The 113,212-nt window shown below is 68.6% G+C and carries 114 protein-coding genes and 1 pseudogene (2 of these 115 only partly in view); 42 read left to right on the plus strand and 73 right to left on the minus strand.

Annotated features, from left to right (window positions below; all coding sequences use genetic code 11):
* Positions 1-176, plus strand: the final stretch of a protein-coding gene (locus LQ938_RS14730) for an MBL fold metallo-hydrolase (protein ID WP_223723268.1). It extends 631 nt beyond the left edge of the window; 176 of the gene's 807 nt are visible here — the last part of the coding sequence; its start codon lies beyond the left edge, outside the window; it ends in the stop codon at positions 174-176.
* Positions 167-592 (plus strand): nuclear transport factor 2 family protein, encoded by a 426-nt coding sequence (locus tag LQ938_RS14735; protein WP_223723269.1) that lies wholly within the window; start codon positions 167-169, stop codon positions 590-592. The genes LQ938_RS14730 and LQ938_RS14735 overlap by 10 nt, the downstream gene beginning before the upstream one ends.
* A 65-nt stretch (positions 593-657) precedes the next feature.
* Here LQ938_RS14735 and LQ938_RS14740 read toward each other — a convergent pair whose 3' ends face one another.
* Positions 658-1,062, minus strand: a complete 405-nt coding sequence (locus LQ938_RS14740) for a winged helix-turn-helix transcriptional regulator (protein WP_263317739.1) — start codon at positions 1,060-1,062, stop codon at positions 658-660.
* An 80-nt stretch (positions 1,063-1,142) separates the two neighbouring features.
* On the opposite strand from LQ938_RS14740, the gene LQ938_RS14745 reads away from it, so the two are divergent.
* The gene (locus LQ938_RS14745) at positions 1,143-1,793 is read left to right on the plus strand and encodes an NAD(P)-dependent oxidoreductase (protein ID WP_223723270.1); all 651 of its coding nucleotides are present in this window, start codon (positions 1,143-1,145) and stop codon (positions 1,791-1,793) included.
* 148 nt (positions 1,794-1,941) lie between these two features.
* Here LQ938_RS14745 and LQ938_RS14750 read toward each other — a convergent pair whose 3' ends face one another.
* A complete protein-coding gene (locus LQ938_RS14750) occupies positions 1,942-2,949 on the minus strand; it encodes an aldo/keto reductase (RefSeq protein ID WP_223723327.1) in 1,008 nt (335 codons plus the stop codon).
* 378 nt (positions 2,950-3,327) lie between these two features.
* Positions 3,328-4,164 (minus strand): ribokinase, encoded by an 837-nt coding sequence (locus LQ938_RS14755; protein ID WP_223723271.1) that lies wholly within the window; start codon positions 4,162-4,164, stop codon positions 3,328-3,330.
* Between the two features lie 530 nt (positions 4,165-4,694).
* On the opposite strand from LQ938_RS14755, the gene LQ938_RS14760 reads away from it, so the two are divergent.
* Positions 4,695-5,651 carry a nucleoside hydrolase gene (locus LQ938_RS14760; protein WP_223723272.1) on the plus strand — a complete coding sequence of 319 codons (957 nt, stop codon included), beginning with the start codon at positions 4,695-4,697 and terminating at the stop codon, positions 5,649-5,651.
* A 154-nt stretch (positions 5,652-5,805) separates the two neighbouring features.
* On the opposite strand, the gene LQ938_RS14765 is transcribed toward LQ938_RS14760, so the two are convergent.
* Together LQ938_RS14765 and LQ938_RS14770 are read right to left on the minus strand one after the other, a co-directional pair.
* The gene (locus LQ938_RS14765) at positions 5,806-6,765 is read right to left on the minus strand and encodes an EamA family transporter (RefSeq protein WP_223723273.1); all 960 of its coding nucleotides are present in this window, start codon (positions 6,763-6,765) and stop codon (positions 5,806-5,808) included.
* Positions 6,762-8,018, minus strand: a complete 1,257-nt coding sequence (locus tag LQ938_RS14770; protein ID WP_223723328.1) for a serine hydrolase domain-containing protein — start codon at positions 8,016-8,018, stop codon at positions 6,762-6,764. The genes LQ938_RS14765 and LQ938_RS14770 overlap by 4 nt, the downstream gene beginning before the upstream one ends.
* A 79-nt stretch (positions 8,019-8,097) precedes the next feature.
* Here LQ938_RS14770 and LQ938_RS14775 point away from each other — a divergent pair, with 79 nt between their 5' ends.
* A complete protein-coding gene (locus LQ938_RS14775) occupies positions 8,098-8,406 on the plus strand; it encodes a DUF2470 domain-containing protein (protein ID WP_223723274.1) in 309 nt (102 codons plus the stop codon).
* An 83-nt stretch (positions 8,407-8,489) separates the two neighbouring features.
* Positions 8,490-9,146: a biliverdin-producing heme oxygenase gene (locus tag LQ938_RS14780; protein WP_223723275.1), complete on the plus strand. Its 657-nt coding sequence runs from the start codon at positions 8,490-8,492 to the stop codon at positions 9,144-9,146.
* Between the two features lie 425 nt (positions 9,147-9,571).
* On the opposite strand, the gene LQ938_RS14785 is transcribed toward LQ938_RS14780, so the two are convergent.
* Entirely contained in the window at positions 9,572-10,930 is a 1,359-nt protein-coding gene (locus tag LQ938_RS14785) for an ATP-dependent DNA helicase (RefSeq protein ID WP_223723276.1), read from the minus strand.
* Positions 10,931-11,061: 131 nt separating this feature from the next.
* On the opposite strand from LQ938_RS14785, the gene LQ938_RS14790 reads away from it, so the two are divergent.
* The gene (locus tag LQ938_RS14790) at positions 11,062-12,129 is read left to right on the plus strand and encodes a hypothetical protein (protein WP_223723277.1); all 1,068 of its coding nucleotides are present in this window, start codon (positions 11,062-11,064) and stop codon (positions 12,127-12,129) included.
* Between the two features lie 80 nt (positions 12,130-12,209).
* Here the strand turns inward: LQ938_RS14790 and LQ938_RS14795 are convergent, their stop codons facing one another.
* Together LQ938_RS14795 and LQ938_RS14800 are read right to left on the minus strand one after the other, a co-directional pair.
* A complete protein-coding gene (locus LQ938_RS14795; protein WP_223723329.1) occupies positions 12,210-14,171 on the minus strand; it encodes a cytochrome c oxidase assembly protein in 1,962 nt (653 codons plus the stop codon).
* A gap of 145 nt (positions 14,172-14,316) precedes the next feature.
* Complete coding sequence (locus LQ938_RS14800; protein WP_047543944.1) at positions 14,317-14,604, minus strand: HU family DNA-binding protein; 288 nt, start codon at positions 14,602-14,604, stop codon at positions 14,317-14,319.
* Between the two features lie 710 nt (positions 14,605-15,314).
* Between LQ938_RS14800 and LQ938_RS14805 the strand changes: the two genes are divergently transcribed.
* The gene (locus LQ938_RS14805) at positions 15,315-16,157 is read left to right on the plus strand and encodes an endonuclease domain-containing protein (protein WP_223723278.1); all 843 of its coding nucleotides are present in this window, start codon (positions 15,315-15,317) and stop codon (positions 16,155-16,157) included.
* Between the two features lie 579 nt (positions 16,158-16,736).
* Here LQ938_RS14805 and rpsN read toward each other — a convergent pair.
* From rpsN to LQ938_RS14880, 15 genes are all read right to left on the minus strand, one after another.
* Positions 16,737-17,042, minus strand: a complete 306-nt coding sequence (gene rpsN, locus LQ938_RS14810) for a 30S ribosomal protein S14 (RefSeq protein ID WP_223723279.1) — start codon at positions 17,040-17,042, stop codon at positions 16,737-16,739.
* A 4-nt stretch (positions 17,043-17,046) separates the two neighbouring features.
* Positions 17,047-17,217, minus strand: a complete 171-nt coding sequence (gene rpmG, locus LQ938_RS14815; protein ID WP_029145259.1) for a 50S ribosomal protein L33 — start codon at positions 17,215-17,217, stop codon at positions 17,047-17,049.
* A complete protein-coding gene (rpmB, locus tag LQ938_RS14820; RefSeq protein ID WP_223723280.1) occupies positions 17,217-17,453 on the minus strand; it encodes a 50S ribosomal protein L28 in 237 nt (78 codons plus the stop codon). The genes rpmG and rpmB overlap by 1 nt, the downstream gene beginning before the upstream one ends.
* Positions 17,454-17,594: 141 nt before the next feature.
* Positions 17,595-18,305: a DNA-3-methyladenine glycosylase gene (locus LQ938_RS14825; RefSeq protein WP_223723330.1), complete on the minus strand. Its 711-nt coding sequence runs from the start codon at positions 18,303-18,305 to the stop codon at positions 17,595-17,597.
* Positions 18,302-19,771 carry a hypothetical protein gene (locus LQ938_RS14830; protein ID WP_223723281.1) on the minus strand — a complete coding sequence of 490 codons (1,470 nt, stop codon included), beginning with the start codon at positions 19,769-19,771 and terminating at the stop codon, positions 18,302-18,304. The genes LQ938_RS14825 and LQ938_RS14830 overlap by 4 nt, the downstream gene beginning before the upstream one ends.
* A complete protein-coding gene (locus LQ938_RS14835; RefSeq protein ID WP_223723282.1) occupies positions 19,761-20,609 on the minus strand; it encodes a TIGR03943 family putative permease subunit in 849 nt (282 codons plus the stop codon). The genes LQ938_RS14830 and LQ938_RS14835 overlap by 11 nt, the downstream gene beginning before the upstream one ends.
* A complete protein-coding gene (locus tag LQ938_RS14840; protein ID WP_374197490.1) occupies positions 20,602-21,642 on the minus strand; it encodes a permease in 1,041 nt (346 codons plus the stop codon). The genes LQ938_RS14835 and LQ938_RS14840 overlap by 8 nt, the downstream gene beginning before the upstream one ends.
* A complete protein-coding gene (locus LQ938_RS14845; protein WP_223723283.1) occupies positions 21,629-22,042 on the minus strand; it encodes a Fur family transcriptional regulator in 414 nt (137 codons plus the stop codon). The genes LQ938_RS14840 and LQ938_RS14845 overlap by 14 nt, the downstream gene beginning before the upstream one ends.
* A 166-nt stretch (positions 22,043-22,208) precedes the next feature.
* Positions 22,209-23,069: a metal ABC transporter permease gene (locus LQ938_RS14850; RefSeq protein WP_223723284.1), complete on the minus strand. Its 861-nt coding sequence runs from the start codon at positions 23,067-23,069 to the stop codon at positions 22,209-22,211.
* A complete protein-coding gene (locus tag LQ938_RS14855; protein WP_223723285.1) occupies positions 23,066-23,881 on the minus strand; it encodes a metal ABC transporter ATP-binding protein in 816 nt (271 codons plus the stop codon). The genes LQ938_RS14850 and LQ938_RS14855 overlap by 4 nt, the downstream gene beginning before the upstream one ends.
* The gene (locus LQ938_RS14860; protein WP_223723286.1) at positions 23,878-24,885 is read right to left on the minus strand and encodes a metal ABC transporter solute-binding protein, Zn/Mn family; all 1,008 of its coding nucleotides are present in this window, start codon (positions 24,883-24,885) and stop codon (positions 23,878-23,880) included. The genes LQ938_RS14855 and LQ938_RS14860 overlap by 4 nt, the downstream gene beginning before the upstream one ends.
* 60 nt (positions 24,886-24,945) lie before the next feature.
* Positions 24,946-26,283, minus strand: coding sequence for a dihydrolipoamide acetyltransferase family protein (locus LQ938_RS14865; protein WP_223723287.1), 1,338 nt, complete (start codon positions 26,281-26,283; stop codon positions 24,946-24,948).
* 115 nt (positions 26,284-26,398) lie between these two features.
* The gene (locus tag LQ938_RS14870) at positions 26,399-27,382 is read right to left on the minus strand and encodes an alpha-ketoacid dehydrogenase subunit beta (RefSeq protein ID WP_223723288.1); all 984 of its coding nucleotides are present in this window, start codon (positions 27,380-27,382) and stop codon (positions 26,399-26,401) included.
* Complete coding sequence (locus LQ938_RS14875; RefSeq protein ID WP_223723289.1) at positions 27,379-28,539, minus strand: thiamine pyrophosphate-dependent dehydrogenase E1 component subunit alpha; 1,161 nt, start codon at positions 28,537-28,539, stop codon at positions 27,379-27,381. The genes LQ938_RS14870 and LQ938_RS14875 overlap by 4 nt, the downstream gene beginning before the upstream one ends.
* Positions 28,540-28,544: 5 nt before the next feature.
* On the minus strand, positions 28,545-29,648 hold the full coding sequence (locus tag LQ938_RS14880; protein WP_223723290.1) for a histidinol-phosphate transaminase: 1,104 nt from the start codon (positions 29,646-29,648) through the stop codon (positions 28,545-28,547).
* 102 nt (positions 29,649-29,750) lie between these two features.
* Between LQ938_RS14880 and LQ938_RS14885 the strand changes: the two genes are divergently transcribed.
* Positions 29,751-30,146 (plus strand): phage holin family protein, encoded by a 396-nt coding sequence (locus LQ938_RS14885; protein ID WP_223723291.1) that lies wholly within the window; start codon positions 29,751-29,753, stop codon positions 30,144-30,146.
* A 3-nt stretch (positions 30,147-30,149) separates the two neighbouring features.
* On the opposite strand, the gene LQ938_RS14890 is transcribed toward LQ938_RS14885, so the two are convergent.
* Positions 30,150-31,478 (minus strand): hypothetical protein, encoded by a 1,329-nt coding sequence (locus LQ938_RS14890; RefSeq protein WP_223723292.1) that lies wholly within the window; start codon positions 31,476-31,478, stop codon positions 30,150-30,152.
* Positions 31,478-31,762 (minus strand): hypothetical protein, encoded by a 285-nt coding sequence (locus tag LQ938_RS14895; RefSeq protein ID WP_223723293.1) that lies wholly within the window; start codon positions 31,760-31,762, stop codon positions 31,478-31,480. The genes LQ938_RS14890 and LQ938_RS14895 overlap by 1 nt, the downstream gene beginning before the upstream one ends.
* Positions 31,763-31,873: 111 nt before the next feature.
* Between LQ938_RS14895 and LQ938_RS14900 the strand changes: the two genes are divergently transcribed.
* A complete protein-coding gene (locus tag LQ938_RS14900; protein WP_223723294.1) occupies positions 31,874-32,377 on the plus strand; it encodes a low molecular weight protein-tyrosine-phosphatase in 504 nt (167 codons plus the stop codon).
* 38 nt (positions 32,378-32,415) lie between these two features.
* A complete protein-coding gene (gene purB / locus LQ938_RS14905; RefSeq protein ID WP_223723295.1) occupies positions 32,416-33,798 on the plus strand; it encodes an adenylosuccinate lyase in 1,383 nt (460 codons plus the stop codon).
* A 154-nt stretch (positions 33,799-33,952) separates the two neighbouring features.
* Here the strand turns inward: purB and LQ938_RS14910 are convergent, their stop codons facing one another.
* Positions 33,953-35,038 carry a winged helix DNA-binding domain-containing protein gene (locus LQ938_RS14910; protein WP_223723296.1) on the minus strand — a complete coding sequence of 362 codons (1,086 nt, stop codon included), beginning with the start codon at positions 35,036-35,038 and terminating at the stop codon, positions 33,953-33,955.
* A gap of 253 nt (positions 35,039-35,291) precedes the next feature.
* On the opposite strand from LQ938_RS14910, the gene LQ938_RS14915 reads away from it, so the two are divergent.
* Both LQ938_RS14915 and LQ938_RS14920 read left to right on the plus strand, forming a co-directional pair.
* A complete protein-coding gene (locus LQ938_RS14915) occupies positions 35,292-36,185 on the plus strand; it encodes an SDR family oxidoreductase (protein ID WP_269216551.1) in 894 nt (297 codons plus the stop codon).
* Positions 36,186-36,318: 133 nt separating this feature from the next.
* Positions 36,319-36,795, plus strand: a complete 477-nt coding sequence (locus tag LQ938_RS14920) for a hypothetical protein (protein WP_223723297.1) — start codon at positions 36,319-36,321, stop codon at positions 36,793-36,795.
* 72 nt (positions 36,796-36,867) lie between these two features.
* On the opposite strand, the gene LQ938_RS14925 is transcribed toward LQ938_RS14920, so the two are convergent.
* A complete protein-coding gene (locus tag LQ938_RS14925; protein WP_223723298.1) occupies positions 36,868-37,209 on the minus strand; it encodes an amino acid transporter in 342 nt (113 codons plus the stop codon).
* Positions 37,206-37,841 carry an acyl-CoA synthetase gene (locus LQ938_RS14930; protein ID WP_223723299.1) on the minus strand — a complete coding sequence of 212 codons (636 nt, stop codon included), beginning with the start codon at positions 37,839-37,841 and terminating at the stop codon, positions 37,206-37,208. The genes LQ938_RS14925 and LQ938_RS14930 overlap by 4 nt, the downstream gene beginning before the upstream one ends.
* 185 nt (positions 37,842-38,026) lie before the next feature.
* Between LQ938_RS14930 and LQ938_RS14935 the strand changes: the two genes are divergently transcribed.
* Entirely contained in the window at positions 38,027-38,674 is a 648-nt protein-coding gene (locus LQ938_RS14935) for a TetR/AcrR family transcriptional regulator (protein ID WP_223723300.1), read from the plus strand.
* Positions 38,644-39,111 carry an NUDIX hydrolase gene (locus tag LQ938_RS14940; protein WP_231341341.1) on the plus strand — a complete coding sequence of 156 codons (468 nt, stop codon included), beginning with the start codon at positions 38,644-38,646 and terminating at the stop codon, positions 39,109-39,111. Before LQ938_RS14935 ends, LQ938_RS14940 begins: the two co-directional genes overlap by 31 nt.
* Here LQ938_RS14940 and LQ938_RS14945 read toward each other — a convergent pair.
* Complete coding sequence (locus LQ938_RS14945) at positions 39,083-40,558, minus strand: SDR family oxidoreductase (RefSeq protein WP_223723302.1); 1,476 nt, start codon at positions 40,556-40,558, stop codon at positions 39,083-39,085. The two genes, LQ938_RS14940 and LQ938_RS14945, sit on opposite strands and share 29 nt — an antisense overlap.
* Before the next feature lie 42 nt (positions 40,559-40,600).
* On the opposite strand from LQ938_RS14945, the pseudogene LQ938_RS15560 reads away from it, so the two are divergent.
* The 3 genes and pseudogenes from LQ938_RS15560 to LQ938_RS14960 all read left to right on the plus strand — a co-directional run.
* Positions 40,601-41,065, plus strand: a pseudogene (locus LQ938_RS15560) (AAA family ATPase); the annotation flags it as partial.
* Positions 41,066-41,137: 72 nt separating this feature from the next.
* Positions 41,138-43,372, plus strand: a complete 2,235-nt coding sequence (locus tag LQ938_RS14955) for a helix-turn-helix transcriptional regulator (protein WP_223723333.1) — start codon at positions 41,138-41,140, stop codon at positions 43,370-43,372.
* Between the two features lie 116 nt (positions 43,373-43,488).
* Entirely contained in the window at positions 43,489-44,319 is an 831-nt protein-coding gene (locus tag LQ938_RS14960; RefSeq protein WP_223723303.1) for an alpha/beta hydrolase, read from the plus strand.
* A gap of 41 nt (positions 44,320-44,360) precedes the next feature.
* On the opposite strand, the gene LQ938_RS14965 is transcribed toward LQ938_RS14960, so the two are convergent.
* The 3 genes from LQ938_RS14965 to LQ938_RS14975 all read right to left on the minus strand — a co-directional run bounded on the left by LQ938_RS14965 (position 44,361) and on the right by LQ938_RS14975 (position 46,184).
* On the minus strand, positions 44,361-44,660 hold the full coding sequence (locus LQ938_RS14965; RefSeq protein WP_223723304.1) for a DUF3253 domain-containing protein: 300 nt from the start codon (positions 44,658-44,660) through the stop codon (positions 44,361-44,363).
* A complete protein-coding gene (locus LQ938_RS14970; RefSeq protein ID WP_223723305.1) occupies positions 44,657-45,139 on the minus strand; it encodes a hypothetical protein in 483 nt (160 codons plus the stop codon). The genes LQ938_RS14965 and LQ938_RS14970 overlap by 4 nt, the downstream gene beginning before the upstream one ends.
* Positions 45,140-45,254: 115 nt before the next feature.
* The gene (locus tag LQ938_RS14975; RefSeq protein ID WP_223723306.1) at positions 45,255-46,184 is read right to left on the minus strand and encodes an AraC family transcriptional regulator; all 930 of its coding nucleotides are present in this window, start codon (positions 46,182-46,184) and stop codon (positions 45,255-45,257) included.
* Between the two features lie 86 nt (positions 46,185-46,270).
* Between LQ938_RS14975 and LQ938_RS14980 the strand changes: the two genes are divergently transcribed.
* A complete protein-coding gene (locus tag LQ938_RS14980) occupies positions 46,271-46,975 on the plus strand; it encodes an alpha/beta hydrolase (RefSeq protein WP_223723307.1) in 705 nt (234 codons plus the stop codon).
* Between the two features lie 69 nt (positions 46,976-47,044).
* Here the strand turns inward: LQ938_RS14980 and LQ938_RS14985 are convergent, their stop codons facing one another.
* The 8 genes from LQ938_RS14985 to LQ938_RS15020 form a co-directional block, all read right to left on the minus strand.
* Positions 47,045-48,193, minus strand: a complete 1,149-nt coding sequence (locus LQ938_RS14985) for an ROK family transcriptional regulator (RefSeq protein WP_223723308.1) — start codon at positions 48,191-48,193, stop codon at positions 47,045-47,047.
* Positions 48,194-48,330: 137 nt separating this feature from the next.
* Positions 48,331-49,761, minus strand: coding sequence for a glycoside hydrolase family 5 protein (locus LQ938_RS14990; RefSeq protein ID WP_223723309.1), 1,431 nt, complete (start codon positions 49,759-49,761; stop codon positions 48,331-48,333).
* Between the two features lie 11 nt (positions 49,762-49,772).
* Positions 49,773-50,669, minus strand: a complete 897-nt coding sequence (locus LQ938_RS14995; RefSeq protein ID WP_223723310.1) for a carbohydrate ABC transporter permease — start codon at positions 50,667-50,669, stop codon at positions 49,773-49,775.
* Positions 50,656-51,534, minus strand: coding sequence for a carbohydrate ABC transporter permease (locus tag LQ938_RS15000; RefSeq protein ID WP_223723334.1), 879 nt, complete (start codon positions 51,532-51,534; stop codon positions 50,656-50,658). The genes LQ938_RS14995 and LQ938_RS15000 overlap by 14 nt, the downstream gene beginning before the upstream one ends.
* 65 nt (positions 51,535-51,599) lie before the next feature.
* Positions 51,600-52,850 carry an extracellular solute-binding protein gene (locus LQ938_RS15005; protein WP_223721943.1) on the minus strand — a complete coding sequence of 417 codons (1,251 nt, stop codon included), beginning with the start codon at positions 52,848-52,850 and terminating at the stop codon, positions 51,600-51,602.
* Between the two features lie 27 nt (positions 52,851-52,877).
* The gene (locus LQ938_RS15010; RefSeq protein WP_223721944.1) at positions 52,878-54,272 is read right to left on the minus strand and encodes a GH1 family beta-glucosidase; all 1,395 of its coding nucleotides are present in this window, start codon (positions 54,270-54,272) and stop codon (positions 52,878-52,880) included.
* Between the two features lie 92 nt (positions 54,273-54,364).
* Entirely contained in the window at positions 54,365-57,202 is a 2,838-nt protein-coding gene (locus LQ938_RS15015) for a discoidin domain-containing protein (RefSeq protein ID WP_223721945.1), read from the minus strand.
* A 237-nt stretch (positions 57,203-57,439) separates the two neighbouring features.
* Complete coding sequence (locus tag LQ938_RS15020) at positions 57,440-58,042, minus strand: TetR/AcrR family transcriptional regulator (protein WP_223721946.1); 603 nt, start codon at positions 58,040-58,042, stop codon at positions 57,440-57,442.
* A gap of 153 nt (positions 58,043-58,195) precedes the next feature.
* On the opposite strand from LQ938_RS15020, the gene LQ938_RS15025 reads away from it, so the two are divergent.
* Positions 58,196-59,272 carry an alkene reductase gene (locus LQ938_RS15025; RefSeq protein WP_223721947.1) on the plus strand — a complete coding sequence of 359 codons (1,077 nt, stop codon included), beginning with the start codon at positions 58,196-58,198 and terminating at the stop codon, positions 59,270-59,272.
* Positions 59,273-59,345: 73 nt separating this feature from the next.
* Positions 59,346-60,050 carry an SDR family oxidoreductase gene (locus LQ938_RS15030; protein WP_223721948.1) on the plus strand — a complete coding sequence of 235 codons (705 nt, stop codon included), beginning with the start codon at positions 59,346-59,348 and terminating at the stop codon, positions 60,048-60,050.
* A gap of 60 nt (positions 60,051-60,110) precedes the next feature.
* Here the strand turns inward: LQ938_RS15030 and LQ938_RS15035 are convergent, their stop codons facing one another.
* A complete protein-coding gene (locus LQ938_RS15035) occupies positions 60,111-61,106 on the minus strand; it encodes an NADP-dependent oxidoreductase (protein WP_223721949.1) in 996 nt (331 codons plus the stop codon).
* Positions 61,107-61,161: 55 nt separating this feature from the next.
* Positions 61,162-62,010, minus strand: a complete 849-nt coding sequence (locus LQ938_RS15040; RefSeq protein ID WP_223721950.1) for an alpha/beta fold hydrolase — start codon at positions 62,008-62,010, stop codon at positions 61,162-61,164.
* Positions 62,011-62,148: 138 nt separating this feature from the next.
* Between LQ938_RS15040 and LQ938_RS15045 the strand changes: the two genes are divergently transcribed.
* The 5 genes from LQ938_RS15045 to LQ938_RS15065 all read left to right on the plus strand — a co-directional run bounded on the left by LQ938_RS15045 (position 62,149) and on the right by LQ938_RS15065 (position 66,083).
* On the plus strand, positions 62,149-62,826 hold the full coding sequence (locus tag LQ938_RS15045) for a response regulator transcription factor (RefSeq protein WP_223721951.1): 678 nt from the start codon (positions 62,149-62,151) through the stop codon (positions 62,824-62,826).
* Positions 62,792-64,117, plus strand: a complete 1,326-nt coding sequence (locus LQ938_RS15050) for a sensor histidine kinase (RefSeq protein WP_223721952.1) — start codon at positions 62,792-62,794, stop codon at positions 64,115-64,117. Before LQ938_RS15045 ends, LQ938_RS15050 begins: the two co-directional genes overlap by 35 nt.
* 56 nt (positions 64,118-64,173) lie before the next feature.
* Positions 64,174-64,854 (plus strand): PepSY domain-containing protein, encoded by a 681-nt coding sequence (locus LQ938_RS15055; protein ID WP_223721953.1) that lies wholly within the window; start codon positions 64,174-64,176, stop codon positions 64,852-64,854.
* A gap of 97 nt (positions 64,855-64,951) precedes the next feature.
* On the plus strand, positions 64,952-65,389 hold the full coding sequence (locus LQ938_RS15060) for an MmcQ/YjbR family DNA-binding protein (RefSeq protein ID WP_223721954.1): 438 nt from the start codon (positions 64,952-64,954) through the stop codon (positions 65,387-65,389).
* 76 nt (positions 65,390-65,465) lie between these two features.
* Positions 65,466-66,083, plus strand: coding sequence for a HutD family protein (locus LQ938_RS15065; RefSeq protein WP_231341343.1), 618 nt, complete (start codon positions 65,466-65,468; stop codon positions 66,081-66,083).
* A 70-nt stretch (positions 66,084-66,153) separates the two neighbouring features.
* Here LQ938_RS15065 and LQ938_RS15070 read toward each other — a convergent pair whose 3' ends face one another.
* The 4 genes from LQ938_RS15070 to LQ938_RS15085 form a co-directional block, all read right to left on the minus strand.
* On the minus strand, positions 66,154-67,068 hold the full coding sequence (locus LQ938_RS15070; RefSeq protein ID WP_223721956.1) for an ABC transporter substrate-binding protein: 915 nt from the start codon (positions 67,066-67,068) through the stop codon (positions 66,154-66,156).
* A 71-nt stretch (positions 67,069-67,139) separates the two neighbouring features.
* On the minus strand, positions 67,140-67,862 hold the full coding sequence (locus LQ938_RS15075) for an ABC transporter permease (RefSeq protein WP_223721957.1): 723 nt from the start codon (positions 67,860-67,862) through the stop codon (positions 67,140-67,142).
* Entirely contained in the window at positions 67,859-68,509 is a 651-nt protein-coding gene (locus LQ938_RS15080) for an ABC transporter permease (protein WP_223721958.1), read from the minus strand. Before LQ938_RS15080 ends, LQ938_RS15075 begins: the two co-directional genes overlap by 4 nt.
* Positions 68,506-69,588: an ABC transporter ATP-binding protein gene (locus LQ938_RS15085; RefSeq protein WP_223721959.1), complete on the minus strand. Its 1,083-nt coding sequence runs from the start codon at positions 69,586-69,588 to the stop codon at positions 68,506-68,508. Before LQ938_RS15085 ends, LQ938_RS15080 begins: the two co-directional genes overlap by 4 nt.
* 184 nt (positions 69,589-69,772) lie before the next feature.
* Here LQ938_RS15085 and LQ938_RS15090 point away from each other — a divergent pair, with 184 nt between their 5' ends.
* On the plus strand, positions 69,773-71,218 hold the full coding sequence (locus tag LQ938_RS15090; protein ID WP_223721960.1) for an aromatic amino acid ammonia-lyase: 1,446 nt from the start codon (positions 69,773-69,775) through the stop codon (positions 71,216-71,218).
* 15 nt (positions 71,219-71,233) lie between these two features.
* Here the strand turns inward: LQ938_RS15090 and hutI are convergent, their stop codons facing one another.
* Genes hutI through LQ938_RS15115 form a run of 5 tightly spaced genes read right to left on the minus strand, consistent with a single transcriptional unit; the run spans position 71,234 to position 77,744 of the window.
* A complete protein-coding gene (gene hutI, locus LQ938_RS15095; RefSeq protein WP_223722533.1) occupies positions 71,234-72,373 on the minus strand; it encodes an imidazolonepropionase in 1,140 nt (379 codons plus the stop codon).
* Between the two features lie 38 nt (positions 72,374-72,411).
* Positions 72,412-74,118: a urocanate hydratase gene (hutU, locus tag LQ938_RS15100; protein WP_223721961.1), complete on the minus strand. Its 1,707-nt coding sequence runs from the start codon at positions 74,116-74,118 to the stop codon at positions 72,412-72,414.
* Positions 74,119-74,145: 27 nt separating this feature from the next.
* The gene (locus LQ938_RS15105) at positions 74,146-75,345 is read right to left on the minus strand and encodes a formimidoylglutamate deiminase (protein WP_223721962.1); all 1,200 of its coding nucleotides are present in this window, start codon (positions 75,343-75,345) and stop codon (positions 74,146-74,148) included.
* Entirely contained in the window at positions 75,342-76,538 is a 1,197-nt protein-coding gene (locus tag LQ938_RS15110) for an allantoate amidohydrolase (protein WP_223721963.1), read from the minus strand. Before LQ938_RS15110 ends, LQ938_RS15105 begins: the two co-directional genes overlap by 4 nt.
* A gap of 3 nt (positions 76,539-76,541) precedes the next feature.
* Positions 76,542-77,744, minus strand: a complete 1,203-nt coding sequence (locus LQ938_RS15115; RefSeq protein ID WP_223721964.1) for a cytochrome P450 — start codon at positions 77,742-77,744, stop codon at positions 76,542-76,544.
* Positions 77,745-77,911: 167 nt separating this feature from the next.
* Here LQ938_RS15115 and LQ938_RS15120 point away from each other — a divergent pair, with 167 nt between their 5' ends.
* Positions 77,912-78,913 (plus strand): PDR/VanB family oxidoreductase, encoded by a 1,002-nt coding sequence (locus LQ938_RS15120; protein WP_223721965.1) that lies wholly within the window; start codon positions 77,912-77,914, stop codon positions 78,911-78,913.
* Positions 78,914-78,956: 43 nt separating this feature from the next.
* On the opposite strand, the gene LQ938_RS15125 is transcribed toward LQ938_RS15120, so the two are convergent.
* From LQ938_RS15125 to LQ938_RS15140, 3 genes are all read right to left on the minus strand, one after another.
* Positions 78,957-79,784 carry an IclR family transcriptional regulator gene (locus tag LQ938_RS15125; protein WP_223721966.1) on the minus strand — a complete coding sequence of 276 codons (828 nt, stop codon included), beginning with the start codon at positions 79,782-79,784 and terminating at the stop codon, positions 78,957-78,959.
* Positions 79,781-80,467 (minus strand): IclR family transcriptional regulator, encoded by a 687-nt coding sequence (locus tag LQ938_RS15130; protein ID WP_223721967.1) that lies wholly within the window; start codon positions 80,465-80,467, stop codon positions 79,781-79,783. The genes LQ938_RS15125 and LQ938_RS15130 overlap by 4 nt, the downstream gene beginning before the upstream one ends.
* Positions 80,468-80,799: 332 nt before the next feature.
* Positions 80,800-81,069 (minus strand): hypothetical protein, encoded by a 270-nt coding sequence (locus LQ938_RS15140; RefSeq protein WP_223721968.1) that lies wholly within the window; start codon positions 81,067-81,069, stop codon positions 80,800-80,802.
* Positions 81,070-82,048: 979 nt separating this feature from the next.
* On the opposite strand from LQ938_RS15140, the gene LQ938_RS15145 reads away from it, so the two are divergent.
* Together LQ938_RS15145 and LQ938_RS15150 are read left to right on the plus strand one after the other, a co-directional pair.
* The gene (locus LQ938_RS15145; protein ID WP_223721969.1) at positions 82,049-82,714 is read left to right on the plus strand and encodes a hypothetical protein; all 666 of its coding nucleotides are present in this window, start codon (positions 82,049-82,051) and stop codon (positions 82,712-82,714) included.
* Positions 82,715-82,740: 26 nt separating this feature from the next.
* Complete coding sequence (locus LQ938_RS15150; RefSeq protein WP_223721970.1) at positions 82,741-83,196, plus strand: hypothetical protein; 456 nt, start codon at positions 82,741-82,743, stop codon at positions 83,194-83,196.
* Between the two features lie 266 nt (positions 83,197-83,462).
* On the opposite strand, the gene LQ938_RS15155 is transcribed toward LQ938_RS15150, so the two are convergent.
* Positions 83,463-83,825 carry a hypothetical protein gene (locus LQ938_RS15155; protein ID WP_223721971.1) on the minus strand — a complete coding sequence of 121 codons (363 nt, stop codon included), beginning with the start codon at positions 83,823-83,825 and terminating at the stop codon, positions 83,463-83,465.
* A 463-nt stretch (positions 83,826-84,288) separates the two neighbouring features.
* Here LQ938_RS15155 and LQ938_RS15160 point away from each other — a divergent pair, with 463 nt between their 5' ends.
* Genes LQ938_RS15160 through LQ938_RS15170 form a run of 3 tightly spaced genes read left to right on the plus strand, consistent with a single transcriptional unit; the run spans position 84,289 to position 87,817 of the window.
* On the plus strand, positions 84,289-85,206 hold the full coding sequence (locus LQ938_RS15160; protein WP_223721972.1) for a hypothetical protein: 918 nt from the start codon (positions 84,289-84,291) through the stop codon (positions 85,204-85,206).
* Positions 85,207-85,240: 34 nt separating this feature from the next.
* The gene (locus LQ938_RS15165; RefSeq protein WP_223721973.1) at positions 85,241-87,460 is read left to right on the plus strand and encodes a glycoside hydrolase domain-containing protein; all 2,220 of its coding nucleotides are present in this window, start codon (positions 85,241-85,243) and stop codon (positions 87,458-87,460) included.
* 18 nt (positions 87,461-87,478) lie between these two features.
* On the plus strand, positions 87,479-87,817 hold the full coding sequence (locus LQ938_RS15170) for a TetR-like C-terminal domain-containing protein (protein ID WP_223722534.1): 339 nt from the start codon (positions 87,479-87,481) through the stop codon (positions 87,815-87,817).
* A gap of 20 nt (positions 87,818-87,837) precedes the next feature.
* On the opposite strand, the gene LQ938_RS15175 is transcribed toward LQ938_RS15170, so the two are convergent.
* From LQ938_RS15175 to LQ938_RS15185, 3 genes are all read right to left on the minus strand, one after another.
* Positions 87,838-88,209: a nuclear transport factor 2 family protein gene (locus tag LQ938_RS15175; protein ID WP_223721974.1), complete on the minus strand. Its 372-nt coding sequence runs from the start codon at positions 88,207-88,209 to the stop codon at positions 87,838-87,840.
* A 2-nt stretch (positions 88,210-88,211) separates the two neighbouring features.
* Positions 88,212-88,706: a GNAT family N-acetyltransferase gene (locus LQ938_RS15180; protein ID WP_223721975.1), complete on the minus strand. Its 495-nt coding sequence runs from the start codon at positions 88,704-88,706 to the stop codon at positions 88,212-88,214.
* A gap of 104 nt (positions 88,707-88,810) precedes the next feature.
* Positions 88,811-89,860, minus strand: coding sequence for an esterase-like activity of phytase family protein (locus LQ938_RS15185; protein ID WP_223722535.1), 1,050 nt, complete (start codon positions 89,858-89,860; stop codon positions 88,811-88,813).
* Positions 89,861-90,633: 773 nt separating this feature from the next.
* Between LQ938_RS15185 and LQ938_RS15190 the strand changes: the two genes are divergently transcribed.
* From LQ938_RS15190 to LQ938_RS15195, 3 genes are all read left to right on the plus strand, one after another.
* Complete coding sequence (locus tag LQ938_RS15190) at positions 90,634-92,811, plus strand: glutamine synthetase III family protein (RefSeq protein WP_223721976.1); 2,178 nt, start codon at positions 90,634-90,636, stop codon at positions 92,809-92,811.
* A gap of 42 nt (positions 92,812-92,853) precedes the next feature.
* Complete coding sequence (locus tag LQ938_RS15495) at positions 92,854-92,988, plus strand: hypothetical protein (protein WP_263317531.1); 135 nt, start codon at positions 92,854-92,856, stop codon at positions 92,986-92,988.
* Between the two features lie 75 nt (positions 92,989-93,063).
* Complete coding sequence (locus LQ938_RS15195) at positions 93,064-93,363, plus strand: putative quinol monooxygenase (RefSeq protein WP_223721977.1); 300 nt, start codon at positions 93,064-93,066, stop codon at positions 93,361-93,363.
* Between the two features lie 510 nt (positions 93,364-93,873).
* On the opposite strand, the gene dnaB is transcribed toward LQ938_RS15195, so the two are convergent.
* Positions 93,874-95,238: a replicative DNA helicase gene (dnaB, locus tag LQ938_RS15200; protein ID WP_223721978.1), complete on the minus strand. Its 1,365-nt coding sequence runs from the start codon at positions 95,236-95,238 to the stop codon at positions 93,874-93,876.
* A 610-nt stretch (positions 95,239-95,848) separates the two neighbouring features.
* Here dnaB and LQ938_RS15205 point away from each other — a divergent pair.
* Positions 95,849-96,862, plus strand: coding sequence for a hypothetical protein (locus tag LQ938_RS15205; protein ID WP_223721979.1), 1,014 nt, complete (start codon positions 95,849-95,851; stop codon positions 96,860-96,862).
* 84 nt (positions 96,863-96,946) lie between these two features.
* Positions 96,947-98,476 (plus strand): chaplin family protein, encoded by a 1,530-nt coding sequence (locus tag LQ938_RS15210; RefSeq protein ID WP_223721980.1) that lies wholly within the window; start codon positions 96,947-96,949, stop codon positions 98,474-98,476.
* 163 nt (positions 98,477-98,639) lie between these two features.
* On the opposite strand, the gene rplI is transcribed toward LQ938_RS15210, so the two are convergent.
* The 6 genes from rplI to LQ938_RS15240 all read right to left on the minus strand — a co-directional run bounded on the left by rplI (position 98,640) and on the right by LQ938_RS15240 (position 102,073).
* On the minus strand, positions 98,640-99,092 hold the full coding sequence (gene rplI, locus LQ938_RS15215) for a 50S ribosomal protein L9 (protein ID WP_223721981.1): 453 nt from the start codon (positions 99,090-99,092) through the stop codon (positions 98,640-98,642).
* An 11-nt stretch (positions 99,093-99,103) separates the two neighbouring features.
* On the minus strand, positions 99,104-99,358 hold the full coding sequence (gene rpsR / locus LQ938_RS15220; RefSeq protein ID WP_223721982.1) for a 30S ribosomal protein S18: 255 nt from the start codon (positions 99,356-99,358) through the stop codon (positions 99,104-99,106).
* A 56-nt stretch (positions 99,359-99,414) separates the two neighbouring features.
* Positions 99,415-99,963 carry a single-stranded DNA-binding protein gene (locus tag LQ938_RS15225; protein ID WP_223721983.1) on the minus strand — a complete coding sequence of 183 codons (549 nt, stop codon included), beginning with the start codon at positions 99,961-99,963 and terminating at the stop codon, positions 99,415-99,417.
* A 5-nt stretch (positions 99,964-99,968) separates the two neighbouring features.
* Complete coding sequence (gene rpsF / locus LQ938_RS15230; protein ID WP_223722536.1) at positions 99,969-100,325, minus strand: 30S ribosomal protein S6; 357 nt, start codon at positions 100,323-100,325, stop codon at positions 99,969-99,971.
* Between the two features lie 174 nt (positions 100,326-100,499).
* Positions 100,500-101,141: a GTP cyclohydrolase II gene (locus tag LQ938_RS15235; protein ID WP_223721984.1), complete on the minus strand. Its 642-nt coding sequence runs from the start codon at positions 101,139-101,141 to the stop codon at positions 100,500-100,502.
* Complete coding sequence (locus LQ938_RS15240) at positions 101,138-102,073, minus strand: VOC family protein (RefSeq protein WP_223721985.1); 936 nt, start codon at positions 102,071-102,073, stop codon at positions 101,138-101,140. Before LQ938_RS15240 ends, LQ938_RS15235 begins: the two co-directional genes overlap by 4 nt.
* 86 nt (positions 102,074-102,159) lie before the next feature.
* On the opposite strand from LQ938_RS15240, the gene LQ938_RS15245 reads away from it, so the two are divergent.
* Complete coding sequence (locus LQ938_RS15245; protein WP_223721986.1) at positions 102,160-102,648, plus strand: MarR family winged helix-turn-helix transcriptional regulator; 489 nt, start codon at positions 102,160-102,162, stop codon at positions 102,646-102,648.
* A gap of 276 nt (positions 102,649-102,924) precedes the next feature.
* On the opposite strand, the gene LQ938_RS15250 is transcribed toward LQ938_RS15245, so the two are convergent.
* The 7 genes from LQ938_RS15250 to LQ938_RS15280 all read right to left on the minus strand — a co-directional run bounded on the left by LQ938_RS15250 (position 102,925) and on the right by LQ938_RS15280 (position 109,110).
* Positions 102,925-103,671: an amino acid ABC transporter ATP-binding protein gene (locus tag LQ938_RS15250; RefSeq protein WP_263317532.1), complete on the minus strand. Its 747-nt coding sequence runs from the start codon at positions 103,669-103,671 to the stop codon at positions 102,925-102,927.
* Positions 103,668-104,534, minus strand: a complete 867-nt coding sequence (locus LQ938_RS15255) for an amino acid ABC transporter permease (RefSeq protein ID WP_223721987.1) — start codon at positions 104,532-104,534, stop codon at positions 103,668-103,670. Before LQ938_RS15255 ends, LQ938_RS15250 begins: the two co-directional genes overlap by 4 nt.
* Before the next feature lie 4 nt (positions 104,535-104,538).
* The gene (locus LQ938_RS15260) at positions 104,539-105,399 is read right to left on the minus strand and encodes an ABC transporter substrate-binding protein (RefSeq protein WP_223721988.1); all 861 of its coding nucleotides are present in this window, start codon (positions 105,397-105,399) and stop codon (positions 104,539-104,541) included.
* A 73-nt stretch (positions 105,400-105,472) separates the two neighbouring features.
* Positions 105,473-105,913, minus strand: coding sequence for a cupin domain-containing protein (locus LQ938_RS15265; RefSeq protein WP_223721989.1), 441 nt, complete (start codon positions 105,911-105,913; stop codon positions 105,473-105,475).
* Entirely contained in the window at positions 105,910-107,214 is a 1,305-nt protein-coding gene (locus LQ938_RS15270) for an amidohydrolase family protein (protein WP_223721990.1), read from the minus strand. Before LQ938_RS15270 ends, LQ938_RS15265 begins: the two co-directional genes overlap by 4 nt.
* On the minus strand, positions 107,211-108,788 hold the full coding sequence (locus LQ938_RS15275) for an adenosylhomocysteinase (RefSeq protein ID WP_223722538.1): 1,578 nt from the start codon (positions 108,786-108,788) through the stop codon (positions 107,211-107,213). The genes LQ938_RS15270 and LQ938_RS15275 overlap by 4 nt, the downstream gene beginning before the upstream one ends.
* A 67-nt stretch (positions 108,789-108,855) precedes the next feature.
* Positions 108,856-109,110 (minus strand): hypothetical protein, encoded by a 255-nt coding sequence (locus tag LQ938_RS15280; RefSeq protein WP_223721991.1) that lies wholly within the window; start codon positions 109,108-109,110, stop codon positions 108,856-108,858.
* A 180-nt stretch (positions 109,111-109,290) separates the two neighbouring features.
* On the opposite strand from LQ938_RS15280, the gene LQ938_RS15285 reads away from it, so the two are divergent.
* The 3 genes from LQ938_RS15285 to LQ938_RS15295 all read left to right on the plus strand — a co-directional run bounded on the left by LQ938_RS15285 (position 109,291) and on the right by LQ938_RS15295 (position 112,037).
* Complete coding sequence (locus LQ938_RS15285) at positions 109,291-110,280, plus strand: hypothetical protein (protein ID WP_223721992.1); 990 nt, start codon at positions 109,291-109,293, stop codon at positions 110,278-110,280.
* Complete coding sequence (locus LQ938_RS15290; protein ID WP_223721993.1) at positions 110,277-111,413, plus strand: hypothetical protein; 1,137 nt, start codon at positions 110,277-110,279, stop codon at positions 111,411-111,413. The genes LQ938_RS15285 and LQ938_RS15290 overlap by 4 nt, the downstream gene beginning before the upstream one ends.
* A 156-nt stretch (positions 111,414-111,569) precedes the next feature.
* Entirely contained in the window at positions 111,570-112,037 is a 468-nt protein-coding gene (locus LQ938_RS15295) for a hypothetical protein (RefSeq protein ID WP_223721994.1), read from the plus strand.
* Positions 112,038-112,124: 87 nt separating this feature from the next.
* Here the strand turns inward: LQ938_RS15295 and LQ938_RS15300 are convergent, their stop codons facing one another.
* Positions 112,125-113,212, minus strand: the 3' portion of a protein-coding gene (locus LQ938_RS15300) for a dipeptide ABC transporter ATP-binding protein (RefSeq protein WP_223721995.1). 586 nt of this gene lie beyond the right edge of the window; the window shows 1,088 of its 1,674 coding nt (coding positions 587-1,674); the start codon falls outside the window, past its right edge; it ends in the stop codon at positions 112,125-112,127.

Below are 113,212 nucleotides of genomic sequence, written 5' to 3' on the forward strand. Positions count from 1 at the left end.
CCACCGCGATCGACCACACGCGCGACTACCTGCGGAACTTCGAGACCATCCTCGAAGAGTCGGCCGACGCGGCGGCCGTGACGGCGGCGCTCATCGCGGCCTACCCTGAGGCGGGAATGCTGATCGCGGCCCAGATCGGGCCGAAGGTTGCGAAGGGTGAGATGACATGGGGCTGAACGAATCCGCCGATCCGGCGACCTCGACCGCGCCGCGCGACGTCGTGCGCCGCCAGTACATCGCGTCGGCCACGGGCGACTTGGACGCCCTGCGCGCGACGCTTGCCCCCGACGTGGAGTGGACGGAGATGGCGGGCTTCCCGCTCGCCGGAACGTACCGCACCCCCGAAGGCGTCACGTCGAACGTGATGGAGGTGCTCGGTCGCGACTGGGAGGGTTGGGCCGCCCACGACGACACCTACGTCGTCGACGGCGAGAACGTGGTGGTCCTCGCCCGATACACGGCAACCCACCGCGGCACGGGGAAGAGTCTCGACGTGCGCGTGGCCCACGCGTTCGTCGTGCGAGGCGGCCTGATCGTCCGCTTCGAGCAGTTCGTCGACACCGCGAAGGTCGCCGAAGCCGCCGCTTCCTGAAGACTGTCGCGCGGGCGGCGCCCCTCGGGTAGTCGCCCGCGCGAGGGCCCGCCCGGTGCGGCGCCTCAGCCTGCGTTCGCGGCGGTCCCGTCGTAACGCTCCCAGGATGCCGCCACCTGGCCGAAGTGTTCGATCGACCAGCGCTCGAGCGCCTTGAGCGGTGCACGAAGGGTCTCGCCCGCATCCGTCAGCTCGTATTCGACCCGCGGCGGAACCTCGGCGTACACCGTGCGGGTGACGAGTCCGTCGCGCTCGAGACCCCGGAGGGTCTGGGTGAGCATCTTCTGCGAGATCCCCTCGACCGCCCGGCGGATCTCCGAGAAACGGCGGGGACCGTCGCCCAGCGTGCCGATGATGAGGACCGTCCACCGGTCGCCGATGCGATCGAGCAGGCGGCGGCTGGGGCATCCGTCGGCATAGGGATCGAGATCAGCCGCCGTGAAGGTCGCCGGGGTGTTGATGGTTACCAAGAAGTGCCTACTTCCGAAAAGTGACTATCGGATCTAGCGTATCGACGCAGAGCAACACACGCACGACCGGAGGAAATCTCATGACCCGAATCACCGTCATCGGCGGAACCGGCTACGCCGGGAGCAACGTCGTTCGCGAGGCCGCATCGCGCGGTCATCACGTCACGTCCTACAGCCGCAACCTGCCCGCCGTCGACGCCCGGATCGACGGGGTGCAGTACGAGACGGGGTCGATGCTCGATGCCGACGTCCGCTCCCGCGCGGTCGCCGGAGCCGACGTCATCGTCTCGACACTCTCTCCGCGCGGCGAACTCGACGGCCGCCTGGTCGAGGTCGATCGCGAGCTCGCTGCCCTCGCGGGCGAGCAGGGAAAGCGCATCGCGATCGTGGGCGGTTTCAGCTCACTGCGCCCCGCCGACGGCGCGCCCCGGTTCGCCGACGGCGACGACCTGCCCCCGCAGTTCGCGGGTGAGGCGAAGCAGATGAACACCATCCTCACCGAGCTGCTGGCTGCATCCCCGTCCGTCGACTGGGTGTTCTTCTCTCCCGCGCAGCAGTTCGGGTCGTACGCCCCCGGCGAGACGCTCGGCCGCTACCGCCTGGGCGGTGACGTCGCGTTCTTCGACGAGAACGGGGTCTCTGCCATCAGCGGCGCGGACTTCGCCCTCGCGATCGTCGATGAGATCGAGCGCCCCGCGCACCGCCGGGAGCACGCCAGCGTCGCATACTGAGAAACGCATGACGCAGGGCCCGGGAGATTCCCCGGGCCCTGCGTCATGTCCGGCGGCGGAGCCGTCAGGCCAGGCGGGCGGTCCGTGCCGCCCGGCGTCCGCGCCGTCACGCGAGGCGCTCGGGCCGTGCCGCCCCGTGTCCGAGCCGTCAGGCCAGGCGCTCGCCCGGTGCAGCGATGAACTCGTCGAGAGCCGTCCAGACATCCGCGGGGATCTCGGCCTTGCTCGCCTCGATGGCCTCGTCGACCTGCCCGGGGCGCGACGCCCCGATGATCGCGGTCGTGACCACGGGGTCGCGCAGCACGAACGCGACTGCGAGAGCCGGGATCGACAGACCCGCCTGCTCGGCGACGCCGGCGATTCCGCGGATGCGGCGCAGATAATCGTCGGTCAGGGCCGAGGAGTTCAGGAAGATGCTGTTGGCCGCGCGGGAGTCGGCGGGAACCGTGCCGTCGAGGTATTTCGCCGTCAGCAGTCCCTGCGCGAGCGGTGAGAAGACGGCGCTGCCGACGCCGAGCTCGCGGAGCGCGGGGAACAGCGACTCCTCGGGCGTGCGGTCGAGCGCGGAGTAGCGCGGCTGGTGCAGCAGCAGCCGAACGCCCTCGTTCGCGAGCAGCTCGTGGGCCCGCCGGGTGAGGTCGGCCGGGTAGTTCGAGATGCCGACGTACAGGGCCTTGCCGCTGCGCACGATATCGGCGAGCGCCGTCATCGTCTCTTCGAGGGGAGTCTCCGGGTCGTGCCGGTGCGAGTAGAAGACGTCGACGTAGTCGGTCCGCATCCGGGTCAGGCTCTGCTCCAGCGAACGCACGAGGTACTTTCGCGATCCGCCGTCGCCGTACGGGCCCGGCCACATGTCGTACCCGGCCTTCGTCGTGAGGAACAGTTCGTCGCGGTACCGCCCGAGATCGCTGTCGAGCACCGTCCCGAACGTGACCTCCGCCTGACCGTAGGGCGGGCCGTAATTGTTGGCGAGGTCGATCTGGGTCACACCGCGATCGAACGCATGCAGCAGGATCTCGCGCTGATCGGCGAGCGCACGACCCGAACCGAAGTTCTGCCACAGACCGAGCGACACCTTCGGAAGACGGATGCCGCTCGCCCCCGCTCGAGCGAACGGAACGTCGTCGTACCGGGTCGCCGCGGCGACGTGGGGCACGGGCAGGCGGGAATCATCGGGCGAGATGGGCATCGGTGCCTCTTCCTGGGTGGGGAGCTCTGCGAACTCTAGCGGTCGTGGCGGTCCTGCTCGCGCGTCGCCCCGTTCGCTCTGGCGCCAGCCCCGTGCCCGCGCGCGCCACTTTCCTGCTCACGCGCCTCAGATCTGTAGCGCGCGAGCGGGAAAGTGGCGCGCGGCGGGAAGATTGCGCGCGGGCGGGGAAGGTCGCGCGCGGGCGGGGAAGGTCGCGCGCGGGCGGCAAGGTAGCGCGCGGAAGTGGCGCGCAGCGAGAAGGTGGCGCGCGAGAGGGAAGGTCGCGCGCGAGCGGGAAAGTGGCGCGGGGCGACCTGATGTCGGGGGCGGCGGGGCCGCCGGGCGTCAGGTGTACGCCGCGAGACCCCGGAGCGGCGGCTGCGACTCGGGGTGGGTGACCGCATCCGCCCCCACCGCGCACGCGGCCGTCAGGGCGAGCTCGGGCTCCCAACCGGCGTGCAGGCCGAGCGTGAGGGCCGCGCAGAACGCGTCGCCGGCGCCGACCGCGCTCACCGGCTGCACCCGCGGCGCGGGCACCCGCACGATCTCGACGCCGTCCCGCACGAGGGCGGCTCCCGCCGAGCCGTAGGTCACCGCGACGAGTCGCGCCGCCGACAGCTCGGGCAGCAGCGCGTACTCGGTCTCGTTCACGATCACCAGGTCGGCGCGCGCCACCACCTCCGGCGGGAGCGACTGAGCCGGTGCCGCGTTCACCACGAAGAACCCGGAGACGGATGCGGCCACCGCCTCCACCGTCGCCATCGGGATCTCGAGCTGCACCAGCACCGCTTCGTCGTCCGAGAAGGTCTCCGCATCCGCCGTCACATCGTCGTTCGCCCCGGGGCACACGACGATCTGGTTCTCGCCGGTCTCGTCGACGGTGATGAGCGCGGTTCCGGTGGGGGTGTCACCCAGCCAGATTCCGCTCGGATCGACGCCGGCGTCGGCGAGGTTCTGCAGCATCCGCTGGCCGTCCGTGTCGTCGCCGACCGCGCCGATCATCCGCACGCGGGCACCGAGCCGCGCCGCGGCGACGGCCTGGTTCGCGCCCTTTCCACCGGGCTCACGACGCAGCGCCCCGCCGAGCACGGTCTCGCCCGGAGCGGGAAGTCGTTCGACGGATGCGGTCACGTCGATGTTGATGCTGCCCACCACGCACAGGGGGCCGAAGGAAGCGGGCATAGCTCCATTTGACCACGCCACCGCGCGCGGTGCCCTTGGCCCCAGCCCTCAGCCCCCGCCCCGGCCCGGCCCCGGCCCCGGCCCCCGCCCCGGCCCCGGCCCTAGCGAGGAGATCTGCCCAAGCGAGGAGCGATTCCCGGCATCCGAACCTCGCTCGGGCAGATCGCCTCGCTTCCGGCCGGAAACCCAGCCGTCACGAGGCCTCCCGCACCGCACGTGGCGTGTGCACGGGCCCCAGCCCTCAGCCCCGACCCCAGCCCTCAGCCCCGACCCTAGCGAGGAGATCTGCCCAGGCGAGGAGCAATTCGCGGCATCCGAACCTCGCTTCGGCAGATCACCTCGCTTCGGGCCGGAATGCAGCCCGCCGCAACACCTGTCTCACGAGCAGCCGCACCCGCACCGCATCACCCACACCCGCACGAGCACACCGCGTCACGTGCGCGACACACGATCGGGCTATAACCGAGAGAGTGCCCGCATCCGGGCGCGCGGACGACGGAGTCCGATCCGCCCGACTCCAGGAGCACGACATGACCACGCCCATCCCCGTCTACCTCGACTGCGACACCGGTGTCGACGACACCGTCGCACTGGCGTATCTGCTCGCCTCCCCCGCCGTCGAAGTGGTCGGCATCGGCACGGTGAGCGGCAACATCGACGCCGCACAAGCCGCCCGCAACACGCTCGATCTGCTCGCTCTCGCGGGGCACGCAGACATCCCCGTCGCCGTCGGAGCTCACGACCACCTCGACCACCCTTACGGTGGCGGCGCTCGTCACGTGCACGGCGAGAACGGCATCGGTGGCGTCGAACTTCCCCGCGCGGCCGCCGAGCCCGACCCGCGAGGCGCGGCGCAGCTGCTGGTCGACCTGTCGCACACCTACGAGGGACGGCTGCATGTGCTGACGATCGGTCCGATGACCAATCTGGCCCACGCGCTGGAACTCGACCCGACCCTGCCCGGTCGAGTCGCCGAGGTCACCGCGATGGGGGGCGCAGCGCTGGCCGCCGGCAACATCACGCCCGTCGCCGAAGCCAACGTCTACAACGACCCGCAGGCGGCCGCCGCGCTGGTCGGCGCCGACTGGAATGTCACGCTCGTGCCGCTCGACGTCACCCTCGATCACACTCTCGACGAGGATCAGCGGCGGATGCTGCTGGCTTCGCCGCATCCGTTCGTCCGGGCCGTCGGCGAGATTCTGGACCACTACTTCGACTTCTACCTGCCCACCTACGGGGTGCGCAGTTGCGCACTGCACGACCCGCTGGCGGCGGTCATCGCGGCGGGCGGCTCTCAGCCGACGCGCGCGCCGCGCGTGCCCGTCGAGGTCGACGTGTCGCACGGTCCCGGGCGCGGTCAGACGATCGCCGACCTGCGCGGACAGCGCCTCGGCGTGCGCCACCACGACGGCGCCCGCACCCGCGTCGTGCTCGAGGTCGACGCTCCGATCGGGCCGCACCTGGTCGAGACGATCCTCTCGGTCTGACCCTCGGCCCGAGGGTCGCGCTGATGCCCGCGCCCGCGGCCCGCGCCCGGCTTCCATCCGCGAGACGGGATCTTCGCGCCGAGACAGGGGGGTTACCCCACGGTTTCGGCGCGAAGAACCCGTCTCGCGGTCAAGGGGCGGGTGCGCAGCGCGGTCAGGCCAGCGGCTCGGCGGGCGGCACCGGCGTGCCGGACGGGCCCGACTCGCCCGACGAGCCCGAACGCCCCGCACTCGAGCCGGACGCCCCCGAACGCCCCCCACCCGGGCCGCGCCGGGCACCCGTCAGCACCGCACCGATGCTCGCGACGATCACGAGCGCGATTCCGGCGCCCTCGAGCAGATTCAGGTGCTGCCCCAGCAGCAGGAAGCCGGCGATCGATGCGATCGCGGGTCCGAGGCTCATCAGGATCGCGAAGACGGATGCGGCCAACCGCCGCAGCGCCACGAGCTCGAACGCGTACGGCACCGTCGATGACAGCATCGCGACCGCGAACCCGAGCGCCAGCAGATCGGGGCGCAGCAGCGCGGCGCCCGCATCCGCGATCCCGAACGGCAGCGACAGCACGGCGCCGACCGCCATCGCGAGAGCGAGACCGTCGAGGCGCGCGAACTCCCGCCCCACGCGCGCGGACGAGAGGATGTAGAACGCCCACGCAACCGCGGCGCCGAGCGCGAAGAGCACGCCGAGCAGGTCGAGACGCTCCCACCCGCCACCGCCGAGCGCGGCGACGCCGGCGAATGCGAGCAGTGCCCAGATCCACGCCGAGGCGCGCCTCGCCGCGACGATCGACAACACGAGGGGTCCGAGCACCTCGATCGTCACGGTCACCCCGAGGGGCAGCCGCTCCAGCGCGAGGTAGAACAGGCCGTTCATGACGGCCAGCACGACGCCGAACTGCACGACCGCCGTCCAGGCGGAGCGGCCGTGTCCGCGCAGCGTCGGCCGCGAGATGAGCAGCAGCACGACCGCCGCGAACACGAGGCGCAGCATCACCATGCCGAGCGGACCGACCGCGGGGAACAGCAGAACGGCGACCGATGCGCCGATCTCCTGGCACGCCAGCCCGACGAAGACGAACCCCACCGCGGGGCCCGCGCCCCACCGGCGGGTCACGAGGCGGGCAGCGGGCAGACCGCCGAAGCGGCGATCGCGTCGTGATACTGCTGCGCGGTCCACGGCAGACCGGCATCCGGCGCCGTGCGCCCGCTCGCGGCGGGCGCCTTCGAGACGGTGGCGGCGAGCTCCCACGCGAGGTACGCGCCGACCCGGTCGGATGCCGCCGAGTTGTTCAGCACGACCGAGACCGTCATGCCGGTCGCGGGATCGGCGAAGGATGCCGTGATGTAGCCCGGGATCGAACCGAACTGACCGATCAGCGACCCGGCCTGAACCGCGCCGCCGTCGGTCGTCAGCCACGAGGGCTGATCAGCGGCGATGGGCTGCGGGCTGCCGAAACGATCGATGCCGCTCGGGACGAGCGACCCGGCCGCCAGGGCCTGCGTGTACCGCGCGACGTCGGTGATGTTCGAGACGGCACCGCTGTTGGTGAAGCCGATGCTCGCCGACAGGTCGGTCATGTCGCGCGGTTCGGCGCAGTTCAGTGCACCATCCGCGCCGGGCTGAGACAGGAGCCCCGTGAGCACGGGGTCGCCCGCCGGAGCGGCGGCGCCGACCGGCAGCGAAGTCGACTCGAGCTCCAGCGGGCCGAAGACGTCCTGCTGGAGCAGTGTGGGCGCGGGGGTCTTCGCCGCGTTCTGCAGGGCGAGGCCGAGCAGCACGTACCCGGTGTCGGAGTCGCGCCAGGCGGCACCCGCCGTCGACGGGTCATACCCGACGATGCCGTACGCCGCGAGCTCGTTCGGATTCCAGACGCGGGTGGGCAGTTCCACGGCCTCCGGGCCGAGCACGGGGCCGTACGATCCGAGCCCGCTCGTGCCATCGCACAGCATCCCGAGCGTCACGTTCGCGAGTCCGGCGACGCTCGGCACGTATTCGCGCACCTCGTCGTCGAGCGACACGGTTCCCGCATCGACCATCTGGTAGAGCACGTCGCAGGTCATCGGACGCGTGAGATTTCCGACACGGAACGCGTCGTCGGCGGATGCATCGCCCACCCCGGCGACCCACGAACCGCTCCACGGCGCCCACACGCCGACAACGGCCCCGGTGGAGCCGGTCGCCGCCATCGCGAAGGTCACCGCGGCTTCGAGCGAGGCCTGCGTCTCGGCGGGGAAGGCGGCCTCGACCTGCTCGGGAACATCCACGGTCACGGTGCGGGAGTCGCTGCATCCGCTGATCGCGAGCACGACGACGGCCGCGCCCGCCACGATTGTGGCGGCGCGTCTGAGGCCGGTGCGGAACGGCATGCTCACCCCCGTGATCGTGCTCCAGCATTCAAACACACGCACATCACAGGACCATCACGACGGTCCGTACGCTATGGGGATGCCTCACGCCTTCGACGACCAGACCGTCACCGCGGTACTCGGTCACATGAACTCCGACCACACCGACGACAACATCCTCATCGCCCGCGCCTTCGGCGACCCCCCCGCCCCGGAGTCGGCACGCATGACCGGGTTCGACGGCGACGGCGGGGATTGGGTCGTCACCACCGCCGGCGGCGAGACCGCGGAACTCCGGGTTCCGTGGCCGGGTGGCCCGATCACGGCCCGGCCCGAGGTGCGGCGCGAGGTCGTCGCCCTGTACGAGGAAGCGTGCCGTCGCCTCGGCATCACCCCTCGGCCCCACTGAGCGGCTGCGGGCTCGCGGACACTCAGCGACACCCGAAGAAACTCAGAGGTTAGGTTCTGCTTAGCTGAAGGTATAGTGGCGGCATGAGCGAGCCGATCTCCTTCTCCGCAGCCCTCCGCGAGCGTTCCAGCGGCGCCCATTCCGGCAGCGAGGGCGCGGGATTCATGTCCGACCTCATCAAGGGCGAGGGCACCCGAGACGACTACATCAATCTCGTGGCGCAGCACTGGTTTATCTATGAGGCGCTCGAAGGAGCGGCCGATCGGATGCGGCGCGACCCCGTGGCATCCGTCTTCATCTCCGAAAAGCTCACCCGGCTGCCCGCTCTCGAGGCCGACCTCGAGTTCCTCGTCGGCCCGGACTGGCGCGAGCGCATCGTCCCCCTCCCGACCACGCAGCGCTACGTCGACCGCATCCGCCAGGTCGGCGCGACCTGGGCCGGCGGCTTCGTCGCGCACCACTACACGCGTTACCTGGGCGACCTGTCCGGCGGGCTCTTCATCGGCAAGCTCATGCAGCGCCGCTTCGGATTCGACACGAACGGCATCGGCTTCTACATCTTCGGCGACATCGCCGACCCGAAGGCGTTCAAGGACGTCTACCGCCTCCAGCTCGACGCCGTGCCGTGGGATGACGACGAGCGCGAGCGCGTGATCGACGAGGTCCTGCAGGCATACCGGTTCAACACCGAACTCTTCGAGGACCTCGCGCGCGCGAAGGCCGAGTCCGCCGTCGCCTGACCCGCCCGGGCGGGTGCTCCGCCTCCGGTCGCGGGCGTACCCGGTCGCTCCGCATCCGCATCCAGTCGCGGGCGTACCCGCATCCGGTCGCCGTCTCGGCGTCCGGTCGCCGTAGCCGTCCGGCAGCCCTTGCGTCACCGCATCCGGTCAGGCCGCTCCGCATCCGGTCCCCGTGGCCCGTCCGGCAGCCCTCACGCCACCGCTTCCGGTCACCAGATTCGGAGATGTCACCAGATTCGGATGCTGCGCCCCGATCCGGTCCGAATCTCGCCGCATCTCCGAATCTCGCGACACCGCAGCACCGCCGCCAGCACCCACACCGCCGCGCGCCCGCGCCGCGCGCCCGCACCGCAGCACCCGCCACGCCGCACCGCGCGCCCGCACCGCAGCACCCGCCACGCCGCCCCCGCAGCACCCGCCCGGCGTCAGGAGGTGGCGGCGCGCGCGCTCCGCATGAACCGCTCCACGTCGGGGTCGACCCGCACGTCCGAGGGGCGGAGCGGTCGCGATAGATACAGCCCGTCCAGCGATGTCAGCCGTGACAGCGCGACGTACGTCTGCCCGGGCGCGAAGGCGCCGGCCCCCATGTCGACGATGGCGCGCTCGTAGGTCTTGCCCTGCGACTTGTGGATCGTGACGGCCCAGGCGAGCCGCAGCGGGAACTGCGTGAATTCGGCCACGATGTCGCGGCTCAGCGACCGGGTTGCCGGGTTGTAGGCGTAGCGGAAACGTTCCCAGACGGCCGGTTCGACGTCGTGATCGCGGCCGTCGACCTCGACCCGCACCGACCCTCCGCGCATCTTCACGACCGTGCCGATCGTCCCGTTGACCCATCGCGGGCCCTCGCCGTGCGGCTGGATGTCGTTGCGGAGGAACATCACCTGCGCCCCCGGCTTCAGCTGCAGTTCCGCATCCGCGGGATAGTTCGCCTCGCCGCGACCGAAGTCGCCGCTGATCTCCGCGCGTGCCGTCTGCGCCTTACCTGCGAGCGCTTCGAGGTGGCGCCGGTTGATCGCGTTCACCCGGTCGTTGCGGGTGGCGAGCGTGATCATGGGGGGTTCGTCGGCGCTGGGCTCGGGGGGCCGACGTGCGCCGGTGTCATTCAGGATCTTCGCCATGTCGGCCGTGACCTGGCCGTGCCGCACGGCGTTCAGCAGAGCTTTGAAACCCGGATCGGCCTGGCGGTGGATGTCGCGGAGCTCACGCACGTGCAGCTCGGCACCGAACCGGCCGAGGTCGACCAGACCGTCGTCGGATGGCTCACCCGCCCAGACGTGCGCGTCGAAGAACCAGAACGACCGGTAGTGGTCGTTGACGTACCGCAGCTCGTCACCGCGCGGCGGCACGGGTGCCAGCTGGTACGGGTCGCCGAACATGATCAGCTGCACGCCGCCGAACGGCTCGGCGCGGCGGCGACGCGCCTGGCGGAGCGAGCGGTCGATGCCGTCCATCAGGTCGGCGTTGACCATCGATATCTCATCGATCACGAGGGTGTCGATCGAGTTCAGGATCTTGCGGGTCGCGTCGGACTGATCGAGCTCGGTGTTCGCGATGAGGCCGATGGGCAGCTTGAACAGCGAGTGGATCGTCTGGCCCTCGACGTTCAGCGCGGCGACGCCGGTGGGCGCGCAGACGGCGATCGTCTTCGCGGTGTTCCACGCGAGGTGCTGCAAGAGCGTGGATTTTCCGGTGCCGGCGCGTCCCGTCACGAACACGTGCTCGCGCGTGTCTTCGATGAGCCGGAACAGCGCCTCCTGCTCGGCAGAGAGCGGCGGCGTGTTCATCCCTCCCATGGTAGGCGGGCGGATGCGCAGAATCGGGCCGTCCACACCCGCGCGTCCGCCGTCCACAGCACACATTGCGCCCCGTGGCGACTCCCCACGTTCTCGCGGGGAGGGTTTCCTAGACTGACCGCGTGAGCAATGCGACGACCGGGGGGCGGATGCGGAGCGCCCGGGGTCGGACGTTCGACCTCGGCATCCTCGCGCTCATCGGCGTTCTGCTGTTCGGCGCGCTCGCAGCGGGCACCGCCGCGCTCTACCGCGAGTTCTACAGTCCGTCCGCCTTCGTCCTCCGCTACCTGTCGATGCTGGAGTCCGGTCGCGCCGCCGATGCGCTCGCGATGCCGGGCGTCACGCTCGACGGCCGGCAGCTGACCAACGCGCGGCTGCCGCAGTCCGCATCCGATGCCCTGCTGCGCAGCGCCGCGCTCGGCGACCTCGATGACGCAGAGATCACCGGCGAGGTGCAGGATGGCGACACGACGATCGTCAGCGCCCGGTACGAAGCCGGCGGGCACCGCGCGACCACCTCGTTCCGGATCGCGCGCAACGGCACCATCGGCCTCGCCCCGTCCTGGCGATTCGCGCAGAGCCCGCTCGCGGTCATGAAGGTGTCGGTCGCCGGTTCGATGACGTTCGAGGTGAACTCCTTCTCGCTCGACAAGCGCCAGGTGTCGCCGGAGGGGGCCGACGCTGACCCGCTCGCCCCCGTGTCGATGCTGGTGTTCTCGCCCGGCCTGTACTCGATCTCGGTCGACACCCCGATCGCGAAGACGCCGGGGATGGCCGTGCTCGCCGACGCGCCGATGGTGAACGTGCCCGTGACCCTGCAGGCCGAGCCCACACAGAAGTTCATCGACGTCGTGCAGCAGCGCGTCGAGGAGTTCCTCACCAACTGCACCTCCCAGCAGGTGCTGCAGCCGACCGGATGCCCATTCGGCTTCGTGGTCCGCAACCGCGTCGAGCAGTTGCCAAAGTGGACGATCACGGAACAGCCCGAGATCAGCGTGGTCGCCGACGGTGCCGGATGGCGCATCCCCGACACGGCAGCGACCGCCCACATCGATCTCACGGTGCGGTCGCTGTTCGACGGCGCGTTGTACCCCGTGGCCGAGGACGTGCCGTTCGTCGTCAACGGCACGATCTCCGTGCTGCCCGACGGCACCGCGTCGATTCGGCTCGGCGGTTCCGACCTCGACTGAAGGCCGCCCGGCGAGGCTGAGCGCCCGGCGAGGCTCGGGGCCGCCCCCCGGCCCCAGCGCGCGTCAGCGCCCGGCAAAGCTCACCGAGCTGCGCGGGAGTCCTTCTCGGCGAGCGCCGCGAGCCGGGCGTTGTACTCGTGCAGCTCCGCATCACCGGAGCGATCGGCCTGACGGTCGCTGCTGCGCTGCAGCCGGTCGTCGCTGCGGCTCCACTGGATCGCCACCGTGATGCCGATGATGAGGGCCGGGATCTCGCCGATCGACCAGGCCGCGCCGCCGCCGATGTACTGGTCCTCCAGCGGCGTCGGCCCCCACGTGCGCCCCATCGACCCGAACCATTCCGCCGCAAACAGGCCGGTCTGCATCATGATCGCGATGCCGAAGAAGGCATGGATGGCGATCACCATCGCCAGCGTCACCAGGCGGAACGGGTACGGGAGCCGGTAGGGCACCGGATCGATCCCGATCAGAGAGAGGACAAACAGGTACCCCGTGATGAGGAAGTGGACGACCATCCACTCGTGCCCGAGGTGGTCGTACAGCGACCAGCGGAACAGGTCGGTGTAGTAGAAGATCCAGAGCGAGGCGACGAAGTTCGCGGCCGCGAAGAGCGGATGCGTCACGACCTTCGACAGCGGCGAGTGCACGGCCCACAGGATCCACTCGCGTCCGCCGCGGGTGCCGTCATCACGCTTGCGGATGGCGCGGAGTGCGAGGGTCACGGGCGCACCGGGCACCAGCAGCACCGGGATCGCCATCGTGAGCGCCATGTGGCCACCCATGTGCACGCTGAACAGGTAGTCCTGGTAGACGTTGATCGGTCCGCACGTCACCCACAGCAGCAGCAGCATCCCGAGCACCCAGAGGATGGTGCGGTAGATGGGCCAGCGATCGCCGCGGCGGTGCAGCCGCCACACTCCGGCGAGGTAGAAGAACAGCCCGAACCCGGCGGCGAACGCCCACAGCAGGTCGATGTTCCACGACGTGAACCATTGGCCGATACCGAGCTCCGGGGGAACGGTCGCGTCCGTCAAGAACTGCGCCGGCGTCTGGGCGATCGGCGGAGTCTGGTCGGTCGGCGGGGCCGTTCGCGCGAGCGCCGCAGCCGCCCCGCTCGCGATGCCCATCAGCGCGAGTTCGATGCCGATCAGCATCCAGAAGCTCCGGGATGCCGCATCCGCCGTCAATCGTCCGATCAGGCGCAGGCGATACCAGGCGGCGAGGACGCCCATCGCGACCAGGGCGACGACCTTGACGATCAGGATCGCTCCGTACGGCGAGAACAGCGCCGGCAGCGACCCGAGGCTGACCGTTGCGCGCACGGTTCCCGAGATCGCGACGACGATGAACGCCACCAGCGCGATGCTCGAGTAACGACGCAGCACTCCGGTCAGCTGGGTGCTCCCCATGACCGGACGGATGAGCACGAGCAGGAGCAGCCCGCCCAGCCACACGGCCGCGGCGATGATGTGCAGCACCAGCGAGAGCGTCGCGATGTTGTGGTTCGCGAGTTCGCCGGAGTGCCCCTGGGTGCCCATCGGCACGAGTGTCGCCGTGGCGAGCAGCGCGACGATGAGGGTCGGCGTCCACGAGCGCACCGCGAAGGTCAGCACCGTCAGGACGGCCCCGGCGATGGTCGTGATGAGCCAGGTGCGGCCGAGTTCCAGGTCGACGAGGAATCGACCGAGCTGCTGCCCGAACACCGCGTCGGCGCTGGGAGCGGCATTGAAGACATTGACGAAGGTGAGAAAGCCCGTCGCCGCGGCCGCGACCGTGAACACGGCGGCGGCAACGGATGCGGTATCGAGCGCGATATCGAACGCGCGCTCCTCGGGCTTCAGCGCGAACAGCGCGAGAACGAGCGAGCCGACCAACCCGGCCGCCGAGAGGTTGACGACGAGGGTGACGATGGGGAGTCCCCATCGCACCACGGGACCCGCGTCGGCGATCGCGAGCGGCGCAGCGCCCCCGCCGTAGAGGAGCGCGGCGACCAGAGCGAGAATCGCCGTCACGAAGAGGATCGCCGGTCCCGCGAACCGCAGAACCGTGGGCGATCCCGGGCGGTTCGCGCCTCCGCGCGCGGCATCGACGCCGCGGGGAGGGAGCGTCGTGGTCACCGCTTAAGCCTAGGCGCGAACGACGAAGGAGGACGCCGAGCGGCGTCCTCCTTCGCGGGTCTTCCGTCGATTACTTGACGGCTGCCTTCAGCTTCGAACCTGCGGTGACCTTGACGCGCTTGCCCGCGGGGATCTGGATCTCGGCGCCGGTCTGGGGGTTGCGGCCGGTGCGAGCAGAGGTCTCGACCTGCTCGAACGCGATCCAGCCCGGGATGGAGACCTTCGAGCCCTTGGCGACGGCCTCGGACACGGTGGAGAAGAGGGAGTCGAGCACGCTCGAGACGGCGGACTGGCTCTGTCCGGTTGCGCTGGCAATGCTCGCGACGAGCTCGGTCTTGGTGATGGACTTGTCGGCCATGTGGTTGTCCTCCAAGCGGCGAGATTCGCCGCTGCTTGACTTCGACCCGGGGGCTTGGCCCTCGGTTGGTCGGATCGACCGTGCTCGAATATACCCACGTTCCCCGACATTCCGCGGATTTACGGGGTTTTACGACGCGAAAAGGCGGCGTGTCCGGTTACGCCGCGGGCGTAGCGGGCGGATGAGGCCGTTTTCACGCATCCGCAGCGGTCTTCGTGGGGTTTTTCGCGGGTTTCTGCGGGAGGGGTGGGTCGAGGGGCGGGGGGCCGGGCGGGAGCCTGGTCGAGGGCCGGGTGGGGGGCCCGATCACGTCCCGGCCCGACCCGGCCCGGCCCGGCCCGTAGCGAGGAGATCTGCCGGAGCGAGGACCGAATCGCCCGCACCCGCCCTCGCTTCGGCAGATCACCTCGCTCGGGCCGGCGCCGCCAGCCTCCGCGGCCGCGCCGATCCGGGCGAAGAGCCCGAGCGATGCCGAGCCATGCCGAGCCGATCCGCGCGATGCCGAGCCATGCCGAGCCATGCCGAGCGAAGCCGAGCGAAGCCGAGCCGATCCGCGCGATGCCGAGCGATGAGCCCGAGGGCGGAGTACTCCGGCGTCCGAGTCCTGTCAGCGCGCCACCGTTCCTCCCCAGGTCGGTGTGCAGCGCGCATCGTCCACGGATGGGAAGAATCGGATGCGGTCGCGACCCTGCGGCCGCCAGGCTCGCGGCATGAGAGCTACCGCCTTCCGTGCCGTCGACGCCGTGATGGCCGCCGGCGGAGTTGCGCGCAGTGCGACCCTGATGCGCGCCGGGGTGTCGAAGCACGCGCTCGCTGAGGCCGTCGGCGCCGGTGCACTGATCCGCATCCGGCGCCGCTGGGTGGCGATCCCCGACGCCGACCCGTTTCTCATCAGCGCCGCCCGGGAGAGGGTGATTCTGTCGTGCATAACGCGGGCGCAGCGGCTGCGTCTGTGGGTGCTCGAAGACGAGCGTCCGCACGTCGCCGCGCCTCCGCACGCGGGAATGGTGACGACCCGCGCCGCCGTCGTGCACCGGCATGCGCCGCTGGTGCCGCGCCATCCGGATTCCCTCGAGGACTCGATCGAGAACACGCTGAGTCTCGTCGCCGTCTGCCAGCCGTTCGAGCGGGCGCTCGCTATCTGGGACTCCGCCTTCCGCCAGGGCATCGCTGACCCGCACGCGATGTCGGGCTACGATCTGGGCCTCAAGGCACGCGAGGTTCTCGAAAGCGCCAGCGCCTACCGCGATTCGGGGCTCGAGACGATCGTCTACGTACGGCTGCGCTTTCTTCGGATGCCGATCGTCTCGCAGGTGTGGATCGCCGGCCATCGCGTGGATTTCCTCATCGGCGAGCGCCTCATCCTGCAGATCGACGGCGGACACCACGTCGGCGCGCAGCGAGCCGCTGACATCGCGCACGATGCGCAGTTGATGCTGCTCGGCTACCACGTCATCCGGGTCACCTACGCCCAGGTGATGGAGGGCTGGGCGACCGTGCTCGACCTCATCCTTCGCGCGATCGGACAGGGCCTGCACCTCGCCCGCCGCTGACGCCCGGAGACCTGCCCCCGCACCGCCCGCCGTGCGCCTGAGGGAGAGCTGCCCGATCGCCCGCGCGTTGCAAGGAGATGTGCCCGATAGCCCACCCGAAGCGAGGTGGCTGGCGCGAACGCCCGGCGGAAGCGAGGAGATTTGCCCTAGCGAGGACCGAAACACCCGCATCCGCCCTCGCTTCGGCAGATCACCTCGCTTCGGGCCGCGGATGGGAGCGATCACGCCCGGATGCAGCCTCGCCCGGACCACCTCAGTCCTGAAACAACCCCGGGCATCTGTCGGAACACTCGACCAGAGCGAGGCGAATTACCCGAACGCCCCGCCGAAGCGAGGAGATCTGCCCTAGCGAGGACCGAATCACCCGCATCCGCCCTCGCTTCGGCAGATCACCTCGCCACGGGCCGCGGATGGGAGCGATCGCGACCGGATGCTGACTCCACCGCCAGCACCAGACCCCAGCCCGACCTCGCACCCCGAACCCCAGCCCGCGGCCCGCGGCCCGCAGCCCACCCCCGCATCCGCCAACGCGAAAGCCCCGGAGTTCCGTAGAACTCCGGGGCTTTCTGCTGCGGGTGCTTACCAGCTGGACTTGGTCACACCGGGCAGCTCGCCACGGTGGGCCATGTCGCGGAAGCGCACACGGGAGATGCCGAACTTCGTCAGCACACCGCGGGGGCGGCCGTCGATGACGTCGCGCGAACGCACACGCACCGGCGACGCGTTGCGCGGCAGCTTCTGCAGGCCGAGGCGAGCGGCTTCGCGCTCTTCGTCGGTCGAGGTCGGGGCGACGAGCGCCTTCTTCAGCTCGGCGCGCTTGGCAGCGTTGCGGTCGACGACCACCTTGCGCTGCTCGTTGCGCGCGATCTTGCTCTTCTTAGCCATGGGATCAGCGCTCCTCTCGGAATTCGACGTGCTTGCGGACCACCGGGTCGTACTTCTTCAGCACGATGCGGTCGGGGTTGTTGCGGCGGTTCTTGCGCGTCACGTAGGTGTACCCCGTGCCTGCGGTCGAACGCAGCTTGATGATCGGACGAACGTCCTGAGCCTTCTTGGCCATTAGAGCTTCACGCCCTTCGCGAGGATGTCCTTCACGACGGACTCGATGCCACGTGCGTCAATGACCTTGATGCCCTTCGCCGAAACGTTGAGCTTGATGTTGCGACCCAGCGACGGAACGAAGTAGGTCTTCTTCTGCACGTTCGGGTCGAAGCGGCGCTTCGTCCGACGGTGCGAGTGCGAGATGTTGTGACCGAAGCCGGGAACTGCTCCTGTCACCTGGCACACTGCTGCCATGGTGATGTCTCCTTCTGTACCGTGAGGCCGGACGGCCCCACCCAAGATCCCTTGTCTGCACCCCACTCGCACCCGATCGTTTCGGATCGGCGATGTGAGGGAGGGTGCGTACTGCTCGCTGGAGTGCGGGCAGACAAGAGATCAGCTTAGCATCCCGCGGCGCGTCGGCTTGACGAGAGTCCCGGATGCGGCAGCAGCGCCTCTGCCCCACCGGAAGGGCGAGACCGTGTCGTCGCCGGGGATCCAGAACCGCCAGGGGAACGCGTCGGTGCCGGCGACTCCCGCCACTCCGACACGGGGTCCGCTGGCGATCGCCGGCAGCGGATCGGCGCGCAGCAGCAGCGTGGCGCGGGCGCCGGCCAGGGGCGCTCCGGTGACCGCATCCATCCCGTCGTGCACCGGATGCCGCAGGCCCGACGCGTCGCCGAGCCGCCCGGGCCCGCGCGCCAGGTCGCGCGGCTCGCGCACGACGCCCCGCACCGTGCGGCGCCGGAGCGCCGCATCCGCCCCTTCGATGACCTCCGCCGCGCGCAGCAGCACTCCCCCGGCCATCCCCGGGGGAGCGCAGACGACGTTGACGCACGAGTGGATTCCGTGGCTCAGGTATACGTACAGATGCCCGGGCTCGCCCCACATCGTGGCGTTGCGGGCGGTCGGCCCCATCCGCGCGTGCGACCCCGGGTCGGGCACGTCACCCGTGCCGCGGCCGTGGTACGCCTCGACCTCGGTGATGCGCAGGACCACCCGCTCGCCCGCGACCTCGGTCTGCAGCAGCGCATCGAGGAGGCGCGGGGCGACCTCGAGCGGCACGGCGGCGAGGGCCTCGCGGGTGGCCGGCACGCGACGCGTCATCGCAACGGCACCCGGCACCACGAGATGTCGAAGGCATCGAGGCTCGAGACCTCGGTCGCCGTCCCGTCCGCGTCGAGGTCGAGGATGTGCGTCTCCACCCGACGCGGCAACGGCAGGTCGTACGACGTGTCGTACGGGTTCGACACCGCATCGGGTTGCACGAGCACGGCGGCGTACCGTCCCGACGGGGAGATGCAGGTCTGCAGCAGCGACGACGTGCCCTGCACGGTGAACACCGGCGTCGACGTGCCGTCGGCGCCCACCCGGTAGAGCGTGCTGCCGCTGCCGGCGGCGTCGGCGCCTGCCGCCGTGTACTGGCGCAGCGTCGCCCCCGACGCGACGGGCACGATGCCGCCGAGGTACCCGGTGGTGCCGGTCGCGTCGACGAGCGGCACATCGCTGCCGTCCTGCAGGTTCACCTCGAACAGCCCGTCCGCACGCAGGATCACGGCCGTCGCCGACCCTCGCGCGATGCCCTCGATCTGCGCGGCGGCCCCGAGGTCCACGGGCCCCTCGCCCGCGGTCGCGGTCAGCAGAAGCCGCCCCTCGAAGCTGAGCAGCAGCAGGCTGTCGGTGTCGGGAACGAAGCTCCACTGCGCGACGCTCACCGGCTGACCCGCGACCTCGATGCGCGTGGGCGGGGCGTCCGCATCCGCGTCCTTCAGAGACGCCGTGTAGAGGACGCTCGCCTGCGCACCCGCGACCGACATGTCGGGCGGCGTGTACGTGTAGCCGATCGACTCGCCGCGGTCGGCCGTCTGCAGGTCCTGCACGGTGCCCGGCCCCGGAAGCGGAAGCGTCCGCGCGTTGGCGCCATCGGTGTCGGTCACGACGAGCTGCGGCGCCCCCGAATCGTCTTTCACCGACATGACGAGGTGCTGGCCGGTCGCGCGGAAGTCCTCGATGTGCGCGTGCGTATACATCGGCACGGCCGTGGCGCCGTCGAGCCCGGTGCGGAACACGGTGTCTTCGGTGTCGCCGCGCTGCAGCAGGTACACCGCGAGCGGCGGCGTGCGGAAGCTCTGCTCGAGCGTCGCCGTCGTCTCGCCACCGACCGCCGTGACCCCGTCGACCGTCACTGTGTAGTCGGTGTCGTCGCGCAACGGCAGCGTGAACCGGATGCCGATGCTCCGCCCCGATGTCTGCACCGTCACGTCGGCGGCGGGCGTCACCTCGACCTGCGACGGGTCGATCTCGGCGAGCGACTGAGACGTCGTGAGGATCATGCGGGATCCGGATGCGGACACCGCCGCATCCGGATCGAACTGAACGCCGGTGACCCGCGGCCCCTGCGCGGCTCCGACGAGTCCGGCGACGCCGCCGACGATCACCAGCACGCCGAGCACCGCGAGGAACGAGAGCAGGTACGCGCGTGCGCGACGCCGGCGGGCGTGCTCGCGGCGGGAGACCCCGGTCGGGGCGCCGCCATCGCGGGAGCGCCTCGAGGGTGGACCGTCAGTACTCATACGGGTCCTGCGGCTCATCGATCGGCGTCACCTCGGCCGCGACGATCGCGAGCTCACCCGTGCTCGAACTCCGCACCGTGCCGGTGATCTCCACCCACTGGCCGGTCGCGGGCACACTCTGGGCGCTCGTGACCGTGAGGCTCGCGGGCTGCGCGTCGATCACGCAGTGCGTGATCACGAGCCGCGACAGGTCGAAGCCGCCGTCCGCGTCTCCGCTGACGAACCCGGTGAGGGTCACGGCGTCGCCGTCGAACGCATCCGGGTTCGTCGCCGTTGCGAACACGCTCGCCCAGTCGCCGACACCGAAGGAGGTGGTGTCGCCGGTCGCAGCGAGGGTCACGGTGTCGTCGCCGGCGAAGAGCGGCGGCGCGCCGACGTCGCGGGATGCGGCGAGCTCGGCCGAGAGCGACGCGGGCGGAAGCACGAGCATGCCGAGCACGATGCCGGAGGCGAGCACCCCGCCCGAGACGGTCGCGATCCGGCCGATGCGCACCGGCGCAGGGCGGCGCCGGTGGAGGATCGCTTCCGGTGCCGGGGGGCGGAGGTGCGGCGCGGCGCCGTGGTCGTGCGCATCGCCCGCGCCGTCGCCCGCACCGTGGGCGGCCGCATCCGCGCCGTGATCGTGGCCGTGATCGGCTTCGGCACCGAGCGGCACGACGAAGCTGAGCACCGTGCCGACCAGCACGACGACCGCCATGACGACCGCGAACCAGGCCGATTCGGGGTTGATGTAGAGCGCGATCCGGTCGGTCAGGGCGAGCACGAGGGTGATCACGGCGAGGCAGGCGGCAAGGCCCACCCCGAGCCACCGCGAACCGATCCAGCGGGCATCACGCAAGGAGGTTCACCGCCGCTCCGAGGGCGAAGGAGAACAGCAGCACCACGACGACGATCCCCGCGATCGCGCGGGTGCTGAACGTCGTGCGCAGCAGCGCGATCATCTTCACATCGACCAGCGGACCGGTCACGAGGAAGGCGACGATCGAGCCCGGCGTGAACGTTGACGCGAACGACAGCGCGAAGAACGCATCCACGTTCGAGCAGATGGCGACCACGATCGCGAGGCACATCATCGCGACGATCGAGAGCACCGGGTTCGATCCGATCGCGAGCAGCGCGTCGCGCGGCACGAGCACCTGCACAGCACCCGCGAGCGCAGAACCGATCACGAGCGCGGGCATGACCGCGCGGAACTCGACGATGAACTGGGCCAGGCTGCGGCGCCCGCGCCCGCCGGGTTCGTCGGCGGCGATCGCGCACGCATCCCGGAACCGGTCGGTCAGCAGCGCATCGGGAGACGGATGCCGGCTGTACAACCAGCCGATCAGGTTGGCCACGACGTAACCGCCCAGAAGCCGTGCGATCAGGATGCCGTCGCTGAATCCGAAGGCCTGGTGGGTCGTGATGATGACGATCGGGTTCACGATCGGCGCGGCGATCAGGAAGGTCAGGGTCTCCGGCACCGTGAACCCGCGCATGAGCAGACCCCGGGCGAACGGCACGTTGCCGCATTCGCACACCGGGATGACCATCCCGAGCAGCGACAGCACCGCCCGCCGGGCCCATGCCCGTCGCGGCATCCATCTCTCGAGCCACCCGGCCGGCACCCACACCTGCACGAGGATCGAGAGCACGACGCCCAGGGCGACGAACGGCAGCGACTCGATGAGCACACTGAGCGCGAGCGTCAGGCCGTCCTGCAGGCGGGTGGGCACGTCGCCCGGAAGCACGCTCGGCGCGAACAGGTCGAGCAGCACGATGACGACGATCAGCCCGACGCCGAGCGCGAGAGCGACGAGCGTACGATCGCCGCGCGAGCGGACGCGCGCGGGAGCGGTGGCCCGCTCGCGCTCGGGACTAACCCGCGTCACGCTCTTTCGCCCGCGCGGTCGTGCATGCGGCGCAGAGGCCGAAGATGTCGACGATGTGCTCGGCCTCGGTGAACCCGTTCGCGGCGGCCGTGCGCTTCGCCCACGCCTCGACCTCGGTGGCCTCGATCTCGACCGTGAGACCGCAGGAGCGGCAGATCAGGTGGTGGTGGTGGCCGCTGGTCACGCAGGCGCGGTAGAGGTTCTCGCCCTCCGGGCTCTGCAACGAGTCGGCGTTGCCATCGGCGGCGAGACCGGCGAGCGCGCGGTACACCGTCGCGAGACCGATCCCGGTGTTCTCGTCGCGCAAGCGCGCGTGCAGCGACTGCGCGCTGACGAAGCCACTCGCGTCGGAAAGGGCCTCGCGGACGCGCTCGCGCTGCCAGGTGTTGCGCTGAGCCATGGCCGGAAGTCTACCGGCGACGCCTGGCAGCGGGCCGGGCAGAGTCGATGTGCCGCGTGCACGGCGCGGCCGGCGCGGTTCGGACGTGCGCGGCACTCCCCGCGTGAGGCACGGGCCCCGGGTCACGCGGCCCGCGTCTCGTCCGCCCCGAGTCGCCCGCCCCGAGTCACGCGGCGCGGGTCACGCGATCCCGGCGCGAGCCGACGATGCGGCACACCAGGTAGATGACGAACGAGATCGTGGTGATGTACGGGCTGACCGGGAGGGTGCCGGCGATCGCGAGCAGGATGCCCCCCACCGCCGAGACCACACCGAACAGCGCGGCGAGCAACGGCACGGCGAGCGGCCCGGTGGAGATGCGCATGGCCGCCGCAGCCGGCGTCACGAGCAGGGCCAGCACGAGGAGCGCACCGATGATGTGCACCGCGACGGCGACGATGAGTCCGAGCAGCAGCATGAACGCGAACGAGACCCACCCCGTCGGCACACCGCGCGCGGCCGCAGACTGCGGGTCGAGCGAATCGAACGTCAGCGGGCGCCAGATGAGCAGCAGGCCGATCAGGACCACGATGCTGATGCCGACGAGCACGCCCAGCTGGCCGGACTGCACCGAGACGATCTGCCCCGTGAGCAGGCTGAAGCGGTTCGCGCTTCGTCCGTTGTAGAGCGACAGGAACAGGATGCCGAGCCCCAACCCGAACGGCATCAGCACCCCGATGATCGAGTTGCGGTCCCGGGCCCGGGCGCCGAGCCATCCGATCAGCCCGGCCGCGATCATCGAGCCCACGATCGAGCCGGTCACGACGTCGAACCCGAGCAGGAGCGCCCCGGCCGCGCCGGCGAACGAGAGTTCGCTGATGCCGTGCACCGCGAACGCCATGTCGCGCTGCAGCACGAAGACGCCGATCAGGCCGCCGACGATGCCGAGCACCGCGCCCGCCCAGACCGAGTTCTGCACGAGTTCGAGGATCGCGCCGTACTGCGAGGCCCCGCCGAAGAGTGCGTCGCCGATGTCGTCGAGGTTCATCCGCGCACCTCATCGTGATGGTGGTGGGAGTCGTCCGCATCCGGAGCACCGACCACGACGAGACGCCCGCCCGCCCGCAGCACCTGCACGGGCGCGCGGTACAGCTCGCTGAGCACGCGCGAATCGAGGACCTCCTCGGGGGTGCCGAGGGTGAACGCGCCGTTCGCGATGTAGAGGATGCGGTCGACCGCCGAGAGCACGGGGTTCACGTCGTGGGTGACCAGCAGCACTCCGGCTCCGGTGTCGCGCCGGTGCCGATCGATGAGACCCACCACGGCCTGCTGGTTGGCGAGGTCGAGGCTCGTGAGCGGTTCGTCGCAGAGCAGCAGCCGCGGATCGTCGGCGAGCGCCTGCCCGACGCGCAGTCGCTGCTGCTCGCCGCCGGAGAGAAGACCCACCGGGCGGTCGGCGAACTCGTCCGCGCCGACGGCGGCGATGAGGCTCGCGATCCGTTCGCGGTCGCGGCGCCGGGGCAGGGGCGGGCCGAAGCGGTGCCCGTTCACGCCGAGGGAGACGAGGTCGCGCCCGCGCATCGAGGTGTCGCGGGGCAACGGGCGCTGCTGCGGGATGTAGCCGATGCGCCGGTTGCCCGCGCGCACGACCGGGGCGCCGAGCGCCTCGATGCTGCCGCTGCTCAACCGGTCGAGGCCGAGGATGGCGCGCAGGAGCGTCGTCTTGCCCGCGCCACTCGGACCGAGCACGGCGACCACCTCGCCCGGCGCGACCGTGAGGTTCAGTCCGGTCCACAGGTCACGTCCGCCGCGTCGGAGCGCGGCGGACGTGATCACGAGCGGGCTGTCGCCCGGCGTCACGATCCGAGGGCTGTCGCGATGTCCTCGATGTTCTGCTGCATCCATTGCACGTAAGTCTGGTCGTCCGGGAGCGTTTCGGAGAACTCGAGCACGGGCACGCCCGCGGTGCCGGCGGCATCAATGGTCTGCGTGGTCTCGGCACCGGCGGCCTGGGAGTTGGCGATCAGCAGCTTCACATCGCCCGAACCGATCAGGTTCAACGCGGTGAGCAGCGTCGCGGGGGGCACGTCCTGGCCCTCTTCGACGGCTTCGCTGAACTCGGACGGGGTGACGTTCTCGAGCCCCGCGGCCTCGATCATGTATCCGGGCACCGGCTCGGTCACGAACACGCCTTCGCCGGCGTGCGCGGTCTTGATGTCGGCGAGGCTCGACTGCAGCGCCTCGAGCTTCTCGGTGAACGCCGCGGCGTTCGCCTCGAATGTATCGGCCTGGTCGGGCAGCTGGGCAGACAGCTCCTGCGCGATGGCCGCCGTCACGTTCTTGATCGTGTCCTGGTCGTACCAGACGTGCTCGTTGAAGCCTTCGATGTGGCTGTGGCCGTCGGCATCCTGAGCCTCGGCGTGGTCCTCTTCGGAGTGCGGGGACTCCTCGAGGGCCTCGGTGTCGGTGTCGCCGGCTTCACCCTCGGGCCACGCGTGCGAGTACTCGGCCGCGACGATGACCGGCGCCTCCGAGCCGCTTCCGGAGATGAGCGTGTCCATGAAGGCGTCGTATCCGCCGCCGTTCTCGATGATCAGGTTCGCCGCGCGCACCGTGATCTGGTCGGCCGGGCTCGCCTCGAACTCGTGCGGGTCCTGCGAGTTCGACGTGATGATCGGCGTCACGGTGATCGCATCCCCCGCGATCTCCTGGGCGATCTGACCGTAGACGTTGGTCGACGTCACGATCGTGAACTCGTCCGACGACGAGGGGGATGCGGATGCGCCCCCCGCGCAGCCGGCGAGGGCGAGGACGGATACGGCGGCCAGAGCGGGCGCGACGAGGAGGAGACGGCTTTTGGGCATGCGCCCATCATAGGACTACTGATAATGGTTATCAAAATCCGTGCGCAGTGCCGCGCCGGATCACTCCACGAGCAGCGCGGGCTCCTCCAGCACCGAGGCGATGTCGGCGATGAACCGGGAGACGCCGTCGCCGTCGACCACGCGGTGATCGAACGACCCCGACACGGTCGTCACCCAGCGCGGGCGCACCTCGCCGTCGACGACCCACGGCTTCTGCCGGATGGCGCCGAGCGCGACGATGCCGACCTCGCCCGGATTGATGATCGGGGTGCCCGCATCCATCCCGAACACGCCGATGTTCGTGATCGTGATGGTGCCGCCGGACTGATCGGCGGGCGTCGTCTTGCCCTCCCGCGCGGTGAGTGTGAGTTTCTCGAGCGAGCGGGCCAGGTCGCGCATGTTGAGGTCCTGCGCGTCCTTGATGTTCGGCACGAGAAGGCCCCGCGGGGTGGCCGCGGCGATGCCGAGGTTCACGTAGTGGCGCACGCGGATCTGCGCGCCCTCGTCGCCGTCGATCCACGCGGCGTTGACCATCGGCGTGCGACGCACGGCCCAGATCACCGCGCGCGCCATGATCAGCAACGGCGACACCTTCACGTCGGCGAAGTCCGGCGAGGACTTCAGGCGCTTGACGAGCTCCATGGTGCGGCTGGCGTCGATGTCGCGCCACACCGAGACGTGCGGGGCCGTGTAGGCGCTGCGCACCATGCCGGATGCGGTCGCCTTGCGAACGCCGCGCACCGGGATCGACTCCTCGCGCGCGTCGTTGACCACGGCGGCCGGGGCCGGAGCCGGGGCTGCCGGTGCGGCCGTCGCGACGGAAACCGGAATGGTGGACTCCCGCTCATCGGGCCACTCGGGCGTCTCGATGTTGCGGAAGACGCTGGCCTGCGAGGCGTGGGCCACGACATCGTCGCGGGTCACTTCGCCGGCGGGGCCACTGGGGGTGACCGAGGCGAGCTCGACCCCGAGGTCGCGGGCGAGCTTGCGGATCGGGGGCTTGGCCACGACGCCGACGGATGCGGCAACCGGCCGCTGCGCGGGCTTCCTCCGCCGCGACGACACCTGGCCGGCCGAGCCGTAGCCGACGAGCACCGACCCGCCCTCGTCTGCAGCGGGGGCCGCGGCGGGCGCGGGGACGACGGCCGCGGGGGCCGCAGCATCCGCGATCGTGATGATCGGCGCGCCCACGTCGACCGTCTTGCCCTCCTCGACGAGCAGGTCGCCGACGACACCCGCGTACGGCGAAGGCAGCTCGACGAGCGACTTGGCGGTTTCGATCTCGACGAGCACGTCGTTCACGGCCACCTGATCGCCGGGGGCGACGCGCCAGGTGACGATCTCGGCCTCGGTGAGGCCTTCACCGACGTCGGGCAGGTGGAAGGTCTGGTCGCTCATGCGAGCTCCTTTCGCCGGAAGCCCCGACCGCGAGACGGGATCTTCGCGCCGAGACAGGGGGGTAACCCCACCGTCTCGGCGTCCAGATCCAGTCTCGCGGTCATGGGCTGGCGGATCAGTAGGTCAGGGCGCGGTCGACGGCTTCGAGGATGCGGTCGGCATCGGGCAGGTACTGCCCCTCGAGTCGTGCGGGCGGGAAGGGGGTGTCGAAGCCCGATACCCGGAGGACCGGGGCTTCGAGGGAGTAGAACGCGCGCTCGGCGACGGTCGCGGCGACCTCGGAACCCAGCGAGGTGAACCCGGGCGCCTCCTGCGCGTAGACCATGCGGCCGGTGCGGCGGACGGAATCGAGGATCGGACCGTAATCCACCGGCGACAGCGACCGGAGGTCGACGACCTCGATCGACACGCCCTCGGACTCGGCGAGCGCCGCGGCCTGCAGCATCGTCGACACCATCGCGCCGTGACCGACGAGCGTCACGTCGGTGCCGCGACGCACCACGCGGGACGCGTGCAGCGGCAGGGCGCGGGCCGACAGATCGACCTCGCCCTTGGGCCAGTACCGGCTCTTCGGCTCGAGGAAGACGACCGGGTCGTCGGACGCGATCGCATCCTGAATCATCCAGTAGGCGTCGTTCGGGGTCGACGGGCTCACGACCCGAAGGCCCGCGGTGTGCGTGAAGTACGCCTCCGGGCTTTCCTGGTGGTGCTCGACCGCGCCGATGTGTCCGCCGTACGGGATGCGGATGACGACGGGCATGCGCAGCGCGCCCTCGTGCCGGTTGGTGAGCTTCGCGAGCTGCGTGGTGATCTGGTCGAAGCCGGGGAAGACGAACCCGTCGAACTGGATCTCGCACACCGGGCGGAAGCCGGCCATCGCCAGGCCGATCGCCGTGCCGATGATGCCGGACTCGGCCAGCGGAGTGTCGATCACGCGACGCGGGCCGAACTCGGCCTGCAGGCCCTCGGTCACGCGGAAGACGCCGCCGAGCGGGCCGATGTCCTCGCCCATGAGCAGCACGTGGTCGTCGGCGGCGAGCGCGGCGCGGAGCCCGGCGTTCATCGCCTTGCTCAGCGGCATGGTGGAGATGTCGGTCATGCCCGGCCCTCCTCGAACGACGCTTCGTAGTCGGCCAGCCACTGCTTCTGCTCCGCGATCAGCGGGTGCTCCTCGCTGTAGACGTGGTCGAAGATGACGTCGGACGGGATGGACTCGAGGGCGACGGTGCGCGCCCGGGCGTCCTCGGCGACGGCTGCGCCCTCCGCATCCACGTCGGCGAAGAACTCGTCGCTCGCGCCGCGGCCGCGCAGGAACGCCCGCATCCGCTCGATCGGGTCGCGCAGCGCCCAGGACTGTTCTTCTTCGGACGTGCGGTACTTGGTGGGGTCATCGCTGGTCGTGTGCGCGCCCATCCGGTAGGTCGCCGCCTCGATCGCGCGCGGCCCGCCGCCGGCCCGCGCCTCATCGAGCGCCCGGCGTGCGACGGCGTAGCTGGCGAGCACGTCGTTTCCGTCGACGTGGATGCTGGGCATGCCGTATCCGGCGGCCCGCAGGTGCAGCGGCCCGCGCGACTGGGTGCGCACCGGCACCGAGATCGCCCACTGGTTGTTCTGCAGGAAGAACACCTCGGGCGTCTGGAAACTGGCGGCGAACACCATCGCCTCGTGCACGTCGCCCTGGCTGGATGCCCCGTCGCCGTAGTAGACGATGACGGCCTCGTCGCGTTCCGGGTCGCCGGACCCGCTCTTGCCGTCGAGGGAGAGGCCCATCGCGAAACCGGTCGCGTGCAGCGTCTGCGATCCGAGCACGAGCGTGTAGAGGTGCGTGTTGCCGTTCTTCGGGTCGTAGGGGTTCCACCCGCCGTGGGTGAGTCCCTTCATGAGCCGGATGATGTCGATCGGATCGACGCCGCGGATGGTGGCGACCACGTGCTCGCGATACGAGGGGAACAGGTGGTCCTGCGCGCGGGCGGCGCGAGCGGAGCCGACCTGCGCGGCCTCTTGGCCGTAGCTCGGCGGCCACAGGGCGAGCTGCCCCTGCCGCTGCAGGTTGGTCGCCTGGCGGTCGAAGGCCCGGATCACCGCCATGTCGCGGTAGAAGGTCTCGAGTTCTGCGTCGCTCAGGGCCGCGATCGCCTCGAGGTACGGCTCTGCGGCGGGGGTGGGGGCGAAGGATCCGTCGGCCGCGATGACCCGCACGAGGTGCGGATCGTCGGAGTTCGAGGCGTCGTGGGTCACCGTGTCGGGTGCAGTCACAGCGTCTACGCTATCCGCCGTGCCGGGTGGCCCTCTGGAAGGTGCTGCACAACGGATGCGGCGATTCGTAGGACGGTCTCCACAGACTCCTCCTCACCGATCGACACCCGCAGGCCGTCGCCGGGGAAGGCACGCACGATGATTCCGGCGGCTTCGAACGCCTCCGCCGCCTCCGCCGAATCGACTCCCGTCGCCAGCCACACGAAGTTGCCCTGCGCGTCGGGCACCTGCCAGCCCGCCTCCCGGAGCCCGTCGGCGATCCGGTCGCGGCGCACGGCGATCTGCCGCACACGCTCGCGCAGTTCGTCCTCGGCGTCGAGGCTGGCGAGGGCAGCGTTCTCGGCCTGCGCCGTCACCGACAGCGGGATCGCGGTCGCGCGCGCGGCGTCGAGCACCCGGCGGTGCCCGACCGCGTAGCCGATGCGGAGCCCCGCCAGGCCGTACGCCTTGGAGAACGTCCGGAGCGCGACGACGTTCGGGCGCACGACACCGAGCTCGCGGAGTCCGTCGACCGCATCCGGTGCCGTGACGAATTCGGCGTAGGCCTCGTCGAGGATCACAAGCACGTCGCTCGGCACCGCGTCGAGGAACGCGTCGAACTCGCTCTGCGTCACGACCGGGCCGGTCGGGTTGTTCGGGCTGCAGACGACCACCGCCTGGGTGCGGTCGGTGACGGACGCGGCCATCGCCGACAGATCGTGCCGTCCGTCGGAGGTGAGGGGAACCTCGACGCGGTCGGCGCCGGTCACGGTCACGAGGTTCGGGTACGCCTCGAACGAGCGCCAGGGGTACACGATCTGGTCGCCGGGTCCGGCGACCGAGAGCATGAGCTGCGACAGGATCGACACACTGCCCGCGGCGATGTGCACTTCATCGATCGTCACCCCGAACCGGGCGGCGAGGCGTTCGCGCAGGCGGGTGGCCGTCGCATCCGGATACCGGTTCACCGACACGGCCTGATGCATCGCGTCGATGACGCCGGGCAGCGGATCGAAGGGGTTCTCGTTGCTCGAGAGCTTGAAGGCGTCGGCGCCGGCCTGGCGTCCCTGGCGGTAAACCGGCAGGGCGGCGATCTCGGGGCGGACGCGGACGGGAATCGGATCGCTCACGACCCCGAGTCTAAGAGCGCACCCATTCCCGCGCGCTCATGCGCCCCGGTTGCCGGCTGAATGCGCCTGCGGGGGACGGATGCGGCGTGCCACACTGACCGCATGGGCTTCCTCATCCGCGTCGTCGTCAACGCGTTCTCGATCTGGGTCGTCACCCTCATCCCCGCGCTCGGAGTCAGCGTCATCGCCTTCGCCCCCGGCGAGACGCTGCAGCTCGTGATCTCCCTGCTCGTGATCGCTGCGATCTTCGCGCTCGTGAACACCATCGTCGGCACGGTCGTGAAGGTGCTCACCTTCCCGCTCTACGTGCTGACCCTCGGTCTGTTCTCGCTGGTCGTCAACGGGTTCCTGCTGTGGCTGACGAGCTGGATCACCGAGTTCTGGGCGTGGGGCCTGCGCGTCGAGAGCTTCTGGTGGGGTGTGATCGCCGCGCTGCTGATCAGCCTCATGAACTGGATCTTCGGCGTCATCCTGCGCCCCAAGCGTCGCGAGGACTGACGCTCACGGCCGGTTCCGGGTGCTCGATTGCGGGTAGAACGATCCGCGGTCGGTGTCGCGTTCGGCGCCGTACTCCCGCACCTCGACGAGTTCGGCGTCCGCCAGTTCGCTGAGCCGGTCGTGCAGGGCGATCACCCGGGGATCACCGGATGCATCCGCCGCCTCGGCCGTCTGCACGTACGTCTCCAGGTGGTGCGCAGGAAGGGTGAGATCGTGCAGGCCGCCCGCCTCATCCACCGTGCGCTCGACCAGGAAGCTCTGCTCCGCCCCGACGCGATCGGGGTGCCCGACCGCGAGCGACGCGACCGGATCGTCGGTATGCCGCACCTGCACGCTGAGGGTGTCGGCGCCCACATCGACCGAGGTCGGCGAGCCGAACGTGCCCACCACCTGCATGTCGTACACACCCGTCTGCGCGAGTTGGCCGACGCTCATGCCGCCCTGCGAGTGCCCCCATCCGAGCACCTCGTCGCCGGGTTCCGCCCCCGCCTCGACGAGCGCGGCCTCGACCGTGGCGAGAGCGTCGGAGCGATGCCCGGTGAAGGACTGCACGTTCGAGGTCATGTCCCACGGGTCGGCGCCGCTCATCGAGCGCGTGCCGGTGACGTACACCGCGAAGGTGCGGCCGCCGCCCGCACGCACGTACTGCTCGATCCGCACCCGGGCGTCTCCGGATGCGGGGATCCGCGCCGCCGCATCGGCCAGCGTCCGTGGGGCCGTCGCGTTCTGCGACACCGGCAGGGGCACGAGGTTCGCCGCCGTTCCGCCGGGAGCGACCCTCGTGCCCGCCGCGACCGTTCCCTGGCCGCTCGAGCGCACCTGGGCGAGCGCCATCCCGACCAGGCTGACCACCGGCACGCCCACGACCCACAGGGGCAACCCGCCCCAGAACGCGTCGAGAACAGGGCCTTCTCCGGCGGCTCGCGCGTCGGCGAGCGCGGCGTCGGCCGTGGCGACCGCATCCGGATGCTGCGCCTCGAACGTGTCGATGGCGCGCTGCGCATCGACGGCGCCGGCCTCATCCCCGGCAGCGATCGCCACGTCGTACGCGACGCGCAGCTCGACCAGGGTGTAGGTCGCGGATGCGGCGCGGAGTGCGCCGGCGAGCTCGTCGGCGCGACCACCGGTCTCCGACAGCCGTGACGCCACGAGCGCCGGACTGGTCGGGATCCCGAGGAACAGCGCCGGGATCCGGTGCTCGCAGAGCACGAACTGGGTCGCCGCGTTATGCAACTCGTCGGCGGCCGACGCGAGCACGGCGGCGGCCGCATCCAAGGCCGCCGTGTCGACCGCGATGCCCCCGCCCGACGAGATCGTGATCGCATCGCCCATCAGCCCGGCCAACCGCGCTGCACGAGGCGGGTATTCGCCGCCTCGAGCTGCTGATCGAAGGCCTCGATGGCCTCCTCCCGCAGCGCGAGGTCGCGTAACCACGCGTCGAGGTCGTGTTCGAACGCGACCATCGCCGGAGACGCCCACTTCGTCGCCGCCGCGAGCCCGGTGGTCAGCGTGCGCGCCGCCACGAGGTGGTGACGCGCGACCGCGACATAACCGCGGGCAGCGGCGACGTCCGCGATGAAGTTCGCCGTCGTGGTCGGATCGGGTACCCAGGACATGAGTCGAGCGTGCCTGCGCTGCGCGTCCGGCGGGGGCGTCCGCATCCGACTTCGGGATCGATCCGGCGTGCGACCGTGCTGTGCAGGAGGAGTGGGGACCAGAATGGAAGCATGACCGAACCCGCGCCCTTCCGCGTCGTGTTCGTGTGCACGGGCAACATCTGTCGCTCACCGATGGCCGAGGTGGTCTTCCGATGGTTCGCCGATTCGGTGGGCCTCGGCGACCGCGTGGTCTCCACGAGCGCCGGCACCGGCGATTGGCACGTGGGCGAACCGGCGGATCCTCGCACCACGGCGGCACTCGAACGCCACGGGTACGACGGCACGCGGCACCGCGCGAAGCAGTTCAGCTACGCCGACTTCGACCGGAACGACCTCGTCGTCGCGCTCGATCGCTCCCACGAACGCAACCTGCGGGCGTGGGCGCGGTCCGAAGCCGACGGCGACAAGGTGGCGCTGCTGCTGTCGTTCGACTCATCCGTCGACGAGGTGCAGGACGTTCCCGACCCGTACTACGCGGGCGACGAGGCGTTCGATGAGGTCCTCGGTATGATCGAGAACGCGTGCCGGGCGCTCTTCCGGCAACTCGAACCCGCCATTCGCTCCGCCGGGTAGGCCGCGAAGCGGGCGCCGCATCCGACCGACGGAGTACCGTGTCGTCTTTCCCCGTTCAGCCGCTCAGCCCGCTCGATGGCCGGTACCGCTCCGCGGTCTCCGCTCTCGGCGATTTTCTCTCGGAGGCGGGGCTCAACCGGGCACGCGTCGAGGTCGAAGTCGAGTGGCTCATCGCCCTCACCGACCGTGAACTGTTCGAAACGCAGCCGCTGACGCACGACGAGAAGCAGAACCTGCGTCAGCTCTACCGCGACTTCGGCCAGGACGAGATCGACTGGCTCGCCGAGCGCGAGGCCGTGACGCGTCACGACGTGAAGGCCGTGGAGTATCTCGTCCGCGACCGGCTCGACGCCCTGGGCCTCACCCGCATCGCCGAGCTGACGCACTTCGCGTGCACGAGCGAAGACATCAACTCCACCGCGTACGCCCTGACGGTGCAGCGCGCGGTGACCCGGGTGTGGCTGCCGAAGCTGCAGGAGGTCACGGCGCGCCTCGACGGCGTCGCCCACGAGCTGAAGGATGCGGCGATGCTGGCCCGCACGCACGGCCAGCCCGCGACCCCGACCACCATGGGCAAGGAGCTCGCCGTCTTCGTGTGGCGCCTGCAGCGCGTGCTCGCGCAGCTCGAGTCGTCGGAGTATCTCGCGAAGTTCTCGGGGGCCACGGGCACCTGGTCGGCGCACCTGGCCGCGGAACCGGATGCGGACTGGGTCGAGATCTCGCGCACCTTCATCGAAGGACTCGGCCTCGGTTTCAACGAGCTGACCACGCAGATCGAGTCGCACGACTGGCAGGTCGAGTTGTACGACCGCGCGCGGCACGCCGGCGGCATCCTGCACAACCTCGCCACCGACATCTGGACGTACATCTCGCTCGGGTACTTCTCGCAGATCCCGGTCGCGGGGGCGACGGGGTCGTCGACGATGCCGCACAAGATCAACCCCATCCGGTTCGAGAACGCCGAGGCGAACCTGGAGCTCGCGGGCGGCCTGTTCGCCACGCTCGGCTCGACGCTGGTCACCTCGCGGATGCAGCGGGACCTGACCGACTCGACGACGCAGCGCAACATCGGCGTCGCGTTCGGTCACTCGCTGCTCGCGCTCGACAACCTGCTGCGCGGCCTCGGCGAGATCTCGCTCGCTCGCGACGTGCTGCTGGCCGACCTCGACGTGAACTGGGAGGTGCTCGCCGAGGCCATCCAGACCGTCGTGCGCGCCGAGGTCGTCGCCGGTCGGTCGCAGATCACCGATCCGTACGCGCTCCTCAAAGAGCTGACGCGCGGCCGACGGGTGGGCGCCGCGGAGCTCGCGGAGTTCGTTCGCGGCCTCGACATCGGCGACGCCGCGAAGGAGCGCCTGCTCGCCCTGACCCCCGCCACCTACGTCGGCCTCGCCGAGGCCCTGGTCACCCCCCGCGACTGATCCCGCGCGCTCGCGGTGAGCCCCCCTCATCGGGGCGCTCTGACCGCGAGACTGCAGTGGCGCGGCGAGACGTCTGCGCAGAGCCGCTGTCTCGCCGCCCGACTGCAGTCTCGCGGGGTTCGGGGGTGCCCGGTCGGGCGCGCGGGGGCGCCGGTCAGCGGGGGAAGCGCTCGGCGTGCGCGACGGCCTGGGCGAGGGCGGATGCGGGCGGATGCGGCGCCCCGGGGAACGGCGTCACCACGGCCTCACCGTCGATGAGCTTCCAGGAGCCGACCGCCCGACCCCGCAGCATGACCGTCGGCACAGCGATGCCGTTCGATGACATCAGGAGCGAGGTGTGCGCCGCATCCGCCGACAGGCTGCGGTCACGGTAGCCGAGCAGCAGTTCGTCGAACGCCGGAAGAAGAAGCACGTCGGGCGGCTCCGGGAGCTCCGCATCGAGGGCGTGGGGCGCGACCCACCACGGCGCGCCGTCCACCTCCACGACCGCCGCACGACCGCACTCCGCGGCGCGAGCGAAGGCCCGGCGGGCGTCGCCGAGCGTGAGCTTCGTCCACCACGCGAGGTCGGCGGGCGTGGCCGGGCCGTGGCCTGCCAGGTACCGGGCGGCGAGCTCGATGAGCGCGTCGTCGCCCTCCAACTGCCGCGGGCGCGTGATCCACTCGTCGGCGAGAACCAGCGCCGCATCCCTCGCCCCGAGGGGCGGCCCGAACACGAGCGTGCCGGTTTGGCAGAGCCACCACACCGCGTGGTACGACCAGCCGGGCCGCATCTCGATGCCCTCCTCGACGAAGGCGGCGAACAGCTCGGCGCGGGGCAGCTGCGTGCCGCCCGACAGCCGCTCGATCGCGATCCGGCGCATCCGCTCGAGGATGTCGAGCGGAAAACCCAGCTGCTCGCGGCGCCGCGCCGCATCCGCGAGCAGCCGCGGCGTGAGCAGCTGCTGCATCCATCCGATGTCTTCGGCGGGCACCAGGTGCACGGTGGCGCGCATGGGCCACGAACGCACGACCTCACCTCGGCGCTGCGCCGCGCGAACGTCGGCGACGCTCGCCCCCGGCGCACGGACCCCGAGCGCCCACGACGCGGCGACCGGATCCTGGCCCTGCACCGCGAGCATGTGCCGCGCCACCCCGGCGATGTCGGGTGGTGTTCCGGATGCCTCCGGAGCGGATGCGGCGAGCAACTGCGACGCCATCCGCATCCGCAGCAGGTCGTCCCGAGACGCCGGTGCGTTCATCGTCACCCTCCGCTCGCTGCGCGCCGTCTCCCCGCGCGCCCCTCGATCCTCCCACCCCGCCCCGCCGGTTCCCCTCCCGCCCCCCTCCCGACCGCGAGACGGGATCTTCGCGCCGAGACAGTGGGGTTACCCCTACGTCTCGGCGCCCAGATCCCGTCTCGCGGAAACGCGGCGCCGGGCGCCCGCGGTAGGTCAATCCGGAGGAAGGGTCAAGAGGGGCCCCGGGAAGAGACCGCTGGGTAGCGTGCGACGCATGGCTGACAACATGTACACCGCACAGGACCCCACCACCCAGTACCCGCGTCCGCCGTTCCCGCCGCAGCAGCAGGACGGACCCGGCGACATCCACAAGATGGACCCCGCCCCCGACCACGGCGAGCAGAGCTACGTCGGCAACAACCGTCTGCCGGGACGGAAGGCCCTCATCACCGGCGCCGACTCCGGCATCGGTCGCGCCGTCGCGATCGCCTATGCGCGCGAGGGCGCCGACGTCGCACTCAGCTACCTTCCGGAGGAGCAGGCGCAGGCCGAGGAGGTCGCCGAGCTCGTGCGCGCGGCCGGCCGTACCGCGGTGCTGCTGCCCGGCGACATCCAGAACGAGGCGATGAACCAGGAGCTCGTGGAGAAGACGGTCGCCGAGCTCGGCGGCCTCGACATCCTGGTGATCAACGCGGGCACGATGCCGACCGTCGACAGCATCGACGACTTCCGGACCGAGACGCTCGACCATGTACTCAAGGCCAACATCTACCCGCTCTTCTGGTTGACCAAGGCAGCCTCGCCGCACCTGAAGCCCGGCGCGTCGATCATCACGACCTCGAGCGTGCAGGGATTCCAGCCCTCGCCGTCGCTCGCCGAGTACGCCGTCTCGAAGGCCGGTATCGCCAACTGGACGCGCGCGATGTCGCAGCAGCTCATCGAGCGCGGCATCCGCGTGAACGGCGTCGCGCCCGGACCCATCTGGACCCCGCTGCAGCCGGCGTTCGTGCCGAACGAGAAGATCGAGGAGTTCGGTTCGCAGACGCCGATCGGCCGCGCCGGTCAGCCCGCCGAACTCGCCCCACCGTTCGTCTTCCTCGCCTCGCAGGAGTCGAGCTACGTCGTGGGCGAGACCATCGCCGTGACCGGCGGGATGCCGGTGCACTGAGCACCCTTCTCATCACGGAGTGCCCCGGTCTCGGCCGGGGCACTTCGCCTGTCCGGCAGCTGCCGGAGCGCAAGAGGCCGCATCCGGATGCCGACCGGCCGCCGTCTAGGGTGGTGACGCAGAGGAGACCAATATGACAGGACAGAACCCGTACCCCGTGGCGCGCCGCCAGTCCGGCGACGCCTTCCCCGGCTGGACGTGGGGACTGCTCCTCGTGCCCGCCGCGATCGGGCTCACGGCTCTTGGCGTGTTCTTCCTCACATCGCTCGGCACCGGGATGGGCATCCTGATCGGCGTGGCGTTGATCGGATGGGCGGCATCGCTGGCAATGCCGTTCTTCGTCATCGCTTGGTATGCCGCGCAGGCCGCCTGGAAAGTTCCGCGTGAACGGCAGGGACGCACCTTTACGGCGCCCTCGGACAACCTGCGCCGTATCGCGTTCCAGATGCGTTGGAGCATCGGCGCCCGCGGATTCATGTTCTCCCCCGCCGGCTACGGCGGCCCCGACCTGCCGATGCTCGTCGCGGGATACGTCGTGCACTTCATCGGGATCGGGGTCCTCATCCTCGCGGGCGTCATCGCCGCGCTCGTCGGACTCGCGTCACGCTGAGAGCGGAGCCCGCCCCGCCATCGGGGAGCACGCGATTCCGGATGCCGATACATCGGCGACCCGCAGATTGCGTCAGGCGGTCGGCGGAGACTCGGAGTCGGATGCGTCGGGCTCGCCCGAGGCGGCAGCATCCGGCTTCTTCGGCAACAGCACGGGGCCATCGATGCCCTTGGTCATCTGCACGGGGTCGACCGCGAGCACCAGCAGGGCGATGACGACGAGCGTCACGATGAAGGTGATGCCGGCGACGATGCCGCCGACGACCAGCGCGTGCCCGGACTGACCCGGAGCGCGGTTCTGGAAGAAGCCCATCGAGATGAGGGTCACGATGCCGGCGAAAGCGGCGGCGACGAACGCCAGGCCGAGCAGCTGCACCGGCTTCATCAGGTCACGTCGGGTCGGCTTGTCGGTCATGAGGCAACCTCCGTTACCGATGTCTCACGGCGGGGCGAGAACGCCGCGATCGCGAGGTAGACGCCGACGATAGCGGCGTAGGCGCCGAACAGACCGACGCCGATCGTGATGCCGGTCAGCGTGAACGACTGCGCGGCCTCATCGATGTAGTAGTCCAGCGCATACTGCGTCGGCACGAGGAGGAGCCCGAGACCGAGGAGCACGCCCACGACACCGACCGTCAGCTCGTCATTCGCCTGCGAGCGCAGCGCTGACCCGCGGGCCGAGCCGCGCCGGGCGCGGAAGCCGGCGATCCCCTCGACGAGTCCGGTGAGGAGCGCCCACGAGACGACCACTCCGAAGAACACCTCGGTGGTGCGGAACGCGGGGATCCCCGACGCCATCCCGGCGAGCGCCGTCAGCACGCCGAGCGTGAGCACCAGCGCACGCTGCCCCGCGGGAAAGACGAGCCACGCCGAGATCAGCAGCACGAGCGCGGTCGCGATCGCGAATCCGCTGAACACCGACAGACCGACGGATGCGGAATGGTCGGGCGAGAACGTGATCATCACGGCCGCGACCACCGCGAAGAGCGCGCGCGCCAGTTGCACGTGGCGCGGCTGGAATGCGCGCTCTGGGGTGCGGTCGGGCATGGCGGAACTCGTCGGGGTCTGCGAAACGGGAGGGAAGATGGCTCCAGTCTAAGTCGTGCAACCTCCGCCGATGCCGGACGCGACCTCAGGCCCGGTCGTGGAAGATGCGCACGATCCACCAGCTCCGGAGCGACGACGGGTCGGCGACGCCGTCGCCCGCATCCGACGCTCAGTAGGCTGACACCGTGACCGAGCCCGCCATCCGACAGCGCGACGCGGAACGCACCCGCGCAGAGCTGCTCGACGTCGCGACCCGCACCTTCGCCGAGTCGGGCTTCTCCGGCACCCGGGTCGACGAGATCGCCGCCCGGACGCGAACGACGAAGCGGATGATCTACTACTACTTCGGGGGCAAAGAGGGGCTGTATCTCGCCGTCCTGGAGCGGGCCTACCGCGGCATTCGCGAGGCCGAGCAGTCGCTGCACGTCGGCGACCTGCCGCCGATCGAAGCCCTCCGCCGGATCGCTGAACTCACGTACGACCACCATCTCGCGCACACCGACTTCATCCGGCTCGTGTCGATCGAGAACATCCACCGCGGCGACTTCATCCACAAACTCGAGTCGCTGCGCACCCTCAACGCACCCGCGCTCGGTGTGCTCGATGTGGCGCTCACCCGGGGTCGCGAAGACGGCGTCTTCCGAGACGACGTGGACGCGCTCGACGTGCACCTGGTGATCAGCTCGTACTGCTTCTTCCAGGTCGCCAACCAGTACACCTTCGGGTACCTGTTCGACCGCGACCTGCTCGACCCGTCGCGCCGCGACCACCTGCGCGCCATGATCGGCGACGTCGTCGTGGCGTGGATGACGTCGGAATCGGTGCGCCCGTGAGCGTCGACGCGAACGTGCCCGCGGAGCGCCGCATCCGCGTTTCCGCCGCCGTCATCACCGACGACAGCGGCCGTCTTCTGCTGGTGCGCAAGCGCGGCACCACAGCGTTCATGCAGCCGGGTGGCAAGCCCGACCCGGGCGAGACCGCGGCGCAGACCCTCGTCCGCGAACTCGACGAGGAGATCGGCATCCGTCCGCCCGCGTCGGCGATCACCTCGCTCGGCACGTTCACGGCGCCCGCAGCGAACGAACCCGGGCACCTCGTCGTCGCGGACGTCTTCCGGGTCGAGATCGGCGCCGCGGTTCCGGTGATCGCGGCCGAGATCGCCGAGTCGCGCTGGGTCACACGGGCGGATGCCGACGAGATCGAGATCGCCCCGCTCGCCCTCGCCTACTTCCTTCCCGAGGTCACCACGCGCCCGGCTGGTAGTCCTTGAGGAAGACCCCGAAGAGGTCTTCGCCGGCCTCGCCGCGCACGATCGGGTCGTAGACACGGGCCGCGCCGTCGACGAGATCGAGCGGAGCGTGGAAGCCCTCTTCGGCGAGACGCACCTTCGTGAAGTGCGGGCGTTCGTCGGTGATCCACCCCGTGTCGACGGCGGTCATCAGGATGCCGTCGGACTCGAACATCTCGCGAGCGCTCGTGCGGGTGAGCATGTTGAGCGCCGCTTTGGCCATGTTCGTGTGCGGGTGGCCGGGGCCCTTGTAGCCGCGCCCGAACACGCCTTCCATCGCCGACACGTTCACGACGTACGTGCGGCGTGCCGGCGAGGCGGCCATCGAGGCACGGAGTCCGCGGATGAGGAGGAACGGGGCCGTCGTGTTCGCCAGCTGCACCTCCAGCATCTCCAGCGGGTCGACCTGGTCGACATGCTGGGTCCAGCTGTTGATGTGGTCCTCGTCGGGCACGAGCCCACCCGCGTCGATCGCGGTTCCCGCGGCGAGTCGCTCGAGGGATGACGAACCGGCCGTCATCGCTTCAGCGGTGAGTTCGTCGGCCGTCCGCGCGGCGGAGGCGAGAATCGGGTGGGCGGAGACGGACTGCGCGAGCGCCAGCGGGTGCGCGTCGTTCGTGTGCCCGAAGGTGAGCAGCTCCGGCAGCGGTCCGTCCGGAAGCGGCGCGAGCTCCGCGTCGACGAGCGGCTTGTACGCCCCCTGGGATCGACGGACGGTCTGCGCCGCGTTGTTGATCAGGATGTCGAGGGGCCCGGCGGCGGCGACCGACTCGGCGAGCGCGATGACCTGGGCCGGGTCGCGCAGGTCGATGCCGACGACCTTCAGCCGGTGCAGCCAGTCCGCCGAGTCTGGGAGCGCGGCGAACCGACGGACCGCGTCACGGGGGAAGCGCGTCGTGATGGTCGTGTGGGCCCCGTCGCGCAGCAGCCGCAGCGCGATGTACATGCCGATCTTCGCGCGGCCACCGGTGAGAAGTGCGCGGCGTCCGGTGAGGTCGGTGCGTGCATCGCGCTTCTCGTGACTCATCGCGGCGCAGTCCGGGCAGAGCTGGTGATAGAACGCATCCACCGTCGTGTACGGCTTCTTGCAGATGTAACAGGCCCGCGGCTTGAGCAGCTCGCCGGCGGTCGGCGCGGCGATCCGCACCGCGAGCGGGATGCCGCGCGTCTCATCGTCGATGCGGTCGGAGGCCCCGGTGGCGGTCGCGGCGACGACGGCCCGATCCGCCTCGGCGATACGATCGCGCTTGTCGCGGCGGCCCTGCAGCTTGACCGCTTTGTACAGCTTGCCGGTCGCGTGCCGCAGCGTCACGTAGTCGGGGTCGTCCTTCTCGAGCGCCTCGGCGGCGGCCAGCACGCGAAGGGCGGTGGCGAGGTCGTCGGGGTCGATCGACGGCCCGTCGGTGGCAGCGGGATCGGAGGAGGGCACACGAGAGTTTATCCGCGCATCGCGGGATCATCCTCCGGGCGGATGCGGGTAGTCGCTTGCAGGCACCGACTTCGATACCCTGCCCCCATCGACGCGAATCCGACACTCTTCGTGGGCCGGTCCGATGACCTCGAGACTCTCGGCACACTCCTCCGTGCTGCCCAAAGCGGGAATGCGTCCGCTCTCGTCATCGTAGGCAACCCGGGGATCGGCAAGACAGCACTTCTCGATGAATTTCTCACGCGGCGCGAGACACGCGACTCGAGAGTCCTTCGGCTGACCGGCTTCTCCACCGAAGCAGACCTCCCTTACGCCGCCATCGATCTTCTCCTCCGTGATCTGCAGAACGATCTCTCGACTCTTCCTCTCGACCTGCGACACGCACTCGAGGTGGCCACAGGACGCGCGGGCGGCCCGCCACCAGACCGATATCAGGTCGGCGCCGCAGTTCTCACGCTCCTCGCGTCGGCGCCCCGTCCGGTGGTGTGCGTTGTCGACGATGCTCACCTGCTTGACCCGGCGTCGCTCGCCGCCCTCGCGTTCGTCGCGCGTCGTCTCACTGCGGAATCCGCATTCATTGTGTTCGCATCGCGTCCGACTCCGACGACCCTGGAGATGCTCGCCGGAATCGCGGTGCACCGTTTGGATGGGTTGGATGCGCTATCGGCCGTCGCACTCCTGAACGCTCGTTCTCCGCGGCAGTTCGATCCCCACCTCGCAGTGAGGGTCGCCGCGCAATTGGATGGCCACCCCCTCGCGATTACCGACCTCGCGTCGCACGCGGATGCGGAGCGGCTCGCGCTTCGCGCCCTGTCGCTGGAGCCACTTCCGCCCGGCGCACTCCTCGAGGACTTCTACCTCCAGCAAGTCCGAGAGCTTCCTGCGAGCGCCGTCGCCTTCGCCCTGCTCGCCGCCGCCGATACGACCGGTGCCGCGGACGTCGTTCGGCAGGCGGCGGACGAGCGGAGACTCCCTCCCGACGCATCGACCCCGCTCGAGAACGCGAAGCTGCTCGAAGTCGGAGTGCGACTGCGGTTCCGCCACCAGCTGATCCGCTCTGCCGTGTACAACGGCGCCTCGTCGGCCGATCGGCGCAAGGCACATATCGCTCTCGAGGGGGCATCCCACGCCCAGGGCTTCGTCACGGCTGCGGCCATGCATGCCTCGGCGGTCGCCGTCGCGCCAGACATCCCACTGGCCGCACGGCTGGCCGCGCTCGCAGATGCCGCCGGCGGGCGGGGAGCCCTCCTTGCTCAGGCGGGACTTCTGGCACGCTCCGCAGAGCTGACGCCCGTCGGTGTCTCACATGACGAGCATCAAATCGCCGCAGTGGAAGCCGCCCTCGGCGCAGGAGCCGCGCTGCTCGCGCGCGAGATGTTGGACGCCCTCGACTTCGAAGCCCTGACCCCGGAGCACCGGGGTCGCGCGCTTTCCGCGCGCGCATTCGTCGCGCTGTTCATTGCAGATGCCGATAGCGTTCCGCTCGTCGCCTCGATGTTCGCGCGCGCTGCCGACGCGTTTCGTCCGGTCTCTGCCGTCGCCGAGCAGCACGCCCTGATCAACGCGTACTCGTACGTGTGGACGACAGAACGACGTACCACCGGCATCGAGCTCACAGATTTCGGCGAGCGATTGCAGACGGGAGCCGACTCAGCGCCTGGACCGCACGCCGAGATCCTTCGCGGGCTCGCGGCCCACATCTTCGGTCCGATTCCGGACTCTCTGCCGCCGATGCGCGAGACTATGCGCGTCATCGATGAGCTCGATGACGACGCGTTCTTCGAGGTGGGCGCCAGCGCCGTGCCCCTCGGAATGGCTCTCGCCGACCCGCACGCCGCGCTCGATGTCACCCGCCGCCTGGTCGACATCGCGCGTGCGCGCGGAGCATTGCAAGCGTTGGATTCTTCGCTGTGGATGCAATCCACGATCCATGTCCAACTCCTCGACATCGCCGCAGCCGGACACGCTCTCGAGAACATCCGTGAGCTCCGGCGAGCGATCGGCTATCCCGCAGAGCACGTGGTCAACGCGGCGCACCTGGCGCTCGCGGGCGCCCCGCGCGGGGCGGTCGATACCGCCGGAGACGCAGCGCGCGACAGCGGTTTTACCGGAGCGTGGACGGTGGCGCAGCGCGGTCTCGGGTGCCGCCTCGTCGCCGAAGGCGAGTACCGAGAGGCCTACCTTCTGCTGCGCCCTCTGGTGGAGAACGGCTTTCTCCATGTGGCCCATCTGTCGCTGGCCGATTACGCCGAAGCATCCGGGCGAAGCGGGTACCTGGGCGACGCGCGGGCGGCGACCGCATCGCTTGAGGGACTTGCGACGGCGACACCCACCCCGTGGATGCGCGGGCTCGCACATCGCTCCCGGGCACTGCTCGCGAGTACCGCTTCCGCCGAAGGAGAGTTTCTCGCCGCGATCCAGCAATTCGAGCAGATCCCTGCGCCGGGCGACCTCGCTCGGACGCACCTGCTCTACGGCGAGTGGCTGCGTCGTCAGCGACGGCGACGGGACGCACGGGTGCATCTGGCCCGAGCGGTGCGTTCCTTCGACGCGCTCGGTGTCGTGCCGTTCGCGACCCGCGCCCGGCACGAGTTCGCCGCGACCGGCGATGTTGCGCCGCCACCCGCATCCGAGAGCGATCTCAGTCCTCAGGAGTCGTTGATCGCGACCCTTGCTGCGGAGGGGCGCAGCAACCCGGAGATCGCCGCCGCACTTTTCATCTCCCCCCATACGGTGGACTATCACCTCCGCAAAATATTCCGAAAGCTCGGCATCACCTCTCGCCGACAGCTCACGGACGCGCGCCGCACCTGACCCGTCAGCACTACGTACTCCACGGGGTGCGCGCATTCAAGATCGAGGCGAAGGTGGAGTCAATCCCGGCCCGCGCGACGACGGGCTGTCAGACCGATATCTGAAAGGCAACGACCATGAGCTCCGACACGCCAGACACGATCGTCCTCATTCACGGCCTCTGGGTTACTCCGCGTAGTTGGGCGGAGTGGAAGGCGAGATACGAAGCGCAGGGCTACACCGTGATCACGCCTGCGTACCCGGGATTCGAGATCGAGGTCGAAGCTCTGCGCGAGAGCCCGGACCTCATTGCGAATCTCACCGTCCCGGAGACTCTCACGCATCTGACGGGCGTCATCGAAGCGTTGCCGAAGCCGCCCATCCTCATGGGCCACTCCTTCGGCGGCCTCCTTACCCAGCTCCTGCTCGCCCGCGGACTCGGTGCGGCCGGTGCCGTGATCGACTCCGCCCCCACCGAGGGCGTCCGCGTGACGCCGCTGTCGCAGGCACGATCTCTCTTTCCGGCGCTGAAGAACCCGGCGAACCTGCACAAGGCGGTGGGCTTCACCAAGGACGAGTGGCACTACGCCTTCACGAACACGCTCAGCCGGGAGGAGTCTGACGCGGTCCACGACCGCTTCGCCATCCCCGCGCCGGGCAACTGGATCTGGGCGTACGGTCTGCTCGCGAACTATCAGCCCGGCCACCAGGCCACCTGGGTCGACTACTCGATCGATCGGGCTCCGCTTCTTTTCATCGGCGGAAGCGAAGACCACATCATGCCGCCGGCCGTCAACAAGTCGAATGCGAAGCACTGGTCCAAGTCGCCCGCCGTCACGGAGTACTACGAGTTCGCGGGGCGGGGCCACTGGACCTGCGCCGAGCCCGGCTGGGAAGTGGTCGCAGACTACGCGCTGGCTTGGACGGTCGCGAACGCCCGCTCGGTTGCCGCGACAACGACGCTCTGATCGCACCGCCGGAGGAGGTCGGGACCATCGGCGCGGGGCGGTCAGCTCCGCCGTCGGATGCGGATGGGACCCTTCGCGCTGGCCTGTTCGACCACCTCGCCGCCCTGGGTGATCTCGACCTCCCCGGCGTCGGTCAGGCGACGGGCGGCCTCGCGCACGGGGTCCATGAGCTCTCGCCACCGCTCGTCGCCGAGGCTTCGCGCCACATCCGAGGGGCAGATCGTCGCACCGGCCGCCCGCAGGCTCAGGAGTCGCCGGATCTCGTCCTCGAGTGCGCGGTCCGTGGGCGTGGTTCCCGTCTGCGCCCGCCGAGTGGATGGGGCGAGATCACCGGCCGTCACGGGAGGAACCGCACCGTCGTATCCGGCGGAGCCAGCTCACGCACCGCCTCGACCGCGGCGCTCGACGCATCCCCGACACCCACGAGATAGCGGCGACCGTCCGTCGTCGTGATGCGAACGGCCGTCGTCTCCCCGGCGCTCAGCAGGATTCCGTGTCGCTTCTGGCTGCCCTTGATGCCCCACCCTCCGAAGTCCTCGAACGGGCGCACCTCTTCGACATCGATGGCGGCGATGTGGGTCCATCGCAGCGTCTTTCCCCAGAACGGCACGAGCGAGAACGCAACGCCGGCCTGACCCGCGCGCAGCCGGACACCCGAGAAGAAGGTCACGACGATGAGCATGGCGATGGCGACGAGCACGACGACAGCCCCGGCGGGGGTACGCACGTTCAGGACGCCGACGAGCAGAAGTATCGCGGGACCGACGAAGAGCACGGCACGCAGAGGTGCGCTGAAGCGTCGATGGGCAATCGTCTCCATAGGAACAGCCTTTCAACGAAAGGCGGATTTGTCAGGGGCGTATCCCGGGAAGTGCGGGCGCACCTGACCGACACGCACCGGCCACGGCCCGGCGAGGACGTGGCTCGTCCGGCATTCAGCGATCGGAGGCGGGGGTGCGCCCGAACCGGGCGCGATAGGCACGGTGGAATGTGCCGACATCCGCGAAACCGCACTCCGCCGCGACAGACCGGATCGACCGGCCGCGATCGTCGGGCCCACGCAGGGCTTCGCGGGCCCGATCGAGGCGAATGCCGCGGAGCCACGTCGAGAAGGTCTCGCCCTCGGCGGCGAACTCGGTCTGGACCGTGCGGGTCGAGCATCCGAACGCCCGGGCCATCGCGGTCAGGTCGAGACGGGCGTCGCCGACCCGACTCAGGGCGTATGCGCGCATGGCATCGCGACGACCGGGGAGTGCGGGTTCCGCCGCGCAGGCCGCCTCGAGCATCTCGAGCACGCTGACTGCCATGACCTCGGCGACGCGCACCATGCCGTTGCGGGCCGCCGACGTGAGCAGCTCGACTTGCGCCGACACCTGCGCGCCGAGCGGAGTTCCGGCCAGACGGTCGTCCAAGAGGGCGATCATCGACCCTGCCCGCCGCGACAGCATCGCGCGCGGAATGCGCACCGACGCGAGCCGCAACGGTCGCCGCGGGTCGGCGATGACGGTGAACGGAGCATCGTTGTCGAGCACCAGCGCGCCGGCGCCCACGTGCCACGTGGCACCGCCCTGCGCGAGGCCCCATGCGCCGGAGCTCTGGTTCACGAACACCGCGTCATCGGACACCCGGCGCAGCGACGCCCGGTCGCGACTCGCCGACACCCCGGGGGTGCTGATGAGTCCGAGCGAGAAGGGCCCGATGTCGTAGAGCGAGAAGTCCGCAGCGAAGGATGCCGACCGCTGCGGCCGGATGCCGACGTAGACATCGGCGACCGCATCGCAGAAGTAGTCGAAGTCCCGGCCGGGAGGGAGCCCCCGGGTGGTGCCGACCACCCGGGGGCCGATCGCCGCTTCGCGCATCGCCATCGATTCTCGCCTCCTGCCACATCGCCGTGACACCGCCGCATCCTATTCTCGTCGCACCCGAACGAATTCCGACGGAAGAGGCGACGATGCCCGACAACCGACCCACCCTGCTCTTCGTCCACGGCGCCTGGCACGGCTCCTGGTGCTGGGACGAGGTGACGACTCTGCTCTCCGATCAGGGATGGCGCATCCGCCTCATCGACCTGCCGACGGTGCACGCCGCGGGCAAGGAGCTTCTGGGCATGCAGGACGACGCGGATGCGGTGGCCGCCGCGATCGACGAGATCGTCGGCCCGGTGACGGTCATCGCCCACTCGTACGGGGGCGTGCCGACGACGCAGGGGGCGACCGACCCGCGGGTGCGGCACATCGTCTACATCGCGGCCTTCGCGCTCGACGAGGGCGAGTCGCTTCTCGCCGCGGTGGGCGGAGAAGCTCCCGATTGGTGGCACGTGAACGGGCCGGTCGTGACCGCGGGCGACGACGACCAGCCGCCGCAGCACCTGTTCTACGGGGATGTCGACGCGGACGTCGCGGATGCCTCGGCCGCCCGGCTTCTTCCGCAGTCGGTCCGCGCGTTCACCGAACCGCTCACGCAGGTCGCATGGCGGGATCGGCCGACGACCTACATCCTCACCGAGCAGGACGCCATCTTCCCGATTCCCGCACAAGAGGCCCTGAGCGCCCGCGCCGGCTCCCGCGTCGCGCGCCTGAACGCGAGCCACTCCCCGTTCCTGTCGCAGCCCGACGCCGTCGCGGAGATTATCGCGGCGGCCGCATCCGGGGCCTGACGCTCAGGCGGGAAGGATCACCCGCACCTGCTCGGTGATCTGCGCGATGATCGATCGTCCGCCTGACGGTCACCCGGCGCGAGCGACCGTCCAGCCCGTGGTGATGAGAGCATCCAGGGGCAGGAGCCCTGCTCCTACCGCAACAGAGTCGCCGGCGAATCGAGTGCCCATGAGCCTGTACTGCGACGCCGGGCGGTGCAGCGCGTGCGCGGTGATTGCGGCGTCGATCTCCTCCGCGTAGGCAGCGAGTAGGCGTTCACCGACCCAGCCCCCGATCAACACGCGCTCGGGATTGTTGAGATTGACCATGCTGCCGAGCGCCGCCCCGAGCTCGTCGATCACCCGGATGATGAGGGCTCGTGCTGCAGGGTCTTCCTCAGCGGAATCGATGAGCGCGCCGAGTGCCGACCATCCAGAGCCCGGAACGTCGGCGCCGGTGTCCTTCCAGCGACGGAGGATCGCATCGGCGCCGAGGTAGGCCTCTACGCATCCGCGGTTTCCGCAGCGGCAGAGCGCGCCGCCCACCTGGAGGGTCGTATGTCCCCATTCGGTGGCGCTCGAACGGCTTCCCGTCGCGATCTCGCCGTTGATCACGAGCCCCATTCCTATGCCACGACCCATCTGGGCGACGATAGCGTGCTGGCTGTCCTTCGCGTTCCCGAACCAGAGCTCCGCTCGCGCCTGCAGGGTGGCGCCGTTTTCGGCGATCACGGGCACCGCATCCACCGCGCACAGTCGGGTCACCGCGACCGGTTCCCACCCAAGGCTCTGCGCGTAGACCGTCTGGATGCCGTCCGCATCCGTCTCCACGATGCCCGGCAGGCCGAGGCCCACGCCAACCAGGGTGCCCCAACGCGCCGGATGGCGGGATCGCAACGCGTCGAGCGCCGCCGCGATGTCTGCGGCGATGCGCGGCGCCGTCTCCGCTTCATGTCCGCCCCGGAACTCGCGATCGATTTGGTTCATCGAGAGGTCGAAGAGTTCCGCGGCCACACCGCGTTCCCCGACGTCGATGCCCACTATCACGGCGGCGTCGGTGCGCGGTCCCACTATCGTGATTGGTCGGCCGCCCCGAGACGACTTGCTTCCGCGCTCCTCCACGAGGCCGTCGTCGATGAGCTCGACGACGATATTCGCCGCGGATGCGGCCGAGAGGCCGATCTCCGCGACGATCTCGGCGCGCGTCGTTTCACCGCGCAGCAGGATGTGCTTCAACACCACTGCCCGGTTACGCTGCCGCAGGGACGTGACAGTTGATGCGTCCGAGGGTGCCATCACGGCCCGTTGCGGGAGGGGACCATTCATGATGAGACGACGATACGGGAGTGCGCCCGCGCGGTGCCCATCGACCGTCGTCACGCAGAGACCTTCACGCCGCGGAGCACGGCGGGACGGAGCGCACGGATCACGAGGTGCCCGTCGGCCCATCGGCCCACGAAGTCGTCCGGAGCGTCGCTGTCGAGCGTCCACTCCTCGGGCCTCTTCTCCAGCGCGAAGCGCACTTCGGCGTCGACCGCCATCTGCAACGGAAGCACCTCCTCGGCCGTGTAGGGCTCGCCCGCGGTGTGATGCCACATCGTCGGAGCGGCGATCCCGGCCAGCCCCCGGGGCGACGGCGGGTTCTGCGGATCATGGCCCCACGCAGGAAGAGAGAGGGGCGCGCGAGCGAACATCGCGTTGACGATATCGGACCGCACGTCGCACTGATCGACCGGAAGTGCCGCGAGGAACACCTCAAGGATCGCCCAGGCCTCATCCGGACCCGGAGTGGCGCCCGGGTCGGAGATGAGGTCCCAACCGGCCGGCCTCCGGATCGACAGCGGCGATGTGCGGGTGTCGAGCTTCTTCCACGGCCAGAAGTTCCAGCCGATCCCGTGCCGTTCGTAGAGCCGGTGCGCGGTGTAGATCCACTCCGGCGTGTTCTCGCCCCCTTCGCCCATGTAGATCGGAAGCCCGAGACGGTCGCGTGCGGCGAGATACTCGTCGATGCTCGACTCGTCCGGAGCACACCAGTAGCGGTGGAACTGCAGCATCGAGTTCGCATCCCAGACCTCCGTGAAGATCGACCAGTTGGTAGCCCAGTGGGCGCCCTCGTAGACGATGAGGTGATCGGGATCGATCTCCCGGATGGCGATGGTGAGCGCTCGATACAGCTCCGCGAGCTCGCCCGCGTAGGTGTATTGCCAGTCGTTGGGAAGCGGCTCGTTGAGCAGGTCGTACCCGAGGACCACGGTCTCGTGCCGATAGCGTCGTGCGAGCTCTTCCCACAGTCGGATCGTCAGCATCCGGTAGCGCTCCTCCATGAACAGCTCGGGCAGACCGCGCGGGGAGTCGTCGATGTTCGTGCCGGTCTGGCCGCCCGGAGCGCCATGCAGATCGAGCAGCACCCAGATACCGTGCGACCGGCACCATCCGATCAGATCGTCGATGCGCGCGAAACCCGCCTCGAGCATCCGACCGTCATCGTCGATGAGCGATCGGGAGTTTAACGGCAGCCGCACATGGTCGTAGCCGAGCTCGGCGATGCGGGCGATGTCGAGTTCCGTCAGAAAGGCCTCGCCGAACCGGCGCCAGAACTCTTCGGCTCGCTCCGCCCCGACCAGGCTCCGGATGCGGGCTTCGATCTGCCGGGGCGAGCTCATCTCGTCGCCGAACCTCCACATGTACCCCTCGGGCAGCAACCAGTTGCCGAGACCCATCCCCCGCAGCAGCAGCGGATGCCCCTGGCCGTCGACCAGCTGGGCGTCTCGGGCGTGCACGAATCCGTCGAACCGCGACGTTGTCATGGAGGTACCTGTCATTTCAGGCCGGACAGAGCGAAGCCCTGCACGACGAAGCGTTGGAAGATGACGAAGACGATCAGGATCGGGACGACCATGAGCGTTGCGGCCGCCATCTGCAGAGAAGGGTTCGTGGCGATCTGCTGGTTGAGCAGCGAGACGCCGACCGACAGTGTGTAGAGCCGCTCGTCGTTGGCGAGGATGAGTGGCCAGAGGAAGCTGTTCCACCCCGCGATGAAGGTCAGTACCACCTGAACGGCCAAGATCGGGCGGGACATCGGCAGGATGATCCGCCAGAAGATCCGCAGCTCCGAGGCCCCATCGATCCGCGCCGCCTCGATCAACTCGGTGGGGATGGTGACCATGAACTGCCGGAACAGGAACACGCTGAAGCCGGAGACGAGCGTCGGCAGCGCGATGCCGATCAGGGTGTTGGTGAGCTTGGCGCCGTTCAGGATGAGGTACGTCGGGATCATCGTGACCTGCACGGGGATCATCATCGTGATCAGCACGAGGAAGAACAGCGGTTCGCGGCCGCGGAAGCTGAATTTCGCGAACCCGTAGCCCGCCATGGCCATCAGGATGAGGCCGATCATGCTGATGGCGACGATCGCGATCGTGTTCACGAGATAGCGACCGAAGTCGAGCTCTTGGAAGAGCTGAACGAAGTACTCGAACGTCGGGCTCTCCGGCAGCACCGCCGGCGGGTAGGCCACGGACTCGCTCCGCGGCTTCACCGACGACGTGATCATCCAGATGAACGGGAAGGCGGTGATGAGCGCCCCGATACCGAGGATGATGCCGATGATGACCGTGGTCGCCCGGGCGGTGGATCGCCGTGCGCTCCGTGGTGCACGCGAGAGCGGAACGTCGAGGCTCGGGGCGAGCGTCTCTCGGAGGTCAGTAATCGTCATCGGATCTCCTGGTTCGCAGCTGGATAAGGGTGATCGCGGCGATGATCGCGAACAGGATCACGGAGCCCGCGCTGGCGTAACCGAACTGGCTGGCGGAGAAACCGGTCTGGTAGAGGAAGAGCGACACGCTCGTCGACTCCCCGAGCGGCCCGCCCTTGGTGAGCACGAAGGGCTCGTCGAAGAACTGCAGCCAGGCGATGATCGTCGTGATCGTGACGAAGAAGATCGCGAAGCGGAGGAGCGGGATGACGACCGAGACAGCCTTACGGAATTCGCTCGCACCGTCGAGGCTCGCCGCCTCCAGATACTCCTTCGGCACGCCCTGCAGTGCGGCGAGGAAGATGATCACGTTCAGCCCGGTGCCGCGCCAGACGGCGACGAGCACGAGCGACACCTTGACCATGACCGGGTCGCTCAGCCACTGCACCGGCGGCAGACCGACGAGCGACAGGATGTAGTTGAACAGCCCGAATTGCGTGTTGTAGAGGTAGCCCCAGACCAGCGAGATCGCGACGATCGCGGTGATCGCCGGCACGAAGTAGAACGTCCGCAGAGCCTTGAAGAACCAGTTGCCGGAGCGGTTGAGCAGGAGCGCGATGACCAGCGAGATGATCACGACGCACGGGACCCCGATGATCGCGAAGATCCCGGTGTTGGTCAGCGCCTGCCAGAAGTCGGGATCGGCGAAGAGCTTCGTGTAGTTGTCGAGACCGATGAACTCGATCACCGACCAGTTGCCGAGCCCCGCGAGGTTCATGTCGGTGAAGCTCACGAAGAGGGCGATCAGGATCGGCAGCACGCCGAAGGCGAGCAGCAGGATCATCGTCGGGGCGATGAAGAGGTAGGGCGCGGAGCGGGCTTTCATGGGGTCTCCCGGAGAGGCGGCGGGGTGGGGCCTCGAGTGCCCCACCCCGCCGGCAGCGTGCTCGGTCAGTCGATCGAGGTACCGCTGGTGGCGTCGAACAACGTCTGCAGCGCCGTCTTCGTGTCGGTTCCGGTGAGCACGATCGAGTTCAGCGCATCCAGGAGCGCCTTGCCCGTCTCCCCATCCCAGTTCGGAACGAGGGGGAGCAGCGCCGAGTCCTTCAGCTGCTCGGCGTACACCGCGACGAGCGGGTCGGCCGTGAGCGAGGCGTCTTCGAGCGCGGCCTTGACCGTCGGCAGCTGGCTGTCGATGCCGTACCAGGTCAGCTGCGTTTCCGGCTCCGACAGGAAGTCGAGGAGCGACAGTGCGCCGTCCTTGTTGTCCGTGGAGCCCCAGACGCCGAGGTTCGAGCCTGCGAGCAGCGAGGTGTTGTCGGTGCCGGAGGGGATCGGCGACACGGTCCACTTGCCGTCGAGCTCCGGAGCGGCGGCCTCGATCGCGTTGGCGAGGTACGGACCCGACACGAGCATCGGAGTCGCCCCCGAAGTGAAGCCCTGCGTCTGATCGAAGTCGGCATTGGTGGGTACCGAGCCGTCGGCGTAGAACCCCGTATACAGGTCGACCGCGGCCTCGAACTCAGGGGTGTCGAAGTCGATCTCCCCACTGTCCGTGACGATCTGTCCGCCCTGATCCCACGTCATGATGACGGGCAGGCTCGAGTCCCACTGCGGGATGTAGTAGCCGTACTGTCCGTCTCCCCGGCCCGCGAGAGTCATTGCATCCGTCCGCAGCGCCTCCCACGTGGCGGGCGGCTCGGTGATGCCGTTCTCGGCGAGGACGTCGGTGCGCGAGTACAGCACGCGGGTGTCGCTGACCCACGGAACGCTGACGACGTCGCCTGCGACCGCGGTCGCGTCTCCGGCGACTCCGTCGAGGAAGTTGTCCGATGCCAGGTTCGGGTAGTCCGCCAGAGCGGATTCGTCGAGGGTGAGGAGCGCCCCCGACTCTGCGAACGTGCGCAGTTTCGAGACGCCGATCTGAATGATGTCGGGGCCGTTGCCCGAGGCGACGGCGGTGGTGAACTTCTGATCGACCGCATCCCATGGGATGGCGACGGTGTCCACGGTGATGCCGCTCTTCTCCGCGAAGGGGGCAACGAGTTCGTCGAAGTGAGCGGAGCTGTCGCCCATCACCCAGACGGTCAGCTCCTTCGAATCGGAGGATGCGCCGGAGCCTCCTCCTCCGGCGCATCCGGCGAGCGCGATGATGCTGACGACCGCGACGGGTGCGGCGACGGCGAGACGTGATCTCTTCATTGAGGATCCTTTCGGGATTGGTGCAGGTTACCGTCGGGCGACGGCGGGGATGGGTCGGGTCTGAGAAGCGTGGGCGGCGATCAGGTCGCGGTACCAGTGGGCGCTCAGCTTCGGGATGCGTTCCTGCGTGCGGTAGTCGACGTAGACGATGCCGAATCGCTTGCTGTAACCCTCGGCCCACTCGAAATTGTCGAGGAACGACCACACGAAATACCCGCGGAGATCGACCCCGTCGGCAATCGCGTCGGCTGCAGCGGCGAAGTATCCGTCGAGGTAGCTGACGCGTTCCGTGTCGACGATCTCCCCGCCGGGGTCGACGTAGTCGTGGAAGCTCGCGCCGCTCTCGGTGACGTACACGGGCAGGTTCGTCCACTCCTCGGAGACTCGTGCGAGCACCGAGCGCAGCGCATCCGGCGTCACGGACCACCCGAAGGATGTGGTCGACGGCTCGGCGGGTACCTCCCGCACACCGAACGGCATGGCGTCGTCGGCGGAGGCGATCACCCGTTGATAGTGATTGACTCCCGCGAAGTCGACCGGTGCCGAGATGATGGCGAGGTCACCGTCGTGGATGGCTTCGGAGAGCCCGAGCGGGTCGAGGGCCTCGTGGACGGTCCGGCTGTACTCTCCGCGGTAGACCGGGTCCATGAAGACCCGGTTGGAGACCGCGTCGAGCCGCACGGCGGCGGCGCGGTCCCGATCTCCGTCGGTGGCCGCAACGATGTCGGTGAGGATGTCGGTCACGCCGACGCGTGCCGCGGGGGCGACCTCCCGGATCGCGGCGACGGCCAGCCCGTGCGCCAGATTCAAGTGGTGAGCGGCCGCGACGGCCGCGCGCAGATCCTTCCGCCCCGGTGCATGCGCGCCGTAGCCGTAGCCGAGGAACGACGAGCACCACGGCTCATTGAGCGTGATCCAGTGGGATGCCAGGTCGCTCAGCTGCGTCAGGACGGCGCGGGCGTAGTCCGCGAACAGATACGCGACCTTGCGGGATGTCCACCCGCCCTCGCGTTCCAAGGGGTCGGGAAGATCCCAGTGATAGAGGGTGACGTACGCGCCGATCCCCCGCGAGCGCAGCCCCTCGAGGATCTGACGGTAGAACGCGACGGCTTCGGGGTTCAATGCGCCTCGCCCGTCGGGCTGCAGACGAGACCACGAGACCGACAGACGGTAGCTGGTGACGCCCAGGGAGGCGAGAAGGTCGAGGTCGGACTCCCACCGGTGATAGTGGTCGCACGCGATGTCTCCGGTGTCGCCGTGGAGAGTGAGCCCCGGTGTCCGGGCGAAGGTGTCCCAGATGCTCGGCCCGCGCCCACCCTCGGTCGCGGCGCCCTCGATCTGGTAGGCGGCGGTCGCGACGCCCCATGCGAAGTCTGCCGGGAAGGCGGCGAGATCCACCGTGATGTGCGGAGTGGTGTGCACGTTGGTTGCTCCTTGAGTTCGGCTGGCGAAAGGGCTGGCGCCGGCGGCCGGGAGGGACTGCCCTTGCGGGGTACCGCTCCCGGCCGAGGCGATCAGTACGACGAGTAGACGCTGACCTCGTCGATGGTCCACCACTGCGGGGCGGCACCCGTTTGGGTGATCCGGATGTAGCGGGCTGTCGTCGGCGAGATCGAGATGGGGCGTTTCCAGCCGTAAGCGATGCCGGTCGCCGCCATCGACCACGTCGTGCCGTCGGTGGATGTCTCGACCGTGAATCCGCGCGGATAGTCCCAGGTCGACCCCGATGGAGTCTGCACCGTCACCATCGCCACGGTCCGGTTCGCTCCCATGTCGATCCGGTACCACTCACCGCCTGCCATGGCCGCTCCGCTGCTCCACGCGCCCGACCCGACACCGTCGATCCCGCCGGCCGTCGAGGTTCCCGGAGCCGTCGACGACGCTGTCGCCGTCCACCCGCTGTGGCTCACCGCGGTCGGCGCGAACGAGGTGGCGCCGGCGGCATACTTGGTGAGAGTCGCGACGAACCGATCGTTCTTGGTGAAGTTCGCGGTCCCGAACTGGCTCACTTTGGAGATGAATGTCGCCGCGTTGTCGGAGTTGATGATCGGCACCGGTCGAGGGTTGTTGTAATACATCCCCCAGTACGCGAATCCGTCGTTCGCCGACCCCTTCACCTTGTAGGTCCAGGCAGACCAGGACACGTGGGAGGCGTTCAGCCCCGCCATGAATCGCGACCACACATCGTCGTTGTAGTAGAGCGAGTACTCGCCGTACAGGATCGGGATCCCGGGGTCGGCGAGCTTTGCGGGAAGTCCGGCCAGCTCGTTCGTCACGAGCTGGTTCTGCGCCGTCCAGTCCTTCGAGTTCGGCATGTCGTAGGGGTGGTACTCGTAGACGACGTTCGTCCAGCCGTAGGTCGACGGCGCCGCGATCGCGCCCAGGCCGAAGAAGGCACCGAGGAAGATCGTGTGGTCGGGGTCGATCGCCCGCACGGCGTCGTAGAGGCGGTCGTAGTAGTCGCTCTTCTGCGCGACGTCGTCCGCATCCTCGCCGTAGTCGATGAGCGGTTCGTTGATCAGGTCGTACCCGGCGACGCCCGGGTTGCCCTCGTACCGGGTGGCGATGGCCTCCCAGATGTCCTCGGTCCAGTTCTGGTAGGTGGCGCTGCCCCAGAACCCGTTCGGGTTCGGACCGATGCGGCCGCAGCTGCCCCAGGGGCATCCGCCTCCGGGTACGGTGTGCAGGTCGACGAGGACGTACATGCCCCGCGCCGAGGCTTCGCTGATGATCCAGTCGATCTTCTCCCAAGGGTCGGCTTTCCAGCTGCCGTCCACGTTCAGGAATGTGTTCCATCCGATCGGTACCCGGATGAAGTTCATCCCGGTTGCGGCGATGTTGTCCAGGTCGGCGGCGGTCAGCCATGTGTCCTGGTGCGCGTCGATCACGGACTGCGCCCCCGATGCTCCGAACCGCGATGTGAGCGTCGTGTTGAGGGAGTAATCGTCGTTGTAGAGGCCGGCCGTCAACTCGCCGATCGACCACCACTGCGCTGCGGTGCCCGTCTGCACGAGCCGGAAGTACCGCGCCGACTGAGCCGGGAAGTGGATCGTCGTCGCCTTCCTCGTGCCGGCGCCGGTAGCGACGGTCGTCCAGGCCGTGCCATTCTTCGAGAGCTGCAGGCTGTATCCGCGCGGGTAGTCCTGCTCGTCAGTCGAGTTCTTAGCGGTGTCCGTCGTCACGTTGTTGAGAGTGATCAGCGCGCCCATGTCGACCGTAAGGGTCTGGCCGTTGGCCTGCGCAGCTCCCGTCGTCCACCGGCTCGAGACAGAATTGTCGATGATGTTCGCCGGGCCGGATCCTGTCGTTGCAGTCACGGCCCATCCGCCGCGGTCGAGGTTGCCGCCGGAGGTGATCGCGATCTCCGCAATCGACCACCACTGCGAAGACGTGCCGTTGGAGGCTATCCGCAGGTACCGCCCGCCCTTGGCGCCCTGGAAGTCCGCCTGGATGACCCGGTTCGTGCCGTAGCCGCTGGCGACGTGTGTGAAGTTGGCGTTGTCGTAGGAGGTGTAAACATCCCACACGCGGGGGTAGTCGCCCGCAGTCGCTGCACCCGAGTCGAACAGGACTTTGTCCATGTCTACGTTCCGGCCGAGATCGATGGTGTAGCTCTGGCCGGGGACCTGGGGCACTCCGCTCTGCCACACCGTGCCGATGTTGCCGTCGATAGCACTGCCCGGACTCGTGCCGGGGGCAGAGCTCGACGCCGTCGCCGTATGCGTCCCGTTGAACAGCACAGGATCGTTGAACAGGTTGATCTCCCCGACCGACCAGAGCGCCGCCGCTGTACCGGTCTGAGACACCCGTACGTAACGCGCCACCTGCGGGGTGAACTGCGCCGTGGTCACACCGTCAGTTCCGGGCCGTGTCGCCACGCTCTTCCAGGTGACGCCATCCGACGACGTCTCGACATTGAGCGAGCGCGGATATTGGCCGGCGTTGTTGCTGTTGTCGATCGACAGTCGGTTGAAGAGGGTAGCCGCGGAGAGGTCGAGACGGATCCACTCGGAACCGGCCTGATTGGCACCCGTTGTCCATCGCGTCGCGGCTGACCCGTCCACGGCGTTAGCGGGACTGCCTCCAGAGCCGGTCAGCGTCCAGCCGCTTCGGTCGACAGCAAACTCTCCCAGCGGTGACATCCAGTCTTCCTGGGTGAGCCAGCCACCGACGTTGGTGCCACGGAGATTCACGGTGGCGCCCGTGCCGGACTCGGTCTTTAGTACGTTTCCGCTCGCTTTGATGAAATCGGCGCCGGTCAGCGCCGCCGCGTGCGCGGGCGCCGGAGCAGCGATAACGGGCGAGAGCATTGCCGCCAGCGCGACCACCGCCACAACCATCGTCTTCTTCATGATCCTCCTTGATCACCTGTCGATCGGGAGCCGAACAGTGCCCGTGAACACATCGTGGCGTAGCACTCGCAACTTTGTCTATAGCTTGCAATAAGTAATAGCAAAAGTAATCCGCCACCAACCGCCAACGACGAGAAAGAGCGCGCCGCCGCGCACGCTGGGCGCCGCGATCGCCGCTGAAGACACGTCGCGCACATCCGGTCCCTGATCCCGGCGGCCGCATCCGGGGCCTGACGCTCAGGCGGGAAGGATCACCCGCACCTGCTCGGTGATCTGCGCGATGATCTCCTCCACGGAGCGGTCGACGTTGATCGTGGCCGCCACCGTGACGAACATGACCGCGGAGACGACGTGCGCGAACGTGCGTGCGGACTCCGCGGTCATGTTCGTGTGCCGCGAGAGCACCTCGGCGACGACTTCTTCGGTCTGGAGCGTGAGGTTCAGTGCGTCGCGGTGGTTCGGCTCTTCCGGGTCGCCGAACACGACCTCGCGAAGGTAGGTGCGGCCGTTGTCGACCTGCTTGCGCGCGCACTCGACGACGGGCCGGACGGTCGCGATGACTCCCTCGAGGGCGCCGGTCGCCTTCTCTGCCTGTGCACGACCCTCCGCGAGAGCCGCTTCGTAGAGCGAATTCTGCACGAGCAGCAGAAGTTCGGCCTTCGTCTTCGCGTAGAGGAAGAGGGTGCCGGTGCCGATGTCGGCGCGATCGGCGACCTGCTGCGTCGTGACCTCGTCGACGCCACGCTCCTCGAAGAGCTCGCCGGCGGCTGCCATGATCCGCTCGAGCTTGTCGAGCTTGTTGCGCTCGCGCCGTCCGAGCGGGCGACTGTCGACTGTCATTCGTGGTCCTTCGGGAAGAAAACGTGATTAGGCTCAGTTACGAGCTTAGTCACTGTCGCGCGGGCTCGGATCGTGGACCTCCACATCCTCCCACGCGACCAACGAGCCCCGCTCGGGCGGCGACTCGGCTCATCCACACAGGTAAGGAACCCCATGACCTCATCCACGCTCTGGCAGCCGTTCACACTCGGACGAGTCGAGCTGCCGCACCGTCTCGCGCTCGCTCCGATGACCCGCAACCGCGCGGAAGCCGACGGAACCCCCGGTCCGATGGTCGCGGAGTACTACGGGCAGCGCGCGTCGCTCGGCCTCATCATCAGCGAGGGAACACAGCCGTCCGAGGACGGACAGGGATACCTGAACACCCCCGGCATCTACACGGACGCGCACATCGCCGGATGGCGCGGAGTCGCGGATGCGGTGCACGCGGGTGGTGGATCGCTGTTCATCCAGCTCATGCACGTCGGGCGCACCTCGCACCCCGACAACACGCCGCATCACCGCCAGCCGATCGCGCCGTCCGCGATCGCGCCGGGACAGGAGATGTTCACCGCCAACGGTCCGCTGCCGATCCCGACTCCCCGGGAGATGACGTCCGCCGACATCGCGTCGGTCATCGCCGAGTTCCGGCACGCTGCCGCGTCGGCCATCGCCGCCGGCGCGGACGGTGTCGAGATCCACGGCGCCAACGGGTACCTGCTGCACCAGTTCCTCTCCCCGAACGCCAACCACCGCACCGACGCATACGGCGGGTCGGTCGAGAACCGTTCGCGCTTCGTGATCGAGGTCGCTCAGGCCGTCGCGGACGAGATCGGCAGCGACCTGGTCGGCATCCGCCTCTCTCCGGCCATGCCGCTCGGCGGCATCGACGAGGGCGACGCCGAGAGTGTTCGTGCGCAGTACCGTCAGCTCGTCGGTGCGCTCGCGCCGCTGAACCTCGCGTACCTGCACGTGCACCACGTGGGCGACGACGAACTGCTGCGCTCGCTGCGCGAGATCTGGCCGACCGCCGTTGTCGTCGTGCGTTACGGGCGCACCCGCGAGCAGATCGCCGACGACATCGACGCCGGCCTCGCCGACATCGCTCCGCTCGGACGTTTCGCCATCGCGAACCCCGACGTCGTCGAGCGCCTCCGCACCGACGCCCCGTTCACCGAGCTGGACCCCGCGACGCTGTACGCCGGCGGCGCCACCGGCTACACGGACTACCCGACGCTCACCGCATCCTGACACCCCGCATGCTCCGGCCCGCTCGGGCCGGAGCACGCCCCCTCATCCCCACCGAACAGAAAGCCTTCACCCCATGCCTTCACTCAACGGAGCTGTCGTCCTCGTCACCGGTGCGAACGGCGGTATCGGCACGCACTTCGTCCGCGACGCCCTCGCACGCGGGGCCGCCAAGGTCTACGCATCCGCCCGCACGCCCCGCGACTGGGACGACGAGCGCATCGTGCCCCTCACCCTCGATGTGACCGACGGCGCGTCGATCGCCGCGGCCGTCGCGGCCGCGCCCGACGTCACCGTTCTCATCAACAACGCCGGCGCCTCGACCCCGACCCCCGGGATCCTGTCGCACAGCGACGAGGAGATCCGTGCGAACGTCGAGACGAACTTCCTCGGACCGCTCTTCCTCGCCCGTGCGTTCGCTCCGATCCTGTCGGCGAACGCGCCCTCCGCGATCATCGACATCCACTCGGGACTGTCCTGGTACGCGGTCGCCGGCATCTACAGCGCAACCAAGGCCGCGCTGTGGTCGGCCACGAACTCGCTGCGCATCGAGCTCGCACCGGCGGGCGTCCATGTCGTCGGCGTGCACGTGGGCTACGTCGACACTGCGATGACCGCGAACGTCACCGACCCGAAGCTCGACCCCGCCGTCCTGGTCGCGAAAGTCTTGGACGCTACCGAGGCCGACGAGTACGAGGTGCTGGCCGACGAGACGTCGGTGCAGCTCAAGGCCGCGCTGAGCGCCCCCCTCGAGGCGCTCTACCCGCAGCTCGCCAAGTAACGCACCCACACAGCGACGCCCCGGGCCGATCGGTCCGGGGCGTCGCTGTGTGTCAGGGGATCACGGGTGGGTGACCACGGCTTTCCCGCGGATGCTGCCGCCCGCCAGGGACTCGACGCCCGTCACGGTGTCATCGAACGAGAAGACCCGACCGACGATCGGGCGGATCGCGCCGCTCTCGATGAGCGCCGTGATCTCGCGGAGCTGGTCGCCGCTCGCGTGCATCAGGAGGAAGCGGTAGCTCACGCCGAGCTTCTTCGCCTGCGCACGCACCTTGCGGCTGAGCGCCGTCACGGCGAGCCGAAGCACCGGGTTGAGCCCGGCGGCAGCGGCGAAGTCGGACGTCGGCGGACCCGAGATGCCGATGGCGAGGCCCCCGCGCCGCAGCACCCGGAGGGAGCGCTCGAGGTTCTCGCCACCGAGACTGTCGAGCACGAGGTCGTACCCGCTGAGGCGCTTTTCGAAGTCCTCGCTGCGGTAGTCGATCACGTGGTCCGCACCGAGCTCGCGGACGAAGTCGGCGTTGCGTGCGCTGGCAGTGGTTGCCACCTCGGCGCCCAGGTGCTTAGCGAGCTGGATCGCGATCGATCCGACGCCGCCGGCTCCGGCGTGGATGAGCACCTTCTGACCGGGCTGGACGTCACCGATCTCGACGAGCGCCTGCCACGCGGTCAGCGCGACGAGAGGCAGCGATCCGGCTTCCTCCATCGTGAGGGATGCGGGGCGCAGAGCCGCATCGTCTTCGTGGACGGCGATACGCTCCGCGAACGTTCCGATCCGGAAGTCGCGGGGGCGGGCATACACCTCGTCACCGGGCCGGAACCCTCGCACTCGGGCACCGACGCGGATGACGGTCCCCGCGACATCGTGGCCGAGCGTGAGGGGCAGTCGGTACGGCAGGATCTGCCGGAACTCACCGGCGCGGATCTTCTCGTCGAGCTGATTGAGGCCCGCCGCCTGCACGCGCACGAGGATGTCGTGGTCACCCACGGTCGGTTCGGGCATATCCGCTTCGTGCACGGCGGTCTTGTACTTCGAGACGACGAACGCTCTCATGGCTGGTGGTTCCTTCGGTTCTGGTGTGGATGGGGAGGTCGAGGCGCGAGCCGGCTCAGCGGCGCAAGAAGTCGCGCGCTCGGACGACGACGTCGAGGGCGTTCTGGGAGACGACGCCGTGGCCCGAGTCGTCGAACACCGCGAGATCCGCGTCCGGGAAGATCCGCCTCAGGGCGGACGCATTCGCGATCGGCACGACCCGATCGTTCTGACCGTGCAGCAGGAGCACCGGGCCCGCGAAGGGCGAGGTCGTGACGAGCGGGCGAAGACCCCACCGGTGCACGGCGGAGATCTGAGTGCGAAGAACCGTCGGGCTGACCGCGGCATCCCGATCGCCGGCGCGCTCCGTGAGGCGGGCGAGGTACGCCCGGGCCGCCTTCTTCCCGCCCGCCGTGCGGGTGAAGAAAAGGTAGGTGCGCGGGTTGGTGAAAGTGATCGCACCGCGGACGATTCCGCCGACCATGACCCCCGTCATCTTCGCGAGGTGCGGGCCACCGGCGGGGCCGCTACTGGAGAGGATGAGCCTCTCCACGAGCTCCGGCGCTTGCGCGACGACTTCCTGCGCGACCATCCCGCCCATCGACATGCCGAAAAGGTCGATCCGGTGCAGGCCGAGTGCGGCGAGCGCCGAGATCACATCGCCCGCCATCTCCTCGATGGATCCGCGCACCTGCCCACCCGACCGACCGACGCCGCGGTAGCCGAGGAGCACAACCCGGCGGTCACCCGCGAGGCCGTCGAGAACGCGCGGATCGCCGTCGTCGAGATTCGCGGCGAGGTGGTTCAGCACGACGAGAGGGAGCCCGTCCGCGGTGCCGAATTCGCGGTAGACGATATCGACTCCGTCGACCGTCACGGTCCGCGTGGCGGCATCGCGGAACCGGATGGTGCCTTCGAGCGTCATGGTCAGCCTTTCGCTAAGTTTTCCGAGCTACCTCAATCATGAGCGCACTCATATATTTTGTCAAGAGCCACCGTGGCCTCTCGAGGCGTTCGCCGCGCTTCAGCCGCGGTTCAGGCTGCGCCCGCCACACTGAGAAGGATGCGAATTCTGGTGGTGGACGACGAGGTGCGCCTCGCGGATGGCGTACGCCGAGGCCTCGAGGCCGAGGGCTTCGCGGTCGACGTCGCGAACAACGGTGTCGACGGACTCTGGCGGGCGCGCGAGACCCGGTACGACGCGATCGTGCTCGACCTGATGATGCCCGGCATGAGCGGATGGAAGGTCTGCGCCGCCCTCCGCAGCGAAGAGAACTGGACACCCGTCCTGATGCTCACCGCCAAGGATGGCGAGTGGGACCAGGTCGAGGCCCTTGAGACCGGCGCCGACGACTTCGTCACCAAGCCGTTCTCGTTCGTCGTGCTCGTCGCACGACTTCGCGCACTGATCCGCCGCGGCGGTGTCGCGCGGCCGGTCGTGCTCGAAGCGGGCGACCTGCGCGTCGACCCGGGCGCCCGACGGGTGTGGCGTGGTGAGACGCCGATCGAGCTGACCGCGCGCGAGTTCGCGGTGCTTGAGCACCTCATCCGCCACCGCGGTCACGTGCTTTCCAAGCGAGATGTCCTCGATGGCGTGTGGGACGACGATTTCGACGGCGACCCGAACATCGTCGAGGTGTATGTCGGTCACTTGCGACGAAAGGTCGACCGCCCGTTCGGTCGCGAGGCGATCGAGACTGTGCGCGGTGCCGGATACCGACTGGCGGCAGACGGTGGCTAGGCTCCGCTCGGTGCGCGCCCGGGCGACGCTCGGCGCGACGCTCGTGGTGGCGGCGGTCATGATCGTCGGCGCCCTCGGCTTCTCCCACCTGTTGAGCACGAGCATGCGGGATGCCGTCGAGCGCGCGGGAGAAGTGCGCGCGGAAGAGCTCGCGGCGCGGATCGAGGCCGAGGGCCCCTCGGCCGTCTCCACCCGCGAAGACGAAGTCGTGCAGCTTCTCTCCCCGGACGGCGACATCATCGCGGCCAGTGAGGACGCGGCGGGGCTCGGCGCCGCATCCGCCGATGAATCGCGCGTCGTCACGATCGATGACGAGCCCGTTCTGCTGGTGAGCGAAGAGCTCGACGACGACCGCATCCTTGTCGTCGGCGTCTCGATGGAAGACGACGTGGAGACCCTCGGTACCGCGGCGGCGCTGCTGACGGTCGCCGTGCCCGCGGTGATCCTGCTGGTCGCGGGAACCACGTGGGTCGTCGTGGGTCGCGCGCTCCGCCCGGTCGCGCGCATCCGGGAGAAGGTCGACGTGATCTCGGCGGATCGGCTGAGTGAACGCGTGCCCGTGCCGAGCTCGGGCGACGAGATCGCCGCCCTGGCGACGACGATGAACGGGATGCTCGACCGCCTCGACGACGCCGCGCGAGCGCAGCGCCGATTCGTCTCCGACGCGTCGCACGAATTGCGTTCTCCCCTGGCGACCATCCGTCAGTACGCCGAGCTCGCCGACGCGCACCCGGAGACGACGAGCGTGACCGAACTGGCGCAGGTCGTGCGCGAAGAGGGCCTGCGCCTGCAGGGCCTGGTCGACGCGCTGCTGCTGCTCGCGCGGCTCGACGAGGGCGACGACGGCCGCCGGGAATCCGTCGACCTCGACGACGTCGCGCTGGCGGAGGCCGCACGGTTGCGGGGGATCGGGATGGATGTCGACAGCTCGGGCATCGGCCCGGCGCGGGTGTCTGCGGATCCTCGCTTGATCGGCCAGCTCGCACGCAACCTCGTCGACAATGCCGCGCGTCACGCCCGCGAGCGCATCGCGGTGAGCGTGACGCAGCGCGGGAACGTCGCGGTGCTCGTCGTGGAGGACGACGGGGAGGGGATCGCCCCCGAGGAGCGCGACCGCGTGTTCGAGCGGTTCGTGCGTCTCGACGATGCGCGGGCGCGGGATGCGGGGGGCAGCGGCCTCGGGCTCTCAATCGTGCGCGGCGTCGCGGAGGCCGCACACGGCTCGGTGACCGTCGACGACTCGCGCTGGGCCGGAGCGCGGTTCACGGTGACCCTTCCCGCCGCTTCCTGAAGGACCCTTCAGGAGACTTCAGGTGCGCTTCAGCACCCCGGCGGCACCATCGGGTCATGACCGATTCGCGTAACAACACTCCGACCAGCCCGTCCGACTCCCCCGCCGTCGTCCCCGACGACACGTCGCCCGCATCCACCCGCTCCCGCGGTCGCCGCGGCCTGTGGATCGGCGGCGGCGCGGTTCTCGCCGGCCTCGTGCTCGTCGGCGGCGGTGCCGCGATCGGGGCGGCCATCGCCGACGACCACGACGACGACGATCGCGACAGCTCGGCCGTCGCGGCCCGAGACGGGCAGACCGGCGCCGTCTCCGCCGCGAACGTGGGCACCGCATCCGCGGCCGACCTCATCCGCGTCGTCGAGAGCGCCTCGACCCTCGCGGAGGGCGACGCGATCGCGATCGACGCCGAGCGCGACGGCGCCTGGGACGTCACCTTCGTGACCGCCTCGGGTGACGAGTCCGAGGTTCGGGTGCCCGCATCCGGTGCCCCCTCCGTCCTCTCGACCGAGATCGCCGACGCCGACGACACCCGCCCCGCGGGCGCGCTCGACAACGCGACGATCGAGTCGATCGTCGCCGCGGCCCTCGCCGACACGGACGGCACGGTCACCCAGATCGAGATCGACGACGACGGTCGTGGCACCTACGACGTGGTCGTGCAGGTCGCCGACGGTCGCACGGTCGACATCGAGCTCGACGCCGACCTGACGGTCACGTCGTCGCGCATCGACGACTGACCCGCGGCGCCGCCCTGCGGTCTGCGTGTCGGTGCCCGTGTGTAGCATCGCACGCACATCCGGGTCGTCGTGTGCCGGCCGGGGGAAGGACTCGGACATGGACGGCGATGCGCTGCAGCAGCGCGCCCGGAACCGGGTGAACGAGCTTCCCGGTGCTGACCTCGAGCACCCGTTCGGCCCGGAGTGGGAGGTCTTCAAGGTGCGAAACAAGGTGTTCCTGCTCATGACAGAGCGGAACGGCGCGCCGGTCGTGACCGTCAAGGTCGACCCGGAAGACGGCAAGGCGCTGTGTGAGCAGTACGCGGGCATCACGCCCGGCTACCACATGAACAAGCGACACTGGATCACCGTGTATCCCGACGGAGGCGTGCCGGCGTCTCTCCTGGAAGATCTCGTGACGGAGTCCTACCTACTCGTCGTCGGCAGGCTTCCGCGCGCGAAGCGGCCGGTCGATCCCGCCCTGTTCGGTGACCACCGCTCCCAAGACGTCCCGCCTGAGCGCACCGTCGACGGCGCCGGAGAGAGCTCGTCGTGAACGGGCAACCTTCGCTGTTCGACCCACTGGGCGCAGCTTCGCGAGGGCGGACCCGGCCTCGAGAAGCACGAGCCGGATGGCGACGACACGGCGTGATGCGCGTGAGCGGCGGGCGGTGACAGCCGGTCGCAGCTCACCGATTGCCTACACTTCCGAGGTGACCAGTCTCGAGGTGCGCCGGCCCTTTTCGGCGCGTGCCGCCCGCCCGTGGGCGAACGGTGCGGGAACGACCACGGAGCTCGTGGATTTCGGCGAGAGCGCCTTCCTCACACCCGAATCATCCCGCTGGCGGCTCAGCGTCGCCCGGCTGGATCGCGAGGCACCGTTTTCGCGATTGCCTGGTCACCGACGGATGTTCGTCCCGATCGGCGGGGACGTGGTCCTCGACATCGACGGACGCGCCCAGGAGGCACCGGAGGGGATGGTGGTCGAGTTCGACGGCGGCTCGGAAGTGACCATGTCCTGGTTGTCGTCGCCCTGCCATGCGGTGAACCTGATGGTCGACGGCTTCTCCGCGCGGTCGCCCTCCCTGTCCTCAGCGACGACGGAGTTGGCGATCGATGACGGGGTCGTTGTGGTCGTCGCGTTGAGCGCAGGGCCGGAGTTCGGGATGTTCGATCTGCTCACCCCGTCTCATCACGACGAGGGCCACGAGATGCCCAGAAGAGCGTCAGTGGTCACGTTCGTGCACTGATACGCCAAACGGGTGATGGCGTCCGGGCGGTCTGTTCCGTCCGCCCGGACGCCATCGAGGATCGGTCGTTCTAGACCAGATCGTTGTCCTGCAGCCAGCCGAGGGCGACGGCGGCGATGTCTTCACCGTCGGCGATCTGGGTGTTGAGGTCGATCAGGTCCTGGGTCGTGAGAATCGCCGACACCGCGTTCAGCGCGTCGGACACCTCCGGCGTGACCTTGTCGGCGTTGATGACCGGGACGACGCTCTCGGCCAGGAAGAGTCCCTTGTCGTCGTCCAGGACGACGAACCCTCGACTGGAGATGGCGGGATCGGTGCTGAACACGTTCGCCACCTGCACCTGGCCGTTGGTGAGCGCGTCGACGGTGAGCGGGCCGCCCGCATCCAGCGGCACGAACTCTCCGAAGGTCAGGCCGTACACGGACTGGAGGCCGAGAACGCCGTTCTGTCGGGTCTGCCATTCGGCAGCGGCACCGAGCGCGAGCTGGCCGGCGACCGGTTCGAGGTCGGACATGTTCGCCAGACCGTATTCGTCCGCCGTCGCCTGTGTGACGGCGAGCACATCCTTGTCTTCCGCATCGGCGGGCTCGAGCATGGCCAGGCCCTCCGGGAGCTTCGCGTCGAGCTCGTCGAGCACCTCGTCGCGCGTGACCACGGTCGTCTCGGGCTCCAGGTAGGAGAGGAAGGCTCCGGAGTATTCGGGCATGAGGTCGAGCGATCCGTCGAGCAGGGCCGGGACCGTGATCTCGCGGCTTCCGACATTGAACCTCTCGGTCACGTCGACGCCGGCCGCGCTCAGCGCCTGCGAGTAGATGCTCGCCAGCAGCTGGCTCTCCGGGAAGTCGGCCGAGCCGATGACGATCGATGAGCTCGAGGCACTGGAGTCGTCTCCCGCATCCAGCGGGTCCGAGCCTCCGGAGCAACCTGCGAGGGCGACGGCCGTGACGGCGAGACCCGTAGCGAGGAGAAGGGCTTTCTTCTTCATGCTGTGTTCCTTGTCATGTTCGGGTGGAGCATCGGGGTGGTGCATCGGGTGGTGGTGCGGTTCGTGTGGACTCAGTGAGTCGCGGGCTCTTCGGCCAAGGCGACGCGGGGGCTGCGGCGCGCGGACCGCGTCAATCCGGGCGAGACGATCAGTCGTGTGGCGGCGATGAGGGCCACCTCGAGGAGGATGGCCAGGAGCGCGACGAGAATCGCACCGGCTGCCATCTCCGAGTAGTTCTGCGACGCCCGGCCATCCAAGATGAATCGCCCCAGGCCACCGAGCGACACGAATGCCGCGATCGTCGCCGTGGAAACGACCTGCAGGGTGGACGACCGGATGCCGGACATGATCAGGGGAAGCGCACCGGGAATCTGCACGTGCAGCAGGATCTGCCAGCGCGTGTATCCCATTCCGCGCGCCGCGTCCACGGCGCCGTCGTCGACGGACTGCACTCCGGCGTACGTGTTGGTGAGGATCGGAGGCACGGCCAGGAGGACGAGCACGATGATGCTCGGGATGACGTACGCGAGGCGGGAGGAGATGACGGGCGAGATGATCATCACGGCGAGGATCAGAAGACCGAGCGACGGCAGCGCACGCAACGCGTTCGCCATGCCCGCCACGACGACTCGGCCCCGTCCGGTGTGGCCGACGTAGAGCCCGATCGGCAGCCCGATGACGACGGCGATCCCGAGGGCGATTCCCGAGTAGATCAGGTGGATGAGGACCTGTGCCGGGATCCCTCCGGATCCGGTCCAGTTCTGAGGGTCCGCGAACCAGTCCACGATGCTCATGCGGCGACATCCGTCCGGCGCCATGGGGTGAGACGTTTGGTGATCCAGATCACGATCAGGTCGAGGAGGACCGCGAGCACGACGCTCAGGACGATCCCGAGAATCACGGGCGTGATCAACCGGAGTTGGAAGCCTTGGGTGAAGAGAGATCCCAGCTGCGGAATCCCCAGGAGCGCCGCCATCGACACGATGCTGACGTTGGCGACGACGGCGACGCGCAGGCCCGCGCCGATCACCGGAACGGCCGCCGGCAGCTGCACGAGGAGCAGGCGCTGCCAGCTCCGGTAGCCCATCGCTTCCGCCGCTTGCACCGACTCGTACGGGACGGATGACAGGCCGTCGGCCACGACTCGAACGAGGAGGGCGACCGTGTAGACGGAGAGCGCGACCACGACGTTGAGGGGGTCGAGGATCCGTGTGTGCAGGATCTGCGGGAGGAGCACGAAGAGCGCCAGCGAAGGAACGGTGTACAGCAGAGACGAGGCACCGACGAGGATCGGGTAGGCGACTCTGCTGCGCTGAGCCACCCAGCCGAGCGGGAGCGCGACGATCAGGCCGACGACGACCGGGATGACCGACAGCAGAAGATGGGATCCCGTGAGCTCGAGGAGCCGCGCCGCGTTATTCGCGATCCAGTCCAGGTTCATGCGACCGGAGCCTTGAGCGTTTCCATCGCCGCACTCACTGCCGAGAGTCGGACGGTTCCCTTGTATCGGCCGTCGTCGCCAGCGATCAGGGCACGTCCCGTAGGGGAGGAGACCGCGGCATCGAAGAGTTCACGCAAGCTCGACGACTCTCGAGCCACCGTGCCGCTGACATCGATATCGGCGACGCCGACTACCGTCCCGGCGCCGCCGGAGGATCGCGCCCAGCCCAGGGGCTTGCCGTCGACATCCACCACCACGGAGTCACCGCGCCCGGGGATGCCGCCGACCGGAACGGGTTCCTCCCACTCGGTGTCGATGACGTGGGCCCACCGGTGGAACTGGAGCGACCGATAGCCGCGCCCGTTACCGATGAAGTCCGCGACGAACTGGTCGGCGGGACGCGTCAGAAGCTCCTCGGGCGTCGCGAACTGGGCGACGTGGCCGCCCTCGCGCATGACGGCGACGTAGTCGCCGAGCTTCAGTGCTTCATCGATGTCGTGAGTGACCATGACGATCGTCTTGCTGAGTTCTTGCTGCAGGCGCAGGAACTCGTCCTGGAGCTGATTGCGCACGATGGGGTCGACCGCGCTGAAGGGCTCGTCCATGAGCAGGAACGGCGGATCGGTGGCCAGTGCCCGAGCGACTCCGACGCGCTGCTGTTGCCCGCCCGAGAGCTGCCAGGGGTAGCGGCGAGCGTGGCGTTCGGTGAGGCCCACTCGGGTGAGGAGCTCCATCGCGCTCTCGCGCGCCGCTTTCTTCGATGCACCGAGGAGTCGCGGGAATGCGGCGACGTTGTCGAGTGCCGTGCGGTGCGGGAAGAGCCCGGCTCCCTGGATCACGTACCCGATCCTTCGCCGGAGGGCGACGCGATCGGTCGTCTGGGTGTCCTGGTCGCCGACCAGCACGCGACCTCCCGTGGGATCGACCAAGCGGTTGATCATCCGCATCGTCGTGGTCTTGCCGCATCCGGATGGGCCGACGAGCACGGTGAGCTTGCCGCTGGGGGCGACGAAGTTCAGGCCGGACACCGCGACCGTGCCATCGGGGTACTGCTTCGACACGTCTTCAAAGGTGATCACTCGGGTGCTCCCGCCATTCGCTCGGATTGCCGATCTTTACTGAGGTTATGAAGAGTGCATTTCGGCTCGTTGTGCCGGTTGTTACCGTTTAGTAAAAGACTCTTGCCGTACCGTGAAAAGCTTTCGTCCTCCTGTGATGATGAAAGCTCCGCTCCGCGTTCGCCCTTCGAGCCCCGAGGATCTGATGATCACCATCACCGCCCGAACTCCCGTGACCCAGATCGTCGAGATCGCACGGAACATCACCCCCGTCGAGGTGTCACCCGACGTGGTCGCCGCCGTCTCCCGCGCGCACCTCGAATCGGCCGCGCTCTCGGCTCGCATCCCGACCTACGGCCGCTCCACCGGATTCGGCGCGAACAAGACCGAGCCCGTCGCCGACGATGACGCGGAACACGGTCTCCGTCTCCTTCGCAGCAGCGCCGTCGACGCCGGATCGCCTCTCCCCGATGACGCGGTCCGAGCGATGCTCGCCGTGCGACTGGTGCAGCTGTGCACCCCCGGCGCCGGCCTCGACGCGAACATCCTGCCCGCCCTCGCCGCGATGCTCACGAAGAATGCGCTCCCCCGCATCCTGGAATTCGGCTCCATCGGCACCGCGGACCTTGCCGCGCTGTGCGGAACGGCGCTCACCCTCATGGGTGAGCGCCCCGCCACGGCGCCGCTGGAAGCGATGGCCCCGTGGAGCAAGGAGAGCGCCCTGCCGTTCGTCTCCAGCAACGCCCTCACGATCGGGCGCGCCATCCTCGCCGCACACGATCTCCGAGAGCTCGTCGATGCGGGGCTCGTCGTTTACGCGCTCACTGCTGCCGGACTGGAGGGCAACCCCTCACCGTTCCATCCCGCCGCCGCTCGAGGAGTGGGATTGGCCGGATCGGAACGGTTGGCCGAGCGCGTCCGCGCGCTCCTTCACGACGGTGCTCCTCGCCGCATCCAGGACCCCTACGGACTCCGCGCCTTCCTCCCCTCGACCATCGGCCTCGTCGAGGCACTCGACCGCCTGGATCACCTGCTCGACGCGATCTCGCACGCGGCGCAAGAGAACCCGTTGTTCGTGTTCGACGAGGAGGGAAAGGGTCTCACCGTCGCCCACAACAGCAACTTCCTGCAGGCACCGCTCTCGCTCACGGTGGATGCGGTGAAGGTCGCTCTGGCCCAGACCGCGCCCCTGAATGTGTCCCGAATCCGGATGATGACCGAACCCGAACACACCGGGCTCGCCCCGTTCCTCGCGACCGGTGCGGCGAGCGCGTCAGGGGTCATGATGATCGAGTACGTCGTGGCCGGCGCGTACGGTTCCCTCCACTCCGCCGCGCAGCCGAACAGCCTCACCACCGTCGTGCTCTCGCGCGGCGCGGAAGAGGATGCGAGCTTCGCGAACGAAAGCGTGGTGCAGCTCGAGCGAGCGGTGCATGCCTACCGCGCCGTCATCGCCGGCGAACTCGTCATCGCCGCGCGGTTGTTGCGTCAGCGCGGCATCGCACCGGAAGCCCTGACGTCTCCGTCACTCGCTGCGGCATACCGCGCCACCGCGCAGCTCGACCCCGACGACAGCGATCGTGACCAGCGACCCGACCTGCAGGAGGCCGAGCGACTGATCCCGGTCCTCGCCGCGCTCGCGCGGGACTGAGCCGGCCGGCAGACCTCACACCATCCGGACGCCCTGGCGCCACACGCCCCAGGTCAACGGCATTCCCGGTCGATAGGCCAGGTGGATCGCCGCCGGCGCATTCAGCACGTGGAGGTCTGCCCGGTGCCCCACCGCGACCGACCCGACGGGGGCAACTCCGGCGGCCACTTGTGCGACATCACGGCCCAGAGCGCGGGCGCCCCCGCGCGTGCCCGCGCGGACGGCTTCGACGATGGTGAGTCCCATCTGCAACACCGCAGTGGCGACGCAGAAGTTCATCGACGTCGTGTACGACGTGCCCGGATTGCAGTTGGATGCGAGGGCCAGGACGGCGCCGGCATCCAGCAGTCGGCGGGCCGGTGCGAGCGGTGCCCGCGTCGACAGGTCGCAGGCGGGCAGGACCGTCGCCACGGTCTGCGATCCTGCGAGGGCGTCGACATCGCCCGCCGACAAGAAGTTGCAGTGGTCGACACTTGCCGCGTCGTACTCCACCGCGAGCTGAACGCCCTGCCCGGGACCCATCTGGTTTCCGTGCACGCGCAACCCGAGCCCGGCCGCGCGCGCCGCCGACAGCACGCGCGCCGTCTGGTCGGGCGTGAACGCTCCGCTCTCGCAGAAGACATCCGCCCATCGCACGTGCGGGCGGACCGCGTCGAGCATCTCACCGCACACGAGGTCGGTGTACTCGTCAGCATCCATCCCGTCGGGAACCAGGTGGGCACCGAGGTAGGTCACCTCATCGACGAGGTCGGCGGCGACGACCGCCGACCTCGTTTCCTGCTCGACGTTCAAGCCGTAGCCCGTCTTCGTCTCGAGGTAGGTCGTCCCCCCGGCGACCGCCTCGGCGACACGGCCACCGACGAGCGCGCGCAGGCGCTCATCGGTGGCCGCACGTGTCGCCGACGTCGTCATGGCGATACCGCCCGCAGCGTAGGGCCGACCCGCCATCCGGGCTTCGAACTCCGCCGACCGGTCGCCGTCGAAGACGAGGTGAGTGTGCGAGTCGACCCACCCCGGGAGCATCGCGCGACCGCCGACATCCGTCCGTCGATCGGCCGCCGGAACCTCGGACGAATGCCCGACCCAGGCGATCAGCCCCTCCTCGACCACGACGGCGCCGTCTCGGATCGTCCCGAGATCGTCGTCCTGCGTCATCAATTCACTGATGCCCGTGATCAGTTCTGCGGTCACGATCAGTCCTCGGGGAGCATCGGGATTCGCACGCCACGATTGCGGGCGACGTCGATCGCCTTCTCGTAGCCCGCATCAGCGTGCCGGATCACGCCCATGCCGGGGTCGTTGGTGAGGAGCCGTTCGAGCTTCGCCGCGGCGAGCTCGGTGCCGTCGGCAAGGCCCACCTGGCCGGCGTGGATGGAACGACCGATGCCGACACCTCCGCCGTGGTGGATCGAGACCCAGGACGCACCCGAGGATGCGGCCGTCAGTGCGTTCAGGAGGGGCCAGTCGGCGATCGCATCCGAGCCGTCCTTCATCGCCTCTGTCTCCCGGTAGGGCGAGGCGACCGAACCCGAGTCCAGATGATCCCGACCGATGACGATGGGCGCGGATACCTTGCCCTCGGCGACGAGCCGGTTGAACAGCAGACCGGCCTGGTGACGCTCTCCGTAGCCGAGCCAGCAGATCCGGGCGGGAAGCCCTTCGAACTCGACATGCTTCTGCGCGGCATCCAACCAGCGATGCAGGTGCTCGTTCTCGGGGAACAGCTCCTTGAGCGCCTGGTCGGTCACCTCGATGTCACGCGGGTCTCCCGACAGCGCGACCCAGCGGAACGGGCCGAGGCCCTCGCAGAACAGCGGACGGATGTAGGCCGGCACGAAGCCGGGAAAGTCGAAGGCCCGGTCGTATCCGCCCTGCCGTGCCTCGTCACGGATCGAGTTACCGTAATCGAACACTTCGGCACCCGCATCCAGAAAGCCCACCATCGCTTCCACGTGCGCTGCCATCGAGGCGCGTGCACGGTCGGTGAAGGCGACGGGGTCCGCCTCTGACGCCGCAACCCACTGGTCCACGGAAATGCCCACCGGAAGGTACGAGAGCGGATCGTGGGCGGACGTCTGATCGGTCACGATGTCGACCGTGAATTCGCCTGCCCGGTGGCGGCGCAACAACTCGGGGAACACCTCCGCGGCGTTGCCGACCAGACCGACCGACAGCGCCCGCTTCTCCGCCTTGGCCGCCAGGACCTTCGCCAGGGCGGCATCGATGTCGGTCTCGACGTCATCGAGGTAGCGCTTGCCCTGCCGACGGCGCAAACGGGTCTCGTCCACGTCGACGATGAGGACAGCGCCCCCGTTCAGCGTCACCGAGAGCGGCTGCGCACCGCCCATGCCGCCGCATCCGCCGGTGAGGGTGAACGTTCCCGCCAGCGTGCCGCCGAACCGCTTCTCGGCGATCGCGGCGAAGGTCTCGTAGGTCCCCTGCAGGATTCCCTGGGTACCGATGTAGATCCATGACCCTGCGGTCATCTGGCCGTACATCATGAGGCCCTCCGCCTCGAGCCGGCGGAACTCGGGCCAGTTCGCCCAGTCGCCGACGAGGTTCGAGTTCGCGATGAGTACGCGCGGCGCCCACACGTTCGTCCGGAGCACCCCCACCGGCTTACCGGACTGGACCAGCAGCGTCTCATCGTCTTCCAGCGTCTTGAGCGTTTCGACGATCGCGTCGAAGGCCTCCCAGCTGCGCGCAGCGCGCCCGGTGCCGCCGTACACGACGAGATCCTCCGGGCGTTCGGCGACCTCGGGATCGAGATTGTTCATCAGCATCCGAAGCGGCGCCTCCGTCTGCCAGCTGCGAGTCGTCAGCTCCGTGCCCCGCGGCGCGCGGATGGTGCGAGTGGGGTCGTGCCGGGTGAACGTGGCCGGGGTGGTCGTGATGCTCATGGTGTCCTTCGGATCGGGGCGAGTGGGTCAGAGATCGAGGTGGGTCAGGGCGTCGGCGTACAACCTGCCGGGGTCGCCCAGCGAGGTGTGTTCGCCGTCTCGGGCGACGACGGTGCCGGCGATGCGAACCTCGGCGATGTCGGCAGCGGTCGCGGTCAAGGGAAGCTGGTCGAGGTCGGAACCCGCGGTGCGTGCGGTGTTCCGCCGCACGAGCACCACGTCGTCGGAGAGGCCGAGCCCGAGGCTGCGGCGTCCGCCGTCGACCGCCGCCGAGATGATCTCCGCGGGCGTGAAACGTCCACGGAGCTGGGCGCCGAGGCGCTCGTGGTGCTCGAGCCCGCGCATCTCGAGGAACGGATCGAGCACGGCGTGCTGGTCGCTGCCCAGGGCGATCGTCGCGCCGGCGTCGTGGAGTGCCCGCGCCGGCCCGATGCCGTCACCCAGATCGGCTTCGGTCGTCGGGCACATGACGATGGTGACCTCTCGTCGACCGAGCAACGCGATGTCGGCGTCGGTCAGGTGGGTGGCGTGGACCGCGGAAAGGCGAGGACTGAGGAGTCCGCTTCGCTCGAGAAGCTCCGTGGGGGTGACCCCGTGGGCATCGAGACACGCGACGTTCTCCGCTTGTTGCTCCGACAGGTGTACGTGCAACGGCAGCGCCGGATCGAGGTCGGAGGCGATCACGGTCAACTGATCCGCGGGCACGGCGCGCACCGAGTGAATGGCCGCGCCGACGGTCACGAGCGCACCGGCTTCTTCGGCCAGGGCGGCGCGCAGCGAATGGACCCGACGCACCCAGGCCGCAGCATCCCCGTCGGAGAAGCGTGTCTGGGCGGCGGCGAGCGGCTGACCGATACCGCCGGCGAGGTAGCAGGTGTCGAGCAGGGCCAACCGGATGCCGGCGGCCGCGGCGGCACGTGCCAGCGCGCGCTCCATGTCGTGATCGGCGTAGGGCGTCCCGTCCGGGCGGTGGTGCACGTAGTGGAATTCTCCGACCGCGGTCCAGCCGGAGACGACCATCTCGGCGAACACCGCCGTCGCGAGCCGCTCGTAGCCCGCCGGGGTGAGCGCCGATGCCGCGGAGTACATCTGTTCGCGCCACGTCCAGAAACTTCCCTGCTCCCGGTGGGTGCGTCCGCGAAGAACGCGATGGAAGGCGTGGGAGTGCGCGTTCACCGGGCCGGGAACGAGGGCGATCGTGGAATCGACGGCGGTGATCGCGGTCACAGCAGCGCCTCCAGGACATCGGCGAGCGCACGCGCGCCGGCCTCCGCATCCGAGTCCTCCACGTGTTCTTCGGGCGAGTGACTGATGCCCTCCGCATTCCGGGTGAAGAGCATGCCGCTCGGCACCACGGCAGAAAGAACGGCCGCATCGTGGCCGGCCCCGGTGTCGAGCACGCGCCCACCCGGCAGCGCGAGCGCCATCTGTGCGCGCAGCCCCGGGTTCAGGTGCACGGTCGGGCTCAGCGACTCCTCGATCAGCATCGACTCACAGCCCTCCTCGGCCGCGGCAGTCTCGGCCGCCGAGGCGATCCGCGCGACGAGGTCGGCCGTCACCAGGTCGTCCGGGTGACGAACGTCGAGCCATACTTCGACGCGGCTGGCGATCACGTTCGTGCCGCCGGGCACCGGCAGGATTCGACCGACCGTGGCGCGCGCATGGGGAACGGATGCAGCGAGCTGCCGCACGGCGAGCACCACCTTGGCCGCGACGATCATGGGGTCACGGCGATCATCCATCAGCGTGGTCCCCGCATGGTTGCCCTGGCCGGTGAGGAGGAATCGCCACCGACCGTGTCCGAGCACGGCGTCACCGACCGCGACCGGGGGCCCGCAGTGACCCAGCCCGCGACCCTGCTCGACGTGGAGTTCGACGAACTGTCCGATCCGCGCCACCGCGGCAGGGTCGGCGCCGATGTGCGCCGGATCGATGCCGTGGTCGCGGGCGACCTCGGCGAATGTGCGACCGTCGGCATCGACCAGCGCACGGGCTCGGTCGGGGTCGAGCGCGCCGGTCATGAGACGAGATCCGAGACAGGCGACGCCGAATCGCGACCCCTCCTCCTCGGGGAAGACCACGGCCGCGATGCTGCGGGCGGGCTGCAGCCCACGGTCCCGGAGATGATCGATCGCGGCGAGCGCCGAGGCGACGCCGAGCGGCCCATCGAATGCGCCGCCGCCGGGAACGGAGTCCAGGTGCGACCCGGTCACGAGGGCGCCATCGTGGGGCGCGCCCCACCACGCCCAGATGACACCGTTCCGATCCGTCTCCACGTCCAGGTCCCGCGCGTGCGCGGCCGCGCGGAACCACTCGCGCAGATCGGTCTCGGCGGCAGAGAAGACCGGGCGGGTGTAGCCGCCCCGCACGGGATCACGCCCGGTGTCTGCGATCTCCCCGAGGAGCGATGTGACCGACATCGGTTATGCCGCGTCAATCGAGACGGGAAGGCTCGCGTAGCCCTTGAGCGTGGTGTGGACGAACGGCTTCACGTCGCCGGTGAATTCGATCCGCTTGACGCGTTTGGCGAACGTCGTCAGCAGCACATCCATCTCCAGCCGGGAGATGGGCTGTCCGACGCACTGGTGGATGCCCATGCCGAAGGTGAGGTGACCGGAGGAGTCGCGGTCGATATCGAAGTCGGCGGCGGTCGGTCCCCACTTCGCTTCGTCGCGGTTGGCCGATCCGATGAACAGCAGCACCTTCGACTCCGCGGGCAGAGCGATACCCCCGAGCTCGGTGTCGACACTCGTGGTGCGGTAGAACGATTGGAAGGGAGAGTCGTAGCGGAACGCCTCGTCGATGGCGAACTTCATCAGACGGGGATTCTCGTGGACTCGCGCGTATTGATCGGGGTGCGCGGCGAGCGCGCGCAGCGTGTTCCCGAGGGCGATCACGGTGGTGTCGAGTCCGGCGGAGAGCATGGCTCGCACCAGAAGCGTCGCCTCTTCCGGCGGGATGTTGCCGGCGTCGGCCTCCGCCCAGATGCCGGCGCCCATTCCGGTCGGATCGAGGCGTTCGCGGGCGCAGTTCTGCAGCACCCACTCGTAGGTGCCCTCCGCGTCATTGCGGTGCTCGAGGGCGATTTCGTTCAGGGGACCGAACGTGGCGAAGTTGGCCGCGCCCTGAGGAATGAGGTTTTCCGCGCGACCCTCGCGAGGAATCCCCACCGCATCGGCGAAGACGCGCAGCGGGTAGACCTCCGCGAAGTCGGACACCGCGTCGAATGAACCGAGATCGATGACCCGAGTCACGAGCTCATCGGCGAACTCCTGGAAGCCGGCGCGGAGCGAGCGCATGTTCTTCGGGTTGATGACCGAGGTCATCGCCGCGCGCATGCTGGTGTGGTTCGGGGGGTCGACTTCGAGGATGCCGGGCTGTCGCAGCGGTGGCGCATGATGGATGTTGACGATCCCCACCCCCGCCCCGGAGATGAACGTGCGGTAGTCCTCGAGGATCGCCCGTACCTCCGCGTCGCGGCCGAATGCATGGACGCCGTACTGCTCCAGCCATGCGGCGGGACCCGCACCGCGCAGCCGGTCGAAGAAGGGATACGGATCCACGAGGATCTCCCGCTCGTAGGGGTCTTCGTGCATACGCGGGGCGTGGCTGCTCACGATGGACATGAAGATTCCTCTCGATCGGGGCCCCGCGACGCGGAGCGTTCGTACGGTATCCGCGCGATCCCGGGCGGCAACATGGGCATTCCCACGCTGCAAGAACGGGCGTTGCGGCCCCTTCTTGCTCCGTCGTTCACTTCAGCTACGACCCCGTTCTCCAGGAGGAACCCGCGATGACGAACGACGCGCAACGGCATTCCCCGCCGGAGTTGCCCCGAGGTTTCGTGGACGCACGAGTCGTCCGCCGCAGGCAGATCTCCGACGGCGTCGTGTTGCTCGATCTCGACGTGCCGACGAACTCGGGCACGACGACCGCGGCAGGCTCGCACATCGAGGTCTTCCTCCCGCTCGGAGTCGGGGGTGAAGTCCGCCACTACTCGGTGTGCCGGGCGGAAGAGGGCACCATCCAGATCGCCGTGCTGCGGGAGACGGACGGTCGCGGCGGATCGGCGTGGATGCACGATCACGCTGACGTCGGCGTCACTCTCATGGCCCGTGGGCCGCGCAACACGTTCACGTACGCGCCGACGGGCCCCGCCCTGTTCATCGCGGGCGGGATCGGGATCACACCCATCCTGCCGATGATCGAGGAGGCACGAGAAGCCGCCATCGACTGGAAGCTGGTCTATGCCGGGCGTTCGCTCGCGAGCATGGTGTTCGCGGACGAACTCGTCCGCGCCGGCGGAGACATCGCCCTGTGGCCGGCGGACACGCGAGGGCGCGTAGACCTGGGCGAGGTCATCGCGCACACCTCCGCGGAGACGACGATCTACGCGTGCGGTCCCGACCGGATGCTGACAGAGCTGCGTGCGCTGTGCGCGGTGAGTGGCCACACTCTGGTCTCGGAGGACTTCTCGATCGGTCGGATGGAGGAGGCCGCATCCGTCGACGTCCGGGTGGAATCCGACGACCGGGAGTTCACGGTCGAACTGGCTGACGGCACCGAGGTTGTCGTTCCGCGCGGGTGCTCCATCCTCACCGCGCTCGGGGGCGCGGGGATCCGGACGCTCAGCTCCTGCCAACGCGGAGAGTGCGGAACCTGCGAGACGCCGATCATCTCCGGCGAAGCCGACCATCGAGACAGGGTGCTGTCGGAAGAGGAGCGAGCGGCGAACGAGGTCATGATGATCTGCATCTCCCGAGCCAAGGGAGACCGGCTCGTCTTGGACCTCTGATTCCCTCGACACCATCCGGATGCTCTTCGCTTCGCCGTCGGGGTCAGCTGGCGATGAGCCGCGAGGCGGCGACCGGCGAATCGAGGAGCGCAGAGAGGCTGGCGGCAGCCCGCAGCAGCCGCGCGCGCGTCTTCGCAATCCACGCGTCGTCACAGCGCGACTCGACCCCGGCGACAGCGAGAGAACAGACGACTTCGCCGCCCAGGGCGAAGACCGGCACGGCCACAGCGACAGCACCCTCCGTGAGTTCGCCCCGCGACACAGCCCATCCACGCTCGCGAATCTGTTGCAGTTCACGCACCAGGGCGTCAGCACGCAGCGTTCGATCGGTGACCTGGCGGATTCTGCCGGATACGACATGAGTGATCACGCTGGCCGGGGCGTGCGCCAGCAGGACCCGCTGACCCGTTCCCGCGTGGAGAGGAAGAAGCTGATTGGTACGGAAGGCGATCCGCTCCGGTTTGGGCGACTCCACCTGACGCAGGCACATGGCGTTGGTGCCGATCCGCGCCGTCATCACCGACGTCTCACCGGTTGCCCGGGTGAGTTGGTCGAGAATCGTGAACCCGACTTCGACGAGGCGGGCACGCGCTCGGTCGTGTCCGGAAAGCTCCGCGAGGCGCCATCCCGCGACGTACGAGCCGTCGTGTTCTTCGACGAGTGCGAACTCCCGGAGGGTCCGCAGGTAGCGGTAAACCGTGCTGAGCGGAAGGCCGAGATCGTCCGCGATGTCGACGGCACGCGCCTCGCCGCTGTCGGTGACCGACGTGAGGATCTTCAGCCCCCGAACGAACGCGCTCTCGCGCCGCGTTGCTGTTTCGGCACCGATGTCGGCGATCGATGCACCGGTGGGCTCACCGGCCTGCGTCACGTCACCGACTCCGGCCCCGATCCGACAGCATCCAGCTCGGGCGTCGCGACGGAGAACAGGTCCGCTGTCTCCGCCTGCAGCAACGCACCCCAGTCGGCGATCGCGCCAGGCGTGCAGCGGAAGCTCGGCGCAACGATGCTGATGGCTCCGAGGATCCGGCCTTCGGATCGGATCGGAACGGCCACCGCCGTCGCATCCGTCTCCACGCCACCCTCCGCGACGGCGAACCCTCGCGGAAGAGGTGCACCACTCAACACGAGTCCGGCCGCCGTCCCCTCCATCGGGATCGTCGCTCCCGTCCATGTGCGGTGACGAACGGCGCGCGTGCCTTCGAGTGTCGCGATGTAGGTCGCGCTGCCCGGCTGGCCCCGAACGCTCAGGTAGACCGACTCCCCCGTCTGGTCCACGAGACGACCCATAGCCGGCCAGGCGAGATCGACGAGAGAATCCTGGCTGAGCGCGCGCAGACCGAGCTGGAAGATTCGTCCGCCGGGCACGTATTCGCCGGACTCGTCTCTGCGGACGAACCCCGACATCTCCAACGTGCGCAACAATCTCAGCGAAGTGCTGGGGGAAAGATCCGTGCGACGGGCGGCTTCCGAGAGCGTGACCCGGCCCCGGTCGCACACGACAGCAAGGAGCGCGAGTGTCCGTTCCGCAGAACGAGTTGCAACCTCAGCCATAGCAATGCCTCCGTGTTCAAGGCCGAAGATATCGGCGCGATGTGATGCCGGCTTTTCCAGCGTGTTTCCAACAGGCAACAGTTGCTTGCCACTCTATGACAAGCGTGAACTGGCGCTCGGATGCGGGCACGCGACCGTGCGCCGTGCGTGACAGCAGACCCGCAGACCGACGCGGCGAACGCACGAGCTGCGTCGGCTCTGGCCCGCGCTATCTCATAAGGACGGCCCCGGGCATCGCTCTTCGGGGTCGCGCCATCAGATTCGGCCGTTGATGCGGAGGTCTATCATGAGCGCCGAATGCGGCACGGCACGAGCTCTGTGCAGCCGGCCACCTACCAGATGGTGCCGCCGCCGACGGAGATCCCACCCCAGTTGAGCGCGATGAAGATGGCCGCGAACACGACGGGCGCGATGCCCTTGCCGCTACGCGCGAGCCCTTTGAGGAGGGCGATCACGGCGAGAACAGCGGCCACGACAGAGAGGCCACCGCCGAGGATCAGCCCGATGAACAAGGGGATCGGCATGAGCACGAGGCCGATCAGTGCGAACCAGAACGCGGCCCAGGCCGTGGGATTGGAGCGGCGTTCAAGAAAGGACGACATGCCTCATTATCCCGCGTCACCGCTGTGGCGCGATCTACCGATGGGCGCTATGGGAGCATCCCGGGTGCACGCTCTCGCTTTTCGCGGGGTGCGTCTATTGATTTTCTGGCAGTTGATAGTCCGGTGGCATCGAGTGGCTACACCTATTCACGTTGACCTTTCTTGGAGTATCGGAATAGAGCGGGCTAAATGTCCGCTCGACGGGGAGCCGCCAACCCCGCTCAATCATGCCGTCGTGGTCAGTCACACCCAAGAGTCCGAGACTTCACGGCTGACGACTCGGAGTTTCGGATCTCGTCGGGTTCGGAGCACCGCACGGCGCTCGGACGCCTGGTCATCCCCCCATGCCGGGCAAAGCCGCCACAGCAGACAATGATCCCGCTTCATCACAAGCGCCTTTTGCTTCCGCGACCGCGGCCCCGAAGGCAGGATGGGCGGCCCCGACCCCGTCCTTCGCCGCTTCGACGACTCGACGCATGGATGACGAAACGTCTGTGTCTCCGAGAATGAAATAGAGCCACGCGTCCCGTACAGCGTCCAACCGAGCCTCGTACGCCGTCGCGTCGATAACGCCCGTTTGGTGTTGCCATTCAGTGCGAAAAACAATCCCGTCAAGCGCACCGAGTTCTCCGCACTCCCAGTCAACGTCCGGCAGTCCGTCAGCCGGCCTTTCCTGGCTGACAGGAGCTTCCTCGACAGGGGCAGCGCTCGGTTTGCTTGTCACGGCGGGAGAAGCAGATTGTGCGGCGCAACCGGATAGGAGCAGCGCCCCGCTTGCAAGAATGCACGGCACCAGTAGCCGTCCAGCGGGTCGTCGTTGCGAGAAAGTCATACGAGCACGATACGACACGAAGGCAGGTATCTGCAGCGCGACGCGACAAGAACAATCGTCAATGCATCCTTCACTTGTTCGAATGAATGTGGGACGCTGTGGATCCAGACGTCACTGAGAAGCCGACAAACAATGTGACAACGGCGAATGGTGACCAACGAACAGGGGGACTTCTTGAGTAGAGAAAGCCGGACTTCCGGCGCACGGCGTCGCATTTCACGGTCCGATTCACATTCTTCTGCCGACGACGGGAACCGAAGCCGAGGACGAATAAAGCGTGCACTTTCGACGTCCGCCGCGACGGGCGTCGGCGCGATTATCGGCCTAGCTGCCGTTGTCGGGGTCTCGTCCGTCGCGTCCGCCGAGGCCGCCCCTGATGTGCCGCCGAATCTCGTCTCTCAGGCAGATGTGTCCGAAAAGTGGGCGGAGACGGTCAGGAGCAGCGAGCTAGTTCTACCCGTCGGGGTGACGCTTCCAGACACGCCGCCATGGATCTTCTCCACCGACGATGCGGCGGCGGACACCTACTACGAGGCCACCATGTTCGACCAGGTGGCGCTGCAGTACTCGCGATGCGCGTGGCTGAAGGAAGAGCTTGGCTCGATCCCTGCAGGGCAACTGCGAGCCCCGGCCGACGACGGTGTGTATGCGGAGGTCGAGGCCTCGTTTGAGGAGGCGCTGCCGGCGACTTCGCAATCTGAGTACCAGGAGTATCAGCAGGTCCTGACTGACGAGGCAGCGCAGCTGGGCGTCTCCAGCGCAGAACTCGAGTACGCGGACAACTGCATGCTCTACACGGGAGAGGCGAACTGATCATGGATAGGACTCGCACTCGAACGATGGCACTCGTGCGCGCCGCGCTGTGCGGCGCGCTCCTCACCGGGTTGGCTGCTGGAGGCGCCGGCGCTGCAGCCGCCGCCGAGGTGAATACCGGCGGCACCCAATCCGGAGTCTCGTACGTTTACTGGGGAACGCCTCGGTACAACAGTCACCAGCAGAACGGCATGCAGGGCCGTTCGATCTCGACAAGCGGCTGGGGAGGAAGTTGGGAAGCCTTCACGCTCGGTGCCCGCAACGGAAGTGCCTCGTCCGCGACGCAAATCGCACGCGTAGACCTCACGAGCGTCGTCGGTGCGGGTGTATGGAGGACGTTCACTACTCCCAGCGGCAGCTCGGCAATTCCCAGAGGGAACTTCTGGCTCACGACGCACCTCGACACCTTCTGCGTCACTGGCGTCGATTGCCCTGGAACGCAGCAGGTGTCTTTCAACATCGGTCTGCGTTGGGATCTCTAGCAGTCGCCTCTGCCAGCATGGTCGGCGCCCGGCATGGCCTCCTCTGACTGTTAGGCGACCAGACCTCCTGACTAGAGCCGACGCGGGCGACGCCCGTGCCGGCTCTAGTCAGGCGGAGATCTCGCAGCGAGACTTCGGCCGGGGAAGGGCCGCCCGGCATCGGGCACGAACCGTCGCCGTTCGCACGCCGTTGGCGGACCGATTCTTGAACGCTCGGCGGCTACCGCGAGCTTCAGACTCACACAAACGTGCTCAGCTGTGGGGTGCTAAATCAGGCACGAAGCGGCGGCGGCTCCGCCAACAAACAGCTGTCCGGCGAGAAGGAACTGGGCTACAGCGATTCCAATCGCGGTGCCCGCAATCATCACAACCAGAACATGGCCGACTGCCGATGACCGGGTGCGCTTTCCGGCCGCCGCTGTCGACCAAAGCACCACTGCCCCAATGGCGTACACGACGATGAGTGGCACCAGGCCGAGCAAAGCCCCGTATCCACCCATACTCGTTCCGGCTGCCAATGCCCGGCACTCGTCAGTGCGCTCCTCGCTGAACGCCCATCCGAACCACGTCCACGCCACCGGCATGACGAGCACAGCTCCCAGCGTGCCGAACACCCAGAACAGCGTCATTGCCAGACGTGGTCGCGTCGTCCGCGGAACTGACGGAGCGGGCGGGTGTGCTCCAAGCGCATCGTTCACCCCTGAAGGCTACCCACCGGTCGTCCAAATTCTTGCTTTGTCAACGCATTCAAAGGGGACGCTCCGCAGGAGCAACTCGATTTAAGGTCTCACCGGCTGCTGCAAACGACACTGGAGCCCGGTTCCTCCGACTTGCCGAGCGAATTTTCTCGAACAATGTCCCCCAAATGGCCTACACGGAGATTGCTGCGGGGAATGGTAGGAATGATCCAAGCTTCGCTCATATGGCCCTCAGACGTCATTTCCGCAAGGAATCCGCTGGCCGCCTGCTGCGTTTGTTTTCGGTACACATGACCCGCTCCAAGAACGTAGGTGGCCCTTGAGTTCTTTCACACGCACACCTTTGACCCGCCGTGTTGTTCTGCAGGTCGGAGCGCTCTTTTCAGCTCATTTCTTGAGCAGTGGCGTCGGAAATCGAAACGGAACGAGCTGGCACAGCAACACCCGTTTCGACTCATCACGCCTCACGATGGCAACTACGAAATATTTTGAACCGGATTGGGGCACCGAAGTCACCGCGTCGCTTCCCGTCCGTTTCGATTTCGCGGGACGCGCCGTCAAGAGCCTTCGCATCGACTGGGACGAGCGGCTTTTCGCTGTTCACGGACCCGCATACGCGGTCGTCGACGGCGACACGGTCGAATTGGGGGCCACCGGTGATATCAAACGGTCGCTGCATGTCGAGCTTCCGGATGGCGCAACGGAACTAGTCCTGCGCTCGGAGTCTTTGAACGCGTACCCCAACGAGAACCTCCGGGACGTCCAGCGTGCGTCGTTCCGGATGACGACCGAGGACGCGTCAGAAGAGGAATGGGCGGATACGCTCCAGTCGGCGGCCTGCAACGCCTGGAGCCTCGAAGCCACCGTCAACTGGGTGTGCCACGAAGGTGTCGTCGTCCCTGCCCGAGCCGTCATCTCGAGCATCGGCCCATACGCGGCGCCGACCGGAGTTTCCGTCGGCTTGCAGTATGCCGACATTGTCGGCGCACCTGCCCTCGCTCCGACGCCGGGCGACGCAGAGACCGAACCAGTGGAGGTCTCGGCCACTATTGAATCCACGATGCACGACGGAGTGCGGGAGGCCGTGCTGGTGACGACGGGTCAGCTGGAAGCCGGTCAGCAGATCGAGTTGGTCTTCGAGGTGGATGCGTCCGATTCGAAGCCGCAACCATTCCGCGAGTTTGTTCCGCGCCTGATTGTGACGCCACCGCAGAACGTCTCCGGTATGCGGCTGTCCGAGAAGCACTCGTCGTTCCCCGTGACTCCGTCGGGCTCGCACCTCAGTACCTACGAGCCGGCACCAACCGCCTAGCTTCTCCCATCCCTCACCCGAGAGGTAAGACACGATGAGCGATCCCTGGGTCGTTGAAACTCAGCTCTGGTATCAGAACACGTACGGGGCTCTCCCCGGCTTCCAACAGATCGTCGTGGACGGTCAGGCCGGCTGGCAGACGATGTACGCGCTTACGCGTGCCCTTCAGTATGAGCTCGGTCTCACCTCCCTGTCGGACAACTTCGGAACTGGCACGCTGAGCACGCTCACCACGTTCGGAAGCATCACGGCAACGAACCCAAGTACTCAGACCGGACCGTCCAACATCGTTAAGATCGCGCAGGGTGCCTTGTACTGCAAGGGCTACAACGCGGGCAACGGCGACCTAACCGGCACGTGGTCGGCCACTACGCAATCGGCGATGACCGCACTGCGAAACGACCTCGGGCTCGGAGCCACATCGAGCGAACTTACGCCGAAACTGTTCAAGTTCCTTCTTACGATGGATGCCGCCAAGCTGCTCCCGGGCGGGGACTCTGTCATCCGTGACGGCCAGCGCGCCCTGAACGCTCGGTACCTGTCCCGGCGTGATTTCTATGTCGTGGCCACGGACGGGCATTTTCTCCGCGACACCCATCGAGCCCTACTGTTCGCGTTGCAGTATGAGATCCCGATGGCAGACGGTGTCGCCAACGGCAACTTCGGTCCCGGGACCAAGTCCGGTCTTCAGACGCAAGCCAATCTGTCAGTCGGTTCCAGCGACTCCACCAAATACTTCGTGCGGTGGTTCCATTTCGCGTTGCGAGTCAACGGGTATCCCGTCGCGTTCTCGGGTACGTACACGAGCACCACTGCCACACACGTGACGAGCTTCCAGACGTTCGTGGGCTTGCCCACGACCGGAACCGCCAATCTCGCAACATGGGCTTCGCTTCTCGTAAGCACCGGAGACCCCGACAGGTCAGGAACGGGAGCTGACGGCATCACGACCCTCACCCCTGCCCGTCTGACGACACTCCGTAGCGCGGGATACCAGTACTTCGGGCGGTACCTCACGAACGCCATCGACCACAACCCAGACAAGTGCATCAAGGACGGCGAGGTGGCTAACATCTTCGCCGCCGGCGGCCGCTTGTTCCCGCTGTTTCAGACCGGCGGCGGTAGCGCTTCGCACTTCACGGAAGAACGCGCGGCAGAGGTGGCGGAGGAGGCAGCTAATGCAGCGTGGGCCTACCGCATTCCGGAGAATTCCGTCATCTACTTCAGTGTCGACTATGACGCGTATGACTGGGAAGTTATGGCAAGCATCATCCCCTACTTCCAAGTCGTGAACAATCTGCTCAGCACCTTTGGACGCAACTACCGAGTTGGTATCTATGGCCCCCGCAACGTGTGCAAGCGCGTCTCCGCAGCGGGTCTGGCGGTTTACAGCTTCGTCTCTGACATGTCGACTGGCTACACCGGGAACTTGGGACATAGCCTTCCTTCGAATTGGGCGTTTGATCAAATCCAGACGCTCACCGTGGGTTCCGGCGCATCGGGCACAGAGATCGACAAGAACATCGTTTCCGGGCGAGACACGGCAGTGACCACGCTCGCGCCTGCCATCGGCGTAGGCAACGACCCTCAAATTCCTGCGGCACGACGCGACCAGTCCATCACGTCGTGGTTTGACCATTCGTATCGCTACGCCGCGAGCCCGCTTCACGCGGCGAATCAAGTCACTCAGCAGGCGCAGGTCCGGTCCTGGATCACGGAGCACGACGCATACATAACGACACTCGCCGCCCAGTACCAGGTCTACAAAGCGCTGATCTTGACTCCCCTTATCTGGGAGGGCCTCGCGATCAACCCGATGGACGTTGGGGATGCGGCCGTTCGTGCGTACTACGCCTGGAAGTCGGGGCTCGGCCCGCACCCGGGCGTCGTGTATACGGACTCCTCTACCGGTCTATGTCAGATCTTCGCCGAGACGGGCATCAAAGTGAACAACTGGGCAGTCAGTCAAGGCGTGATCACTGGCCGGTCCTACTCAATGAGCGTCTGGCAAGACGTGTGGGAGATGTGGCGCAACCTGGCTGATGACCCGCAGTACAACCTGAAGATGGCGATGCTCACGATGATGTACTACGCCAGCACACGCCCCGCGGGAATTAGTGCAACGCAGATGCGGAGAATCACTCCTAGTCAAGTCATGAACGCGTTGACGGGTTACAACGGGGACGGTGTGTACGGTCGGGAACGGATGGCGCTTTACTACCTCATCCAACGTGCGCACGAAAGCTATCGTTAGAAGCCGCCGCATCGCGGTCTGACTCGTGGCGTACGTTCCTGGTCGCATCTCCGCGCCGCCGCGCCATGCAAACGGTCCCGTGCCGACCGGCCCGATGAGCCGCTGCTGCGCGCGGTCACTGCCGCGATCCAAACCGATACGGAGCTCGCTCGCCAGTACCGTGAAGTTCTGCTCCAGCCTCAAATGGCTGCCGTCGCTCAGCGCCTCGAGCGCGGCGGAGCCGTCGACCCGGATGCGGCGGCGGAGCTCCTGCTCGGTCCGGTCCTTCATCGCTGGCTGCTCCGCAGCCGCGCCTTCGACCACGACTGGATAGAGCAGCACGTCGACCGCACGTTACGCGGCGCAGAAGTCGATTGAGCCGACAACCGGTCTCCTCCTCATTCCGCCCCCTCGGAAGGCACAACGGTTCCTTGGTGGTAGCGGATCACCGGGCCTGGTCCGCCGACATCCCACAGCGACGAGTGCCTGCTGCTGCCACCGGTTCCGGTAATGCGATACGTCACGAGGATCAGGGTCGGCGCCACCTCGATGAAGGACCACTCGTCCGTCTGAGGCGTGAGGTGCTCGTTCTCAGATGCGAGAGCGGCGACCGTTTCATCCCTCGTCCAGCGCCGGCCGGAGCGACCGATCTCGATGAAGTCGGCGTGGAGAAGCTCCCGGACTCGGACCGGATCGCGGCGCACGGTTCCGTCGAGAAGCTCGAGCTCGGCCGCCTTGACGGCACGGAACCACACTTCCGACTCATCCACGGCTACCGCACCATGCGTGCGTCGGTGATCAGCGGCGCGTGTGGGTCGGTCTGCTCGACCCCGTCGAAACGGAAGCCGTTGCGGAGGTAGAACGCGATCGCTCGGGGATTCTCTTTCGCGACCCACAGCGTCGCCGGCGCCTCGCCGAGCGCCTCGTCCAGGAGCGCCTGCCCCGCGCCGGTCCCATAGTGCGCAGCCGAGACGTAGATCGCATAGAGCTGCCGGTCACGTGGGGGCTCGTCGCCATCTACGTTCTGCGCCGGGCCCACGAGCGCAAACCCGATGACCGATCGCGTGCTCTCCGCGATCCTCGCAGTCATGTCTTCACGAGGCTGGGTGAGAATGTGCGTCCACATGCGGTGGCGGCCGGTGATGTGCTCGTCGGAAAAGTAGTCATCAGGCAGCAGGTGGCTATATGTCTGGCGCCAGGTCGCCACGTGAAGATCAGCGATCGTTGCTGCGTCAGCCGGTCCTGGCGTCCGGATGGTGAACGTCATGCGCTCATCGTGCCAGAACGGACTCGCCGGGATCGGCCCCCACGACCTACGGACCGGCGGATTCAGGCCAACCAGCGACTCCGTCGAATTTTCCTCGAGATCGATCAGCGAGCGACCGATGTGCTCCTCGCGATCGTCTCGAAGTAGGTTCGCCAGAGGGCAAGATCCTTGATCCCCCGCTTACCGTCGCCGTCGATGTCGCCCGCCTGAGTGAACAGCGCCCGTGCGAGGTCACGAACGTCTGCCTCACCGTCGGCGTTGATGTCGAGAGACTTCATCGGAAGCGCCCCTGAGGGCACGCGGAGCAGATGGAACGAAGTGTTCGAGCCGAGGAAGCCGAAGTTGTCATCGACGCTGAGAACGAGCGTCCGGTCACCATTGGTGAGCGTCGGGCCCCACGTGATTCCCTCCACATTGTCCGGCGTCACATCCGTTGACGCGAAGTCGAAGATGAGCCGTTTCGGCATCACCTTCTCGTCTCCCGCCAGCTGGGCGGTCGCACGCACATCCGTCGCGCCGAGGATGCTTGTCCAGTACACCTTGATGCGGTAGCCGACCCCGGACGCAAAACTCCGCTCGACGGCGAGATAGTCCGTCGAGTTCAGCGCAACGAGCTCGGATAGGCCTCGGTCCGCCGAGTACGTGTTGATCGGGGCGGGGAGCGGCTCGGTGGGGGCATCCTCAACCGGGTCCACGCGGTAGACGTACTGCCCGACGTCTTGGCCTGTCGAACGATCGAACCGGACGACGCGCGATGGACTGGACGTATTGAGTGACGCTGCAGGACCGTCCTGTACGAGGCTGTTCTCGACCGCGGTGGTAACGATGGTCTGATCGGGCGAGACTGCCAGGCTCTCCAGCGATTTGTTGTCGCGCGACCCGGTGATGACGCGGCCGTCGACAACCTGAGGGACGAAGGCCCCCGGCAGTGGGATGCTGCCGGTGACGGTTCCGTCAGCCCCCGAGACCCAGAGCGCGGGCGGGATCCCGGCCGAGGTCGCTCCCTCCGTCGTCCACAACACTCCACCGTCCGGATCAACCCGAATGGACTCCGGATCGACAGTGCGTCGGTCGAACTCCGCACCGTTCGCGTCTCGAAGCGTGGTGACGGAGGAAACCTGAAGTCCTTCAGAAGTGAAACCGTCGTCGTCAATGCCGAGCTGAGTGTGTAGAACCGCGCAGGCGCATTCTCCGACCGGTCATCACTGATGGCGACGAAGTTCTTCCGGACGGGATCTTAATCGATGCCGGAGAGCCCGCCGAATGGGGTGCCCAGTTGGGTGCCGTTTGCTGGCACGGTGAGCGTGTCCATGAGCGATATCGTGGCCGGGTGCAAACCGACCGACCGTTCCGCCGCGACAGCGGGGAGCGGGGCGAAGGTAAGCGCGCCCACCGCCAGGGCAACCGCGGCAAACCTCAGAGGCGTCTGGGCTCTCGTAACCATGCGACCTACTCCTCCTATCGAGATCAGGTGCAGCCAGCAAGACGGTGGCCGACTCGAGAGGGACGCTACGCATCCAAATCGTTTTGCATAACCTCTCCAACATGTACGATCGCTGGCCGGCACAGAGACCCCGGGGCTTGGTTGAAGGGCGCATTGCCGGAATGGATGAATGGCTAATGGGCAGTGACGGGCTATGGACTCGAGCATCGCGAACACATCGGCGTGCGCGACGAAGCCTCTCCCGCACACTGGAACGGCACAAGCAACGCTGAGTCAAGAATGTGGAAACCGCCCGCTCCACCTGACGCGGCCCCCGTTGGAGCTGTTCGAGTCCGTCTGCGAGAGGCCCGTCGGATCGGACGGCACCGCCTCGGACCCGACCAGACCGTTACCCGGATGAAACGGGCCGGACGCACCGCATCCGTAGCTTCAGCCATATGGTCTCGCCACCCGAGGCGAACAAGAAGAGCGGTCGGAGAATCCATGAGTGGGAACAGAGCCCGTCGCGAAGCGATCAAGGACGTCGAAGCGTACGTACCTCCCGCCGTCAGCTTCGACGAATCCGAGGCTCCGGGAGAGATATTCGGGGCGAACGTCTTCAGCACCATCGTGATGAGAAAGCGCCTGCCGAAACCCGTCTTCAAGTCGGTCATGGCGACGATCGAGCATGGCGCGAAGCTGGACCCGCTCGTGGCGGATGCCGTGGCCTCGGCCATGAAGGACTGGGCGCTCGAGCGCGGTGCCACGCACTACGCGCACGTGTTCTACCCGCTGACCGGCCTGACCGCCGAGAAGCACGACAGCTTCTTCGAGCCCGCCGGGGACGGATCCGCGATCGCCGAGTTCGCCGGCAAGACCCTGATCCAGGGCGAGCCGGATGCCTCGAGTTTCCCCAACGGCGGCCTACGCAACACGTTCGAGGCACGCGGCTACACCGGCTGGGACGTCACCAGCCCGGCGTACGTGCTGGAGAATCCGAACGGCAATACGCTCTGCATCCCGACGGTGTTCGTGTCGATGACCGGAGAGGCCCTCGACCACAAAACGCCGCTCCTGCGCTCCCAGCAGGCGATGGGTGAGCACGCGCAGCGCATCCTCTCGCTCTTCGGCAACAAGAGCACCGCCAAGGTCGTATCCTTCTGCGGCCCGGAGCAGGAGTATTTCCTGATCGACCGCCACTTCTTCCTCGCTCGCCCCGATCTGCTCAATGCCGGCCGTACCCTATTCGGCACGAAACCTCCCAAGGGCCAGGAGTTCGACGATCACTACTTCGGCGCCATTCCGGAGCGCGTGCTTGGTTTCATGATGGATACCGAACGAGAGCTGTTCAAGCTCGGCATCCCCGCCAAGACGCGCCACAACGAGGTCGCCCCGGGCCAGTTCGAGATCGCGCCGATGTTCGAGCGCGGAAACATCGCGGCCGACCATCAGCAGTTGTTGATGACGACGTTCAAGACGATCGCTAAGAAGCACGGCATGGAGTGCCTGTTCCACGAGAAGCCATTCGAAGGCGTCAACGGGTCGGGCAAGCACGTCAATTTCTCGCTCGGCAACAACGAACTCGGTTCGCTCCTCGTGCCGGGCGATACGCCGCACGACAACGCGCAGTTCCTCGTCTTCTGCGCCGCCGTCATCCGTGCCGTGCACCTGTACGCTGGCCTCCTCCGCGCGTCGGTAGCATCGGCATCCAATGACCACCGTCTCGGTGCGAACGAAGCGCCGCCGGCGATCATCTCGATCTTCCTCGGCGACCAACTCGCCGACGTCTTCGAGCAGATCGCGAACGGCCCGGCGACTTCGTCGAAGGGCAAGGGTTCGATGCAGATCGGCGTCGACACGCTGCCGGTGCTGCCGACCGACCCGGGTGACCGCAACCGCACCAGCCCGTTCGCCTTCACCGGCAACCGCTTCGAGTTCCGCGCACCGGGTTCGATGCAGACGGTCAACGGGCCGATGGTCACGATCAACACGATCATGGCCGATTCGCTCGACTACGCTGCAACCGAACTCGAGACCGCGATCGCCGCGGGCACCGACTTCGACACCGCCGTGCAGAACTTGCTGACCGCGATCATCACCGAGCACGGGGCAGTCGTGTTCAACGGCGACGGCTACGCAGACGCCTGGCCGATCGAGGCTGAGAAGCGCGGACTCGGGAACCTGCGGACCACGCTGGACGCCCTGCCCGAACTCATCACCGAGCCTGCGCTCGCGCTGTTCGAGAAGTACAAGGTCTTCAACCGCCGTGAGATGCACAGCCGCTACGAGATCGGGCTCGAGCAGTACGCGCTGAGCATCGGCGTCGAGGCCCGCCTGACGCTAGAGATCGGGCAGACGTCGATCCTGCCGGCAGCCGTGCGTTACCAGACCGAGCTCGCTCTGAACGCGAAGGCCTTGACGGACGTCGGCGTCGAGCCTGATCTGCTGCCCCTGAACGAACTCAGCACGACGATCGGCGAACTGCGGTCGGCCATCGCCACGCTGCACTCGGCGCTCGCCGACGAGGTCGGACACGATTCAATCGCCGAAGCAGAACACGCGCAGACTGCCCTCCTGCCGGCGATGACCGCGGTGCGCGCGGCCGCCGACACAATCGAGGAGCGCATCGCCGATGACCTGTGGCCGTTGCCGACGTACCAGGAGATGCTCTACATCCTGTAGTCGATGACTCGCTCTGGATGTGCTGACCTCCGAGACGGTGCCGTGGTGCACGACCCGGCCATCCTGCATCGCAACCCGACTTCATTTCTTAGTCGTCCGACCGGCGAAATGACAGAATCCAAGGGGCGGAGCGAGATGATTGCCGAGGTCGGCATCGCGCTCCACAACCACGGCTGACCTTGGCCACTTCACGGTTGACTTCGCCAACAGACCCGCACCTGCGCCGCGCCTGCGCGAGAAACCGGACAGAACATGATCATCCGCGTATCGGAAGCACACGTCGCACCCGACCACATCGAGGAGTTCCTCGAACAACTCCACGCCCTTGTCGCGGATTTTCCGACACGATATGACGGACTCGTCTCCCACGAGATCCTCACGGACATGGGCGACCCCGGCCGCATTCAGTACGTCAGCAGATGGACCGACCAGATCGCATTGATCGCCTACGCCGGCGAAGCGTGGGCACACGACCCCGTCACCTTCCCCGACGAAGACCGTTACCTCACCACCCCCCTCACCCTCCGGCACTTCGCCATCACGACCATCTGAGTACGATCGCGGTCTTGAGCACAGCGGCGGGAGAACGCGTCGTCGAACGAGACGCTCCCGCCACGGGATCTCACGCTCTCCGACGGCTACAGCGGCTACGGGCCGAAGTGCATGCGCGCCGCCCGGTTCGGAAAGCCCGCCGGAGACCCATGCCCGCCATGTGGAACACAAGACTGATCCACGAGATGGTCGTGCGGTGTGCCGTTCCGGCGGCCAACACCAGCTACCACCACGAGGGTGGTCAGCAGGAATGCAATGCTCATCGCAGTCCTTTGAGAGTCGTTGCTTCCGCACAGTGCCGCGTTCGCGTGACGCCGACGTACACGAGCGATTAACCGGGCGAGCCGACGCGCGAAAGGTCCGAATCGACAGCTCGCGACTTCATCTGCGAAATGAAGAAACTCGAGCGGAACCTACAGCCTGCTCGATCCACGCGAATTGTCGGATCCGACAAGTAGCCGACATCTCACCCTCGAATCCGACATCCTCACGTGGAACCTACAACCCGTGCTACATCCCCGCGGCCATGTCGGTGAAGCGGGAGAAGTGGCCCTGGAAGGCGATCTCGATCGTGGCTGTGGGGCCGTTACGGTGCTTGGCGACGATGAGGTCGGCCTCGCCCGGGCGAACCTCTTTGTCGTAGACCGAGTCGCGGTGCAGCAGCATGACCATGTCGGCATCCTGCTCGATCGAGCCAGACTCACGCAGGTCGCTGACCTGGGGGCGCTTGTCGGTGCGCTGCTCGGAACCACGGTTCAACTGCGACAGCGCGATGACCGGAACCTGCAGCTCCTTCGCGAGCAGCTTGAGCGCGCGCGAGAACTCGCTGACCTCCTGCTGGCGTGACTCGACCTTCTTACCGCTCGTCATGAGCTGGAGGTAGTCGATGATCACCATCTTCAGACCCACGCGCTGCTTCAGGCGTCGGCACTTCGCCCGGATCTCCACGAGCGTCATGTTCGGGCTGTCGTCGATGTAGAGGGGCGCGTCGTTGATGCGGCCACGGGTCGCGGCGACCGTCGTCCAGTCGCGCTGGTCGAGCGTGCCCTTGCGCATGTTCTGCAGCGGGATGGCGCCCTCGGCGCTCATCAGACGCATCGCGATCTCGCTACGGCCCATTTCGAGCGAGAAGAAGATCGTCGGCATGTCGTGCTTGATGGCTGCGGCACGGGCGAAGTCGAGCGCGAGCGTCGACTTACCCATCGCCGGACGCGCGGCGACGACGATCATCTGCCCGCCGTGCAGACCGTTCGTGAGCTCATCGAGCTGCGCGAAGCCGGTGGGGATGCCGGTCATCGAGCCGTCGCGACCGCGAGCCGCCTCGATCTCCTCGACGGCCGCGTCGACGGCGATCGTGAGGGGCACGTAGTCTTCGGCAGTCTCGGCGCCCGTGACCGCGTAGATCTCGGCCTGCGCGGAGTTGACCAGCTCGGTCGCTTCGCCCTGACCGGCGTACCCCATCTGCACGATGCGCGTGCCGGCCTCGACCAGACGGCGCAGCAGCGCTCGCTCCGAAACGATCGTCGCGTAGTAGCCCGCGTTGGCGGCCGTCGGCACGATCGAGGTCAGCGTGTGCAGGTAGTCGGCACCGCCGGCACGCTGCAGATCGCCGGTCTTGATGAGCTCATCGGTGACGGCGATGACGTCTGTCGGCTCACCGTGCGAGTAGAGCGTGAGGATCGCTTCGAAGATCAGCTCGTGCTTGGGCACGTAGAAATCGGTGCCCCGGATGCTCTCGATGACGTCGGCGACGGCGTCCTTCGAGAGCAGCATGCCGCCGAGGGTGCTCTGCTCGGCGAGGGTGTCGTGAGGAGGGGTGCGCTCGTGCTCGCGGGGCTTACCCAGGCGGTCCTGCGGGATCTCGGCGATGGACACGGTTGTCCGCTCCCCTTCTCCGCGCGCAGGCGGTGTCGTTCTCAAAGCGTGGTCGACCGCGGATGCGGTTCGGGCACTGAATCGCACTCTCGTTCGGGTCGAAATGATGCAATCACGGACATCCGACACAGGCGCGCGCGATACTGGCGCCCTGGTGCGATCGGGTTCCCCCTGAGGTGCACCCCACGCTAAGCTCGCCGGTTCCCGGGCGCAAACCGGCCTGTGGATAACCATGTGGACAGATTGCGTGAAACGCCGCGAGACCTGTGCACAACTCCTGTGGAGAACTTCGCCCGCTCGACTCTGGGCGGCAGATTTTGTGCACAGGACCTGGTATTTCTGTTTCCACATCCGGTGAGTTTCGCTGTGATTAAAGTCCACCTTTAAAGTTGCGGCAGGACCGGAGTTGTGCACAGGTGGCTGTGGGCAACGCTCGCCCCGTCCTCGCCTGCTGACCCGCCGATCTTCGCCATCCGATCACGCTTGGAGATGCCCGCATCCGGCGTCCCGCGTGCAAAATTTTTGCCGCACCCCCTCGCGCATCGGCGTCCGCAGGAGTATGTTCCTGTGAACCGGCTGAGCCTCGACACGGATGCACAGGGGGTGACACGTGAGCGAGATCGCAACGACGCGACCGAGACATGCGCTGCGGCTAACGCTGCTTGCGACGGGCGCCGGCGTGCTCTGGGCCGCGGTCGCTCTGTTCTCGCCGACCGACGCGCATGCCGACGCACCGCAGGACGACCCCGGTGGTCTGGTCGGCCTGGTCTCCGGCGTCACGAGCAGCGCATCGGGGCTCGTCGGATCGGTCACCGAGACCGTGGCCGTCGCTGTTCCCCCGCTCGCGCCCGTCGCGGATGCGGTCTCCCAGACGGTCACGCACGTCACGGATGCGGCGGATCACACCGTGCAGGCCGTGCCCGCGGTCGTGCCGCCGGTGGCCGCGGTCGTCGAACCCATCGTCACCGAGGTCGTGCAGCCCGTCGTCAGCGAGGCTGTCACCGAGGTCGTGCAGCCGGTCGTCGATACCGCCGTCACGGTCACCGCGCCCGTCCCCGTCGTTGGCGAACTCGTCGACGGCATCGTCGCCGCGGTCGATCTTCCCGGCGCAGTGGCGACCGTGCCGGGCATCGCAGAGGCAATCGACGGCGTCGTCACGGCCATCCTCACCGGACCGGTGAGCGGGTCGACGTCGCCCGGCCTGCCGGGCCTTCCGGGGCTCCCCACGACCATCGGCCTCCCGAGCGCCGCGGGTGATTCCTCCGCGGCCGGGGTCGACGCCGAAGCCACGGCTGGTCTCGACACCGCCGCCATCTTCTCCGGCACCTTCGCCCCGTTCGGGAAGACCACGGGGCTCAGCTCCCTCGCCCTCCCGGGTACGGTCGTCGGCGAGCGCAGCGCGGCGGACACCGCTCCGCCCGCTGGTGCACCCGAACCACCCTCTCCGGGCAGCACCGCTCCGCCCGCGAACAGCGGCGCCTACTCGTCGGGCGGCCAGGCAGCGGCGGCGCTGCACCCCTCGGCGCATCACCTCGTCGTCCCCGACTCCTCCTTCCGCTCGCATGTCGCGAGCGATCGCCTCCCCGCGTGCCCGGTCGCTGAGACCGACACCTCTCCCGACTGATCGCCGACCGGCCGCGCCTCGCGCACGGCACACGGTCATCGCGCGCTCTCGCGCGCACCCCAACGATCAATCAGGAGAACAATCATGCGTACATTCGTGAAGCGAGCGCTCCTCGGAGCACTCATCGGAGGCGGCCTCGCCGTCTGCGGAGCAACGGTCGCCACCGCGGCCGAGACCGACGGGCAGGACGGCATCCTCTCCGGTACTCAGGCCCTCATCGGCGTCGACGTGCCCGTCACCATCGGCGGTAACGCGATCTCGGTGCTGGGCGACAGTGCGTCGTCGGATGCGGCCACCACCGCACCGGCGCCGGCGCCCGCCCCCGTCACGACGACGGACGGCGCCCACGCGATCGGCTCGGGCACCCAGGCCCTCATCGAGGTCGTCGTGCCGGTGACCATCGCCGGAAACGGCATCTCGGTACTCGGCGACAGCGAGTCGACGGGTGCCGAGACGGCCGCACCGGCGCCTGCCGCGGCTGCGCCTGCTGCACCGGCGCCCGCCGCGTCGGCCGAGACGTCGGGGGAGGATGGCATCGCCTCCGGCACGCAGGTCGTCGCGCCCGTCCAGGCACCGATCACGGTCGGCGGCAACGCCATCTCCGTGCTCGGCGACAGCGAGTCGACGGGATCGGATGCGGGTACGAGCGGCGGAGCCGCCGCATCCGGTGCCGACGCCACCACGGACGGCACCGAGAGCGTTCTCGGCGGCACGCAGGCGATCATCCCCGTGACGGCTCCCGTGACGGTGGGCGGGAACGCCATCTCCGTCCTCGGCGACAGCCAGTCGACGGGGTCCGGCGCGGGCACGGCCGGCGGAGCCGGTGCCACGACGGGCACGTCGTCGACCGACGGAACCGACGGCGTCGCGGGCGGTACCCAGGTCGTTGCGCCCGTGACGGCACCCGTGACGGTCGGCGGCAACGCCATCTCCGTCCTCGGCGACAGCGAGTCGACGGGATCGGATGCGGGTACGAGCGGCGGAGCCGCAGCATCCGGTGACGACGCCACCACGGACGGCACCGAGAGCATTCTCGGTGGCACGCAGGCCATCGTCCCGGTAACCGCACCCGTCACCGTTGGCGGGAACGCCATCTCCGTCCTCGGCGACAGCGAGTCGACCGACTCGACGACGGTGATCCCCGCGACGGGAACGACCGACGGACCGGTCACCGCGGGTGGCGACAGCATCCTGGGCGGCACGCAGGTCGCCGTTCCGGTGACGCTGCCCGTGACGATCGGCGGCAACGCCGTGGCGGTCATCGGTGACACGACGACCACCGGGCCCACCGTCCCGACCACCCCGGTTACGCCGGTTACGCCGGTCACCCCGGTCACCCCGGTCACCCCGGTCACCCCGGTCACCCCGGTCACCCCGGTCACCCCGGTCACGCCGGTCACGCCGGTGACGCCGACCGTCCCCACCACGGGCGACGGTGACGCACTGGCCCCGACCGCACGCGGTATCGCGGTCGTCGCCACAACGGCCGTGTCGTCTGACAACGGCGCGACGCTCGCCGAGACCGGAGGCACGGACGCAGGTCTCCTGCCCCTCGTCGCCGGACTGCTGATCGCCGCCGGTCTGCTGCTCACCGCCGCTCGCCGCCGCGCCTGAGCACACGCCGAGCCACCCCTCTGCGCCCGAACCACCCCTTTACGAGCCGCCCATAACGGGGCCGCTCGGCGACAAGGGGGTGGGTCGGCGCAGAGAGCAAAAAGCGGATGGCGCGGAGTCGGTCAGACTCCGCGCCATCCGGCGTGCCCGTGAGGGCGAGGTATTACTTCGCGGCGACCACCTGGAGGGTGATCACGGCGGTGACGTCGTCACGCAGACGAACAGTCGCCTCGTGCGAGCCCACCGACTTGATCGGGGAGGTGATCTGAACCTTGCGCTTGTCGATCTCGCCGATGCCGGCGGACTTGACGGCGTCAGCGACGTCGCCGGTCTTGACCGAACCAAACAGACGCCCTTCGGCACCCGCCTTGACGGTCAGCGTGACCTTGCTCGACTCGAGCGCGTTCTTGAGAGCCACAGCGTCTTCGTGTGCGTGGATCGCGCGGGCGTCGCGAGCGGCGCGAATCGACGCCACCTGCTTCTCGCCACCGCCGGACCACGTCACAGCGAAGCCCTGGGGAATGAGGTAGTTGCGGGCGTACCCGCTCTTGACCTCGACCACGTCACCGGCGCTACCGAGCCCGGTGACTTCGTTCGTGAGAATCAGCTTTGCCATCTCGATACCCCTTAGCGGCCAGCGCCGGCGTAGGGCAGGAGCGCCATTTCGCGCGCGTTCTTGATCGCACGGGCGATCAGACGCTGCTCCTGCACCGAGACTCCGGTGATACGACGGGCGCGGATCTTGCCACGCTCCGAGATGAACTTGCGAAGCGTGCTGACGTCCTTGTAATCAATGACGCCAACGCGGATCGCCTTCGCGGGAGCAGCGTTCTTCGCGCCCTTCCGCGGCTTGCGGCGGTCGCCGCTCGACTTTCCAGCCATGTTGGTTCCTTAGAAGTTGTGTCGGATGCAGCGATGCTGCATCCGGAATCGTGAGATCAGAACGGGGTGTCGTCGCCGTAGGTGCCAGGAGCACCCCAGGCGTCGGCTCCGCCGCCGCTGTTCGAGCTGTTGTTCGCGTTCGCGTTGGTGTTGCCACCTGCGGAACCGGGGGTGGCCCACGGCTCGTCCGCGACCTGGCCGCGAGACTGTCCGCCGCCGCCGTTGCCGCCGCCGCCTCCACCGGCTGCGCGCGTCACCTGTGCGGTGGCGTAACGCAGGCTCGGGCCGATTTCGTCGACCTCGAGCTCGATGGACGTGCGGTTCTGGCCCTCGCGGTCCTGGTAGGAGCGCTGCTTCAGGCGACCGGTCGCGATGACACGGCTTCCCTTCGTCAGCGATCCCGCCACGTGCTCAGCGAATTCACGCCAGACACTCGCGCGGAGGAACAGCGCGTCGCCGTCCTTCCACTCCCCCGACGCACGGTCGAAGTTGCGCGGAGTCGAGGCGATCGTGAAGTTCGCGACGGGCAGCCCGTTCTGCGTGTAACGCAGTTCGGGGTCGGCCGTGAGGTTTCCCACGACGGTGATGACAGTTTCGCCAGCCATGAGGCTTACGCCTTTGCAGCCTTCGCGGGAGCAGCAGCCTTGCGGGCAGCCTTCTCCTCGGCACGCTTCGCTTCGGAGGCGACCAGTGCGATGGCCTCTTCTGCGCGGAGGACCTTCGTACGCATGATGAGCTCGCTCAGCTTCAGCTGGCGGTCGAGCTCCTGCGTGGCCTCGCTCGTGGCGGTGAAGTTGACGACGGCGTAGATGCCCTCGGTCTTCTTCTGGATCTCGTATGCGAGCCGACGACGACCCCATACCTCGACACCGTCGATCGAGCCACCATCATTCGTGATGACCTTCAGGAACTTGTCGAGGTTCGGGGTGACCTGACGCTCGTCTACCTCGGGGTCGAGGATGACCATGAGTTCGTACTGGTGTGAGTGCGTCACTAACCCACCTCCTTCGGACTAGAACGGCTACCGGGCATTTCCCGGCAGCAGGAGGGTTGATGCACGTCGTCGGGGCTTACGCAGGCATGGCTGCGACCAGACAACCTACACAGTCTAGCGGATGCCGACAGTCGGCGTGTCGGCGGCTCACGCGGCCGGAAGCTGCAGCGTGTGAGCGGTGTGGTCGCGCTTGGCCGCGAGGTACCGCGCGTTGCCGCTCGTCAGGTGCACGCCGGTCGGGATGACCTCGTCGATGCGGATGCCGTCGGCCTGCAGCTGCAACGCCTTCTCGGGGTTGTTGGTGAGCAGGCGCACGCGCGGGATGTTCTGCGCCGCCAGCATCTGGGCGGCCACCGTGTAGTCGCGCTCGTCCTCGCCGTGACCGAGCGCCACATTCGCCTCGTAGGTGTCGAGGCCGCTGTCCTGCAGCGCGTAGGCGTCGAGCTTCTCGTAGAGTCCGATGCCTCGACCCTCCTGGCGGAGGTAGAGGAGGAACCCGCCCTCGCGGGACAGCCGCTCGAGCGCCTCGTGCAGTTGCGGGCCGCAGTCGCAGCGCTCGGATCCGAAGACGTCCCCGGTGAGGCACTCGCTGTGCAGACGCACGAGCGGCGCGGCCGCATCCGTCTCCGCACCGACGAGTCCTCGCCACGGGCCGAGGGCGAGGAGCAGGTGCTCCTTCCCGTCGACCAGTCCGTCGAACGTGAAGACGTCGGCGTCGACCGTGCCCCCGCCGAGCGGCAGGGTGACGGGCACTCGAACCGTCGTGCGTACCTGGGCTGCCGGAATCATGCGGCACCGTCCTCTCCTGCGCGCCGCGCGGCGGCGGCGATCTCGATCTCGTTGTTCCAGGGGTCCGACACGCGAATCGACTGCCCGTCGTCGCGGACCGCATGCCCGTAGTGCGTCAGCCGCTCGCGCACGGCGGTCAGATCGTCGGCGCCGGGCACTTCGATCCGCACCGAACCGAGCCCGAGCGAAGGAACCCGGGGTCCGGCTCCGCGCGAACGCCACACGTTCATGGCCATGTGGTGGTGGTAGCCACCGGCGCTCACGAAGAGCGCAGAACCCGGCATCTCGATCACCGAATCGAACCCGAGGCGTGTGACGTAGAACTCGCGCGCCGTGTCGACGTCGCCCACCTGGAGGTGGATGTGCCCGACCTTCGCGCCGGATGCGGGCGCCTCCGCATCCGGATCCGTCCCCAGGTGCTCGGCGAGGTAGCGGTTCGGATCGAGAGGGAGCGTGCCCATCTGCAGCGTGCCGTCGACCCACCGGTAGGTGCTGCGGGGGCGATCCCAGTAGAGCTCGACGCCGTTTCCTTCCGGGTCGTCGAAGTAGAAGGCCTTACTCACGATGTGGTCGGCCGACCCGGTGAAACTGCCGGGGAACTTCTGCGCCACCGAGAGCAGCGCGCGGGCGAGGTCGCGCTCCGAGTCGAAGACGATCGCCGTGTGGTACAGACCGGCGTCGGCGGGGGAGGCGAGCCGCAGCAGCGGCGAGTGCTCGAGCGCGACGATCGGCATCCCGCCGCGACCGAGGGTCACGACCGCGCCGGAGTCGGAGAGCACATCGAGGCCGACGCCCGCGGCGAAGTAGGTGCGCATGCGGTCGAGATCGGCGACGCGCAGCGTCACCGCGCCCATCTCGGTGGCCGCGTGCAGCAGGTGCGCGTCGGACGCCGGATGCGGGGTGGATGATGCCGTTCGGACACCGGTGGTCATGTCGTTCTCCTCGTGAATACTTTCCTCGTCACGTGAATTCTGGCCCAGAATACTTGCCTGGTCAAGTTTTCCGATACGCTCAGAGCGTGGCCGATGCACTGATCCCCGGGATGACTACCGAGCAGACGCGCGCCTGGCGGGCACTGATGGGCATGACCACCTGGCTCCCCGCGGCCCTCGACATCCAGCTGCAGCGAGACGCCGGCATCAGCAACGCCGAGTACGGCGCCCTGTCGACCCTCGCTCTCGCCGAGACGAGGTCGATGCGGCTCACCGAGCTCGCGCGGATGGCCAACAGCGCGCTCTCGCGCATCTCGAAGATGGTCAGCCGGTTCGAGGAACAGGGCTGGGTGCGCCGGGAGGCCGATCCCGACGACCGCCGCGCGACCCGTGCCGTGCTCACCCGCGACGGCTACCGGAAGGTCGCCGCAGCCACCCCGGATCACGTCGAGTTCGTGCAGCGGCTCGTGTTCGCGGCGCTGACGCCGGAGCAGATCCGTGGACTCGCCGAGGCGGCGGAATCCATCACCGCCGCCGCCGGCCCCGATGGCGCCTGCTCCTCGCGCATGAGCTGAGCCGGTTCACGCCTGCGCACTGCCGGTCGCGGGCTCGCGGTCGCGGGCTTGCGGTCGCGGGCTCGCGGTCGCGGGCTTGCGCGGGCTCAGGTGCTCGCTCGCTCGCTCCGCGAGGGCGCCAGTTTCCTGCTCGCGCGCCAGTAATTTCTGGCGCGACAACAGGAAAGTGGCGCCATTGCAGGAAAGGTCCGGCCGGCATAGCCGGAGCCGGCGCGGCCTCGACGCGCGGGCGGGAAGGGTCAAACCCGGCGCGAGGTCGGTCGCTCGGGCGACGCGTCAGACGACCTCGCCGCCGCGGCGCTCGCGTTCGAGGAAGCGGATGGTCTCCGGATGCTGGGGGTGATCGAGCAGCTCACGGGGCGCGCCCTGTTCGACGATCCGCCCGCCCTGCATGAACACGATGCGGTCGGCGACCTCGCGGGCGAACGACATCTCGTGCGTCGCCATCAGCATGGTCGAGCCCCGCACCTTCAGCGTGCGAACGAGATCCAGCACCTCGCCGACGAGCTGCGGGTCGAGGGCGCTCGTGATCTCGTCGAGGAGGAGGAGTTCCGGGTCGGTCATGATCGCCCGCACGATCGCGACGCGCTGCTGCTGCCCGCCCGACAACCTGTCGGGGTACTCGCGCGCCTTCGCCGCGAGCCCGAGCGTCTCGAGGAGCTCCATCGCGCGGGCCCGCGCCGCATCCTTCGGGATGCCGTGCACGCGTCGCGCGGCGAGGGTGATGTTCTCGATGACGCGGAGGTGGGGGAACAGGTTGAAGTGCTGGAACACGACGCCGATCCGAGCGCGCACCGCATCGGGATCCGCGAGCGGATCGGTGATGTCGTCGCCGCCGAGCAGGATCTGCCCGTCGTCCACCTGCTCGATCAGGTTGATCGTGCGCAGCAGCGTCGACTTGCCCGATCCGGACGCACCGATCAGAACCACGACCTCGTGCTTGTCGAGCGACAGGTCGATGCCGTCCAGCACCACGTGTTCGCCGAAGCTCTTGCGGACGCCGGTCACCTCGAGCACGCTCATACGACACCGCCCATCTGCTCACGACGGGCCAGGCGCGCGGCCACCGCATCCGTCAGTCGGATCATCGGAAGGCTCAGGATCACGAAGAGGAGCCCCGCGACGATGTAGGGCGTGAAGTTGTAGCTCTGCGCGACCGCGATCTGTGCCGCGCGCACGGCGTCCACAGCCCCGAGGACGGAGATCAGACCCACGTCCTTCTGCATCGACACGAAGTCGTTCATGAGGGCGGGAACGACCTTACGCACACCCTGCGGGATGACGACGATCCGCAGGGTCTGCGCGTGCGAGAGCCCGAGCGACCGGGCGGCGATGCGCTGCGAAGGGTGCACGGCTTCCATGCCCGCGCGCAGCACCTCGGCGACGTACGCCGAGTAGGTGAGAACGATCGCGATGGTTCCCCAGAGCACGACCGGAACGCGGCCGAAGATTCCGAGTGCCGGGATGCCGAAGCCGACCAGGTAGAGCACGATCAGCAGGGGGATGCCGCGGAACAGGTCGGTGTAGACCGTCGCGAGCGCCCGGAGCGGGAAGAACACCGGCCCGCGCAGCGAACGCAGCACCGCCAGCAGGGTGCCGAGCAGCGCGACGGCGATCGCGGCGACGAACAGCACCTGGATGTTGACCCACAGCCCCGCGAGGATCGCGGGGAAGCTCGCGATCGCGACGTCGAGGTCGAAGAAGCTCGCCCGGACGCTCTCCCACCCGGGGCTGGAGAGGATCGCGAAACCGATGACGCCGACGAACACGACCGTGCTCACCAGCGCGATCAGCACCGACTTCGTGGATTGACGACGCCGCGTGGCGCGCCGAGCGACTTCGAGGTCGCTCGGGCGCCACGCGGCGTCCGCCCTGGGCAACGTCATCGGATCAGGAGAGCACCGGCACGTCGACCGCGTCGCTGAGCCACGTCTGCTCGAGCTCGGCGAGCGTGCCGTCCTCGCGCAGCGCGTCGACCGCATCCGACACGGCGGTCGTGAGCTCGGAGTCCTTCGGCAGCACGAACGCGAGCTCGTCGCCCCCGGCCGACGAATCCGGGAACTGACCGACGACCTTGCCGTCGTCGAGCACGGCACCGGCGAGGTAGAACGCGGTCGGCAGGTCGACGACGATCGCGTCGACCTGGCCGGACTGGAGCGCGGCGACGGCGTCGTCGTTCGAGTTGTAGACGCTGAGGCGGTCGGCGCCCAGCTGCTCTTCGGCGACCGTGTAGCTCGTCGTCGCGCTCATGACGCCGACGGTGTAGTCCTTCAGCTCTGCGACGCTGGTCGCGGATGCGGCGGGCGAGGCCGCCGTCGTCACGACCGCCTGCGTCGTCGTGTAGTACGGCGAGGAGAAGTCGACGGCCTGCTTGCGCTCGTCGGTGACGGAGAACTGCTGGATGTTGAGGTCCCAGTCCTTCGCGCCCGGTGCGATGGCGGAGTCGAAGGTGCTGCGCACCCAGACGACGTCGTCCTTCGCGAAACCGAGCTTCTCGGCGACCGCGTACGCGACGGCCGACTCGAATCCTTCACCCGAGGACGGGTCGTCGCCGACGACCCACGGCTCGAAGGCCGGTTCGCCGGTGGCGATCGTGAGGCTGCCGGCGGTGACCTTGGGCAGGTCTCCCTCTGCGCCACCCGACGCGGCGGGGGCGTCGCCGGCGAAGGCGCAGGCGGTCAGGGCGAGAGCGGTTGCGGCGGTCACGGCGGCGAACGCCGCCGTCCGGCGCAGGCGTGCGAAAGCGGTCACGGAGTCTCCTCGTGGACGATGGTGCGGGGGCGGGTTCCGAGACTGCTGCGGTCGCGGAGTGCGCTCAGCCTAGTCATTCTGCGAGGCGCCAGTCGTCGAAGCTGAAACCGGGCGACACGATGCAGCTGACGAGCACCTCGGCGTCGCCCGCGAGGCGGGCGGCCTGCCAGGTGCCCGCCGGCACGACGGCCTGCGCGAGATCACCGGCCGCGAGGTCGGGGCCGAGCCGCACAATGGTGGCGTCGGCGGGCTCGGCGCCGGTGCCGCCGAACGAGAGCTCGAGCGTTCCCGGACCGTGCCACAGCCAGATCTCGTCACTCGAGACGACATGCCAGGCGCTCTGCTCACCGGGGGTCAGCAGGTAGTGGATGCACGTCGCCGCCGGGCGGATGCCCGCCGGGGTGGACACCGCATCCGTCGCCGTCCACGTGCGGCGGAACCAGCCGCCCTCCGGATGCGGGTCGAGTCCGAGTCGGTCGGCGGTCAGGGGCCGGATGCTGCTCGCGTCGCTCATACGGTGACTCCTGTCTGCTGTGTGAATGCGGGGCTCGCGAAGCGCGGCTCGCCGGCAACGACCGTCGCGGCGGCACGCCCGGCACCATCCGTGACGAGGCCCTCGAGCGTGTCGAACGGATCGCTCGCCGCGATGTCGAAGAAGGCCAGATCGGCGACCGCGCCGACGGCGAGGTAGCCGATGCGCTCCGGGCCGGTGTCGAGCCCCATGGCGTGCGCGCCGCCGAGCGTCGCCGCCCGCAGCAGCTGCTCGGGCAGGTCGCGGTTCGCGTACCCCTGCGCGCGGGCGATGCGGTGCAGCGCGGCCACGTCGCCCATCAGGTCGAGCGACGGGCTGGACGCACGGGAGTCGGTGCCGACGGCGATCGGGTTGCCCTCGGCGAGGTAGGCCGCGACCGGCGGCTCGTCGAGGCCGATGACCTCGTTCGAGCGCGGGCAGAGCGCGACCGTCGTGCCGCGAGCCCGGAGGATCGCCCGGTCCCGCGCGGTCATATAGACGCCGTGCGCGATGTGGCAGTCGGGGCCGAGCACCCCGAGCGCGTCGACGAACTCGGTCGCCCCGACCCCGTACCCGGCGTCGCGGAGCTGGCGGAAACTCTCGGGTTTGCGGTCCTGCCAGGCGACCGCGTGAGTGTGCGCGAACTCGCGTTCGAGCGCCGCTTCACCGAGGTGGAGATGGATGCGGCCGCCGCGCTCGCGCACAATGTCGGGGATCTCGAGGAGGGGTTCGATGTCGAGGGAGTACGGCGCGTGCGGCGAGAGTCCCGTGCCGGGCGGGGCCGGGAGCGCATCGAGCGCGGCCTCGACTTCGGCGCGCCCGCGGGTCGCCCACGCGGCGTTCGTCCAGCTCATCACCTCCCAGTAGGTGATGCCGTGCAGCCGCGCATCGTGGAGCGCGCCGCTGGCTGATGCGTCGGTGGCGATGTCTGCCACCGCGGTCGTGCCGGCCGTGATCATCGCCGCCGCTCCCGCCGCCGCATCCGCTGCCCAGTCCCGGCCGGCGTCGTAGACCGGCGTGAACGAGCGCGCCCAGTCGTCGAAGCCCTGATACCGCCCCTCGCCGACCGACCCCATGCCCGAGTACTGCAGGTGCGTGTGCGCGTTGACGAGTCCGGGCATGAGCACGCCCGGCCAGTGCACCTCGTCAAAATCGAGGCCGCGCTCGCGCAGTTCGCGGCGCACCCACGCGCCGTCGCCGACGTGCAGGATGCGGTCGCCCCGGACGGCGATGGCGCCGGAGGGGATGGGGGGCGCGGTGATCGGCACCACGAGGGCGGCCGAGTACAGCACGATCGGGTTCATGCGGGTCTTTCCGTCGCAGGGGCGCGGACAGCGGGCGCGCCGGGATCAGGGGTAGTCGCGCCATCGAGCGTGCCCGACGGGTCGGGGGTGCCGGGGCGGTCGTAGCGCGGGGAGTACCAGTCGGACGGCGCCCCCGACCCGGCTGCGAGCGGATCGGGGCGGAGGTCGATGGCGACGCCTCGAGCGTCGAGCGCCGCACGGGCGACGACATCGTCGATCTCGGCGGGAAGGGCATGCACCCCGATCGGGGGGCGCGTGCGCACGAGGTGATCGAGCGCGGCGAGCTGCACGGCGAACGAGAGGTCCATGATCTCGATCGGGTTGCCCTCTGCGCCGGTGATGTTCACCCCGCCGCCGCGATCGATGAGCAGTGCGCCGCCCGGCGACACGCGCTCCACGTGCCGCAACACCGCACCGTCGAGCCGGGACACCGGCGACAGCTCGGCTCCTGCCAGGTCGACCTCGCCCGGCACCCCGCCCGCGACCGCGACGATGCGTGCGGCCGTCCGGATGCCGACGGTCACGGTCTCCGGAACGCCCGTCGCCGACACCACCAGCGCATCCGGCGCGGCGACGAGCGCGGGCTCGACGACGAAACCGTCGTGGCGCGCGACGAGCGCGCGCACCGGGTCGGTCTCGGCGACCCGCACCTCGGCGCCGAACGCGGCGAGCTGCGCGGCGACCCCTTCGCCGACCGGGCCGTACCCGATCACGAGTGCCGGCTGGTCGCGGAGCGAGATTCCGACCTCGTCGAGCAGGTCGGCGATCGCGAAGACGCAGGACTGCCCGGTGCCGTACCGGTTGTCGAACCGGGTCTTGGTGAGCGCGTCGTTGACCGCGAGCACGGGGATGCGGAGGGCGCCGGCGCGTTCCATCGCCCGCAGCGGCGTCAGCCCGCTCGTGGTCTCCTCGTTCGCGCCGATCCAGCCGTCGACGATCGCGGGGTCCACCTCGTGCGCGAGCCGGATCAGGTGCGAGCCGTCATCGATCAGCACGTCGAAGCCGCGTCGCAAAAACCCGAGCGCGCTCTGCCGCTCGCGTTCGCCCGACAGCGCCGCATCCGCATCGACGGGCATGCCGTCGGCGCGGAGCGCGGCGGCGACGTCCGCATCCGTCTCGTCCGGATGCGCGTAGACCGCGACCTCGGCGCCGGCCGCGCGCAGAAGGAGCGCGAGCTGAGCCGTCTTCGGTTCGAGCACCATCGCCACGCCCACCCGGAGCCCGCGGAGATCGAGTCCCGCGGCGACCCGGCGCGACACGGGCATGTGCGCCCCGGCGAACGCGATCCGCCCCGCGGCGTCGCCGCGATCGGGGAGCGGGGCGCCGTCCAGCAAGAGGGGAACGTCGACGGGATCCGCACCGGCCGGGAGCAGGTCGAACGCGTACTCGACGGTTCCAGCCCCCGCGGAATCCGTCACGATCACGGCGCCCAGGGCGCGCAGCATCCGCTCGAGCTCCGCCGCGAGGGGCGCGATCCCGGCGTCGAGCGGGCGGCGGATGCGGGCGGGTCGCCCGGCGATCAGCAGGTTCGTGCGACGGGCGAACCGACGGACGATCCGCTCGGCGGTCTGCATGTCGCTCACGCACACAGCCTAGATCGGGAGGGGTCCGAACTCGCCCCTGAAACCGGGGCCGAGCAGGTCAGCGCCGGTAGTCGATCTTGTGCAGAAAGGCCTTGATCAAATTGGTCTTCGTCGGGGGCCCCTCATCCAGCACCCGCACCCACACGCGCTGCTCGAGCGCCGGATCGGCGAGCGCCAGATCCACGTGTTCGAGGGTGAGGGCCGTCGTCGCCCCCGAAATCTCCTCGGCCACGATCTCGCAGAGATCGCGAACCGCCGCGTGCTGTGGCGACTCGTCACCGGCCCGGCCGCGGCACACCCGGGGGTTCTCCACCAGGTAGTCGATGAGGGCAAGCGTGCGGATGTGGGGTTGAACGTCGAACTCGATGGAGATCTCCTCAGGTGGGCATTGCGCGCGACCGTGGAAACTCTCGCGACGTCTGGCGTCGACCTCAGCTAACCACGAGTCGGGTGGCGGGATGCATCCGTGCGCACGGCCGGTAGCGTGTGCCGCATGCAGTGGACCCCCGAGGTACCGAACGCCGACTGGCTGCGCGCGAGCCTGGACGAACCGTGGCGCGGCACGATGCACGACGCGGTTCCGCGATACTTTCCCGCCTACGCCCGCATCTTCCATCCCGCGACCCGGGACCGGCCCGTGGGACGCCCGTGGCCGGGCCTCCCCTACGCCGCGCACCGTCGCGAGTGGGACGCATTCCAGGATGCGACCCCCGAGATCGACGTCGAACGCGTCGGCTGGGCCGAGACCTCCGCCGCCTTCGGCACCACCTTCCACCCGCTGGCCCAGTGGCAGCGGATCGTCGCGCCGGGCGTCACCGTGGAGCACGAGGACGGACCCCGGGATGCCTCGGGCTGGCGGTACAGCGCTCCCGCGGTCGGCGAGGTGGACGCCGACGTTCTCGCCGCACTCGCGGGTGTGCTCGCCGCGCACACCACGACCCCCGACGACGGCGTGGTCGCGCTGTGGGAAGGGTGGGGCGACCTGGTCGGCCACCTCGGCGTCACTCCGTCCCGCTCGTTCCTCTCACTCACCACGGCCGACGACGGCTCGGACCGGCACGACGAACTCCTCGCTCGCAGCATCCGGGATCCGCTGAACGACGCGTTCCGCAAGCCCCGCTGGCAGCCGGGCATTCTGTCGGACGAGATCTCGCGCGGGGGAAGGCTCAGCACGCTCGGTCGGGACTACGTCGTGTTCCGCGGCGGCATCGCGGAGTTCGCGGCAGAGGGGTGGGTGGAGCGGATGCCGTGGCGCGACCGTGACGCGGAGGCCGCCGGATTCGGGCCGACCGCGCATTCCCCGAACCTCGTGTGGCCGGCCGACCGGGCCTGGGCGCTCGTCTCGGAGATCGACTGGGACTCGACGATCGTCGCGGGGAGCACCGCGCTCGTCTCCGCGCTCTGCGCGCACCCCGCTCTCGAAGCGGTCCCGATCGAGCAGAACGCCTCGCTGCAATGGGACGCGGATCGGATCAACGCGTGACCCCGCCCTCGTTCGACGCGAGCGCCCTCACCGCTCCCGTCGACAAGGCCGCCGTGCGCGCGTTTCGCGCGTCACGACCGGATGCGGGCGGCTCCGTCGGCAGAGTCCTCGGGATCGTGTTCCTCGTCATGGTCATCGGCGCGTTCCTCCTCGTCTCGATGCCGCTGCTCGCCACCGCCGTCATCTCGATGGTCGGCGGCAGCGACTCGGCCGCTGCCCTCGTGCCGGCCGTTCTGATGTTCGGACTCGTCGCCCTCGGGGTGGTGCTCGCCGTCCGGGCGTTTCGCAACGTCGGTGTTCGCGCGTACCGCCTCGCGATGTTCGCGCGCGCGAACGGCATGTCGTACGCGGGCACCATCCCGAACCCGAACCTTCCCGGCATGATCTTCTCGCTCGGTTCGAGTCGTGAGGCCCGTGATGCCGTGCGCGGCGAGGTTCCCCGTTTCGTCGAGTTCGCGAACTACCGGTACACGACCGGGTCGGGCAAGAACCGCACGACGCATCGCTGGGGGTATGTCGCGATCAAGCTCGACGTGCCGCTGCCGCACATCGTGCTCGACGCGCTCGGCAACAACGGCCTCTTCGGGTCATCGAACCTGCCGGCGAACTTCGACGCCGATCAACGCCTCAGCCTCGAGGGCGACTTCGACAGGTACTTCGCGCTGTCGTGCCCGGAAGGCTACGAACGCGACGCGCTCTACCTCTTCACCCCCGACATCATGGCGCGCTTCATCGACAACGCCGCCGCCCTCGACGTCGAGATCGTCGACGACTGGCTGTTCCTCTACGGAAAGCGGGACTTCTCCACGCTCGACGCCGCCACGTGGGCGTGGCTCTTCTCGGTCGTCGGCGCGCTCCTCGACAAGCTCACGCAGTGGTCACGCTGGCGTGACGACCACCTGGCCGCGGCGACGGATGCGACCCCGGATGCCGCCACCGCGGCGTCGGGATCGGTTGCCGCATCCGTGCCCTTCGACCCGCCCGCCGGGTCGCTCCGTCCGCCGCCCGGGGTCGCCGCCGGAGGCCGGCGGCTGAAGCGGAAGGTGCCGTGGTCGGCGATCGTTCTGCTCGTGATCGTCGGTCTGATGTGGGTGTTCTTCCAGAGCGGGATAATCGGGGCGCTCCTGCGTTAGGCGCCAACGCGGCCCGACCCCGCCGCCGCGTCGACCGGGCTGCTACGGGTGAGAACACTCTCATGTCAATGGTGTCGGATGCATCCGCCCGCCCCCTCTAGCGTGGGTGGAGGGGGCGTGGATCGCGCCCGATTCACAGCTACCTAAGGAACGACCATGCGCAAACTCGCCACGATCGCTGTCTCCGCCATCGCTCTTCTCGCCCTCGCCGGTTGTGCCGGCGGCGGATCCTCCGACTCCGGCGGCGACGCGGCGGCCAGCGACCAGACCGTCGCCGAGGCGTGCGCCATCGCCAATGAGAAGCTCACCGCCGCGCAGGAGGGTCTCAACGAGTCGCTCACCGGCGTCTCCAGCGGCGACTACTCGGGCCTCACCGACGTCATCTCGTCGTTCTCGGCCGGCTTCGACGAGGCGCTCGAGGAGATCACCAACGCCGAGGTCGAGGAGCCCCTGACCTCGATCGCCGCGGACTACAAGGAGATCGGTGCCGCGCTCGAGCAGCTCGCCGAGGCGGGCAGCGACCCGGCCAAGATCGCCGAGCTGACCGACCTCTCCGACCAGATGACCGAAACCAGCAGCCGCCTGCAGGCGTCGTCGGCCGAGCTCCAGGAACTCTGCGCCTGAGCTGACTACGGGGTCGAGCGCCCCGTGACGATGTGACGAAGGGCCCCGGTATCGAGGATTTCGGGGCCCTTCGTTCTGCGTCTCGACTCAGCGCGTGCGCTGCCATTCCGCCCGGCGCTCGGCCTGCAGCACCGGGTCGGGCACAGGCAGAGACGTGAGCAGCCGGCGGGTGTAGTCGTCGTGCGGATGCAGCAGCACCTGGGCCGTGGTGCCCTGCTCGCGGATCGTGCCCTCGCGGAGCACGATCACCCGGTCGGCGACCGCGTCGATGACCGCCAGGTCATGGCTGACGAACAGCGACGCGAACCCGAGATCACGCTGCAGATCGGCGAACAGCTCCAGCACCCGCGCCTGCACCGACACATCCAGCGCACTCGTAGGTTCGTCGGCGATCAGCAGCTTCGGATCGAGCGCGAGCGCACGCGCGAGCGACGCGCGCTGACGCTGACCGCCGCTCAACTCGTGCGGGTAGCGGTCACCGAACGCCGCCGGCAGCCGCACCGCATCCAGCAGCTCATCCACCCGGGCGCGTGCCGCACGCGCGCTCGAGGCGCGCTTGTGCACGATGAGCGGCTCGGCGATGCACTCGGCGATCGTCAGCAGCGGGTTGAAGCTCGTCGCCGGATCCTGGAACACGAACCCGACCTCGGGTCGGAGCGCCTTGAGCGCCGCCGGCTTCGCGCCGCGCATCTGCGTGCCGAGCACCTCGAGCGATCCCTCGACCACATCCGTGAGCCCGACGATCGCCCGACTGATCGTCGTCTTCCCCGATCCCGACTCTCCGACGAGGCCCACGACCTCACCCGGTCCGATCCAGAAGTCGACCCCGCGGACCGCCACAACACCCGTGCGCCCGAACCGACCCGGGTACGCGATGTGCATGTCGCGCGCCACGATGACGCTGTTCACCGGGGGTTCGGTCGGCGCGGGCGCGGCCGCATCCTGCACCGCGCTCTTGCCCCGACCGACGTGCGGCACGGCCGCGAGCAGTTCTCGCGTGTACGGCTCGCGCGGGGCGGCGAACAGTTCGCGCACGGGTGCCTGCTCGACGATCTCGCCCTTGTTCATCACAATCACCCGGTCGGCGAGGTCGGCGACCACGCCCATGTTGTGCGTGATCAGCACGATCGTCGCCCCGAACTCGTCGCGGCACGCCCGCAGCAACTCGAGGATCT

The sequence above is a fragment of the Microbacterium sp. cx-55 genome (genome assembly GCF_021117345.1).
GTDB lineage: Bacteria > Actinomycetota > Actinomycetes > Actinomycetales > Microbacteriaceae > Microbacterium.

Bases quoted from the DNA above. Each gene is read 5' to 3' on its own strand.
- LQ938_RS14830 (WP_223723281.1), bottom strand. From the start codon at position 19,771: ATGAGTACTGACGGTCCACCCTCGAGGCGCTCCCGCGATGGCGGCGCC.
- rpsN (WP_223723279.1), bottom strand. From the start codon at position 17,042: ATGGCTAAGAAGAGCAAGATCGCGCGCAACGAGCAGCGCAAGGTGGTC.
- LQ938_RS15145 (WP_223721969.1), top strand. From the start codon at position 82,049: ATGGTGACCAACGAACAGGGGGACTTCTTGAGTAGAGAAAGCCGGACT.
- LQ938_RS15025 (WP_223721947.1), top strand. From the start codon at position 58,196: ATGACCTCATCCACGCTCTGGCAGCCGTTCACACTCGGACGAGTCGAG.
- LQ938_RS14735 (WP_223723269.1), top strand. From the start codon at position 167: ATGGGGCTGAACGAATCCGCCGATCCGGCGACCTCGACCGCGCCGCGC.
- LQ938_RS15250 (WP_263317532.1), bottom strand. From the start codon at position 103,671: ATGAGCGTGCTCGAGGTGACCGGCGTCCGCAAGAGCTTCGGCGAACAC.
- LQ938_RS15075 (WP_223721957.1), bottom strand. From the start codon at position 67,862: ATGAGCATCGTGGACTGGTTCGCGGACCCTCAGAACTGGACCGGATCC.
- LQ938_RS14785 (WP_223723276.1), bottom strand. From the start codon at position 10,930: ATGAACACGCCGCCGCTCTCTGCCGAGCAGGAGGCGCTGTTCCGGCTC.
- LQ938_RS14780 (WP_223723275.1), top strand. From the start codon at position 8,490: ATGAGCGAGCCGATCTCCTTCTCCGCAGCCCTCCGCGAGCGTTCCAGC.
- LQ938_RS15275 (WP_223722538.1), bottom strand. From the start codon at position 108,788: ATGCAGACCGCCGAGCGGATCGTCCGTCGGTTCGCCCGTCGCACGAAC.
- LQ938_RS14910 (WP_223723296.1), bottom strand. From the start codon at position 35,038: ATGAACGCACCGGCGTCTCGGGACGACCTGCTGCGGATGCGGATGGCG.
- hutU (WP_223721961.1), bottom strand. From the start codon at position 74,118: ATGAGCATCACGACCACCCCGGCCACGTTCACCCGGCACGACCCCACT.
- LQ938_RS14920 (WP_223723297.1), top strand. From the start codon at position 36,319: ATGACAGGACAGAACCCGTACCCCGTGGCGCGCCGCCAGTCCGGCGAC.
- rpsF (WP_223722536.1), bottom strand. From the start codon at position 100,325: ATGGTCATCCTCGACCCCGAGGTAGACGAGCGTCAGGTCACCCCGAAC.
- LQ938_RS14900 (WP_223723294.1), top strand. From the start codon at position 31,874: ATGACCGAACCCGCGCCCTTCCGCGTCGTGTTCGTGTGCACGGGCAAC.
- LQ938_RS15165 (WP_223721973.1), top strand. From the start codon at position 85,241: ATGAGCGATCCCTGGGTCGTTGAAACTCAGCTCTGGTATCAGAACACG.
- LQ938_RS15110 (WP_223721963.1), bottom strand. From the start codon at position 76,538: ATGTCGGTCACATCGCTCCTCGGGGAGATCGCAGACACCGGGCGTGAT.
- LQ938_RS14970 (WP_223723305.1), bottom strand. From the start codon at position 45,139: ATGGAGACGATTGCCCATCGACGCTTCAGCGCACCTCTGCGTGCCGTG.
- rpmB (WP_223723280.1), bottom strand. From the start codon at position 17,453: ATGGCAGCAGTGTGCCAGGTGACAGGAGCAGTTCCCGGCTTCGGTCAC.
- LQ938_RS15285 (WP_223721992.1), top strand. From the start codon at position 109,291: ATGCAGTGGACCCCCGAGGTACCGAACGCCGACTGGCTGCGCGCGAGC.
- rpmG (WP_029145259.1), bottom strand. From the start codon at position 17,217: ATGGCCAAGAAGGCTCAGGACGTTCGTCCGATCATCAAGCTGCGTTCG.
- LQ938_RS15190 (WP_223721976.1), top strand. From the start codon at position 90,634: ATGAGTGGGAACAGAGCCCGTCGCGAAGCGATCAAGGACGTCGAAGCG.
- LQ938_RS15035 (WP_223721949.1), bottom strand. From the start codon at position 61,106: ATGAGAGCGTTCGTCGTCTCGAAGTACAAGACCGCCGTGCACGAAGCG.
- LQ938_RS14990 (WP_223723309.1), bottom strand. From the start codon at position 49,761: ATGACAACGTCGCGGTTCGACGGATTCGTGCACGCCCGAGACGCCCAG.
- LQ938_RS15295 (WP_223721994.1), top strand. From the start codon at position 111,570: ATGCGCAAACTCGCCACGATCGCTGTCTCCGCCATCGCTCTTCTCGCC.
- LQ938_RS14755 (WP_223723271.1), bottom strand. From the start codon at position 4,164: ATGCCCGCTTCCTTCGGCCCCCTGTGCGTGGTGGGCAGCATCAACATC.
- LQ938_RS14865 (WP_223723287.1), bottom strand. From the start codon at position 26,283: ATGAGCGACCAGACCTTCCACCTGCCCGACGTCGGTGAAGGCCTCACC.
- LQ938_RS15080 (WP_223721958.1), bottom strand. From the start codon at position 68,509: ATGAACCTGGACTGGATCGCGAATAACGCGGCGCGGCTCCTCGAGCTC.
- LQ938_RS15180 (WP_223721975.1), bottom strand. From the start codon at position 88,706: ATGACGTTCACCATCCGGACGCCAGGACCGGCTGACGCAGCAACGATC.
- LQ938_RS14775 (WP_223723274.1), top strand. From the start codon at position 8,098: ATGCCTCACGCCTTCGACGACCAGACCGTCACCGCGGTACTCGGTCAC.
- LQ938_RS14915 (WP_269216551.1), top strand. From the start codon at position 35,292: ATGGCTGACAACATGTACACCGCACAGGACCCCACCACCCAGTACCCG.
- LQ938_RS14825 (WP_223723330.1), bottom strand. From the start codon at position 18,305: ATGACGCGTCGCGTGCCGGCCACCCGCGAGGCCCTCGCCGCCGTGCCG.
- LQ938_RS15045 (WP_223721951.1), top strand. From the start codon at position 62,149: ATGCGAATTCTGGTGGTGGACGACGAGGTGCGCCTCGCGGATGGCGTA.
- LQ938_RS14745 (WP_223723270.1), top strand. From the start codon at position 1,143: ATGACCCGAATCACCGTCATCGGCGGAACCGGCTACGCCGGGAGCAAC.
- LQ938_RS14930 (WP_223723299.1), bottom strand. From the start codon at position 37,841: ATGCCCGACCGCACCCCAGAGCGCGCATTCCAGCCGCGCCACGTGCAA.
- LQ938_RS15060 (WP_223721954.1), top strand. From the start codon at position 64,952: ATGGACGGCGATGCGCTGCAGCAGCGCGCCCGGAACCGGGTGAACGAG.
- LQ938_RS15000 (WP_223723334.1), bottom strand. From the start codon at position 51,534: ATGAAAGCCCGCTCCGCGCCCTACCTCTTCATCGCCCCGACGATGATC.
- LQ938_RS15195 (WP_223721977.1), top strand. From the start codon at position 93,064: ATGATCATCCGCGTATCGGAAGCACACGTCGCACCCGACCACATCGAG.
- LQ938_RS15225 (WP_223721983.1), bottom strand. From the start codon at position 99,963: ATGGCTGGCGAAACTGTCATCACCGTCGTGGGAAACCTCACGGCCGAC.
- LQ938_RS15210 (WP_223721980.1), top strand. From the start codon at position 96,947: ATGCGTACATTCGTGAAGCGAGCGCTCCTCGGAGCACTCATCGGAGGC.
- LQ938_RS14975 (WP_223723306.1), bottom strand. From the start codon at position 46,184: ATGGCGATGCGCGAAGCGGCGATCGGCCCCCGGGTGGTCGGCACCACC.
- LQ938_RS15265 (WP_223721989.1), bottom strand. From the start codon at position 105,913: ATGAGCGACGCGAGCAGCATCCGGCCCCTGACCGCCGACCGACTCGGA.
- LQ938_RS14980 (WP_223723307.1), top strand. From the start codon at position 46,271: ATGCCCGACAACCGACCCACCCTGCTCTTCGTCCACGGCGCCTGGCAC.
- LQ938_RS14890 (WP_223723292.1), bottom strand. From the start codon at position 31,478: ATGGGCGATGCGATCACGATCTCGTCGGGCGGGGGCATCGCGGTCGAC.
- LQ938_RS14925 (WP_223723298.1), bottom strand. From the start codon at position 37,209: ATGACCGACAAGCCGACCCGACGTGACCTGATGAAGCCGGTGCAGCTG.
- LQ938_RS15090 (WP_223721960.1), top strand. From the start codon at position 69,773: ATGATCACCATCACCGCCCGAACTCCCGTGACCCAGATCGTCGAGATC.
- LQ938_RS15115 (WP_223721964.1), bottom strand. From the start codon at position 77,744: ATGTCCATCGTGAGCAGCCACGCCCCGCGTATGCACGAAGACCCCTAC.
- LQ938_RS15055 (WP_223721953.1), top strand. From the start codon at position 64,174: ATGACCGATTCGCGTAACAACACTCCGACCAGCCCGTCCGACTCCCCC.
- LQ938_RS14885 (WP_223723291.1), top strand. From the start codon at position 29,751: ATGGGCTTCCTCATCCGCGTCGTCGTCAACGCGTTCTCGATCTGGGTC.
- LQ938_RS15015 (WP_223721945.1), bottom strand. From the start codon at position 57,202: ATGAAGAAGACGATGGTTGTGGCGGTGGTCGCGCTGGCGGCAATGCTC.
- LQ938_RS14895 (WP_223723293.1), bottom strand. From the start codon at position 31,762: ATGTCCTGGGTACCCGATCCGACCACGACGGCGAACTTCATCGCGGAC.
- LQ938_RS15070 (WP_223721956.1), bottom strand. From the start codon at position 67,068: ATGAAGAAGAAAGCCCTTCTCCTCGCTACGGGTCTCGCCGTCACGGCC.
- LQ938_RS14850 (WP_223723284.1), bottom strand. From the start codon at position 23,069: ATGAACCTCGACGACATCGGCGACGCACTCTTCGGCGGGGCCTCGCAG.
- rplI (WP_223721981.1), bottom strand. From the start codon at position 99,092: ATGGCAAAGCTGATTCTCACGAACGAAGTCACCGGGCTCGGTAGCGCC.
- LQ938_RS14770 (WP_223723328.1), bottom strand. From the start codon at position 8,018: ATGCCGTTCCGCACCGGCCTCAGACGCGCCGCCACAATCGTGGCGGGC.
- LQ938_RS15065 (WP_231341343.1), top strand. From the start codon at position 65,466: ATGGCGACGACACGGCGTGATGCGCGTGAGCGGCGGGCGGTGACAGCC.
- LQ938_RS14995 (WP_223723310.1), bottom strand. From the start codon at position 50,669: ATGACGATTACTGACCTCCGAGAGACGCTCGCCCCGAGCCTCGACGTT.
- LQ938_RS14960 (WP_223723303.1), top strand. From the start codon at position 43,489: ATGAGCTCCGACACGCCAGACACGATCGTCCTCATTCACGGCCTCTGG.
- LQ938_RS15150 (WP_223721970.1), top strand. From the start codon at position 82,741: ATGGCACTCGTGCGCGCCGCGCTGTGCGGCGCGCTCCTCACCGGGTTG.
- LQ938_RS14760 (WP_223723272.1), top strand. From the start codon at position 4,695: ATGACCACGCCCATCCCCGTCTACCTCGACTGCGACACCGGTGTCGAC.
- LQ938_RS14800 (WP_047543944.1), bottom strand. From the start codon at position 14,604: ATGGCCGACAAGTCCATCACCAAGACCGAGCTCGTCGCGAGCATTGCC.
- LQ938_RS15005 (WP_223721943.1), bottom strand. From the start codon at position 52,850: ATGAAGAGATCACGTCTCGCCGTCGCCGCACCCGTCGCGGTCGTCAGC.
- LQ938_RS15240 (WP_223721985.1), bottom strand. From the start codon at position 102,073: ATGACCACCGGTGTCCGAACGGCATCATCCACCCCGCATCCGGCGTCC.
- LQ938_RS15130 (WP_223721967.1), bottom strand. From the start codon at position 80,467: ATGGCTGAGGTTGCAACTCGTTCTGCGGAACGGACACTCGCGCTCCTT.
- LQ938_RS14845 (WP_223723283.1), bottom strand. From the start codon at position 22,042: ATGGCTCAGCGCAACACCTGGCAGCGCGAGCGCGTCCGCGAGGCCCTT.
- LQ938_RS15030 (WP_223721948.1), top strand. From the start codon at position 59,346: ATGCCTTCACTCAACGGAGCTGTCGTCCTCGTCACCGGTGCGAACGGC.
- hutI (WP_223722533.1), bottom strand. From the start codon at position 72,373: ATGACGCAGGACGACGATCTCGGGACGATCCGAGACGGCGCCGTCGTG.
- LQ938_RS15270 (WP_223721990.1), bottom strand. From the start codon at position 107,214: ATGAACCCGATCGTGCTGTACTCGGCCGCCCTCGTGGTGCCGATCACC.
- LQ938_RS15155 (WP_223721971.1), bottom strand. From the start codon at position 83,825: ATGACGCTGTTCTGGGTGTTCGGCACGCTGGGAGCTGTGCTCGTCATG.
- rpsR (WP_223721982.1), bottom strand. From the start codon at position 99,358: ATGGCTGGAAAGTCGAGCGGCGACCGCCGCAAGCCGCGGAAGGGCGCG.
- LQ938_RS15020 (WP_223721946.1), bottom strand. From the start codon at position 58,042: ATGACAGTCGACAGTCGCCCGCTCGGACGGCGCGAGCGCAACAAGCTC.
- LQ938_RS15040 (WP_223721950.1), bottom strand. From the start codon at position 62,010: ATGACGCTCGAAGGCACCATCCGGTTCCGCGATGCCGCCACGCGGACC.
- LQ938_RS14860 (WP_223723286.1), bottom strand. From the start codon at position 24,885: ATGCCCAAAAGCCGTCTCCTCCTCGTCGCGCCCGCTCTGGCCGCCGTA.
- LQ938_RS15120 (WP_223721965.1), top strand. From the start codon at position 77,912: ATGACGAACGACGCGCAACGGCATTCCCCGCCGGAGTTGCCCCGAGGT.
- LQ938_RS14805 (WP_223723278.1), top strand. From the start codon at position 15,315: ATGAGAGCTACCGCCTTCCGTGCCGTCGACGCCGTGATGGCCGCCGGC.
- LQ938_RS15255 (WP_223721987.1), bottom strand. From the start codon at position 104,534: ATGACGTTGCCCAGGGCGGACGCCGCGTGGCGCCCGAGCGACCTCGAA.
- LQ938_RS15140 (WP_223721968.1), bottom strand. From the start codon at position 81,069: ATGTCGTCCTTTCTTGAACGCCGCTCCAATCCCACGGCCTGGGCCGCG.
- LQ938_RS14870 (WP_223723288.1), bottom strand. From the start codon at position 27,382: ATGACCGACATCTCCACCATGCCGCTGAGCAAGGCGATGAACGCCGGG.
- LQ938_RS15235 (WP_223721984.1), bottom strand. From the start codon at position 101,141: ATGATTCCGGCAGCCCAGGTACGCACGACGGTTCGAGTGCCCGTCACC.